Source organism: Microterricola gilva (assembly GCF_004217495.1).
Taxonomy (GTDB): domain Bacteria; phylum Actinomycetota; class Actinomycetes; order Actinomycetales; family Microbacteriaceae; genus Microterricola; species Microterricola gilva.
This window is the reverse complement of the sequence record NZ_SHLC01000001.1, coordinates 912,490-1,026,442: the sequence shown is the minus strand read 5'-3', so window position 1 is coordinate 1,026,442 and position 113,953 is coordinate 912,490. Positions and strand designations below refer to the sequence as shown.

Here is a 113,953-nt window from a genome sequence, read left to right as displayed (position 1 = left end):
GACTCCGCGGCATCCGGGGCGGGTCCGAGCAGCATGGCGGTCATCGACACCGTCACCGGCGACCCCTCGTTCACTGTGCCCGACGGCTGGGCGGAGGTCGGATGGACGGGCGACGGCGTACTCATCGGCAGACACGGTACTGCGGAGTCGAGCACATTCCGGTTGCTGTCTGCACGCACGGGGCGGGACTGGGGAATGGACTTCGCGCCGGGCGTCGACCCATTCTTCTGGCCGAGCGCCGACGGCACCAAGCTCTATGCAGGCGATCACGACGGCGCGGTGTACACCCTCGATCCGGCGACCGGGAGGCGCATCGGGCCGACGTTTCGTGTCGAAGGGCGAATCCAGTCCGCGTCGACGAACAGCACGGCGTCACGGGTGTTGTTCACCAGCTATGACCCGAAGCTCGGGTTCACGAGCAGCCTCTACGACGGCACAAACGGGCGGCAGCTCAGGGGTGGACTGCTCGGCCCAGTGACGGCCGTCCTGACGGAACGGGGGGAGATCGTCGGCCTCGAACCGGATCGGGTCTCGCGGTACGACGCGGAGACCTTTGAGTTCATCGGCGAGCTCCCCGGCATCCCCGGCGGACTGGCCAGAATCAGCGTCAGCTCCGACGGGCGCAGCGTTGCGGCGTTCTCCCAGAACGGCACAGTGTCGCTTTACGACGTCGAGAGCGGCATCCGCCTGGGTGAGCCCATCCGGGTGGCCAGCCCCGAGATCTGGGCGGCGTTCATCCGGCCCGACGGCCAGGAACTGGCTGTGAATGCGACTGGCGGGATCGCCGTCTGGGACCTGCGCCCCGAAAAGCAGGCAGAGGCCGCCTGCCGCATGGCCGGTCGCGACCTGACTCGCGACGAGTGGAAGACATACCTCGCCGACATCGGACCCTATCGTTCAAGCTGCGGTTTCGGCGGCGGCTGAGCGCCGAGACGCAGAACGGCCCGCCTCGAGCGAGGCGGGCCGTTCCGAATCAGTGACTACTGACCACGAGCTGCTGACTAGCGTGCGACGCTGCCGTCGGTGTAGTCGTCGTCGAGCTGCTTCCACGCGAAGAGGCTGCGCAGTTCGCGGCCGGTCTCCTCGATCGGGTGAGCCTCGCCCTTTGCGCGCAGCGCGAGGAACTCGGGTGCACCGGCATCCTGGTCGTCGATGAAGCGCTTGGCGAATGCACCGCTCTGGATGTCGGCGAGAACGGCCTTCATGTTCTCCTTGACGGAGGGGTCGATCACGCGCGGGCCGGAGACGTAGTCACCGAACTCGGCGGTGTCGGAGACGCTCCAACGCTGCTTGGCGATGCCACCCTCCCACATGAGGTCGACGATGAGCTTGAGCTCGTGCAGCACCTCGAAGTAGGCGATCTGCGGCTGGTAGCCGGCCTCGGTCAGGGTCTCGAAGCCGTACTGGACGAGCTGCGAAACGCCGCCGCAGAGAACGGCCTGCTCACCGAACAGGTCGGTCTCGGTCTCCTCGGTGAAGGTGGTCTTGATGACGCCGGCGCGGGCGCCGCCGATGGCCGAGGCGTACGAGAGCGCGATGTCCCAGGCCTGGCCGGTCGCGTCGTTCTCAACGGCGATGATGTCCGGGATGCCGCGGCCCGCGACGAACTCGCGACGAACCGTGTGGCCGGGGGCCTTCGGGGCGACGAGGATGACGTCGACGTCCTTCGGGGCGTCGATGTAGCCGAAGCGGATGTTGAAGCCGTGAGCGAAGGCAAGGGTCTTGCCGGCGGACAGCTTGTCTTTGATCTCGTTGTTGTAGATCGAACGCTGGTGCTGGTCGGGAGCGAGGATCATGATGAGGTCTGCCCACTCGGCAGCGTCGGCGACGGAGAGAACGGTGAAGCCCTCGTCCTGTGCCTTCGGGGCCGACTTGGAGCCGTCCTTGAGTCCGATGACGACCTCGACGCCGGAGTCGCGGAGGTTCAGCGCGTGGGCGTGACCCTGCGAGCCGTAACCGATGATGGCGACCTTCTTGCCCTGGATGATCGACAGATCGGCGTCTTTGTCGTAAAAAATCTCAGACATGCGTGTTTCTCTCTACTTGGTGGTGGTGAGTGTGAAAGTGGGGGTTAATTCTTGAAGACGCGCTCGGTGATCGACTTGGAGCCGCGGCCGATGGCGAGCAGCCCCGACTGGGCGATCTCCTTGATGCCGTAGGGCTCGAGAACGCGCAGCAGCGCGCTCGTCTTGCCCGAATCGCCGGTGACCTCGATCACGAGGGCATCGTTGGCGACGTCGACGACGCGGGCACGGAACAGCGTGACCGCCTCGAGCACCTGCGAACGGGTCGTGTTGTCGACCTTGACCTTGATGAGCAGGTGTTCCCGCTGCACCGACTGGGTCGGGTCGAGCTCGACGATCTTGATGACGTTGACGAGCTTGTTCAACTGCTTGGTCACCTGCTCGAGCGGCAGGCGGTCGACGTCGACGACGACGGTGATGCGAGAGAGGCCCTCGATCTCACTGTGGCCGACGGCGAGGCTCTCGATGTTGAAGCCGCGGCGGGCGAAGAGCCCGGCGACTCGGGTCAGCAGGCCGGGCTTGTCTTCGACGAGCAGGCTCAGAACGTGGGTGCTCATGGCTTACTCCTCTTCCCAGGCTGGTGCGTGATCTTTGGCGTACTGGATGGAACTGTTCGACAGGCCCTGCGGGACCATCGGCCACACCATGGCGTCGCGGCTCACGATGAAGTCGATGACGACCGGGCGGTCGTTCGTCTCCAGCGCCAGCTTGATCGCGGCGTCGACCTCGTCCTCAGTTCGCACGCGGATGCCGAGGGCACCGTATGCATCGGCGAGCTTGACGAAGTCTGGAACCATCGCCGTCTCGTGACCGGTGTTCAGGTCGGTGAAGCTGTGACGGCCCTCGTAGAACATGGTCTGCCACTGGCGCACCATGCCGAGCGAGGAGTTGTTGATGATCGCGACCTTGATCGGGATGTTGTTGATCATGCAGGTCGCGAGTTCCTGATTGGTCATCTGGAAGCATCCGTCGCCGTCGATCGCCCAGACGACGCGGTCGGGCTCTGCGACCTTGGCACCCATGGCGGCCGGCACCGAGTAGCCCATCGTTCCGGCACCACCCGAGTTCAGCCAGGCGTTGGGACGCTCGTACTTGATGAACTGCGCGGACCACATCTGGTGCTGGCCGACGCCGGCAGCGTAGATACCCTCCGGACCGGTGAGCTCACCGATGCGCTGGATCACGTACTGCGGTGCGAGCAGGCCGTCGCTCGGCTTGCTGTAGCCGAGCGGGTAGCGCTCGCGCAGATCGTCGAGGTAGCTCCACCACTCCCCGAGGTCGGGGGCTGTGCCGCCCGTCGCCTCGGCCAGGGCAGCGGTCAGATCGATGATCACGTCTTTGGCGTCACCGACGATGGGCACGTCGGCGTTGCGGATCTTGGAGATCTCGGCCGGGTCGACGTCGACGTGCACGATCTTGGCGTTCGGCGCGAACAGCCCGACCTTGCCCGTGACACGGTCGTCGAAGCGGGCGCCGAGCGACACGATGAGGTCGGCCTCCTGCAGCGAGAGCACCGCGGGGACCGTTCCGTGCATTCCCGGCATGCCGAGGTGCTGCTGGTGCGAGTCCGGGAACGCGCCGCGGGCCATCAGCGTGGTCACGACGGGGGCACCGGATGCCTCTGCGAGCACCTTGAGCTCGGCGGAGGCGCGGGCGCGGATCACGCCGCCGCCCACGTAGAGCACCGGTTTCTTGGCCTCGGCCAGCATCTGGGCCGCGGCCTGGATCTGCTTGCCATGCGCCTTGGTGACGGGACGGTAGCCGGGCAGTTCGATCTTCGGCGGCCAGCTGAAGGTCATCTCGCCCTGCTGGGCGTCCTTGGTGATGTCGACGAGCACGGGGCCGGGGCGACCGGTCGAGGCGATCAGGTGTGCGGCGGCGATCGTCGCCGGGATGTCCTCCGCGCGCTTCACGAGGAAGGAGTGCTTGGTGATCGGCATCGTGATGCCCACGATGTCGGCCTCCTGGAAGGCGTCCGTTCCCATCAGCGTCGAGAACACCTGGCCGGTGATCGCCAGCAGCGGCACCGAGTCCATGTATGCGTCGGCGATGGCGGTGACGAGGTTCGTCGCACCAGGGCCGGATGTCGCGATCGCGACGCCGACCTGGTTGCTCGAGGAGGCGTAGCCCTCCGCCGCGTGGCCTGCGCCCTGTTCGTGACGCACCAGGATGTGCCGGATGGCCGTCGACGACATGAGCTCGTCGTAGAACGGGATGATGGCTCCGCCCGGAAGGCCGAAGACGTCCTTGATGCCGAGAAGCTCCAGGCTGCGCAGGATCGCGCCTGACCCCGTCATCTTCTCTGGGCCGGTTTTACTCGGCCCGGTCAATGAGTTCGCCTGCGCGGCCGCTCCCGTTTTGGGTGCGGCCGGCGAAGGCACGTTCTGAGATTCCGTAGACATACGGTGAAGTCCCTTGGGTACGTGATGGATGAATGAATCGCGGGCTACTAGCCGGTGACTGCGCCTTCTGCGGCGGAGTGCACGAGCTTGGAGTATTTCGCGAGAACGCCACGGGTATAGCGCGGGGGAAGGGGTGCCCAGCCTTCACGGCGGGCGGCCAGCTCAGTCTCGTCGACAAGTAGGTCAAGGGAGCGGGCCGCGATATCGACCCGTATAAGATCACCATCGCGCACGAAGGCAATGGGACCAGCGTCCACTGCTTCGGGTGCTATGTGGCCGATGCACAGTCCGGTTGTGCCACCTGAGAATCGGCCGTCCGTCAAGAGTAGTACATCTTTTCCGAGTCCGGCGCCCTTGATGGCGGCGGTGATGGAGAGCATCTCGCGCATACCGGGTCCACCCTTGGGGCCCTCGTAGCGGATGATGACGACGTCACCCTTGCTGATCTTGCCCTCCGTGAGCGCGTCCATCGCCCCACGCTCACGCTCGAAGACGCGTGCCGGACCCTCGAAGACCTCGGCGTCGAAACCGGCGGTCTTCACGACTGCGCCCTCCGGAGCGAAGGACCCCTGCAGCACGGTGATGCCACCGGTTGCGTGGATGGGGTTGTCGAGGGTGCGGATGACCTCGCCGTCGAGCGGGTCGGGGTTCAGCAGCTCGAGGTTCTCTGCGACGGTCTTGCCCGTCACGGTGAGCGCGTCGCCGTGCAGCAGGCCGGCCTCGAGCAGCGCACGCATGAGCACGGGGATGCCGCCGTGGCGGTCGACGTCGGCCATGACGTACTTGCCGAACGGCTTCATGTCGGCCAGGTGCGGAACCTTGTCGCCGATGCGGTTGAAGTCGTCGAGGGTGAGCTCGACCTCTGCCTCGTGTGCGATGGCCAGCAGGTGCAGCACGACGTTGGTCGAGCCGCCGAGAGCCATGGCGACGGTGACGGCGTTCTCGAAGGCCTTCTTGGTGAGGATGTCACGGGCCGTGATGCCGAGGCGCAGCATGTTGACGACGGCCTCACCCGAACGGTGCGCGAAGTAGTCGCGACGGCGGTCGGCCGATGGCGGCGCCGCCGAGCCGGGGAGGCTCATGCCGAGGGCCTCCGCGACGGATGCCATGGTGTTGGCCGTGTACATGCCGCCACATGCACCCTCGCCGGGGGCGATGGCACACTCGATGCGCTTGAGGTCTTCCTCGGTCATGGTGCCCGCCTTGCAGGCGCCGACGGCCTCGAAGGAGTCGATGATGGTGACCTCCTTCTCCGTGCCGTCGGAGAGCTTCACCCAGCCGGGCGCGATGGAGCCCGCGTAGAGGAACACGGATGCCAGGTCGAGCCGGGCCGCGGCCATCAGCATGCCTGGCAGCGACTTGTCGCAGCCGGCAAGCAGCACGGAGCCGTCGAGGCGCTCGGCCATCATGACGGTCTCGACCGAGTCGGCGATGACCTCGCGGGAGACAAGCGAGAAGTGCATGCCCTCGTGCCCCATCGAGATGCCGTCGGAGACGGAGATGGTGCCGAACTGCAGCGGGTATCCCCCGCCGGAGTGCACGCCTTCCTTGGCGCCCTGTGCGAGCCGGTCAAGGCTCAGGTTGCACGGGGTGATCTCGTTCCACGAGCTCGCAATACCGATCTGGGGCTTGTCCCAGTCCTCATCGCCCATTCCAACGGCGCGGAGCATTCCGCGGCTGGTCGTGGCTTCAATTCCATCAGTGACTGCACGGCTTCGTGGCTTGATATCAATCTCAGGCATGGCTTGAGTCTAGAACCTCGGGAGGCTCCACTACGCCGCTTCAGGAGCGGGCACGGTCCAACGCTCCGGCCTGTGCCGCCCGGAAATCGGCGAGCAGCGCGAGCACCTCGGCGAGCTCCTCCGGACCCCGCACCCGGTTTCCGGCGACGGTGAAGCCCTGCCCGATCTTGAGCGAGAGATCGCCTGCGCCCTGCACCGCGAAGGCGTGCTCGTCTGTGACGTCGTCGCCGGCGTAGAACACAGAGGTGGCCTGCGTGTACGCGCGGAGCTGCTGCAGTGCGTCGCCTTTGTTGCCGCTGCGCACCGAGAACTCGAGCACGTTCTTGCCCTCGAGGACGGACAGGCTCGGGAGGATGCCCTGGACGCTCGCCCTGGCCGTGCGCTGCAGCGCCAGACCTGTCGGTGCTGGCACGAGCCGGGTGTGCAGGGCGAAACCGGCTGGCTTCCGCTCGACCCACGCGCCCTCGGCCTTGGACGCGATGCCATCGAGGATCTCGGCCAGGCTCGCAAGCTGGGCGATCTCCTCGCTCAGCAGATTGAGTGAGATCTCCGGCTGATCGAGCTTCATCTCGATGCCGTGCGAGCCGGTAAGGAGCACGGACTCCGGCGGCTCCGCCACCTGCTCGAGGCTGACCAGGGCACGACCGGAGACGAAGGCGACGCGGGTCTCCGGCAGCGCCACGAGCCGCATCACGGCGGTGCGGGCACTCTCCAGAGCCCTCGCGTCCTCCGGCCGGTCGACGTGCGGGGCCAGCGTGCCGTCGAAGTCGAGCGCGACGAGCAGCCGCTCGCTCGCAGCCACCTCGCGCAGCTTGGTGATCAGGGTGTCTGGCACGCCCGGCTCGACGGCGGCACGACCGGTGAGGTCGTCGAGGAACGCCTTCGCCCAGTCGGAGACGCTGTTCTGGCGCAGCCGTTTGCGCAGCGTCTTCATGCGCTTGCGACGCTGCTTGGCCGGCATCCGCACGGCGGTCTCGATGGCATCCTTCAGGCCCTCGATGTCGTGCGGGTTGATCAGCAGTGCCTGCTTGAGTTCATCGGATGCCCCGGCGAATTCGCTGAGCACGAGCACGCCGTCGTTGTTGACGCGGCAGGCGACGTACTCCTTGGCGACGAGGTTCATGCCGTCACGGAGGGCGGTGACCAGCATCACATCGGCCGCCAGATAGAGGGCGACCATCTCCTCGCGCGGGTACGCCTGGTGCAGATAGGCGATGGCCGTGTGACTGATCGAGCTGTGGTCTCCGTTCAGCCGGCCGACTTGCAGTTCGATCTCGTCACGCAACGTCATATAGGTCGCGACACGTTCCCGGCTCGGGCTCGCGACCTGCACGAGCACGGTGTTCTCAATGTCGAGCCTGCCCTGCGCGAGGAGCTCGCCGTACGCCTTCAGCCGGTGCGCGATGCCCTTCGTGTAGTCGAGCCTGTCCACGCCGAGCATCACGGTCTCCGGGTTGCCGAGCCCGGCCCTGATCTCACGCGCCCTGGCCTGGATCTCCGGCCGTCCCGCCATCTCCTCGAAGCCGGCGACGTCGATCGAGATCGGGAAGTTGGTGGCGACGACGCGGCGGAGCTCGCCGTTCTGCGTCGGCACCTCGACGACGGTGTGCCGGGTGGTGTAGCCGAAGAGGCGGCGCACCGCGCGGGTGAAGTTGCCGGCATCCGCCACCCGCTGGAAGCCGATGACATCGGCGCCGAGCAGGCCCTCGATGATCTGCTTGCGCCACGGCAGCTGCGAGTAGATGCCGTATGGCGGGAACGGGATGTGGTTGAAGAAGCCGATCACGAGGTCCGGGCGCAGGCCGCGCAGCATCGCGGGCACGAGCTGGAGCTGGTAGTCGTGCACCCAGACGGTCGCGCCGCGCGCGGCGACCATGGCCGCGGCGGCGGCGAATCGCCGGTTGACGATCACGTAGCTCTCCCACCACTCGCGGTGGTAGCTCGGCGGGGCGATGACGTCGTGGTAGAGCGGCCACAGGGTGTCGTTGGAGAAGCCCTCGTAGTAGCGCTCGAGCTCCTCGTTGCTGAGCGGAACCGGGACGATCGAGATGCCGTCGTTCTCGAACGGCTCGAACTCGCGGTCTGCGACCCCTGCCCAGCCGACCCAGGCCCCGTCGGCCTCGCGCATCACCGGTTCGAGCGCCGTGACGAGGCCGCCAGGCGACGAGCGCCAGCCCTCGTTGCCGTCCGCATCGACGACGAAGTCGACGGGCAGGCGGTTCGACACGACGACGAGGCCGTAGTCGCCGTACGCGACGGTGTGTGCGGGGGCGGGGCTTGCTGGGGCGGAGATGATGAATCCGTTCCGGCACGAGCGGTGCTCGCACCTTGCTCTCACTCCGAGGCTAGCAGCCGCCCCAGCACCCGTCTCCCCCGTTGCATTTCGCGGCCGGACCCGCTCCGCCCCGGGCCGCCGCATCCGGCATCCGCCTGTCCAGCTCGCGCGCGAGTTGCCAGAGATGGCCCCTCCAACGCCCGCGAATGGGCCATCTCTGGCAACTCGCGGGCGTTGTCCGCGCTAGCTCTGCGCCAACGCGAAGGCGAAGGAACGTGCTCCGCGGCGCCTGGCGACGACCGCGAGCGACGCCGTCGCCGAGATCACCGCGAAGAGCGCGAGCACCACGGCCGGCGTTCCGACCGCCGAGCCGCCGACACCGGCCACGATCGCCTGCATGCCCTGCACCGCCCAGGTAAGCGGGAGGAACGGACTGATCGCCTGGAAAGGCGCCGCGACGATCTCCACCGGGTAGAGTCCGCCAGCGCTCGTCAGCTGCACCGCGAGGAGCACCAGCGAGATCACGACGCCGACACGGCCGAATCCGGTCACCAGCAGGTGGTGCACTGCAACGAATGCGGCGGCGATCAGGAGGCTGAAGCCCAGCGTTGCCGGCAGGCTCGACCACGAGACACCGAGGGTGGTGTGCAGCAGCGCCACGATAACGAGCACCTGGGCGGCGGCGATGGCGAAGCCGCGCAGGAGCCCGCGCCCGACGATCCTGGCCGTCGGTGCGGTCGAACCGAGCGCGATCGCGCTCACCGGTCGCATCAGGAGGAAGATCGCGAGGGCGCCGATCCAGAGCCCGACGGGCACGAAGACCATCCCGATGATCTCGCCGAGGGTGGCGATCTCGTTGTCGCGTTCGAGGCTGACGCCGACGGGTTCGGCGATGACCTCGGCCGTGGCCTTCGGGTCCGTTCCGCCGAGCGCGCTGGCCTGCTCAGCGCCGTCTCCGAGGCCGGTCGCTAGCGAGCTGGCGCCCTCCTGCAGCTGATGTGCACCGGATGCCGACGCTCCGGCACCCTCGGCGAGCTGGCTCACGCCGCCAGCCAACTCCGATGCGCCACCGGCGAGGGCGTTTGCGCCGCCGCGCAGTCCGTCCGACCCGGCCGAGAGCTGCGCGGCGCCGCCGGCCAGCTGGGAGATGCCGCCCTGCACGCCGCCGATGGCGGTCGCGGTCTGGGAGGCGAGCTGGTCGCCGCTGCCGACGAGCTGGTCAGCCCCCGCTTGCACCTTCTTCATAGCTTCCAGAGCGCCCATCGCCGCTGGAACCTGCTCTGGGGCAAGCGTCGGCAACAGCAATTCCAGCGCCTGAATGCCCTGCCCGAGCCCAGCGCTCAGTTGGGTGGCTCCGCCGCTGATTCCGTCGGTGTACTGCTTCACGCCGTCGCTGAGCTGCGTCAGCTGGGCCGCGCTCTGGTTGAGCGTTCCGAGACCACCGGCGATGCCGTCGACGCCCTGGGTGTAGCTCGTCACGCCGCCCGCGAACTCGCTCACTCCGTTGGCGTATTCGCCTGCACCGCTCGCGGCCGTCGTCGCACCGCCGGCCAGGGAGTCGAGGCCGGTTGCCAGGGTTCCGACGCCGCCGGCGAGGGTGTCTGCCCCATCCGCTGCGGTGCCGAGCGAGTCGCCCATCTCGGCGATTCCCGAGTAGAAGGCCGTGAGGTACTGGGTCGTGATCTCGCGCCCGAATGCGCTGGTCATGGCCTCGCCGACCGACTGCGCGGCGGAGCCGGCGAGGTAGGCGTGTGCGTCATCCGTGCGGATCTGCAGATCGGCCTGCGTCGGCTCGTCGCCGGAGAGCGAGTTGATGGCGGAGGAGAAGTCGCTCGGGATGGTCAGCACGGCGTAGGCGTCGCCCGCGGCGAGCGCATCGGCCGCCTGTTCCGAGTTCGAGATCGTCCACTCGAAGCCGGCCATGTCTGGGCCGGTGAGCTCCGTCACCAGCTGGCGACCGGCCAGAATCATCTGCTCGCTGCCGTCTGGCAGCGTCGCCGTGATCATCTCGTCGTTGTTGACGACGATGGCAGGCACCGTGTCGAGTCGCTCATCCGCGCTGGCGAGCGCACCGGAGACGAGCCCGGCGATGGCCAGCGGCACCACGATCACACCGGCCAGCATTATGGCGATGCGGGTGCGCCGTTGGCCAGGCGTGCGGCGGAACAGTTTCTCAAGTCGGGCACTCATCAGCGCGCCACCTCATCTTCCTGGACTTCTTCGATTCTTGTCGGGGCGGCGGCCGGCGCCGGCAGCGCGATCGCGGTGCTGGCCCTGGCCCCGATGAGGGCTTCGGATGCCGCGTTCACGGCGTCTCCCGCCGCCAACACGATCGTGGTGTCTGCCGGTGCCAGCGCCGCCAGCACCTGCGCGATGTTGCGGCCGCGGGCATCAACGGGCAGCGCGTCGCCGAGGTCGACGATGAGCACGGCCGGCCGCTCCGTGAGCACGCTCGCCGCGAGCACGGTTGCACGGCCGAGCGCGCTGAGCGAGGAGATGCTCGTCTCGGCGTCGATCGGGCGCAGGCTCGTTCCCGTTGCCCGCAGTGCGGCGTTGATGCGGTCGATCCATGCCCGCTCCGCGTCGCCGCCGAACCGGGCGCGGTACCAGGGCAGTGAGAGTTCGAGACGTTCGCTGAGCACCTCGCCGACGGTGCGGTCGAGGTCGTGCCGCTGACCGGCGCCGACGTCGATGAGACCGACGCGGCGCAGCGCTCGGGAGCGCTCGGACGGCAGCGGCGATCCGAGCAGCTGCAGCCTGCCTGCGACCGGGCCGAGGCGGCCGGCCAGCGAGGCGGCGAAGACGCGGCGTGCCGAGGCATCCCCCTGCACCGTCACGACGGCGCCGGAGTCGATGGCGAAGTTCAGCGGCCCCATCGCCTGTGCGGGGAGGCCGAGGTAGGCGTCATCCGCGGTCAGCGCCGAGTTCTGCTGTCTGGCCCAGGCCAGATCGTCGAGGTGTGCCCGGAGGCTCTCCCCCTCGACATCGACATTCGGGAGCAGCCGGCCCAACCACTTCGGGAGGTACCAGGCCGCCTTGCCTGCCAGTGCCATGGCGGCTGGCACCAGCGTCATTCGAACCAGGAAGGCGTCGAAGAAGACGCCGATCGCCAGCGCGAACGCGATGCCCTTGATCGGTCCTGCGCCTTCAGGCACGAAGGAGAAGAAGACGAAGAACATGATCAGCGCCGCGGCCGTCACGACTCGGGCGGAGTGCTGGAAGCCGTGCACGATGGAGGATCGAGCTTTGCCTGTCTTGACGAACTCCTCCCGCATGCCGGAGACGAGGAAGACTTCGTAGTCCATGGCCAGGCCGAACAACACGGCCATCAGCAGGATGGGCAGGAAGCTGAGGATCGGACCGACGTGCTCGACGTGCAGCAGCTCGGAGAACCAGCCCCACTGGAACACGGCGACTGTCGCGCCGATCGCGGCGAACACCGAGAGCAGGAAGCCGATGGCGGCCTTGATCGGCACGAAGATCGAACGGAACACCATCATCAGCAGGATGATGGAGAGGCCGACGACGATGAGCGCGAACGGCACGAGCGCGTCGCTCAGCCTGTTCGAGATGTCGATGGTGACGGCGGTCTGGCCCGTGACCGTGATGGGCGTGCCCAGCTCGTCCTCGATCTTCGGCGCGAGATCACGGATGTTCTGCACCAGCTCCTTCGTTTCGGGGTCGTCCGGCGCGCTCTCGGGGATCACCTGCATGATCGCGGTGTCGACGCTCGGGTTCGGCAGCCCCTGGCTGACGAATGCGACATCGTCGAGTTGATCCAGCTCGGCGCGGATCGTGTCGAGATCGTTGACGATGTCGGTGGTCTGCGTGATGTCGACGACCACGACGAGCGGTCCGTTGTAGCCGGGACCGAATCCGTCTGCGATGAGTTCGTAGGCCTCGCGCTGCGTCGAGCCGGCAGGCTCCGCCGCGCCGGTCGGCAGGTTGAGGTCGAGGCTGAACGCGGGGATCGCCAGCGTGCCGAGCACGCCGACGACGAGCACGACGGCCACGATCGGCGCCTTCAGCACGGTGTTCACCCAGCGACGGCCCATGGTCGGCTTGGCGTCGTCGTCGGCGAGCGCGCGGCGGTCAGCACGGCTGCCGGGTTTGGGCGCCATCCGACCCTTGATCAGGCCGAGCACGGCCGGGAGCAGGGTGACGGCGATGAGCATGGCGATCAGCACGGCGAACGCGGTTGCGACACCCATGGTGCTGAGGAACGGGATTCCGACGATGAGCAGACCGAGCAGGGCGATGATCACGGTGATGCCGGCGAAGACGACTGCACCGCCCGCTGTCGCCACGGCGGTTGCGACCGACTCCTCCGGGTCGACGCCACGGGCGAGCTGTTGTCGGTGCCTGGAGAGGATGAACAGGGAGTAGTCGATGCCGACGGCCAGGCCGAGCATGACGGCCAGCATCGGGGCGGTGCTCGACACGCTGCCGAAGGCCGCCGCGAGGAGGATGCCGCCGATCGCGACGCCGACGCCGACGAGGGCCATCAGCAGCGGCATGCCGGCCGCGAGCAGCGACCCGAAGGTGATGACGAGCACGACTCCGGCGAAGAGCACGCCGAACACCTCGACGATGGTGAGCCCGAAGGTGGTGTCTTGGAAGACCTGACCGCCGAATGCCACGGTCATGCCTGCGTCACGGCCGATCTCGCCGGTGGCTGTCAGTGCGTCGATCGTCTCCTGGGTAACATCCGTCGATGCTCCCTCGAGTTGCACGCGCGCGATCGCGGTCTCCTCGTTGTCTGAGACGGCGTTGGCCGCGTACTCGGAGAACGGGCTGATGGCCGCGGCGACGCCGTCGATGCCCTCGATGGCCGAGATCGTCTCTTCGATCGCGTCCTTGTACTGGGCATCCTCGACGGATTCACCGTCCGGAACCTGGAACACGGTCTCGACGGCCGCGCCCGATGCCTGCGGGAACACCGCGTTCAGCTTGTCGATCGCGAGCTGCGATTCCGTTCCGGGAATCGAGAACGACTCCTCGAACTGACCGCCGAGGGCGAGACCGCCGCCGAGGATTGCGGCGAGGACCAGGATCCATGCGCCGATCACCCGCCATGCACGGCGATAGGCGAAACGACCGATTCGGTAGAGAAACGTTGCCACTGTGTTTGTCCTGCTCGTAGTAGGGGGGTCAGGCGGAGGGGATGGAAACGGGAGCAAGCAGCTCGCCGACGAGTTTGATGAGGGCGGCTCGCACCTCGTCGACGGGGCCAAGGTCCTCGCCGTCGAGGAAGGCCATGCCTGCGACCAGGGAGTACGCCGCACCGCCGAGCGCGACACCGAAGCGCACCTTGTCTTCTGTGCTGGCGTTCTCATCGCAGATGGTGTTCGACAGTTCGAGGATGAATGCGTTCGCCCGATCGATCACGGGGATGCCGCGGAGCGAACTCCCCTGATTGATGAAGGTGTAGACCTCGAGCCGGTAGTCGAGCAGGAAGTCGATGAAATCCTCGACGAAGAGCCCACGAGCCTCGAGGGATGGGCCGCGCTCCGTGAATCGGGCGAGCAGGGCGCCGAGGCGGTCAATAGCCGGGCCGATCGCGGCTTCGAGCAGTGCTTCCTTGTTGGCGTAGTGGTAGAGCACGCTCGACTTGGAGTAGCCGGCCTCGTCGGCGATCTGCTGCAACGAGGTTCCCGAGAAACCCGTCGATGCGAACTGCTCGAGTGCGATCGTGCGCAGCTCGTCGCTCGCTTTCGGGCGTGTGCTGGCGTTGGCCGAATCGGCGTCTACTGAGGGCATGCGCCCCATGCTACTTGACCAATCGGTCAGGAACTGCACGATCGGTCAGGGTTGGGGCGAATTCCCAGTCACGCTAACGTGAGAGGACGGAGGTGCAGACACATGCGCAAATACCTGTTCAACGGCGCCGTCATCGGCGCGGTGACCAGCAGCTGGGGCATCGTTCAAGCCACACGCAACGGTCCGCGCGACTGGCGGCTGGCCCTCATGTGGCTCGGCTGGGGCATCTCACTCACCCTCGCGATAACCGCGGTGCGCGACGAGGCCAGAGAGCGCGCGCTCGAGAAGTAACAGCGCGCCGCGGCGTGTCAGCCGCAGATTCGGGCGAGTATAGCGCAGACTGATCCTGCTACCCGAAGCGAGCGAGAGGACAGATCGTGGCAATGTTCCGCCGGCGCCGCCAGACCGCGCCAGTGCTTCTGGCCCCTGCGCCGGAGCTCAGCTCCGAGGCACTGTTCGAGCTCATCAACAACAAGCTCACCGACATCATCGGGGCATCCGGGGAGTGGACGCTCGTTCGCCGTGCGGACGGCGACACTGACGAGATCTTCCACACGATGCTGAGTCGCCAGATTGCCGGCGAGCTCACGCGCACCGTTGAGGACGGCCGCGACGCGCTGCGGAACGAGCCGGGAACCGAGCCGAGCGCGCTCAGCTGGAATCCCGCCCCCGTTGCGGTGTGGGCCGATCAGAACCGCACCGATCAAAACCGTGCGGACGCCCCGCGCAGCGCGCACGCTGAGACCGCATCGCACCGCGCCGTCGCCTAGCCCTCCAGACTCTCCGCTCCAGGCTCCGCGGTTCAGACGCTTCATTCCAGAATCTGCCGTCGTTTTTTGTACGGCAGATTGAGCGCGGCATCCGGCCCCGCTTCTAGCGTTGTGTTCATGACACAGCAGAGCTTGCCGCCACAGCCGACCTCGGCCCCCGCCCCCGCAGCCTCCGGCCCCCGTGCGCCGCGACGCACCCTCGGCGCCCGCGACCTGGCGTCCATCGCCACCTTCGCCGCGCTCATCGCCGCCCTCGGCCTGCCCGGCTCGCTGTACCTCGGCGGCACCGCCGTCCCCATCACCTTCCAGACCCTCGGCGTGATGCTCGCCGGCGCCATCCTCGGCGCCCGGAACGGATTCCTCGCCGTCCTCCTGCTGCAGGTGCTCGTCGCCGCCGGTCTCCCCCTGCTCTCCGGCGGCCGCGGCGGCATCGGCGTGTTCCTCGGCCCAACGGGCGGCTACCTGCTCGGCTGGCTCCTCGCCGCACTCGTGATCGGCTGGTTCACCGCCAGGCTGCTCCCCCGCTACCCGCTCTGGCCCGCCCTGGGAGCCACGGCACTCGGCGGCATCGTCGTCATGTACGCGATCGGCGTTCCGTGGGTCGCCGTCAGCACGGGTGTCCCGTTCACCGTCGCACTCACCGGAGCACTGGTCTTCCTTCCCGGTGACATCCTCAAGGTCATCGTGACGGTGCTCGCCGCGAAGCAGGTGCACCGCGCCTGGCCCGGGCTCATCACCCCCCGGTGAGCAGTCCGTTGCTGAGCGATACGTCGGCGGGCACGGCGCGGTGGCTGGGCGGCGCAGACGCTGACACCGCGCTGCGATTCGGCGGGCGCGCGCTCAGCTACGGGGCGCTGCGCGAGCGCGTCGCCCGGCACGACGTCGCTCGGAGCAACCCCACTCCTGGCGTCGTCGTCCGCGCGGACAGCGCAGACGACACCGAGCTGCTGGTCACCGTCCTCGCGGCTCTGGACCGGGGGCGCCCCGTGATGATCGGTGATGCGCGCGACCCCGCGCCGCTGCCGCAGCACGTTCCGGCATCCGCTGGGCTGATCGTGATGACGTCCGGCTCGTCCGGCCGCGCCAGGGCCATCGCCAGGACTGCGGCGTCGTGGCACGACTCCTTCGCGCCGTTCGCCGCCGCGACCGGGCTCGGCCGCGGCGACACCGTCGTGCTCACCGGCCCGCTGCACGTCTCGATGCACCTCTTCGCGGCCCTGCACACGCTGTGGCTGGGAGCAGAGCTGAGCGATGACCCCACCGCGGCGAGCGCCGTGCACTGCACGCCGGCCGTGTTGCGCCGGATCCTCTCGGCCGAGCGACTGCCCCAGCGCATCATCGTGGCCGGCGCCGCCCTCCCTGAGGCAGGGCGCGCGGCCGCCGAGCAGCGCGGCAGCACCGTCACCGAGTACTACGGGGCCGCGGAACTCTCCTTCGTCGCCATCGGCGACCGTGCGGGAGCGCTCCGCGCGTTCCCCGGCGTCGAGCTCGAGCTGCGCGGTGGAGAGGACGGTGGAGAGCGCTCAGCCTGGGTGCGGTCCCCGTACCTGTCGCTTGGCTACGTCGGCTCGGCGAACGGCGCGCTCCTCCGCGACGACTCCGGCTTCGCCAGCGTCGGCGACCTCATCGACCTCGGCGACGACGGCACGGTGCGGGTGCGCGGCCGCGCGGATGCCGCCGTCACCACCGCGGGGAGCACCGTGCTGAGCGAGGACATCGAGCGCGCGATCGAGGGCATCCCCGGTGTCGGCACCGCCGCGGTCCTGGCCGAACCGCACCCGATCCTCGGCGAGAGCGTCCTCGCCGTGCTCGAGCGCACAGCGGCACTCGACGGTGCGGGGGCACTCGACGCCGTTGTGGCCTCCGCGCGCGGGCTGTTCACGCCGATCGAGCGCCCCCGCCGCTGGCTGCTCGTCGACGCGATCCCCCGCACCGCGTCTGGCAAACTGGCCAAGGGCGTGCTGCGGGCCGGGCTCGACGACGGCACGATCCCCTTCAGCGAGTTTGGAGCTCCACGCGATGTCTAGCAACAGGATGCCGCACCCCGGCGACGCACCGATGACCGGTGCGGTGATCGTTGCTGCCAAGCGGAGCGCCATCGCCACGAGCGGCCGCGGCCTGTCCGAGCACAGCGTCGACGGACTCGCCGCGCCCGTTCTGCGCGCCATCGCCGACGCGGTGGCCGCATCCGGCCGGCCGATCGGCGAGATCGTGCTCGGCAACTGCATGGGGCCAGGCGGCAACGTCGCCAGGCTCTCAGGTCTGCGCGCCGGCCTCGATCAGAGTGTGCCGGCCGTCACCGTCGACCGGCAGTGCGGTTCGGGGCTCGAGGCCGTCGCGCAGGCCGCAACGCTCGTGCGCGCCGGCAATGCAGAGCTCGTGCTCGCCGGCGGCGCGGAGTCGGCGTCCACCGCGCCGTGGCGGTTCTGGCCGCCCCACGGCGACAGCGAGGCCCGACGCTACACCCGCGCCCCGTTCGCACCGAGCGGCTGGCCGGACCCGGAGATGGGCGAGGCCGCGGACGCCGTCGCCGACCGCTTCGGCATCTCCCGCCGGCGCCAGGACGACTGGGCAGCCCGCTCGCACGAGCTGGCGAGCGCCCACCGCGACCGCGGCGGCTTCGACGCGGAGATCGTCCCGATCGGCGGCGTCGCCAGCGACGAGCGCCCGCGCGCGACGCTCGACGCGAGCCGCCTCGCCCGCTTCGGCCCGGCGTTCACCGACGGCGGGACCGTCACGGCCGGCAACTCCTGCGGGATCTCCGATGGGGCGGCCGCGATGGCCGTGACCAGCGAGGCGGTGCGCGCCGAGCTCGGCCTGCCCGGTCTCCGCATCGTCGCGAGCGCGGCGTCCGGCTCGGACCCCGCCCTGCCCGGCATCGGTGCCGCCCTGGCAATCGAGCGCCTCCTCGCCCGCACGGGCGTTGCGGCATCCGAACTCGACGCCATCGAGATCACCGAGGCCTTCGCCTCCCAGCTCCTCGCGGTCAGCGACGCCGTCGGCCTCGACGAGAACCGCATCTGTTCCGATGGCGGCGCCATCGCGCTCGGCCACCCCTGGGGTGCATCCGGAGCGGTGCTGCTCGTGCGGCTCGCCGCGCGCATGTTCGCCAGCGACGGTGAGCGCTACGGTCTCGCGGCCTGCTCCATCGGCGGCGGCCAGGGCATCGCCATGCTCGTGGAGCGTGCGGCATGAGCCCCATCGTGTTCGAGGGCGTCTCGCACGGCTACGGCGAGCGCCGCGTGCTGCAGGAGATCGAGCTGACGATCAGCGAGCACCGCGTCGGCATCGTCGGCGCCAACGGCTCAGGCAAGTCGACGCTCGCCCGCATGATCAACGGCCTCGTCACGCCCGATCATGGCCGCGTCACCGTCGACGGGCTCGATGTGAGCAAGAAGGGTCGCGAGGTACGCCGCCGCGTCGGCTTCGTGTTCACGAACCCCGACAACCAGATCGTGATGCCGACGGTGGCCGAGGATGTGGCATTCAGCCTGCGTCGGCGCGGCCTCAGCGCGGCGGAGAGCGCGGAGCGGCTCGCCGCGACGCTGGAGCGCTTCGGCCTCGCCGGGCACGCGGACCACGCCGCGCACCGGCTCTCCGGCGGCCAAAAACAGCTGCTCGCGCTGGCGTCCGTGCTCGTGACGGAGCCGGCGATCGTCGTGGCCGACGAACCGACGACGCTGCTCGACGCCCGCAATGCCCGTCTCATCACCGAGATGCTCACCGGCCTCGATCAGCAGGTCATCGTCGTGACGCACCAGCTCGAGCTGCTCGCCGGCTTCGACCGGGTGATCGTCATCGATGACGGACGCATCGTCGGCGACGACGTACCGGATGCCGCGATCAGCCGCTATCGGGCCCTGCTGGCCTGATCTCCTCCTGCGCGTGCTCTTCTCCGCGTGCTCTTCTCCGCGTACTCTTCTCTGGGCCCGCTCTTCTCTGGCGGCCGGCCGGCTGTCAGGATGGCGTCATGGCACTCGACATCGAGGACTATGCGCTGATCAGCGACTGCCAGTCCGGCGCCCTCGTCGGCCGGAACGGCAGCATCGACTGGCTCTGCCTGCCGCGCTTCGACTCACCGTCGATGTTCGGCGCCCTCCTCGGCAACGAGGAACACGGGCGGTGGCTGCTCGCGCCTGCCGATCCCGCTGCGATCCCCAGGCGCTCCTACCTGAGCGATACCTTCATCCTCTCGACGCTGTGGGAGACGGAGGGCGGCCAGGTCGAGGTGATCGACTTCATGCCGCACGGCGGCGGGCCGGACATCGTGCGCCGCGTGCGCGGTCTCAGCGGGAGCATCGACATGCACATGGATCTCCGCGTCCGATTCGGCTACGCATCGTCCGTGCCGTGGATGCGCCAGATGAAGGACGCCAGGGCTCCGGCCGGTGAGCCGCACGCGCTCGTCGCGGTCGCGGGGCCGGACGCCTGCGTCATCCGCGGTGTCCGCATGCATGCCGAGGGGCGCAAACACATCGCCGATTTCACCGTGCAGGCCGGCGAGACCCGCGAGCTGCAGCTGAGCTGGTACCCATCGCACCGGCCGATCCCTGGCCCCATCGACGTGGACGAGAACCAGCGCAGCTCCGCCGAATGGTGGCGGAGCTGGGCGCGCAGCTGCAGCCACGAGGGCCCGTATCGCGAGGCGGTCGTGCGGTCGATGCTCGTGCTGCGCGCACTCACCAACGAGGAGACGGGCGGGATCGTCGCGGCGGCGACGACCTCGCTGCCGGAACAGGCTGGCGGCATCCGCAACTGGGACTACCGCTACGTCTGGCTGCGCGACGCCTCGCTGAGCCTCAAGGTGTTGCTCGGCCAGGGTTATGCCCGCGAGGCTGAGGCGTGGCGCGACTGGCTGATGCGCGCCGTCGCCGGCGACCCTGGCGACGTGCAGATCATGTACGGGCTCGCGGGGGAACGCGAGCTGCCGGAGCGCCAGCTCACGACGCTCCCCGGCTATCGGGACTCCGCCCCGGTGCGGGTGGGGAACGCGGCGGTTGGGCAATTCCAGTCGGATGTCATCGGCGAGGTGATGGTGGCCATGCACGCCGCCCGCGAGGCCGGCGTGCCGGAGACGGAGTTCTCCTGGCCGCTGCAGCGGGCGCTCATGCAGTTCCTCGAGCAGAACTGGCGACGGCCGGACCACGGCATCTGGGAGATGCGCGGGCCGGCGCGGGAGTTCACGCATTCCCGCGTGATGGTGTGGGCGGCGTTCGACCGTGCGGTGCGTGCCATCACCGAGTTCGGGCTCGAGGGCCCGCTCGTGCGCTGGAGCACCCTGCGCGACAACGTGCGCAGCGACATCGAGGAGCGTGGCTTCAGCGTCGCGCGCAATTCGTACACCCAGTTCTTCGGCAGCGAGGAGGTCGATGCGGCGCTGCTTGTGCTCCCTCAGGTCGGGTTCTGCGCCTCGGACGACCCGCGCATGCTCGGCACCGTCGCGGCCATTGAACAGGATCTGCTCCGCGACGGCCTGCTGCTGCGCTATCGCACGCGCACCTCCGTCGACGGTCTGCCGAGTGGCGAGAACCAGTTCCTGGCCTGCTCGTTCTGGCTGGCGGAACAGTTTGCGCGCACCGGCAGGCAGGCCGAGGCCGAGGCGCTGATGACGCGGCTCCTCGCGCTCGGCAACGATGTCGGCCTGCTCTCCGAGCAATACGACGTCGGCGCGGGGCACCAGGCAGGCAACACTCCGCAGGCACTCAGCCACCTCGCGCTGATCTGGGCGGCGGAGGCGCTGCAGGGCACGGTCTCCCCCGGCCGCTGACCCGGTCTTCGCCGTGCCGCGTCGAGCCGCCGGCATCCGTCGCGGCCCGCGAACTGTGCACGGGCCCGGCGTATTCACCGGGCCCGTGCAGTTTTCCCGGGCCCCGAGCGTGGTGGGCGGCGGCCGGCGGCCGGCCAAGTGTTGACCCCGTTTCTTGTACGCCCGGCCGGCCCGGCGCCGCCGGCCGCGTCCTACGCTGAAAGACGTGATCGGTCTCTACCACCCGGGTGACTCCCTGCTGCACAGGGCGCCCGCCCTGCTCAAGCTGGCGCTGCTCTCGCTCGTCATCGGCGTGGGCGTGGTGCTCCGCGAGCCGTGGCAGCTCGGCGTGGTGCTGGCCTTCGGCGTGCTGCTCGCGGCATCCGCCCGATTGCCGTTCATCGGGCTCTGGCGGCAGGTCGCCCCCGTGCTCTGGGTGCTCGTGATCGCCGTTCCGCTGCAGCTCGTCTTCGGCGACTGGGTGACAGCGGCGCTGATGGCCGGCCGCCTGATCATCGCGGTGTTCTTCGCGGCGATCTTCACGATGACGACCACCGTCAGCGCCGTGCTCGACGCCTGCGTGAGCCTGCTCCGGCCGTTCCGACGCTGGGTGGATCCCGAGCGCATCGGCCTGCTGCTGGCGCTCACGATCCGCTCGATTCCGGTGATCGCGGCCATCGTCGGCGAGGTGATCGAGGCCAGGCGCGCACGCGGAACGCAGGGCTCACTGCAGTCGCTGGCGGTTCCGGTGATCGTGCGCTCGCTGCAGAACGCCGAGGCACTCGGCGATGCGCTGATTGCCCGCGGCTTCGACGACTGAGCTCGCCGCACCCCTTGTCGACCGCGCGGGGCCGTCATACCCTCGATGAGGACGCGGTACTGAGAGCATGGGAGCCCCGATGGACTGGAAGATTGAACTCGTAGCGATCCCCGTGAGCGACGTCGATCGCGCGAAGGCGTTCTACGTCGACCAGGTCGGATTCAACGACGACCACGACTACGTCATCAACGAGAACCTGCGCTTTGTGCAGCTGACCCCGCCTGGCTCGGCCTGCTCGATCGTGCTCGGCACCGGCATCACGGAGATGCCGCCCGGCTCGCAAAAGGGCGTGCAGATCGTGGTCCCGGATGCCGACGCCGCCCGCGACGAGCTGCGCAGCCGTGGCGTCGACGCCAGCGAGGTCGACGAGCAGCCGTGGGGGCGTTTCGTGTTCTTCGCCGATCCCGACGGCAACACCTGGGCGCTGCAGCAGTTGCCGCCCCGCGACGACGCCGCGCGGTAGCACCGACTGAGGGAGCGCCAGCGGCTCCTCAGCGGCACGCACCAACGGCTGCATCGGAATCCGCGACGAGTTCTGCGCCAGTTGCCGCGCTCTGCGCCAGCAACAACCACGGCGAAACACGGAGTGTGGCGCAGAACGCGCGCAGCTGAATCGTCGTGCCGCCGGCGACAAGAGGCCCCGCTCCCCCATTTTGATGAGGTGCGAGGCCTTGTTGCTGTGAGGGTTGCTATACCCTCGAACGTAAAAACCGCCTAGGTCGTGAGACCTAGGCGGTTAGTTGGTGCACCCCCTCGGACTTGAACCGAGAACCCACTGGTTAAGAGTTTCGACCGCCGACGACCTGCTCGCGATCTGGGCAGCCGAAGACGTGCTGGCCGAGGTTCTCTCGTGATCTGCGCACAGTGTGGTGGCAGCACGGGCAGCACCTTCGTGGTGATGTTCGACTACTGCAGCAGATGCCAGGCGTCGCCGTTCATCGAGCGTGTGCCGAACGTGCACGCACACGACGCCGAAGACGGCCCCGGCCGCTCCTGCCCTGAACGGCTCGTCAACGGTCTCATGTTCGGCGCGTGCATGCTCGCCGACGAAAAAGGTGCGCAAGATCCCGCACACCTTTTTGAGCCGAGCGGGTCAGACCGCGCCGACCTCGACGGCCTCACGGCAGCGGCGGAGCCACTCGGCGTGGGGAACGGTGCCATCGCCGACGCTCTCCAGCCAGCTCGCCGCGCAGAGCACGACCTCCTCGACGGTGAGGGGCTCGGTCTCGTCAGCGTCGCTCATGCGTCGATCGTCGCACACGCCGAACACGTCGAGCTTGAGGCGTGGTGGGAAGACTGCACCGAGGGCGAGTGCGATCACCGCGACGAGGACGGCGAGCCCACCGACTTGACCGCGTGCCCGTCGTTCATGTTCGAGGTCTGTGTCGACTGCATGGCCGAAGAGGACGCGGGCCGCGAGCCCGGTGGGTGGAACTTCCGGCCGCTGCTGCCGTGGCCGCACCCCGGCTCGACCGGGTGGACGGAAACGCCCCCGACGCCCGAGCCGGCCCTTTTCAAGCCGCGCCCTGAACCGCATGATTTAGGGTCTCGGTCCCCCGAATGACGGGCACTCGGACGGGGGCCGAGTCGTTCAGTGATCGGCCCTCGCTGCGCCTCGAACATGAAAATATGAAGACAGCGATACGGACGCCAGATGGTTGGCGTGCCGACCTTGAGAGTTACCTGACGTGGATGCGCGCGGCCGGGCAACCTGAGACCACCCTGTACCTGCGGAGCTACCACATGCGGCGCTTCGCCTCGGAAACGGGGCGGGCGCCGTTTCCTATGACAGTCGACTTTCTGGCCGGCTACCTCGGCGGGCATGCCAAGCTCGGCGCATCGTCCCGCAACAGCATGCGCTCTAGCCTGCGGGCGTTCTACCGCTGGGCGCACCTCACAGGCCGCATCGACACCGATCCATCCGCGAGCCTACCCAAGGTCAAAGTTCAGACCGGGAGACCCCGCCCAGCGCCGACCAAGGCCGTTGACGAGGGCAAGCGGGCGCACGACTGGCGGGTGCGGCTGATGGTCAACCTCGCCGCACACGCCGGGATGCGCTGCGGCGAGATCGCCAAGGCGCACACCGACGACGTCTTCCCCGATCTCGTAGGCTCGTCGATCCTGGTGCACGGCAAAGGCGGCAAAGAGCGCACCGTTCCGCTTCGTGACGAGCTGGAGCACATGCTCAAGCAACTAGAGCCCGGCTACATCTTCCCCGGTCGCATCGACGGGCACCTCTCCCCCGGCTACGTCTCGAAGCTGATCAGCGAGGCGCTGCCCACGAACGTCACCGGGCACATGCTGCGGCACTGGTTCGCCACGAACGCCTACCGGGGCTCAGGCGGCGACATTCGCGCCGTCCAGGAGCTTCTGGGGCATGCCTCCGTGGCGACCACGCAGATATACACCCTCGTCGAGGACGGCGCGACGCGTCGTGCCGTGAACTTCTAGGACTCGGAGTCGTCGGCGCGGTGCTGGCCGCTGCCGGTGGTGGCGTCCAGCCCGCGCTCGACGATGATGTTCGTGAGGCGCTTGTTCTCCTCCTGCATCGCCGACAGTGTGCCGTTCGTGTTCGACTTGATCGTGTCGAGCTTCTTCGCCTGTTCGCCGAGCCCGAAGATGGTCACGACCGCAGCCGAGCCGATGCCGAGCAGCGTCACCACTGAGGTGACGAAGTTGCCCACCTCGTCAGGCCGGTAGATGTAGAGCACCGCGCAGCCGATCAGGCCGACGAGGATCAGGACGAAAAAGCCGAGCAGGATGATGGTCTTGTTCATGAGTTGCCTTCCGATTCTTGGGATGTTGTTGACTACTTCGGCAGCGGGAGCGCGGGCAGCCCGTTCTGCGCCCGGCGACGGTTGACCCCGGCCAGAGCGTTGTGAAACTCCGTCGCTGTGACGACGTCGTACTGGCCCGACTTCCCGTTCCAGATTCGACCCCACTCGTTCGCGAGGGCTTCGTTGGCGGGGTTGAGCTCGAAGGTTGTCTCGCCGACGAGCGCCCAGCCGTTGTAGTAGGTCTGTCCGGGTGTTCCTTGCCGGATCGGTCGTGCCATGGTGTCTCTCCTCTGGGAGGTCGGTGCTGCAGGGGTGGTTGGTGTGAGGTTGCCGCCCGCGGGAGTGGAGCTGCCGATCGCGGCTTGGATGTACGGCCACGGGTCGGACACGAGTGCCGGGTAACCGTGCACGCCGCCCTGCCCGCTGGCGTTCGTGGTGCAGAGGTGGTTGCCGCGAGATGCGCTGCCGGTGTTGCCGACGAAGCCGATGCCCTGGGCGAGTTTCACAGCGTCGCCGACGCTGAACGGCGAGCGTTCCTTCATGTGCCGGTAACCGACGTAACGGCCGAGCGGTGTGCGCACCTCGAGGATCCAACCGAGCGCTTTCGACCATTCGTTTATCACGACCGTGCCCGCCACATACGACGGGATCGACGTGCCGCCGGCATGCGAGAAGTCGAGGCCTCGGTGGGGGTTAGCGCGGTCGCCTGCGGTGGAGTCGAAGCCGTCCGCGAGGTCGGGGTCTGCGTAGAACTCAACCCAGCTCATGGTCGCCTCCTGCTGCGCTGATGCCTTCTAGCGCTGTCACACGGCCGTCGATGTCGGCGAGCTGCGCCGCGTGAAGCTTCGCGACGGCTAGCAGGGCGACGGTCACTAGTTCGTAATGCAGGCCTTGGCCGATGCCGTCAGCGTCGTAGACCACGAACTGCTCGAACCCGGCGTCCTCGAACTCGTCCACGATCATGAACGGTCGAATCGGTGAGTCGTCGAAGTCGGTCAGGTAGCGGCCGTGGTAGGCGCTCACCAACTCAAGGAAGCGGGCGGCGTCTTCGTGCGACCATTCGGTGAGATCCTTCTTCATTGCCCTTGTCGAGCCGGGGATGCCGAACACGCCGGAACCGTCCGCGTAGATGCTTGCGTAGTTCGTGGTGATGGTTTGGCCCCGTGCACCGGGAGAGGCGAGCCCGTTGCCCCCGGTGTTGAGCGCCTCGCCGTTCCGGTAGAACCCTTGCGGGCGGCCCGTGGTGACGATTTTGCCCTGGGTGAAGCCGTTGATGAGCATGATGAGCCCGTCAACGTCCCAGTCCAGCTCGATGATGTCGTTGCCGAGCTTCCCTACCTTCGTGCCCACCGCATTGGACAGCGATGTGAACGCGGCGCTTGTCGGCACGTCGCCTTTCTTGGGCACGTCGAGCGCTGTGCGGGCGGCCGCCGCGGTGATCGCCCCGGTGCCACCCTTCGCGATCGGGGTCACCGCCGAGGTGCGGTCCGCGATGTAGTCGCGGGTCTTGTTGATCTCGTCGTAGCCTTGGCGGCGATCCGAGGCGCCGGGCACCACGTCCATGCCTGCGGCTGCTGCCGCGTCTCCGTTTGCCATTGCTATGCTCCAATCGTTTCGGAAAGCCACGACCCACCGGGAGGTGAGGCGAGCCACGAGGTACCGGCTGGCAGGAAGATCCATGCCGTCGGCGGGGTATCAGTTAGACCGCGCGTCTTCACGGCCATTTCGTCGGTCGCGAGATCCCACGCGACGGAGGCAACAACGCCGGTCTGGATCGGTGTTGCTGGGAGCGTGACGGTTACGGGCTGTGTGGGTTTCACTGCGTACTGCGACACGGCAGACACGTCGAGAGTCCGCCCGCGTCCGGCCGCGCGCTTGACGGCGTACCGCGCAGCGCCGGGGCCGGGGTACGCGCGCTCGAGGATGAAAGTCCTGACACGGCTGCGCCCCGGTTCGGCATACCAGTCGATCGCTTCTTGCGCAGCCCCGGTGGAATCCCGCCATCTGTAGATGAATAGCGCGGCGTCGAACCAGTCGTCGTCGTCGCGGCTGATCTGGTCGACTGCCTTCGTGAGGTTCTTCGCGGTGGAGAGCTGCGTCTGTCCACTGGCGATGTAGCTGCCGTCGACGAGCCACCACTTGCGCGCCTCGTCGCAGAAGAGTCGCAGGGCGGCCGCCTGAAAGAGCGGCTGCACAAAGTCCCATGCCGACTCGCCTGGCTTCCAGTTGAGCAGTTCGGGCGAGCGGTCGACGAGGGCGGTGCGTGTCGCGGTGCTCTTGCCCGCTGCGCCTGTCCAGTTGTAGCCGTAGTCGGCAGTGTCGGCAGTGTCGCCGTCGAAGTAGGCGGTCTCTGTGCCTTCGGAGAGGCGAAGGTCGATCCAGTAGCACGATGCCGTGCTCGCGTGGCCGTGGTAGAACCGCACGAACGCTTCGGTTGCGCCGGGCGGGACGGTGAAGGTCACCGAGAGCCGGGTGTTCCCGGCCGCGTTGGGAGCCTGCGCTGAGCTGGTCGTCACGTACGAGCCTGAGCCGACGCGGGTGTACGCGACGATGCGGCGCGCCTGTGCGACAGCGGTACCGGCCATCGCTGCCGAGATCATGAAGATGCCCGACACCGTGTACGTCTTGCCTGCCTGCATACCGTTGCGCAGCGCGCCCGAATCGCCGCCGATCATCATTGCCGAGTCGCCGGTGGCTGCGGCACCGTTGAGCCGGAACCCCGTGCCGTGCGACCCGGGAACGACGCCGGTCTGCCGTACCAAGTTGGTGAGGCCCTGCGACGTTGTGTCGGTGGTGTCGATCTGTGCGGTCGGGTTGGTGAACAGGTTTGTGGAGTCGGTGAGCACGTAGAAAGACGAGTCAGCTGCGCCGGGCTGCAGGGCGGCGCCAATGCGGGACAGCACAACGTTGTTGATGATGCTGCGCAGCGACGACTGATAGGCCAGTGCCGCCGTGTTGGGGGCAGTGGCGAGCCACACGTCGTCCTGCAGGAGGGCTTCATCGGAGGCTAGCGAGAGCGTCATCTCCCCGGCCTCGTGGTCGATCTGGCGATCGCGCAGGCCGAGGTCGAACACCCGGGATTGGGCCGGGGTGTAGTTGGCCGCGCAACTGATCTTGACCCGGCGCGGCTGGCGCGGGTCGATCAGCTCTTGCACGGTCTGCGCTGGAATCGGGATCGTCAGCTCCGCCTGGACGTGTGGCGACCACCCCTCGTCCATCGTGACCCGGCCGCCGCGCGGCGAGAGGGCGTGCCCCGCCCCCACTAGCAGGGTTGCCGCGTAGTCGTGCGTTGAGATCGTCACGGTGCGACCTCCTGAAAGTCCACCGTCACCACGCACCGAAGCAGGGTCGCCGGGTCGAGAGTGACCCCGATGCGGCCTGCGACGACGTACCTCATCGACGCTCCCGGCAGGTCGTCACGGTCGACGGTGAATACTGCGGCGGCGGCGTGCATGGTCATGCATCCGGCTGCGGTCGGCTCGTCTTTGAACAGCAGGCTCAGTGTCCCCGTCCGCAGCGCGGCGGGCGCGAGCGTGACATCGGGATCGGGCCGCCCGATGATCGGGTGGATGATGTTGCGTCCCTGCCTAGTCGCCTCGTACCCAAGCACCAATAGAGGCGTGATGGTCGTTGTGCCGTCTGTGATCGTGGACATTAGAGCACCGGGCTTCCGACTCGATCGAACTTGGTCGCGACGCGAGCCACGAATCGATGGTTTGAGATCTGTCGTTGAATCTCGGATAGGTCGACATCGCCGATCCGGGGCGTGACTAGCGGGCCTTCCATCGTTTTCGGGATACCGGCGGCGAGGGCCGTTGAATACGAGCCGCTGGAGGTCTTTCCCGCCTCAGTCCAGATGCGACCCAGCTCGTCCTGTTGCTCGGGCGTAGCAGCCTTGTACCCGGCGAGGAAGGTTGCCGCTGCTTCTGCACCCTGCGAGTCCAGAAAACTCTTCGCCGAGTCCGACAGCGGGCTTGTGGCGAGTGTGTCCTGGTAGTCAATTAGCGCCTGCTGCTTCTCTTGCATGGCGGCGATGTATGCGGCGGTGTCGAACAGACCGGTCTCTTTGTTGATGTAGTCCTGAACGCTGCCAGCGGCGTCGTCGTATGCGTCGTTGACGGTTCCGACGAGCTGTGCTTTGCGCTCGAACTCGGGGCCGCCGAGTGCGAGCCACGCGGCTTCCTCTGCGGCTGCTTCCTCGGTCGACTTCTTGATGCTGTCGTACTTCCGCGCGATCAGGACAAGACCCGTGTACTTCTCACTGTCAGCGCTCTTTTCCATGAACGCGTTGAAGTCGCCGAGCCCCCGGCCTGCCCCTTCCATGGCCTTGATCTGTTCACGCACACCACCGATGTACTCGTCGAGGGCGTCGCTGTTGTCGGCGTAGAGCCCGGCGAGCCGGTCGAAGGGTACGCCGGTCTTGCGGGCGATCTCGCGGAGGTCATCGAGCGAGTTCTTCGCGGGGTCGGTTTCGGTGGCAAGCTCTTTGATCTTGTCGATGACGTACTCGAGAGAGAGCTTGCCAACGTCGCCGGTTTCTATTAGCTCGGTTGCGAGTTCGCCGACCTTCTCTCGCATGGCTTCGCTGTCCTCAGATCCAGCTTGCAGCGCGGAGCTGATGAGCCCGATTCCGACGGCTGCGGCGAGGCCGGCCGCTGCGCCTGCAGGCCCGAACCCCGCGAAGGCGTTGGCCGCGACCTCTTGGAACATGTCCACGATGGAATCGGCAGAGCCGTCGAAGCTGGCGGCGGATTCTTTGGCTGTGGAGTTCGCTTCCTCTTTGAAGTCTTTGAGCCCGTCGCGCGCGTCGTCGGTGCCCTTCTTGTAGTTTCGGCCGATCTGGTCGCCCGCTCCTTTGGCCTCGCGCTTCGAGGTATCCGCAAGTTCCTTGAACGAGCGTTCCAGCCGGTCGACGCCTTTCTCTGCGTCCTTCGCTCCGTCGCGGATGTTGTCGCCGAGCTTGTCGCCTGCACGCTGGCTCTCGCGGGCGAGGTCGTCTAGTGAGTCGGCGACGCCCTCGAAGGCCTCCTCGGCGTCGTCGGTGCCTCGGAGGAGGTCGCGAACGTTTGAGAGGAAGTCAATGGTGATTGCCATTAGTTGGTCTTCCTTCCTGCTTTGGCGTAGTTGTCGACGATGAATTGCACCCACTGGGCGACGGCCCATGTGCCGATCTCGGATGCCGCGTCGTAGGCGATGCGGCCCTCTTTGACCCGGCCTTTGAACTGTCTGTTGATCCACTTCTTGGCGGTGTAGGCCTTGCCCTTGCGCGAGCGGGTGCGCACCTCGGCCTGGCGGCTGCGTGCGCCGAACTCGCCACCTGCCCATTCGAAGGCGGGCACGAGGCCGCCTCGCAGAGGTTTGCGGGAGGTTGCGGCGAGGAGGCTGAACCGGTCGGTTCCGGCGCGGGCGCGGGCGCCCTTCACGATGATGGCCCGCTCCATGTTGGTCGAGGCACGACTCTCGACTGCGGTCTTCCAGCGTCCGCCGATCTCCTGACGCGTCTGCACGTTGACGCCTTTGCGCACCTCGGCATTCGCGCGGCGGAGGCCGAACACCGCCGCTTTCAGTTCGGGAGATCGGCGGACATCGAACATGGTTACGGGCCGACGGGTGTGCGGACGGGCTTGGTCGAGCCCATGGCGACGGTCGACTCGTTGAACGCGTTGACTGCGCCGCCGATGGCCGGAGGTGCGAGGGTGACGGTGGCGCTGATCTCGAACGTTCCATCGGCATCCGGCTTGTACTTCATCTCGACCTGCTCCCCGGCGTGGTCGAGGAGGAAGTTGGCGAGGCTGTCCTCGGTCTCGAAGTCCTGCACGAGCGTGATGTTCGCCGTCCACGTCGGCGAGGTCGTGTCGGTGAAGACGGCATCCGGAGTGCCACCTCGCCACTCAGCCGTTGAGCTGGTCGGCGTCCACTGCACGTTGCTCACATGCTTCTCGTAGGTGTCGGCCCCAATGCTGAGCTTGAGGTTCTTTTGTGCCCTGGGGGCAACGTTGATCTGTGGCATGTCTACTCCTTGTTCGTGTTGACGGTGATTTCGATGCGATACGCGTGCTTCTGCTCGTCGTACCTGTCGCGGGTGGCGTCGGGTGCGGTGCACCACGTCAGCGGGAGCAGCGCGTCGAGCACGGTGGTGAGGGCAGTGTCGAGCGTGTCCTCGGCCTTCTCCTCGTCTAGCTGGTCGGTGATGACCCAGATCCAGAACGTTTCGCGCGCGCTGCCCTGATTGGGGGCGGGTTCGACCTTGCGCCGCTCCACGACGATGGCTGCTGTCACGGCCGCGCTGAGCGGGCCGAGGTTGAGGGGGTAGCCGTAGACGGTGTAACTGCCGGGCAGGGCCGCGCGGAGGGCTGCGGCGAGCTGGGCACGGGTGGTGGTTTCGTCGGCCATGCTTATCCCACTCCGGGGACGGGGCGCAGCGGGCGGAGCCGTGCGCGGATGTTGGCGTCCATGGGGTAGACGCGGACGCCGCCGCCCTCGTACCCAATGGTGTCTTGCGGGCCGGTCTGTTTGAACGTCCAGATGGCCCGGGCTTGGAGGAGTTGCGCGATGCGCCAGCCGGGGCGGATGCCGCCCGCTGGTTCATCGAACTCCTCGTAGGGTTTGCTCGTGGCGAACTCGATGCACTCGATTTTGGCCGTCGCGAGGAGGTCGTTCAGCTCGTCGGTGGCGGGGGCGTCCTTCCACTCGGCGCGAGCGGTGTCGGCGGTGTGCCAAGTGACCATGACGGGCACCTTCCATGTGAGGGTGGATGGTGCCCGACCCCGTTCGGGGCCGGGCACCGGGGGTGCTACGGGGTGGGCGCCGGGACGTACTTGCGCTTGACGATGCCGCGGGGGTCGTGGTCGTCGAGGCGGAGGTATCCGAACAGGCCCATGTCGACGGCGGCGACCGAGATCGCGACGGCGGTCGGCTGGATCACCGGGGACTCGCGCACGTCCACGATGCTGTTGTCGAAGCCGAGCGCCTGCCCGGCTTCGAGGGCGGGATCGTTGACGATTGCGAGCCCGGCCACGTCGGCGGTGCCATCGGCGAGGTTGATGCCGATGGATGCCTGGCGGAGCCAGAGCGGCAGCGTCGAGGTGGGGCCGACGTCGAGGTCTTCCAGCTCCTCGTAGAGGAGGTTGTCGAGGAAGACGCGGTTCAGGCGGCCGCCGATCGGGCGCACGTCCTTGACGAGCTGCTTGAGCACGGCGACGACGCCGCCCTTGGTGACGGTGCCGGTCGGCGCGCTCGCAGCGGCGAGCATGCGGGAGCGGATGCCGATGTTCGACTTGATGTTGTAGCGGCGCATGCGGGCCGTGAGGAAGTCGACGGTGAACTGCGGGTCGGCGAAGTCGATCACGCTGCGCTGCACACGGTGAGCGGCGGCGACCATGAACGGGGTGAAGGCGTCACCCGCCGTGGTCGGGTCGTTTCCGGTCACCTCGTCGAACGTGTCGAGGCTGTGCTCGTTCACCTCAGGCTCCTCGTCCCAGCGCCAGCCTTCGGCCTTGAGCGAGGTCAGCGGCAGCGGGGAACCGATGGCGTCGATCCACGGGCGGTCGGACTTGGTAAGGGTGCGCAGCTCGCCCAGCCACTCGGGGCGGGTGAATGCCTGCCCGTCGTCCTGGCTGGGCAGGAACTCGCCGATGGCGAGGGCGACGCCCTCGGAGTTGGTCAGTTCGCCGCTGCGGACGCCGGACGCGACGCGCTGTGCGACGGCGGCGAGGTTCATGGGTCGCTGGTTGACTTCGAGGTTGGCGGCTGGGGCCGGGTCGTGGGTGGGGCCAGCCTGTACGTCGGCGGCAACCGGAACGGCCGGCGTGGGGGTGGCGGCCTCGGTGGCGACGATCGCGGCGAGGGCGGCGTCGTACTGCTCTTGGGTGATGGTGCCTGCGGCGAAGGCCGCCGCGAGCTGGTGTCGATTCACAATGAACTCCTTGGGTTCGGTGGGCGAGGTTGCCACGGCGGCGGCAACGTTGTTCACCCCGGCGTCGGCGACGGCGGGGACGGCTACGAGACTGGTTTCGTACCAGTCGGCGGCGGTGACGTGGATATTGAGGTCTTCGTCGAAGTAGTACTCGGAGGCGGTGAACCCCACCGAGAGCCCGTCGCGGAGCCCCTTCTCGGCGGATGCGAGGGCGTCGTCGCCCTCTTCTCCTTCGGGGATCGTGTAAGTGACGGCGAGGGTTCCCTCGTCCAGTTCGGTGAGGTAGCCGACGGGCTGGCGCATGTCGTGGTCGACGAGCATTTTGTTCTTGTTCAGCGGCATCCGGGAGTTGAGACACCCGGCGTCGAGGTACATGTAGTGCGAGGGGATGAACTCGCCGTAGATCGAGGCGGTGCCGCTGATGGTGCGGGCGGTCGGGTCGACTGCGAGAGTGATGGCAGCGTTGACTCGGACGGCGCTGAGCTTGGGGCGGAACTGGGCCCCGGCGTTCAGCGTGGCGATTCCCGCCGTGTGCTGCACATCGCCGATGAGGCCGAGCCGGTGGAGGCGGTCGAGTTGTTTGCGGTTCACTTGGTGCTCCCTTCGGGTGCTGGGCTCGCCCAGCCCTCCCATGTGGCGATCTGGTCGTTCGTTACGAACCCGCCGTCCTTGCCGAGCTTGTAGGCGGTGAAGCGGGTGGTCATGTCGTCGCGGGTGAACTGGTCGGTGTCGAAGCCGACGGTCTGCGTGGCCGGGGTCACGTCGCCGAGCGAGAGCCGGTCGGTGATGATGGTCGACACGTCGGCGATGGCCGAGAGGTTGAGGAGGTCGCGCCACCGGCTGGCGTTGTTGCTGTAATTCAGGGACGTTCCGGCCAGCTCCACGTCGACGGCCCACGCGGGCATCCCGGCGTGGCGGGCCTGTTCGAGTTCGAGCTTCTTGCGGGCGTCGATGAGCAGTTGCTCGACGGGCTGGCCGAGCGGCGTGGCCTTCAGCGTCTTGCTCGTGTAGCCGATGCCGCCGTTCTCGCGGGCCTCGCGCCACCGGGTTATCAGGGCGTCGATCTCGGTGGTTTCGAGATCTGGGCCGTCGTTGTGGAGGTCGATGGATGGGACGGGGTTGGACTCGGCGTGTGCTGCGGCGCGGTCGACGAGGATGCTGCGCCGGATCGTTTCGGCCCCACGGACGAGGAGTCCGCCGTCAGGATTCACAAAGTCGATCACGTCGTCTTGGTTGACGTCCTTGCCGAACGCGTTGATCAGCCGCCCGGCGTCGTCGGTGCGGGCCTCGTGCTGTGGAACGTAGCGCACGAACGTCGGCCATCCGTACGCGTCGCGCTCGGTCACGTGCCACCACGTTGCTGGGTGGTAGAAGATCGCCCTGGCGGTACGGCGCAGCGTGGTCGAGCGGGGAATGCCGCGCTCAGGCTGGACGAGAAGTGACGGCTGAGCGGGGAGCCGGATGCCGGTAGCCCGATTCGCGGTGAACAACGGCATCCGCTGGATCGTGCCGGTGGTGATGCCCTCGGCCCGCGAGATCACCGAGAGCTGACGGGCACGAGGTTCGGTCACTCGGATGTGCTCGCCGAGCTTGTAGAGGTTGTCGAGCGTGAACTGCCCAATGGGCGAGGTGGCCCACGGCGACTCGGGGCTGGCAACAACGGCCGACAGCTCGAACCCGAACAGGCGCTTAACTTCAGTGACGATTCCCACGTGGAGAATCGTCACTAGTCACACCGAGTGCTGAAAATCACTCGGCGTGTTGCTTCGTCCAGCTCAGTGCGTCGGTGGACTGTTTTGAGCCGCCGTGCACGAGCGAGTCATGCCGTGCGCCGACCGTCCAACCTTCGAGTTTCGAGTCCGCGAATGCCGCCCACCACGGGCATTCGGAGCACTTCACGACGGTGGAGATACGGGTCGAGTCCAGCTTGATCGTCATTGTTCGGGCCTCTCAGAAGTGGATGATGGGCTTGGCGAGCTCTGGCTCGCGGTGGTCGTATGCCCACAGCCCGACGGCTGCGGCGTTGAGTGCTGCGATAGGGCCGGTGCTGTTCTTCCTCGAGAACCGCCACCCGTCGGACATGGGCTGCAGCACGACGTGCGCGATCGCGGCGGCGAGGGTGCGGGAGCCGTCCTGGCGGAGCTGCTTCTCGCGGATGTAGGTGAGGAGGCCAACGCATGCTGTGGCAAAGTCGCCGTAGCCGATGGTCGAGATCTCGTGGCCGAGTCGGCGCAGCTCGTCGGTCACGCGCCGAGTCTCGCCGCCGTCGTCGGCGGCAACCACGGCGGGCTTCCAGTCGGTGATGATCCAGACGATGAACGGGATCAGCCACGCCGTGCCGGGAGCAGCGTGGAGCACTCGGGTGCATGCCACGCCGTCGGTGTCGCGCCACGTCGCCATGACCGCCGCCGACTCGCCACCGTAAGCCACCTCATAGGTGATGGCGAGATCTCGTTTCGAGGGGACGGCGAGCGGCTTGCGGTTCAGATCCTGCCAATCTTCCTCGGCCACGAGCGGATCAGAGGAGGACGTGAGGCGATTCATGTAGGCGCGCATCCACTCGCCGTGCGGCTGGTCGTTGGACTCTTTCGCGAGGTAGCTCTCGGTGATCGTGTTGCCGAGCGCGGGGTGGAACGTCCACCACGTCTGGGGCTCGTACGGGTCGAGCCCGTCGGCCATCGACCACTCGGCGTAGAACATGCCCGGCCATTGGGAGCGGCCCCGCTCCACGAGGTCATTGAGCATGCCGCTGTTCGAGGTGCCCATGGTCGAGATAAACCAGATTTGAGACTCGCCTTCGAGGGTTGCCTGCGCGGGGCCGATGGCGCCCATGAAGTCGATTCCCTTGGCCTGATCGTGTCGCCAGATCTCGTCCATCGTGACGAGGTGCGGAGTCTCGCCGTGGATGTTGTCGGGCCCGGCGAAGGTCGTCAGCCGTGATCCGTTGGCGAGTGAGAGGCCCATGCTGCCAGCGGCATACCTCGGCTTGAACAATGGCTTGAGCGGGGAGCCCGTTGCCATCGTGATGATGTCGCGCATACGGTCGGTGGCGTCTTTGCCGGTCTGGGCGGTGAAGAACGCGCTGATCTTCGGGCGGGTCATGATGCGGTGGATCTGCACCGGGCCGACGAGGGTTGTCTTTCCCGACTGCCGGGGCACCGTGACGACGACAACGGGGTACTTGTAAAACCCGTTCGCGGTCTTCTCCGTCGCGCCGTCCACGACCATGCGCTGCCACGGCATGAGGGGCTTGCCGAGCGCACGAGAGAGGCGGGCGATCTGTCGGCCCTCAGTCGCCGCAGCCGGATCGCGTGGAGTGATGAACCTAGGGGGCGGCGAGGACTGAAACTGCATCACTCACCTCGTCTTCGTCATCGTGCATCATGGCGCTCACAACCTCGTCGAGCAGATCCTTCGACGCGGCCTCGGGCTGCGGCAGAGATTCGAGGATCTCGTTCATCACGCGCAGCAGGTTCGCCCGGCCGGACGGTGCACCACGACCGAACGAGCGGTCAATATCGCGGGCCGCGACGAGCGCAAGCTCGACCTGGGCGGAGTGGTTCGCCTCGATGTAGCCGAGCGAGCGCAATGCGGAGATCTGAGCGGCGACGGCTGCGGCGAGGCTGCCCTTCGGCTCGGGCGGCGACTCGAAGCCGGGGAGCATCGCGGCTTCTGTGTCCGATTCGTTTGTCATGGTTCGTTCCCGTCAGGATCCTGATTTTTTGTAGTGGGTTGGGAGAAAATGGACGGGGCTGCGCGTGGGTGTCCAGCTAGGCCGAGCTAAAAAACTGAGTGCCGTCTTCGATGAGTGCGAACGTTTCGGCCGGCCGATTCCCTCGGCTCTCGTTGCAGTGCTTGTGCGCCGGGCCGAGGTTGTCGAGGTGGAACACTGCGCCGCCCTTCGAGCGCGGGATCACGTGATCCGCGCTGTTCGCGCCGGGCAGCCCGCACAGCCAGCACACTGTGCCGTATGTCGAGAGCGTGAGCTTCACGTACTGCTGCGCCTTGCGACCACCCCACTGCTCACGAGGCATCGAGGGATCAGCGAGCAGACCCGGGCCGCGCCGAAGCTGCGCCATCAGCGGGCTCCGCCTGCCGATAGCATGCGGGCATGACTCCTACCGACACCGGCATGCTCGTCCTCGCCCTGATCGTCGCCATCCCGGCCTTCTGGGTGCTGCTCTTCTTCGTCGTGAAGGGCGCGATGCTCGCCGCGATTCGTCAGCACCGCCGCGAGATCAAGGCGGAAGCTGCGCAGACGGCGAAGGCGAGCGCGTAGCCAGATCACCGCCAACGTCAGCCACAGTCCAACGGTGAGTACAGCGGCGAGCGTCGGGTCGACGTAGCTGGGGTCGCTCACGCGGTGGCCTCGCTCACGCACACGAGGCTGTCGCTGAACTCGGCGATCTCCGCCCAGGTGGGACGCGTCGACTTCGGTTCGAGTGGCCCGCCCGTCGCTAGCTCCATCGCCTCGGTCCACGTGGTGAGGTATGCACCGACGCCGGTCAGAATGTTGGTGGCCAGCCAGCCGCGGGCGTAGCCGAGGCCTCGGGGCGCTCCGGCGCGCTCGACGCGCCATCGGCCTTGAGCGTGTCGGCTGATCGGCGTGAACGTGTCGCGGTGCTTGCTCATGCTTGGTTCCAATCGAGGGGCGTGTCTTCGGGGGTGTGGCGGGTCATAGCGTCGAGCTGCTCGCGCGTGTACGTCGGACCGGGGATCAGGACTCTGCCGGAGGTCATCACGATCACGCGGCCGTCGTCCCTGTTGCCACATCCGTGGATGCAGTAGCCGGAGTCAGGGTGGAAGTCGTGGGCGGCGTCGGGGTTGCGGTGGAGAGCGCAGCGGGTGTGAGTTGGGCGAGTCATTCGCCGATCCTTCGGTGGTGAGGTGGTTGAGGGAGGTGTGGCCCCCTCCGAGAACGGAAGGGACACAGGACTCGATGCTTCGGCGGAGCCGGGGCGTCGGTCGTCTGTGGGCGCGTCTCTCGATCGCGCTACTGACAGGCGGGTGCAGGACGGGTGTCGAGTGGAGCGCCCGGTCGTACCACTTACCGCTCCCCCGTCTGCTCGGGGCACTGTTGGTTCGCAGTGCAGCTCTGCGGGTCTCACAGCCATGTGCGGCGGTGGGTGCAGGCTCAACCTGCGGCGTGTTGAGTTCGCCCCCGGTGCTCCCGGAGGCGAACTCAGTAACGCCGAGCGCGGCAGTGGCAGCGCCGTGCGCCGCGACCTTGCCCTCGTGAATCCTTTTGTATTCATGACCGCAAGAGTTGTCCACATTGTGCATAAAGCTGTGGATTGAATGCGGCGTGTCTAGGAATGTATTCATCGCGCGTTGTAAGCTGCTCGCATGGTGAACATGACAGTTGCCCCGACAATGCCGTTAGGCGAGCGCCTGAGCTGGGGGCGGAAGATGGCCGGAATCGATCAGACCGAGATGGGCCGACGCGTTGGTGCGTCCCGTCCGACAATCTCCCTGTGGGAGCGGGGCGAGCGCGAGCCGTCGTTCTCCCAGGTTGTGATCTGGGCGCGCGAGATTGGGCAGCCGCTTGAGTGGCTGGCAGAGGGCGTTAACGCAAAAACGGCCCCAGCCGAAGCTGGGACCGTTTCAGGATTGGTGCACCCCCTCGGACTTGAACCGAGAACCCACTGATTAAGAGTCAGTTGCTCTGCCGATTGAGCTAGAGGTGCGTATCTCAGCCCGTTTCTGTTTCCCGGGCCGAGATAAAACAATAGCATCAGATTTCGGGGCTGACGAATCCGCTGCACCCGGGTGTGTCGCGCGGGCCGCTTACGCCTCCACTAATGTGACTGTGTGACCCTTGACGCAGCTGCCAACCTGGCCGACGACCTCGCTCTCGCCCAGGAACTCGCCGACATCGCCGACGCGATTTCCTTCGCCCGCTTCCGCTCGAACGACCTCGAGATCTCGACGAAGCCCGACCGGAGTTTCGTGACGGATGCCGACCAAGCCGTCGAGCGCGCGATCCGTGCCCGCATCGCCGAGGCCCGCCCTGCCGACGGCATCCTGGGCGAGGAGTACGGCACGGAGGGCGACAGCACCCGCCAGTGGATCATCGACCCGATCGACGGCACGGCCAACTTCCTCCGCGGCGTACCCGTCTGGGCAACCCTCATCTCGCTGAGCATCGACGGCCACCCCGTGCTGGGTGTCGTCAGCGCGCCCGCCATGAAGTCACGCTGGTGGGCGGCATCCGGCGGCGGAGCGTTCATCCAGGAGGCCGGCGCAGCGCCGCGCCCGCTCCGCGTGAGCGGCGTGCGCGAACTCAGCGACTCCTCCATCAGCTTCAACAGCATCGCCCAGTGGGACGAGGCCGGCTACCTCGACAAACTGATCGCGCTGACCCGCACCGTCTGGCGTGACCGCGCCTACGGCGACATGTGGTCGTACATGCTGCTGGCCGAGGGCCTGATCGACGTCGCGGGCGAGTTCGACGTGAAGCCGTACGACCTCGCGGCACTCGTCCCCATCGTGGAGGAGGCCGGCGGCCGATTCACCTCGGTGACGGGCGAGCCAGGCCCCTGGCACGGCAACGCGCTGGCCAGCAACGGTCTGCTGCACGAGGCCGTACTCGACGCTCTTCGCTGAGCATTCCCCGCGTTTCTCCCCGGACACGGTGGTGCGCTAGCATCCCGTTCGGGGGGTACGTTTTCCCCGCGCCATGAAACTACGGGGGAAGCCACAGTGCAACATTCAACACGAACCACGATCATCACCCGCACGGTTGCCGTCGCAGCCGCCGCGGTCCTCGCCGCCGGCCTGAGCGGCTGCTCGGTGCTGCAGGGCGTGCTCGAGTCGGGCCAGAAGCCGGTCCGCGATGCCGAGACGCAGGAGATCACGGAGGGCGGCCAGGCCGACGTCTTCTCCATCAAGGTCGGCGACTGCCTGAACGAGGCCGGTGCAGAGACCGTGAGCGACGTGCCCGTTGTCCCGTGCGCGGAGCCGCACGACGAGGAGGCGTATTTCGAGGGCATCCTGGAGGGCGACGAGTTCCCCGGCGATGAGCAGGTCCAGATCAAGGCGGACGAGATCTGCTACGGCGCCTTCGCGCCCTTCGCCGGGATCGCCTACGAAGAGTCCCAGCTGGACTATTACCCCTACACGCCGACCGAGATCGGCTGGACCGAGGCCGGCGACCGCGTGGTGTCGTGCATCATCTACGACCCGTCGGCTCAGACCACCGGGTCACTCGCCGGCGCCGCGCGCTGACAGTCGGCCCAGCCACAACCGGCGGAGCGACATCCGGACACACGAAAGGCCGCCCCAGTGTTTTCACACTGTGGGCGGCCTTTCGCGTGGACAACAACGTGTGACAACGACCAAGGGTGGAGATGCCGGGAATTGAACCCGGGTCCACTGCTGTAGTTCTGCGCCTTCTACGGGTGTATCCAGTGAAGTCGTTCTACTCGGCTCCGGAATTTGCCACTGGCACCTACTCCGACGAGCCCAGCCTTCGTTTGAGTCCCTCTACACCCCGCGGCTCAATGTAGAAGCAATCTCTCTAAATGGCGCCAGGGTCCGGGTAGAGAGCATTCCCGGCCTGACGGACTTCTTTAGTGCGCTCGCTTAGGCAGCGAGGGCGAAGTCAGTGCGCTTTGAATTGGCACTTATTGTTTTTCAGAGATCGTTTACGAGATAACCCTGAATCCTCGACCCGCTTCTCGCAGTCATGCAGGCAATGTCGAAACCGATCATCCCCATGAGTGGGTCGTTGTCACACGCTGTTGAGTTTCCAAACGCCGCACGAGCACCCGCCTAGACGAGAACCTCATGCAGCCCTACAGTCTAGAACAGCAGCCCAAGGAAATCCATTCCGAAGCCGTGACATTCCGGCGCCGGGATCGTCGAGAGGACAACCGTGCCCACCATCATCACCGTTTCAGGCGAAGCCGAGCTCAAGCACTCCCCCGAGCGCGCGACGGCACAGCTTTCCGTCGGTTTCGAGGGCCCTGTCCGCGAGCGGGTGCTCGCGTCGAGCACGGAGCTGCACGGGGCGGTGAGCGAGGAGCTGGCGGCGCTCCTGGCGGACGGCGGCCCGGTAACCGCGTGGAGCACCGAGCAGCTGCGCGTGTGGGGCCAGCGGCCGTGGAGCCAGAACGGTGAGCAGCTGCCGGTCGTCTACCACTCTGCGGCATCCGTCACCGCGACGTTCGCCGATTTCGCCGCTCTCTCCGAGTGGCTGGGCGCCGCGTCGCTGCGCGAGGGCGTCACCGTGCACGGCATCGACTGGGCCCTGCACGAGGAGACCACGCGGGAGCTCACCCACGAGGCGCAGCAGCTCGCGGTCGGGGCGGCGCTCGTCAAAGCCGAGAACTTCGCGCAGAGCCTCGGGCTCGGATCGCTCACGCCACTCGCGCTGAGCGATCCAGGCCTCCTCGGCGATGAGAACAGCCCGATGCCGATGATGGCGATGGCCGACTCCGTGAGCCTCCGCAGTCGCGGTGCGGCCGGAGGTGCGCAGTTCAGCCCGGAGGAGATCGTCGTCTCGGCGGCCGTGCACGCGCGGTTCAGCGCGAGTTGAGGCCCGCCGAGGCCGGCTGCGCCCCGCGCGGTCAGCCGGCGCTGGGCTCGACGAGCGCCGACCGCAGCGCGGCCAGGTCGTTCAGGCTCATGCCGGAATCGAGCAGGTACTGCGTGACAGAGCCGTGGGCGTCCTCGATGAAACGGAGCGCCCCGTCCAAAGCCTCCGGCGGGCTGCCACCCATCAGCACCCGCAGCTCCGGCGTCGCCTCGACGCCGTGCGCGGCCATCAACGCCAGCATGCCGTCCAGCCATTCGCCGTCGAGGTTCGTCTGCGAGCGCGCGTAGTCGGCCAGGACGACGGATCGATCGACGCCGGCAACGAGCAGTGCGAGCGCCACGACGATGCCGGTACGGTCCTTGCCCGCCGTGCAGTGCACGAGCACACCGTTGTCCGTGCTCGCAATCTCGCGGAGCGCGGCGACGACGACATCCGAGTGCTGGCCGAGGATCTTCTCGTACAGCGCCTCGAGGCTCACCCCGGCAACGCCCTGCGACGCCCCGGACCCCTCGAAGACGGGCAGCCTGACCGCCTCGACGTCGAGCCCGGCGAGGTCGTCTGGCATGACCTCGGCCTCGAAGTCGTCGCGCAGGTCGATCACCGTGCGCACGCCGAGGCGCGTCATCTCCGCCTTGCCTGCCGATCCCAGCTTGCTCAGCCCGTCGGAGCGGAAGAGCTTGCCAGAGCGCACGAAACCGTCCGGTGTGGCGTAGCCACCCACATCACGAAAATTGAATGTTCCGGGTACGGGAATTCGTGTCTGTGGGTTCATCGTCTACTCTCCGAGGTTCTTTCGGCTCGAGATGGCCCGGTCGGCCTCCCGCTTGTCCTGACGCTCACGCAGCGCCTGACGCTTGTCGTACTCTTTCTTACCCTTCGCGACGGCCAGTTCGACCTTGGCGCGGCCGTCCTTGAAGTAAATCTGCAGCGGAATGAGGGTGTAGCCGCCCTCTTTCGTCTTGTGGCTGATCTTGACGATCTCCTGCTTGTGCAGCAGCAGCTTGCGCTTCCGGCGCGGCGGGTGGTTCGTCCAGGTGCCGCCGACGTACTCGGGGATGTGCACGGCATCGAGCCAGATCTCGCCGCCCTCGATGAAGGCGTAGCCGTCGACGAGGCTCGCCCGACCGGCTCGCAGTGACTTGACCTCGGTGCCGGAGAGCACCATTCCGGCCTCGTAGCTGTCCTCGATCGTATAGTCGTGGCGGGCCTTGCGATTGGTGGCCACGACCTTCTCGCCACGTTCCCTGGGCACGACGGGCTCCTTCTGTCTGTTCGTGAGATGCCACGGCAGGTGCCGGGCAGCCGTTCAGTCTAGCGGATGCCGCGGCGCCGGCATCCGCGGCAATGCCTGCGCCGCTCAGCCAAGCGTCGAGCGGTGGTCTGCTGCATCGATCAGCGCTTGCTCCCGTGAGGCCACCAGGATCGACGTGCCGGCGTCACGCAGTCGCAGCAGCAGCGCGATCAGCTCGTCGGCGTCGGCCCGCCCCACGCCGGCCGTCGGCTCGTCGAGCACGAGCAGCGGTGGCTCGAGCAGCAGCGATCGCGCCACCGCGACCCGCGTCCGTTCGGCTGCGGTGAGTTCGGCTGGCCGGAGAGCGGCGAGCTCTCCGACCCCGAGCTCGCCGAGCAGCGCGTGCGCGCGGGGCCCGAGCGCGGCGGCAGCACGCCGGGGAACGGCGGGCAGGAGCACGTTCTCGAGCACGCTGAGCTCATCGATCAGCGCACCCTGCTGGTCGACGTAGCCGAGCAGCGCACCGCGTCTGCCGCTCACCGCGTCCTCGCTGAGGGTGCCGAGCTCCTCACCGTTCCAGCTCACGCTGCCTGCGGTGGGCCGCAGCAGCCCAGCCGCCACGCGCAGCACGCTCGTCTTACCCGCTCCGGGCGCGCCGCTCACACAGTGCATGCGACCGGCCCGCAGCCCGATGTCGAGGCGGTCGGCGACGAGGCTCACGCGATCCGCTCGACCGGCGAAGGCGATCGAGACGTCTCTCAGCTCAAGCAGCATCGCCATCGGGGACCACGGCCTTTCTCGTGAAGCGGGATGCGCCGCGCCAGGCAGGCAGCGGCACGAGGAGCAGCACTGCCACCGCGATGCCCGCGGCCAATGCCGAGCTCACGATGGTGTTCTCGGATGCGACCCCCAGCGCGCCGAGCGCGAACCAGAGCAGGTAGCTGCCGAGCAGCACACTGGCGAGCGTCACCGCCAGCGACGCGGAGAGCGCCGCCCGTCGCCGCTCTTCGTTCGGCCAGCCCGTCGCCTCCAGCACGGCGCGGAGTTCGCGCCCCTCCCGAGCGGACTGCGCGCGCGAGCGCACAATGAGCACGGCGGCGACACCCGCGCCGCAGAGCGCCAACAGCAGCTGCGGCGCCACCGCGGCGAGCTGCGCGCCCATCTGCGCCTGCGCGTTATGGCCCGTGATCTCGGTCATCGCCAGGGCGAAGGCGGCAACCGTCGCCATGGCGGTGAGCACGGCGATGGCCATCGGGAGGGCGGCGGCCGGCCTTCGCCAGGCCCGCTGGATCCCCCAGGAGACGGCCGAGCCCGGCAGCCTGCGCTGCGCACGTGGGGCGGATGCCGCGCCACGATCGCCCGCATCGTTGCCGTGCAGGGCGCCGCCGACGACGCGCGCCTCCGGCCGGTACTCCACGCCGAACGACCGCTCCAGTGTTTCGGCGCTCACCGTCCCCGCCTCGCGCGGCCGGGTCGCGCGCACGGTCGCGGTCACGCAGATGAGCGCAGCGCCGACCACCCCCGCCGCGACGACGGGTGCTGCGACCGCTGGCGCTGGAGCGGCGGCCAGCGCGATCGCACAGACGCCTGCGACGAGCAGCAGTCCGACGAGTTGCTCGCCGGCGAACCAGCCTGCAATGCGCGAGCGGCGCCAGCCCAGTTCCCGCAGCGTGGCTGCGTCCCGCCGTCGAGCAGGAATCGCCCCGAACTCGGTGAGCGCGAGGAGGCCGAGCACCGCCAGCAGCACGGTGTTCAGCAACAACAGCATGCCCGTTCCGACCGCGCTGGTGAGCCCGGCGGCGGGCCCGAGAACGGTCCAGCGCTGCTCGACGACACCGAGCTCCCCCACGCGCTGGCCGGCCGCGGCATCCATGGTGCCGAATGCGTAGTCGTCGACGGTCACCCGCACGGTGTCCGCATGACTGCCCGCCACGACGGTCGCCGTGTAACCCGCGTCCTCGATTGACCGAGCGAGGGCGACGACGCTGGCGATCCCCCTCGGGTCATAATCACTCACCCCGGCTGCGCGCACTCGGACGGCGTCGACCGCCGGGCTCTCGCGCCAGACGGGGCTGCGGATGTCACCGAACGCGGTGGTCTCTGCACCGAGAAGCCCGAATCCCCCGAGGGCCGGGGTGATTGCCGTGGGCGCGCGCTTCGCACCATCGGCATCCTGCACCAGAACGGCAGCGGGCGAGTCATATGCGCCGAGCGGAATACCCGCAGCGAGCTCGGCGACGCCGTCGAGATCCGCCGCGGTGAAGCGACCGACGGCGATGCCTGCGTGATACTCGGCCGGCTCGGCCACTCCTCGCTCCGCGCGGCGCGGCGTGCTGAACACAGACTCGACACCGAGCACTGTCGGGTCGGAGTCAAGCGAGGCACCGGCCTGGGCGGAGCTGTCGGAGCCGGCCACGTCGAGCGTCGAGCGGAAGCCACGCCCGTCAAGGCGGGCGGTGCGGCTGCCGTCCGGCTGCAGTTGCACCGCCGACGGTGTGCTCGGCGCCACCACGAGTGCATCGCCAAGCTGGATGGTGCGCGCCTGCGCCCAGGCCGGTTCCAGCGGCTCGGGCTCCGGGGAACCCGGCCACAGCAGGTCGACCGTGCCGGGCGCGAAGGCGTCGAGCAGCACCCCCGCATCCTGTGACACCGTGCCGAGAGGCGTTCCCGGCGCGCCGGAGCGGAGCGCATCGGGAAATGTCGGAGCATAGAAATCCTGATCGCTGCGGCCGGCAAAATCACCGAGCGGCCCAAAACCTTCCAGCGTGAGCTCGGCTCGGAGCGGGGCATGCTCCGGTGCATCGGCCACCAACAGCGGAATGTACGTGGCCTCCGGCCCGGCCAGATCCTCGTCGCGCGGTGTCAGGCCCTGCTCGACCATCAGCCGGGCATACTCCGCGTACGCGGGGGTCGAACGCATTTGCTCGCGACTGGAAGCGATGTCCTCCACCATCTGCCGAATCACGCGTTGAGTCGGTGTCGCGGATGCCGCGGCCCACCGCTCGAGTTCTTGCACGGATCGACTGCGCTCACCGCCCAGCTCGCGCAGCGGCTCGAGGAAGGCAGCCGCGCCACCGAGCAGTGCCGCCTCCGCGACGGGATCGATGAGCGTGACCGACTGATCGATGAACACGGGGTCTGGGAGCGACACCCAGACGTCACCGCCTTCTTGGTACCCGAATCCGCCCGTGAAGTCCTTGTTCTCCAACCAGGCGACGGCGCGGCTTGACCCGGAGTTCCAGCCGAACAGCGAGCAGGGCACCGCGACCGGGCCGATCGGGCACATGTCGGTTGAGTTCGCTTCGTCCGGCTCGGGAGGAAGAGCGGTGGGAGCGGTCGAGCGATCCAGCGCAAGGTTGTAGATTCGCTCGCTGACCAGCCGCTCCCCCAGCCCGTCATCGGTGATGAGACGAACAGTCGCCCGGTAGCTCTCTGCTGCCGGGGTGAGCTGCGCCGGATCAAGCGGCGCCCGCAGCCGCAGCTGCGAGCTCCACAGATTGGGGAGCACGATGTGCCCGATCGGCGCTGCCACCTCCACGCCGTCCAGCGCACGGATCGCCGCGACATCGTCCTGTGTCAGCGCGGATACCGCACTGCTGAGCGCACCGGGAGGGAACACCGTCGGTCGCGCCGCCCCGGCATCCGCCGCGGTCACCAGGATGTCGTAGAGCGGGCGCGACGAGGCGTCGACGCCGTGGCGCAGCGCCGCTGCCGCCGCGCCCTGCACGAGCGAGGCGGCCAGCATCGTCAGCGCGAGCAACCCCACGGCGGCCACCCGCGCAGGTGCGCGCAGGAACCGCCGGAGGGCCGAGGGCACTAGACCTTCAGATACCGGGAGATCGCGAAGTTGGCGGAGAACGCGGCGAGCACCGCACCGACGATGAGCAGGATCGGCACCACGATCAGTGCGTCCTTCACATCGACGAAGTTCGTGAATTGGAGGGTGTCGCCGAGGTAGCCCTGCACGAAGAACTGCACGATCGCCACGACCGCGCCGCCGGCCAGGAGGGACCCGAGCAGGGCGGCGAACACACCTTCAAGCACGAACGGCGTCTGGATGAACCTGTTCGAGGCACCGACCAGGCGCATGATGCCGATCTCCCTGCGCCGCGAGAACGCGGACAGTCGGATCGTCGTCGCGATCAGGAGCACGGCGGCGATCAGCATGAGCGAGGCGATGCCGATGGCGGTGTAGCTGGCCGCGTTCAGAACCGAGAAGATCTGGTCGAGGTAACGTCTCTGGTCGGTCACCGTCTCGACGCCGGGCATCGAGCCCAGGCTCTCCGAGAGCACGGCCGCGTTGGACGGGTCGATCAGGTTCACCCAGAAGGTCTGGTTGAGCTGGTCGGCGGTGACGTACTCGGTCACCGGGTTGCCCTCGAACTGCTTCTGGAAGTTCTTGAACGCCTCTTCGTGGGATTCGAAGTAGAACTTGTCGATGAAGGGGGCGAGCACGTCGGAGTTGAGCTGCGCCTCGACGGCGTCGATCTGCTCCTGCGTGGCCTCACCGCCGGCGCACGACTCTCCGGGCGAGATGCCGGTGCAGAGGTAGACGGCGACCTGGGCCTTGTCGTACCAGACGCTCTTCATCTGCATGATCTGCATCTGCATGAGCACGGCGACGCCGACGAAGGTCAGTGAGATGAAGGTGACGAGAACGACGGAGACGACCATCGAGGCGTTGCGACGGAGGCCGTTGGCCGCCTCGCCGAGCACGAGACCGATCCTCATTTGCTCGGCCCCACTTCCTGCTCACCCGTCGCGTTCGGGTTCTCGCCTGCTGCACGCAGGCCGAGCTTCTCGGCGAGTCCCAGCTGTTCGGGGACGTCGTGCTTGGTGACCGGCAGCAGCGGGCGGATCATGTTTCCCGTCTTCGGGGCCGGGTCTGGCACCGGCGGGGCAATCGGGGCGGCCTGGGCCGCGGCGGTGACGGCGGCCGCGGCATCCGTCACCTCGTCGCTGAACTCGGGCTCAACGTAGAGGGGCTGGGCCATCGTCGCCGTCGGCACAGGAACGACAGGGGCCGCCGGGATCACCGGGGTGGCCGAGGCCGCGTGGGCGGCAGGGGCCGCCTGTGCGGCATGGGCGCCCGGCGCGACGGCGAGGATTGGCACCGCGCTGGTGGCGTAACCGCCGTGGCGCTCGTCGCGGACGATCGTGCCGGCGCTCAGCTCGAGCACGCGGCGCTGCATCTGGTCGACGATTGCGGCCTCGTGCGTCGCCATCATCACGGTGGTGCCACCTGCGTTGATCCGCTCGAGCAGCGTCATGATGCCGGCGCTCGTGGTCGGGTCGAGGTTACCTGTCGGCTCGTCGGCGAGGAGGATCTGCGGCTTGTTCACGATGGCGCGGGCAATGGCGACGCGCTGCTGCTCACCACCGGAGAGCTCGTGCGGGAGGCGCTGCGCCTTGCCGTCGAGGCCAACCATCTTGAGGGTGTCCGGCACCGCTTCCTGGATGTAGCCGCGCGACTTGCCGATCACCTGGAGGGTGAAGGCGACGTTGTCGTAGACGGTCTTGTTCGGCAGCAGCCGGAAGTCCTGAAACACCACACCGAGGTTGCGGCGGAAGTAGGGGATCTTGCGGTTCGAGATGGAGCCGAGGTCTTGGCCCAGCACGTGGATGCTGCCCGTGCTCGGCTTCTCTTCCTTCAGGACGAGCCGCAGGCAGCTCGACTTGCCCGAGCCTGAAGCCCCGACGAGGAAGACGAATTCACCCCGGAGAATCTCAAGGTCGATCGCGTTAAGCGCAGGCCTCGAAGTTCCCGGGTATTGCTTGGTGACGTGGTCGAAGCGAATCATGGCTCTCCGAGCTTAGGCAGCGGTCGGGTGAAAAGGCGCAGCGACGCGCCTAGTGCGCTCCCTTGCGCCAGCGGATGCCGGCCGAGATGAAGCCGTCGAGGTCGCCGTCGAAGACGTTGCCCGGGTTGTTCACCTCGAAGTCCGTGCGCAGGTCCTTGACCATCTGGTACGGCGCCAGAACGTAGCTGCGCATCTGGTCGCCCCAGCTCGCCGTGATGTTCCCGGCGAACTCCTTCTTGGTGGCAGCCTCCTGCTCGCGCTGCAGCAGCATCAGGCGGGACTGCAGCACGCGGAGCGCCGCGGCACGGTTCTGGATCTGGCTCTTCTCGTTCTGGCAGCTCACCACGATGCCCGTCGGGAGGTGGGTGATGCGCACGGCGGAGTCCGTCGTGTTGACCGACTGGCCGCCGGGTCCGCTGGAACGGAAGACATCGATGCGGATGTCGCTCTCCGGCACGTCGACCGACTCGGCCTGCTCGATCAGCGGCACAACCTCGACGGCGGCGAAGCTGGTCTGGCGCTTGCCCGCCGCGCCGAACGGCGACATCCGCACGAGGCGGTGCGTGCCGGCCTCGACGCTGAGCGTTCCGAAGGCGTAGGGGGCGTCGATCTCGAAGGTCGTCGACTTGATGCCGGCCTCTTCGGCGTAGCTCGTGTCGAGCACGCGCGTCGGGTACTTGTGCTTCTCGGCCCAGCGCAGGTACATGCGCATGAGCATCTCGGCGAAGTCGGCCGCGTCGACGCCGCCTGCGCCTGCACGGATCGTGACGACGGCCGGGTTCGGGTCGAACTCGCCGTCGAGCAGCGTCTGCACCTCGAGCTCACCCATGAGCTTCTGCAGGCTGGCCAGCTCGGCGCGCGCCTCCTGGGCGCTGTCCTCGTCACCGGCCTCGTTGGCCAGCTCGACGAGCACCTCGAGGTCGTCGAGACGACTCGTGATGCTGGTGATCTTGGCCAGCTCCGACTGGCGGTGGCTGAGCGCGCTCGTGATCTTCTGCGCGTTCTCCGTGTCGTCCCAGAGGTCTGGGGCACCGGCGGCCTCACTCAAGCGGGCGATGTCGGCCGTGATGGCGTCGACGTCGAGCACGGCGCGGATGTCGCCGAAGGTGGACCGCAGTGCGGCAATCTGGTCGGAAAGATCGAGCTCAATCATGTCGGGACCAGCCTACTGTGCTGGCGTAACATCGAATCGATGTCTGTTGCAGAGCGCCCCTTCTCGTTGCGCTCCGTCGCACTCGCCGTCTTCTTGCCGACCATGCTCTTCTCGATCGGCGAGGGCGCCATCATTCCGTTGATCCCGCTCGTCGCCCACGACCTCGGTGCGTCGCTCGCGACCGCCGGCCTGCTCGGAGCGCTCGTGATGGTCGGAACCGTCGTTGGCGACATCCCGAGCGGTGTGATCGTCAGCCGGATCGGCGAACGCAACGCGATGATCTGGGCCTCGCTGCTCTCGGTCATCGCCGTCCTGATCTGCCTGGCTGCGCCGAACGAGTGGGTGCTCGGCGTCGGGATCTTCATCGTCGGGCTCGCGACCGCCGTCTTCGCCCTCGCCCGGCACGCCTTCCTCACAAGCTACGTCCCACTCTCCTACCGGGCCAGGGCGCTCTCCACGCTCGGCGGGGTGTTCCGCGCCGGCTTCTTCATCGGCCCGTTCCTCTCTGCTGCGGTCATCCAGTGGACGGGCGGCACGCAGGCGGTCTTCTGGATCTTCATCGTGTGTTGCCTGGCGGCCGCCGCCGTTCTGCTGTTGCTGGCCGACCCGGCGAGCACCTTCGGCCCGGCCCAGCACCGGGGAAGCAGTGCGCAGAACGAGGGTGCGGAGGAGGCCGAGCGGGAGACCCGCGGCCTGTTCAGAACGCTCTGGCACTACCGGGGCGTGCTCGTCCGACTCGGCGCGGGCGTCAGCCTGATCGGCGCCATGCGGGCGGCACGCATCGTGATCATGCCGCTCTGGGCGGTGAGCATCGGCCTCGGCACCACGGACACGGCGGTGATCATCGGCATCGCCGGCGCGGTCGACTTCGCCCTGTTCTATGTGAGCGGTCAGATCATGGACAGGCACGGGCGGCTGTGGAGCGCGCTGCCGTCTATGCTCGGCCTCGGCGCCGGGCTGTTGATCCTCGCGTTCACCCACGATCTGCCGAGCAACGTGCAGTGGTTCATCGGGGTCGCCATGCTCCTCTCCGTCGCGAACGGAATCGGCAGCGGCATCATGATGACGCTCGGCGCCGACCTCGCCCCGCGGGACGATCCCGCACCGTTCCTCGGCGCCTGGCGCTTCGCTGGCGACCTCGGCGCCGCGACGGCCCCGCTCGTGATCGCAGCCATCACGGCACTGGCGTCGCTCGCGCTGGCCAGCGGCGTGGCCGGCATCGCGGGACTGATCGGCGCCGGCATCCTCGCCCGCTACATCCCGCGCTACGTGCCGCGGCCGCCGAAACGCTAGCCGACGCGCACTCGCGCATCCAGTCGCCAGAAACTGCCCACGATCCTCAACATCTGAACAGTTTCTGGCGAGCGGACTCCGTGGAACGCGTCCTGTGCCGAACGCAACTACCGCAGCACCGAGCGCGCGGTCGCGGTCACCTCGATACGGATGCCGGCCGGAACGAGCATCGTGAGCATCGGCGGGCGCCACCAGGCGCTCAACGTCACCTCGGCCGAGACCCCGTCCGGTGTTCCAGCGCTCTCAACCACGAGCTCCTCAAGGCTTCCGCGTGGCACGACAGCCAGGTGCTCCTGCACAGCCTGTTGCACCGCGGCATCCTGCAGCGCCGCGGTGAAACCCTCCCCCGCCGTGCTCACGGCCGAGAGCTCGAACGCTTCGGCCCCGGCGAGCGCAGCCCCGTCCGCGATGCCGAAGAGTCGGTTGCGGTCAAGCGAGAGGGAGGTCGCGGCGACGACGAGGAGGATCAGCAACAGAGCGAACGCACCGTAGAAGATCGTGAGGACGAGGCTCGAACCTCGCTCATCGCCCAGAACGGTGAGCCGCAGGCGCTCCCTCAGATACCGCCGCATCAGCCGCCGCCCCAGAACTTCGAGACCCGCTGGGTGGAGGCGGCCTCCATCGGAACGCTCGCCCGGTTCTGCAGCTCGAGCACATCGGGAACGAACGGCAGCCCCACAGAGATGCGCACGTGCACGGTGACGGTCTCACCCCGCGCGAGGCACCCGCGCGCACCCGCCGAGCAGTCGATGACAAGCTCGCTCTCACTCTCGGCGAGGCCGTAGTCGTCCAGGGTCACGGCGAGCGCCCTGGCCGCCGCGCTCTGCCCCGCCGCGTCGCTCTCGGCCTGCACGAAGACACGCACCGCCTGCTTGGCCGCGCCCTCCGCAGCCAAGGCTCCGGCCTGCAGCGCCGACATGACGAGCACGAGGTAGACGAGTGGAACGAGCAGGATCATGCCGACGGTCAGGAACTCCAACGAGGCTGAGCCGCGTTCACTCCAGGAGCTAGTCGGGAAGTTCAAGGGCCGCATGCCCGGTCACCTCCAGCGCCGACTCGATTCCAAACAGGCCGATCAACGGAAGCGGAGCGACGACGCGCACCTCGGTACTCTCGAGGCCGGTGACGTCGGCGTAGCCGGCGGTGATCTGCTCTGCGTAGGCGGGGCCGAGCCCCATCGTGATGAGTTGCCTGGTCCGCTCCGCGCCATCGTTCAGGGTCGCCCCGGCCAGTGCCGCGGTGCGCGCGCCCTCGGCCGCGGCATCCTGAATCGTGTTGCGGATGTGCAGGGCGAGCGCGAGCTGAACGACGGCGAGGCAGAGCAGCGTGAGCAGTGCGCCCACCATCGTGAACTCGGCGACGGCGCTGCCGCGCTCACGCTCCGGGTCGATCCTGCGTCGCTCGCCGAGTCGCATGCCGGGGCGCGAATCAGAACTCGGTGACGCGTTGGATCGCCTGCTCGAACACTCCGGCGAGCGCCGGGCCCGCCAGGCCCCAGATCAACACGACGAGGCCGGCCGTCATCAACGAGATCAGCACCCAGCCTGGGACGTCGCCGCGATCCTCCTCAGTGAGTCGTGACATGGGTCTTCCTTCCTGTTCGGAGTTGCCTGTTCAGATTCGGGCCATCTCAGAACCCGGCCCGCAATACGAAGATTCCCGGGAAGATCGCGAAGATGATGGTCAACGGCAGGATCAGGAAGACCAGCGGCACGAGCATCATGACCTCCTTCTTGCCCCCGCTCTCCAACAGCTCGCGCTTCGCGGATCCCCTGGCATCGCCGGCCTGCGCCCGCAGCACCTCGGCGAGCGGTGTGCCCCGCTCGAGCACCGCGATCATCTGGTCGACGCACCGGGAGAGCGCGGGGATACGGAGCTCATCGCCGAGCTCGTGCAGCGCCGCCGCGAGCGGCGTTCCGGCATTCACTCGCGCGACGACGACGCCCAACTCGGCGGCCAGTTCGCCGGAGCTCGTGCGCGCAATGCGGCGCAGTCCGTCGAGCAGCCCCTCACCGGCGGAGAGGCTCAGGGTCAGGAACTCCAGCACGAGCGGCAGCTCGCCCTCGATGCGGCGCAACCGTGCTCGTGCCCGGCGGCGCAGGGTCCACTCCCGCAGCATTCCCCCGGCGAGCGCGGCCGTCGGCGGCAAGACGAGTTGCACGAGCGGCGTCATACTTCCAGACAGGGAACCGGCGATCGTCAGCGCAAGGCCGATGATGAGCCCGAATACCGCCCAGAGCAGCTGTTCGCTGCGGTACTGGATGACGCCGCGTGCTGAGCCGGCCTGCCGGAGCCGCCGCGTGAGGGCATCCGAGCCGCCGAGGATGTCGGCGAGTGCCGTGGCCGCGCGGCCGAGGGTCGGGGCGAAGAGCGAGCCGATCACGGGCAGCGGGTCGACGGTGTGGCGCTGCGCCCGCTCCCTGGCCGCCTCGGAGACGTCGCCGAGGTACGGCGCGACCCGGTCGATCAGTCGCGCGCGCCGCAGCCGCGGCGTGAGCGCGGCGAGCGACCACAGCCCGAGGCCGAGGGTGCTGCCGAACACGACCGCCCAGCCGAGTTGCACGCTCATCGGAACCACCGCGGTTCCTCTGGCAGGCGCCCGACCCGGAGCATGATCCGGTACGCCAGGATCGAGACCAGAAGCCCACCGAGGATCACCACCGACCCGGCCGGCGTGTCGTAGGCGGCGGCCGCCTCCGGGCGTGAGGCGAGAAGCAGCAGCACCAGCCACGGCGCGGCGACTCCCAATCGGGCAGCATTGACGACCCAACCCTGGCGCGCCCGCAGCTCGGCACGGACCGCCGCATCCTCGCGCAGATAGCTGGCGAGGCTGCGCAGCACAGTAGTCAGCTCGGTTCCGCCGACCTCCCGGGCCATGCGCAGCGTCTCCAGGATCCTGTCAGCGACCGGGTCGCCGAGTGCGTCCTTCAGGCGCCCGATGCACGCCCCGAAGTTCGCCGTCGCCCGGTAGTCGCGCTCGAACTCTGCGAATGGCGCGCGTGCGCTCGCCGGGCCGGCGCTGGCGATGCTGCTCACGGCGTCGGGCAGGGCGAGCCCGGACCGCACGGCCGAGATGAGGTGGTCGACTACGTCGGGCCACACCTCCCGGTTCGCAGTGCGTCTGGCCGCCGCTCGCCACCGCACGACGAGGAACGGGGCGGCGAGCCCGGCGAGTCCCACCACGACAGCGAGCGCCGTGATTCCGAGCAGCGCCTGGGCCAGGCCGGCCGCGATCAGGGCGAGCGTCACCGAGATCACGGTGAAGCCGAGTGGCGTGACGCGGCGGATGCCGGCCCGGGCGAGCGTGCGCCCGAGCGCGTGCCGGATGCCGCCGGGCCGGGCATCCGGCGCAGACGCCACGCGTTCCCGCCCCGCCGGCCAGAACAGCGGCGACAGTGCGAGCAGCAGGCCCGCGCCGAGCAGGGCACCGAGAAGCACCGGGACGAGCGCGCTCATGCCGCCTCCCCCGCACCGAGGAGGAGCATGGGGTCGAGCCCGGCGGCATCGAACTTCTCCATCTTGTGCGGCGCGGCGCCGAGGGCCGTGAGCTCCCCGTTGCGCCGTCCGAAGAGCGTCTCCGCCTCGATCTGTTCGTCGACCACCCGCCCCGTCACCGCAAGGATCTCCGCCACGCGCCTCGCCCCGTTGCGGTCGAGTTCGCAGTGCACGACGATGTCGATGCAGCCGGCCACGGTCGGCAGCACGAAGGACGAGTCGATGTTCCGCCCGGCGAGCAGCGGCAGCGTGCTGAGCTTGACCAGCGCGTCCCGCGCGGAATTGGAGTGGATCGAGCAGGCGCCGGGCACCCCGCTGTTCAGCGCGATGAGGAGGTCGAGGCTCTCCGCCTCGCGCACCTCGCCGACCACGAGTCGGTCCGGTCGCATCCGCAGGGATTCCTTGATAAGCCGGCGGAGCGTGATCTCGCCCGTGCCCTCCAGGCTCGGCTGGCGGCACTGCATCGCGACGACATCCCTGGCGCGCAGATCCAGCTCGAAGGTCTCCTCAACGGTCACAATGCGTTCGCGGATGCGCGCGGCCGAGAGCAGCGCGTTCAGCATGGTCGTCTTGCCGGCCTGCGTCGCGCCGGATACGAGGATGTTCTGCCCGGCCAGCACGCACATCCGGAGGAACTCGGCGGCCTGCCTGCTCAGCGACTCGGCGGCGACGAGCTGGTGCAGCTCGCGGATGCGGCGGCTGAACTTGCGGATGTTCACCGACCAGAAACGCGCCGTCACGTCCGGGATGACGACGTGGAGCCGGGACCCGTCCGGCAGCGAGGCGTCGACGAAGGGCGAACTGAGGTCGACGCGGCGGCCGGAGCTCTGCAGCATACGCTCCACCAACTCCCGCACCTCCCGCTCACTGAGAACCGTCGTCGTGAGCTCGGCCACGCCGGATCTGGCGACGAACACCCGCGTCGGGGAGTTGATCCACACCTCCTCGATGCTCGGATCGTCGAGGAACGGCTGCAGCGGCCCGAAGCCGGTCAGCGAGGCGACGGCCTCCCGCGCCGCCTGTTCCTCATCGTGGATCAGGGGCAGCGCGTTGCCGAGCGCGCGTTCGCTGTAGCGCTGCAGCTCGTCCCGCACATAGCTCTCGGCGAGCGCGGCATCCGAGGAGAGGTCGACGCTGTCCGCACGCACCCGCAGCCGCACCTGTTCGGTGATCATGCGCACGGCGTCGCTCATGCCGACCATGATGCGCCTTTTCGGCGCGGAGCCTCGAAAGTTATCCACAGGCCGGCATCCGGCCGCGACCTCGGATGCCGCTCGCGCGAGAATCGCGGAAGCGAACAAATCATGTGCATCCGTCATTTTTGAGACTAGATTTCCATTCACAACGCTTGAAGCTTCGAGAGAGGCACGTCATGGCTACATCGGAAACACCAACGGCCACGTTCAACGGCAGGCTCGCGCTGCTCCTGGCGATGGCGATGTTCGTGCTCGTCGTCGACACCTCGATCATGAACGTCTCGATCTCGGCCGTGGTGCGCGACGTCGGAACAACCGTCAGTGGGGTGCAGTCGGCGATTGCGCTCGAGGCCCTCGTCTCCGCCGCCTTCATCCTGATCGGGAGCAAGGTCGGCGATCTGATCGGGCGCAAGCGCGCATACGTGATCGGCCTGCTCTGCTACGCCGCCGGCGCCATCGCGATGACCCTGGCCCAGAGTCTGCTGCCCATCATCATCTTCTGGGCCGTGATCGGCGGGCTCGGCGCCTCGCTGCTCCTGCCGGCCATGCAGTCCCTCATCCACGGCAACTTCCACGGGGCGGAGCAGAAGCGGGTCTACGCCCTGGTCGGGGCCTCGGCGGCCATCGCGGCCGCGGTCGGCCCGCTGCTCGGCGGACTCATCACGACGCTCCTCTCCTGGCGGGTCGCCTTCGCGCTCGAGGCGGTCGTGATCGCGGTCGTGCTGCTCGGCATCAAGCTCGTGCACGACGTGCCGTACACCGGGTCGCGCCAGGTCGACGTGGTCGGATCCCTGCTGTCCGTGGTCGGCATGGGCGGCATCGTCATCGGCATCCTCGTCTGGCAGGAGGGCGGCGAGGCGGTCGGCGCGCTGATCGCCGTCGGTGTGTTCGGCCTCGGCGGGCTCGCCTACTGGCTGGTGCGGCGCAAGCGGAACAACAAGGCGGTACTGCTGGACCCCGGCCTGTTCAGCTCGAAGCCGTTCCGGCTCGGCGTCAGCCAACAGTTGCTGCAGCAGATCGCGCTCGGCGGCACGATGATCGTGTTGCCGATCTACCTCCAGATGGTGCTCGGCTACAACGCGCTCCAGGCCGGCCTCTCGATCGCGCCGCTCTCGCTCAGTATGTTCGGCGTCGCGATGCTCGTCGGCAGGCGCCCGGGCAATCGCCGGCCGGCGACCCTCGTCATGTGGGGATTCCTGTTGCTGCTCGCCGGACTCGTCATTCTCATCCCGATCGTTCCGCGAGCGGATACCGGCTGGTGGCTGCTCGTCCCGCTGTTCATCTCCGGCTGCGGGCTCGGCCTGCTGGTCTCCCAGCTGAACAACTACACGCTGTCGCCGATCTCCGACGAGCGGGTGAGCGAGGCGGCCGGCGTCAACTCGGCGGCCGGCTCCTTCGGGCTGTCGTTCGGCCTCGCATTCGCCGGCGCGATCATGCTCGCGGCGCTCTCGCTGATCTTCACCAGCATGGCCATGTCGAGCACGGTCCTGCCCTCTGACGAGAAGGAACAGGTCGCCGCCGTCCTGGAGGAGGACGCTCAGATCATGAGCAACGTCGAACTCGAGGCACTCCTGGTTGGCCAGCCGGCCGACATCCAGGACGAGATCATCCGCATCAACACCGAGGCGAGGCCGATCGCGCTTCAGCTCGCGCTGCTCATCCCGATCGTCGCCGCACTCCTCGGCCTGCTGAACACCATCAGGATGCGCCGCATCCCCGATCCGCCGCCCGCCACGAGCGAGGGCCTCGTGCTCTAGCGGAGCGGATGCCGGCGCGAGCCGCTGTCCGGCTCACCGGTTCCGTCCGCCTAAACTGGGGAGGCACTCGCGGGAGTGGTGAAATTGGCAGACACGCAGGATTTAGGTTCCTGTGCTTTCGAGCGTGAGGGTTCAAGTCCCTTCTCCCGCACTCTGCTGACCGGCATCCGGCCACGACTCAGTACCCGGAGGGTGCCTCCGTTGCGGTGCACGCCGTCTTGATCTTGTCGGCAGCCGCCTGGATGCCGGCTTGCTGCTCGGCGATCGCTGCGCCGTCGATCGCGCCGTCGGCGTCGGTCGGGAGTGTGCCGACGGTCGTCGACACCTCGGCGAGCTTCTCGTCGACCTTGGCGAGCGCGTCCGCGACATCGGGGTTGTCGGCCTTCTCCTCCAGCGCAACGACGCGTGCGCTGTAGTCCTTGAGCTTGGCCTGGATCTCGCTCGGAGTGCCAGCCGCGGCGAGGGTGTTCTGCGCGCCGTTGGAGATGTCGCGCACCTCAGACTGCAGCGTCGCGCAGGCATCGGCTTTCGGCGTTGAGCCCGCGCTTCCACCCGAGGCACAGCCAGTTAGCAGGAGAGCGCCCGCAAGAACGAGCATGGCTGTTGTCTTGGTTCCTCGCATGGTGGAATCCCCGATCGTCTGCCCCGCGTGCCGGAGCACCATTCCACTGTGCACGCAACCGCCAGTGCACGCAACCGCCCGGGCGGCAAATGCCGAATTCGACTCAGATCTCGCGGTCCGATCGGCTGACGCCTGGTGAAATCGCCGCTTCTGCCCGCCGCCGAGATTCTGGACTCATGTCAGCATTCTCCAAGCGATGCCGGTATTATGTAGGTATGCCTAAGCTAATCTCCTCCGAGCAGCACGCCTCTGACAGCACCACCGCAGAGGACTCACTGTCCCTGGGAGCACGGCTCCGCACCGAAACGCACGACCAGCACCGCTCGACCGAGTCGCGCCCGTTCATCGTGTCGCTGATGAAGGGCGAGCTCTCCCTCGAGGACTACACGCGCTACCTCGCGCAGATGGCCTGGGTGTACGAGGCCCTCGAATCGCGCACGCCGAGCGAAACCGACTTCGCCATCTACGACGCGCGCCTGGACCGGCTCGCCGAGATCGAGAATGACCTGGTCGCCCTCGGTGCGGCCGACTGGCGCACGAGCCACCCGGCCCTGGCGTCGACCGAGCGCTACGCGGCACGTCTGCGCGAGCTCGTTGCCACCGACGACCCCCGTTTCGTGGCGCACCACTACACCCGCTACCTCGGTGACCTCTCCGGTGGCCAGGCAATCTCGCGCCTCGTCGCGCGGCACTACGCGGCCACCGACGAGCAGCTCGCCTTCTACCGTTTCGACGGCATCGAGAACCACGTGCAGTTCAAGCGCGCCTACCGCGAGCAGCTCGACGCCCTGCCGCTCAGCGATGAGCAGAGCGCAGCGGTCGTCGCTGAGGCGCTCGCGGCGTTCGAGTTCAACGGTGCGCTCTTCGACGAGCTGCACCACGCAACCGCAGCAGCCTGATCATGCTGAGAACGGCCGGCGTCGGCATGAGCGTCAGTGACGAGCTCGTCGGTCTGCTCGGCGATGTCGGCGTTGTGCTGTTCTACCTGATCGTCTGGGGTCTCGTCTTTGCTGGCACCGCGCTGTTCGTCGGCATCTTCGTGCCGTTCGTCACCGGCGATTCGCTGCTCTTCGCATCGGGTCTGATCGCGGCCAGCGCCTCCGGCATCGACATCTGGATCCTCGCCATCGGCACCGGCATCGCCGCGTTCCTCGGTGACCAGGTCGGCTTCCTGATCGGACGCCGCTACGGCAGGCCCTACCTCGACAAACGTGGAGGAGCCCGCACGCAGAAGGCCATCGCCAAGACCGAGTGGTTCTACAACACCTTCGGTTGGTGGTCGGTGGTCATCGCCCGCTTCGTGCCGTGGGGCCGGGTGTTTGTGCCCGTCATCGCCGGTTTCGGCAAGATGGCGTACATGCGCTTCATCACGGCAAACCTCGTCGGCGCGCTCGCCTGGGGCGTCGGCATCACGGTGATCGGCTACTTCGCCGCGTCGATCCCCGGCGTGAAGGCCGGCTCGTATGTGATCGCCGGCATCGTGATCACGGCGTCGATCATCGCCGGCATCCGCGCTTGGCGGGCGGACAGGGCCGAGCGCGCGGAGGAGACGCTGCGCGCGTCGGTGGCGGGAACACATACATCCGAGGGATGATCTTCCCCTCTCGACGGGTAATCTCCCACTCCTGAAAGTAGACTGCCTCTCGTGATTCATACCTCCCTCATCCCCTGGCTCGACCCCGAGGTCATCATTTCCTCCGCCGGCCCCTGGGCTCTGTTGGTGGTGTGCGCCATCGTCTTCGCCGAGACGGGCCTGCTCGTCGGCTTCCTGCTGCCCGGCGACACGCTGCTGGTGATTTCCGGGCTGCTCACCCACACGCTCTTCGTCTTCGGCGTTGACATCTGGTGGGTGTGCCTCGCGATCGGCTTCGCCGCATTCCTCGGAGGCGAGGTCGGCTACCTCATCGGCCACAAGCTCGGCCCTAGGGTGTTCGAGCGCAAGGAGTCCGGCCTGTTCAGCGTCGAGAACGTGCGGCGCACCAACGCGTTCTTCGACCGTTTCGGGGCGCTGGCCATCATCCTGGCCCGTTTCGTGCCGATCGTGCGCACCTTCGCCCCCGTCGCCGCCGGCGTCGGGCACATGAACTACAAGAAGTACACGCTGTACAACCTGATCGGCGCACTCGTCTGGGGCGCCGGACTGACGTACTTCGGCTACCTGCTCGGCTACATCCCGCCGATCGCGAACTTCGTGCAGGAGTACATCGACCTCATCCTGATCGGTGCCGTCACGATCACGCTGATCCCGACGGTCTGGCATTACATCAGCTCGATGCGGAAGGCCAAGCGCTCCACCGCGGCCGGTGCCGACCACGTGACGGATGCCGAGGAGGCAGCCGCCCTCGCCCTCGATCCGGAGATCTTCAACGGCCCGAGCGAGAAGTAAAGCGACGCGGTTGGCGCAGGCCCGCACAAACTGCAGGGGCCCGGTGACTACACCGGGCCCCTGCAGTTTGTGCGGGCCTCAAGCGGAATGGGCGCGGTAGCCGGGAGCCTCCGGAGAACGCGTCGGCCGCGAGGGAACGCGCTAGGCGTGCGAGTGCTCCTCGTGCTCGGCGTGCTCGGCCGGCTCGAGCTGGAACGTCGAGTGCGCGACGTCGAAGTGCTCCTCGAGGCACTCGCTCAGTTCGTCGAGCAGGCAGCCGCCGGCATCCCCACGGAGCACCTCCGGCTCGACGACGACGTGCGCGCTGAAGACGTGTGCGCCCGTCGTGATCGCCCAGACGTGCACATCGTGCACGTCGACGACGCCCTTGGTGGCGAGGATGTGCGCCCGGATCTCGGCGACGCTGGTGTCGGCGGGCACCGCCTGGCTGAGCACGCGCACGACGTCGCGGAGCAGTGAGAACGCCCGGGGAATGATCATCACGGCGATGGCCAGCGAGGCGATCGCGTCGGCCTTCTCGAAGCCGGTTGTCATGATCACCACGGCGGCGACGATCACGGCGATCGAGCCGAGCATGTCTCCGAAGACCTCAAGGTACGCTCCGCGCATGTTGATCGAGTTCTTCGCTCCCCCGCGCAGCACGAACATGGCGGCGATGTTCGCGGCGAGGCCGAGCACCGCAACGAGCAGCATCGTGCCGCCCTGCACCTCCGGCCCGCCGGTCTCGGTCAACCGGCGGATGCCCTCGATCGTGACGCTGACGGCGACGACGGTGAGCACGACGCCGTTGAAGAGCGCGGCGAACACCTCTGCCCTCTGGTAGCCATAGGTCTGGCGGTCATTCGCGGGCCGCGCGGCGATCACCGTTGCGACCAGCGCGATGATGAGGCCGGTCAGGTCCGAGAACATGTGCCCGGCGTCGGCCAGCAGCGACAGCGAGCCGCTGAGCAGCGCGCCGACCACCTCGACGAGCAGGAACGTGCCGATGATGCCGATGGCGATCAGCAGGCGTTTCCGGTTCGTCGTCGCAGTGGCGTGGCTGTGATCGTGACCCATGCCATCAACGCTAGGCCGCGAAAACGCGCCACGCCAACGCGCGCCGCTAGTTAGGAATGAGTGCCATTCTCAATAGATTCGAGCAGCACGGGAAGCAGCGCCTGCACGGCGCGCGCCCGGTGACTGTTCGCGTTCTTGACCTCGGGGTCCAGCTCCGCCGCGGTGATCGTGAAGCCCTCTGGAACGAAGATCGGGTCGTAGCCGAAGCCGTGCGCGCCGGAGACCTCCGTGGCCAGCGTGCCGGGCCAGACGCCGGACGCGACGTGCTCGAATCCTGTTCCGGATGCCGCGGCTGGCGGGATCACGAGGGCGATGGCGCAGTGGAAGGCCGCCGCCCGGTGCGGGTCGCGGATGTCGCCGAGCTGGTCGAGCAGCAGCCGCGTGTTGGCCAGGCTGTCGCCGTGCGCGCCGGCCCAGCGGGCCGAGAAGATGCCGGGCGCCCCGCCCATCACGTCGACGGCGATGCCGGAGTCATCCGCCAGCGCGATGAACCCGGTGTGCGCGGCGGCGGTGCGTGCCTTGATGAGCGCGTTCTCGGCGAAGCTGGTGCCGTCCTCGACGGGCTCCGGGCCGTCGTAGGCGTGCACGACGGCGTCGGGCAGCACGGCGGCGAGGATGCGCTGGAACTCCTCGACCTTGTGCTGGTTGTGGGTGGCGAGGACGAATTCGACGCTCACGCGCGGGCCTCGGCGAGGGTCGCGAGCTGGAGCTCGGTGAGGGTGGCCGCGCCGGAGACGGCGAGGTCGAGCAGCGAGTCGAGCTCGCGGCGGTCGAATGGGGCGGCCTCCGCCGTGCCCTGCACCTCGACGAACAGGCCGCGCCCGGTGACGACGACGTTCATGTCGGTCTCCGCCCGCACGTCCTCGGTGTATGCCAGATCGAGCATGGGCTCGCCGTCGATGATTCCGACGGAGACTGCGGCGACGCTGTCGATGAGCGGCTGGGCCTTCTGGGCGAGGAACTTCTTGCCCTTGCCCCACTCGAGTGCATCGGCCAGGGCGACGTATGCGCCGGTGATCGCCGCGGTGCGGGTGCCGCCGTCGGCCTGCAGCACGTCGCAGTCGATCACGATGGTGTTCTCGCCGAGCGCCTTCATGTCGACGACCGCGCGCAGGCTCCGCCCGATCAGGCGGCTGATCTCGTGGGTGCGCCCGCCGATCTTGCCCTTGACCGACTCGCGGTCCATGCGGGAGTTCGTGCTGCGCGGCAGCATCGAGTACTCGGCGGTGACCCAGCCCTTGCCCTTGCCCGCCATCCAGCGCGGGACGCCGTTCGTGAACGAGGCGGTGCAGAGCACCTTGGTGCGCCCGAAGGAGATCAGCGCGCTTCCCTCGGCCTGATCGCTCCAGCCGCGCTCGATCGTGACGGGGCGCAGTTCGCTGACGGAGCGACCGTCGACACGGACGATGTCAGAGCTGTTCAGAGTGGTCACGGTGTCTCCTAGACGGTTGTGGGTGTGATCGTGGTGATGATGCCCGTCTCGACGAGCTCGACATCCGAGATGTCGGGGCCGATGAGCCGGTGGGCGAGGTCGAGGAAATCGGACGCGCTGTCGCCGGTGGCCTCGTAGCGGTAGCTCGGCGGCGTCGCCGCCGTGCGCTCGAGCCCCTGGCTGACGAGGGTGCGGTACACGTCCTTGGCTGTCTCGGTGTCGCTCGAGACGAGGGTGACGTCCTGCCCCATCACGTAGCTGATGGCCCCCTTGAGGAAGGGATAGTGGGTGCAGCCGAGAACGAGGGTGTCGACATCCGCAGCCTTCAGCGGGGCCAGGTACTCCTCGGCCGTCGCGAGCACCTCGGCGCCGGTGGTCACGCCGGCCTCGACGAACTCGACGAAGCGCGGGCAGGCCTGGCTGAACAGCTCAAGGCTGGGGGCCGCTGCGAAGGCGTCGTTGTAGGCACGCGACTTGATGGTTCCTGCGGTGCCGATGACGCCGACCCGGTTGTTGCGGGTGCTGCTGACGGCCCGGCGCACGGCCGGCTGGATCACCTCGATCACGGGAACGCTGTAGCGCTCGCGCGCGTCCCTGAGCATCGCAGCGGATGCCGTGTTGCATGCGATCACGAGCATCTTCACGCCCTGCTCGACCAGGTCATCGAGCACCTCGAGCGCGTAGCCGCGCACCGCCGCGATCTTCTTCGGACCGTAGGGGGAATGCGCGAGGTCGCCGATGTAGAGAATCGACTCGTTCGGCAGTTGATCCTTCACGGCCCTGGCCACGGTCAACCCGCCGACGCCTGAGTCGAAGATCCCAATCGGTGCATCCGTCACGTCTGTCAACCCTACTAGGCTGGCCTGCGTGAACAGCTCTGCCCTTCTCACCGATCGCTATGAACTCACGATGGTGGATGCCGCCATGCAGAGCGGAACCGCCGATCGGCTGTGTCTGTTCGAGGCGTTCGCCCGCCGGCTGCCGCACGGTCGGCGCTACGGCATCGTGGCGGGCACCGGCCGGCTGTTGGAGCTGATCCAGGCCTTCCGATTCGAGGATTCCGAGCTCGACTGGCTGCGCGACCATGGCGTCGTGCGCCAGCCGACACTCGACTGGCTGGCCGACTACCGGTTCAGCGGCGAGATCTGGGGCTATCAGGAGGGCGAGGCCTACTTCCCCGGCTCGCCCCTGCTGACGGTCGAGTCGACCTTCGCCGAGGGCGTGATCCTCGAGACCCTGATCCTCAGCGTGCTGAACTACGACACCTCGGTGGCCAGTGCCGCCGCCCGCATGGTGTCCGTCGCCCTCGGCCGCCCCATCGCCGAGATGGGCTCCCGGCGCACCGGCGAGCAGTCGGCGGTCGCCGCCGCACGGGCCGCATACATCGCCGGCTTCGACGCCACGAGCAACCTCGAGGCGGGCCGCCGCTGGGGGCTTCCGACAATGGGCACCGCCGCCCACGCCTTCACCCTGCTGCACGACAGCGAGGAGGACGCGTTCCGCGCCCAGGTGGCCGCCTTCGGTCCAGGCACGACGCTCCTCGTCGACACCTATGACATCAAGACGGGCGTCGAGCTTGCCGTCAAGGTCGCCGGAACCGAGCTCGGCGCCGTGCGCATCGACTCCGGTGACCTGCCGACCGTCGTGGCCGCGGTGCGCGATCAGCTCGACAGCCTGGGCGCCGTGAACACGCGCATCACCGTCACGAGCGATCTGGACGAGCACACCATCGCCGGACTCTCCGGCTCCCCCGTCGACGCCTACGGCGTCGGCACCTCGGTCGTGACCGGATCGGGCGCGCCGGCTGCTGGCATGGTCTACAAGCTCGTCGCCCACAAGGGAGACGGACGCGGCGCCGACGCCGGCGACTGGATCCCGGTGGCCAAGGCCAGCGTGGCGAAGGCCAGTCTGGGTGGGCGAAAGCGCGCCCTGCGGCGCATCGACGGCACCCGCACGGCCCGCGAGGAGATCGTCGACGTGCAGGGAACCGGCATCGACCTCCCGGTCGATCTGCCGAGCGAGAGCCACCGCGAGCTGCTCGTGCACCTCGTGAACGGCGGCGTCCCGGACGAGCGCTACCTCGGCCACGCGGGCACCGTGCTCGCGCGCGAACACCGCGCGGCCGTGATGCAGGAGCTGCCGATCGAGGCGTTCCGTCTGGGTCAGGGCGAGCCCGTCATCCCCACCGTGTACCGCTAGCGCCGCTGCCAGTTCGGGAGGCGGCTACTCGGCCTTCATCTTCTCGTAGATCTCTTTGCAGCTCGGGCAGACCGGGAACTTCTCCGGGTCGCGCCCCGGCGTCCACTTCTTGCCGCACAGCGCCTTGACCGGCTTGCCCGTCAGCGCCGACTGCAGGATCTTCTCCTTCTTGACGTAGTGCGAGAAGCGCTCGTGGTCACCGGGCTCGATGGCCTCCTGGTTGAGCAGCTCCTCGAGCTCACGGTCGAGAGTGGACGTTCCGCCGCCGGGCATTCCCGGGTCGGCGATGCTCGCGCGGAAGTGTTCAGACATGCCTCAAGAATAACCCGCGCACAGGATGCCGCGGCCACCCGTTGTCAGGCGCGGAGCGCCGCCGCCAGCAGCTCTGGCCCACGAGCGTCGAAGGTGCGCGAACCGACCCAGACGCCGACGATCAGCGCGATCACACCGACGCCGCAGCCCGCGACCAGCGACGCAATGTGCCACTCCGGGTTGTCGGTGAAACCGAGGATGGCGAAGCCGACGGCGGGCAGGCTGAGCACGACGGTGCCGAACAGCGTCAGCGACTGCACGAGGGCGGCGGCCGTTCCGGAGGACTGCGGCTGGGCGAATGGGCTGTCGCCCGGCTTCGTGACGGGGTACGGAAAACGGGCAGAGGTGTAGCTGCCGAAGCCGAGACCGCCGAGGAACAGACAGGTGCTGACGCCGAGCAGCGCCGGCGTGGCGCTCCAGTCCTTGCTCAGCAGCATGCTGACCCCTGTGCCGAGCCCGATCACGATGACCCCGAGTACAAGTGCGGGAACGAGTCGCCCGATGCGGTCGGCCGCTCCCTTCGTGCCCGATGCGACGTGCAACCAGATCGCGGTGTTGTCGTACGCGACGTCGTTGTGAATCGTCCAGCCGAGGAACAGGCTCATCACGGGCACAGGCAGCAGCGCAAGGTACTCGCCGCTGACACCGCCGATGCTGAGCGAGAGCATGAGGATCACGGGCAGGACGGGAATCATCACGAGTGACACCCAGTAGCGGGCATCCCTCGTCCAGTAGGTGATGCTGCGCGCGGCGATCGCGCCGGCCGGGTTGTGCGGCAGCCGGTCGAACCAGCCGATACCGTGGTACGCCTTGCTCGCGGCCTCACGGCCCGGCGTCACCAGCATCCGGGCGACCAGGGCTTGCCAGCCCACCCAGAGCAGCCAGAGCGTTGCGGCGGCGATCAGCAGCTTGAGCAGAGCGGGGCCCCAGTCGCCGCTGCTGGCGTCACCGGGAACGGCCCAGACGGCCCCGAGCGGGGTCCAGCTCAGCACCGTGGCCAGCTGCGCGATCACCGCGGCGCCGTCCTTCTCCCAGTCGAGGTTGCTCAGCAGGATCACGACAGGCGAGATCATGACGAGCGCGAAGAGGCCGAGCACGCCGGTGAACTCCCTGGCCCGCCTGGTCGCCAGCAGGAAGGAGGCGATCGACGTCGTGACCCTCGCCGCAAGCACGCAACTGCCGAGCGCGAGCACCGCGGCGATCACGGCGAGCAGCGTCTCTGCGATTCCGCGCGACCAGGTGACGACGAAGCCGAGCAGCACGATCGTGAGCGTGACCGCAGGGATGCCAAGGAGCGCGCTGAGCGCGAGGCCGAGCGAGAGCCGCCGGTTCGGCATCCCGAACAGCGCGAATGCCCGCGGATCCATGGTGTCATCGACGCCGAAGATCAGCGGAATGATGAGGAATCCGAGCAGAACGAGGGAGCCGCCGAGCACGATGAAGTCGCGGATCACCTCCGTCTCGTTCACGAAGCGGAGGGCGATGAGGCCCACCGTGAGGAACACGGCCAGACCGAGGCCGTAGAGCAGCCCGACGATCATGCCGACGAGTTGCCATGGACTGCGCCGGAACAGATTGCCCAGCAGTCGGAGTTTTAGTCCGAAAAACTGTGCAACCATTCCATCCCCTCCGCTGCCTTGCGTCCGCCGGCGAGTTCGACGAAGCGCTCTTCGAGCGTTGCCGCTCCGCGCACCTCGTCGAGGGTTCCGGATGCCAGCACATGGCCGTGCACGATGATGGCGACGCTGTCGCACACGCGCTCGATCAGGTCCATGCCGTGGCTGGAGAGCACGACCGTGCCTCCCGCCGCGACGTACTTCTGCAAGATCTCGGTCAGATTCGCCGCCGAGACCGGGTCGACGGCCTCGAACGGCTCGTCGAGCACGAGCAGACGCGGCGAGTGGATCATCGCGCAGGCCAGTGCGATCTTCTTCGTCATACCGGCCGAGTAGTCGGCGACGAGACGGTTGAGGGCGTCTTCGAGCCTGAATGCGGCGGCGAGGTCGGCCGAGCGCTCGCGCACCGTTGCATTGTCGAGTCCGCGCAGGATGCCTGAGTAGTAGAGGAGCTGTGCTCCGGTGAGCCTGTCGAAGAGGCGCAGCCGGTCGGGCAGAACGCCGATCGTGCGCTTGGCGGCGACCGGGTCGGCCCAGATGTCGATGCCGTGCACACTGACAGTGCCGGCATCCGGACGCAGCAGACCGGTGACCATGGAGAGCGTCGTCGTCTTGCCCGCGCCATTCGGGCCGACGATGCCGTAGAAGGAGCCGGTGCGCACGGCGAGCTCGATCTGGTCGACGGCCGTCATGTCACCGAAGTGCTTGCTCAGCGCGCTGATCTGGAGGACGACGGGGGCGTCGGCAGCCGGGGCAACTGCTGCGACACGGCGCGTGCCCTTCTTCTTGGCCGGCGCCTTCGCACGCACGACGGCCGCGACCGCCGCCGGGTCCTCCGCGGCGGGCGCGACCTCGGCAGCGGCGGTCTCGACGGGTGTCTTGACGGGCGGTGCCTCAACAGCAGCGGTCTCCGCCGCCGAAGTCTCGATCGCCGGAGTCTCGATCGCCGGCGCCTCGGCGACGGGCTTCGCGGCAGCGGGCGCGGCGGTCTTCTGGGCGGCAACGGTCTCGGCGACGACGGCCTGGCCGTCATCCACGATCTCGGCTGCGGTCGCGGCAGCCACCTTTGCCACGCTCGCCTTGGCCGCGGTCGCCTTGGCTGCGCTCGCCTTGGTCGCGCTCGCCTTCTTGGCCGCGGCGGCGGTCGCGGCCGTCGTCCGTGCTGCCGTCGACTTCGCGGCCGTCGTCTTCGCCGCGGTCTTGGCGGTCGTCTTCGTTGCGGCGGACTTGGCCGCGGTGGTCTTGGCTGCCGGCGCCTTGGCCCCCGTCGTCGCCGCCGCGGACTTGGCCGCCGTCGTCTTGGCTGCCGCGGCCTTCGCCGGCGCGGCAGCCTTGCTGGCGGCCGGCTTCCTGGCTGCCGTCGTGGTCGCGGTGGTCTTCGCCGTTGTGGTCTTGGCGGCGCTGGCCTTCACCGCGGTGGACTTTGCGGCGCTCGTCTTGGCGGCGCTCGTCGTGGCCGCGAGGGCTGCTGCGCTGCGCGGCGCACGCTTCCGGGGCGCAGCGGCACCCGGAGTCGATTCGCTCGGGACAGAGTCAGGGGCATCGTGCGGCAGAGAAGTCACTCAGCCAAGCTACCAAAGAGACCGGCCCGAGACCGGGCCCCTGCCGTCATCGGCGTGAATCCGAATCTGTGAAAGTGCCGAGCGCCGCATAACGAACTGGAAACAACCCGGCATCCGACCGGGACCCCCGAGAGGGTGTCACGGTACAATGACGTAGGCATAATGGCGTGCCTTAACGTAAACGTAAGGGTGAACCGGACGTGAATCTTGCGTGGAGGACTCGGCAATAGGGCCGCTTCTGCGCTGAACAAGATTTCCCGGTCCGCCCGAATTTCTTTGAGGAGCCCATCGTGACCACCCAGGTCGTAATTCTTGCCGCAGGCATGGGAAGCCGTCTCGGTCGCTCGCTGCCGAAGCCACTCACCGAGCTCAGCGATGGCCGCACGATCATGCGCCAGCAGTTCGACAACATCGAGCACGCCTTCGGCACCGACGCCAAGGTGACCATCGTTGTCGGCTACAAGCTCGAGCACATCATCGAGGCATTCCCGCAGGCGTCCTTCGTCTACAACGAAGAGTACGACCAGACCAACACCTCCAAGAGCCTTCTGCGCGCCCTGCAGGCCTCGCAGCCCGGTGGCGTGCTCTGGATGAACGGCGACGTCGTCTTCGACCCGCGCATCCTCGACCGTGCCGCCGCCATGATCGCGCGCGACCAGAGCTTCGTCACGGTGAACACCTCCAAGGTCTCCGATGAAGAGGTCAAGTACACGACGAGCGCCGAGGGCTACATCAAGGAGCTCTCTAAGACTGTCAAGGGCGGACTCGGCGAGGCCGTCGGCATCAACTACATCTCGAGCGCCGACAAGGCCGTGTTCCAGCGCGAGCTCGGCAAGGTCGGCGACCAGGACTACTTCGAGCGTGGCCTCGAGGTTGCCATCGAGAAGTTCGGCCTGCTGGTCGAGCCCGTCGACATCTCCGACCTGTACGCGGTCGAGGTCGACTTCGCCGAAGACCTGGCCCGCGCCAACCTCTTCGTCTAAGTAGTCGCCATCACTCGCTGTGCGTATGGGCTTGCGCGAATCACCCCGCGCGCGCCCATACGATAGTGGCTGTGAGTTCAATCGCTGAAGAGCGCCCGCAGTGGACGCCGTTCGCACGCTACCGGCATGCGCTCTGGCTGCTCACGCGGCGTGATCTGCGGGTTCGGTACTCGACGTCGGCGCTCGGCTATGTCTGGTCGATCCTCGATCCGCTGGTCATGGCCGGCATCTACTGGTTCGTGTTCACCCAGGTGTTCCAGCGCCCGGTCGGCAGCGAACCGTACATCGTGTTCCTGCTCGCCGCGCTCCTACCGTGGATGTGGTTCAACGGCACCGTCTCCGACTCCACCCGCGCGTTCCTGCGCGAGGCGAAGCTCATCCGGTCCACCAAGATCCCCCGTACGATCTGGGTAAACAGGCTCGTGCTCTCCAAGGGGATCGAGTTCCTGGCCTCCATCCCGGTGCTCGCCCTCTTCGTGCTGTTCGCCGTCCTCTCCGGAGAGACGGTCAACCTCAACATCGACCTCCTGCTGTTCCCGCTCGCGATCGTGCTGCAGACCGTGCTCACCGTCGGAATCGGCCTCATCGTCGCACCGCTCGTCGTGTTCTTCCGCGACCTGGAGCGCGCGACCAAGCTGATCCTGCGCTTCCTGTTCTACGCATCCCCGATCATCTACGGCACCTCGAACCTGCCGGAGGAGCTGCACTTCTGGGCGGCGTTCAACCCGCTCACGGGCATCTTCGGCCTCTACCGCGCCGGGTTCTTCCCCGGTGAGCTCGACTGGTTCGCCGTCGCCGTGTCCGCCGTGATGTCCCTCGCTTTCCTCGTGGTCGGCATCCTCGTCTTCCGCCGCCTCGAGCGCTCCGTGCTGAAGGAGATCTGATGCCAGCTGCTGAGGTGGTGATGACGGTGCGGGATGCCGGCATCCGCTTTCGTCGCAATCGCCGCGGACGCCGCAACTTCAAGGATCTCTTCGCCGGCCGCGACCGGCGCAGCCGACCCGGCGAGTTCTGGGCGCTGCGCAACGTGTCGATCGACGTGCACGCCGGCGAGGCGATCGGCGTCGTCGGGCGCAACGGCCAAGGCAAGTCGACGCTGCTCAAGCTCGTCGCCGGTGTGATCCTGCCGGACGAGGGAAGCGTCGATGTCAAGGGCGGCGTCGCTCCCCTGATCGAGATCACGGGCGGTTTCGTCGACGATCTCTCCGTGCGTGACAACGTCTACCTCACGGCCGGCCTGCACGGCATGACCAAGGCCATGATCGATGCCCGATTCGACGAGATCATCGACTTCGCCGAGATCGGCGACTTCCTCGACACCCCGTACAAACACCTCTCCAGTGGCATGAAGGTGCGCATCGCCTTCGCCGTGATCTCCCGGCTCGAGGAGCCGATCATCCTCGTCGACGAGGTGCTCGCGGTCGGTGACAAGGCATTTCGCGAGAAGTGCTACCGCCGGATCGAGGAGCTCCTCGCCGGTGGCCGCACGCTGTTCTTCGTCTCGCACAACGAGCGTGACCTCCGCCGCTTCTGCACACGCGGCCTCTACCTCGACAAGGGCGCGCTCGTGCTGGACGCCCCGATCGCCGAGGTGCTCGGACGCTACAACGAGGACTACGGCGTCAAGTAGGGCCGTCCTCCCCCTCACAGGCCGGCGGATCGCCCGGTTCTCCACAGCCACAGGGTGCGCACGACGGAATCGGCGTCGAGCGTCGGATGCCGCCGCTACCGTGCCAGACATGTTGAAGCCCGCGGCGCCCCTCGACTCCCCCAGCGACCCCGCCTATCGCGTGCCGTGGCGCCTGGACCGACGTCGCGCGCCGCGCTTCGAGCTGCGCAATGCGAGCGCCGAGCGCCTCGTCGGATTCACGCTGGCCGTGCTCGGCCCCGGCACCCTGATCTGGGGATTGCCGACCGCGGTCGAGGCCGGGGCGGCCGTGCGCTTCACCCTGCACGCAGAGAATCCCGCGCGCGGCACCGTCGTCGTCGTGCGCTGGTCACGCCCCAACGGCGACGAGTACCTCTGGCGTGTGAGCTTCTAACGCGCGCGACGCGCAGCGTCGCGAAAGGCGGCAACCCAATCCCAGGCAACCCCGGCAACCGTCACCGATGCGGGTGCTGGCTCGCGCCGCAGGCCGAGCCCGTCGAAGCCCGCGTCCTGCCGGCCCGGCTTCTGAACGCGGGCCCGGCGTATTCACCGGGCCGGCGCAGTTTTAGCGGGCCCACGGTGTGGCGTCGTCCCGCGGCAGCGGGCGGCAGCGGGCGGGCGGCGTGAAGTCCGGCGTCAGAGCCCGCGGGAGCGACGCTCGCGTACGAAGTCGGCCACCGTCAGCGGCCGAGTCGTGTCCGGCAGATCCTCGAGGCCCAGCCCGCGAACGAGTTCGGCGGGATCGGCGCCGAGCACACCGGCGACACGGACGATCGTCGTGAGACTCGGGTTCGCCTGACCGCGCTCGATCTTGCCGAGGTTGGTCACGTGGATGTCGGCGAGCTGCGCGATCTCTTCCTGGCTCATGCCGAGCCCCAGGCGCACACCACGGATGCGTTCACCCAGAATTCGAGCTGCCTCCGAGTGCGTTGATGCCATTACTCATGACTACTTGCCCTGCGCTTTCGAGACCAGAGTGTTCAGCATTGCAGCGTTTACACCTCAAGTAGAGACGCTCAGTCGAGCGGATCCAGCCCGCGCTCGGCGCGGAGCTGCTCGGTCTCGACGTCCAGGACATCGAGCGGCTTGCCTCCGTCACGGCGGACACGGTAGCGCCCGGCGAGGAGCGCGATCCGATCGCTCGGGCTCTCGAGTCCGACCTTGTCGAGGGCGCGTAGGGCGATCGCGTACCAACGCTCCGCGAGGGCGAGCTCACCGGCAATCTCGAAGCCCTCCGCGATCTGCTGATAGACCCCGAGGTCGTCGCTTCCCGTCGTCCGCACCTCGTCGGCGAGGGCGAGCGCTGTTGCGCGATCGTCCTGCTCGAGGTGGAGGCTGATGAGCGTCGGGTGCGCTTCAAAGGGCTTCACGCTCGAGTGCGCCATGGCCGCCTCGACGAGCCGGAACGCCTCGGTGGTGTCGTGGGCCATCTGGAGGTGCTCGGCCGCGACGATCAGGAGGTGCGCGGGCGTGAGCGCGTCGTCGAGGGTGTAGCTGTCGGCATCCGTTGCCCACTGCTCGAAGATCGCCGCCTTCTCCAGATGCTCGGCGACGCCTCCCGTCACGCTGCCGGTCGTCGGGTCGAAGTCCCGAAGCTCAAGTTCATCGACGTCGTCTTCGGTGATCACAGTGGCCATGCGTCAAGGCTAGCGGCTCACCGGACCGCACCGCCGGGCCGGTCGCCTGGCAGCGTCGCCGGTGACGCTGTGCCGTGAAGCTCAGCCAGACGCACAGCGGCTGCCCATATGATCGCCTCGTGGCTCGAAAAGCAAAACCGATCATCTCGCCGACCGGCGGCACCCCGCAGGGCGGAGAGCTGCCGAGCGGACTCGTGCGCGGCATCGACCGAGTGCTGGCGATTCAACGCCCCGTCGTCCTCGCCCACATCCGCAGCATTCGGCGCAGGAATCCGGATGCGACGCCGCAGCAGCTCGTGCGCATCCTCGAGCTGCGCTACCTCGCCGCCGTCACCACCGGCGGTGCAGCGGTCGGTGCCACCGCGGTCATACCGGCCATCGGAACCGGCGTGACGCTCGCTCTCTCCAGCGTGGAGACGGCCGGTTTCCTCGAGGCCACGGCGCTCTTCGCACAATCGGTCGCCGAGGTGCACGGCATCGCCGTCGAGGACCCCGACCGGGCGCGTGCCCTGGTGATGACGTTGATGCTCGGCCGGGCGGGCACCGACCTCGTGCGCAACCTCGCCGGTCAGTTCACGGGCGGCACATTCACGCGCAACATGTACTGGGGCGAGATGGTGACCAGCGCGATTCCGCAGGTCGTCATGGGCCCGCTCCTCGACCGCCTGAAGACGGCGTTCATCCGGCAGTTCGCTGTGCGCGGTGGAGCGAGCGTCGTCGGCAAGGCGTTGCCGTTCGGCGTCGGAGCGGCCATCGGCGGCATCGGCAACAACATGCTCGGCAAACGCGTGTTGCGCAATGCGCGCCTCGGCTTCGGCGCCGCCCCGCTGATCATGCCGCCAGAACTCGAGCCGCGCGTGCGGACGGTGTCGCTGCGAGCACGAGCCATGCGCGGCAGCACGCGCGTCGGCACCAGCGTCGGCGGGGCGATGCTCGGGGCTGCGACGAGCGTCGGCGGCGTCGTCAAGGGCGCAGCGGGCGGAGTCGGAGGTGCGGTGCGCAAGGCGCTCCCCCGCGGCAAGGGCACATCGAGCCCCGCGGATGCCGGCGCGCCGTCCGAGTCGGCAGACACCACGGATCAGCGCACACCGTAGCGCGGCCCGCGCGCCCGGCCGCGCCGTGGCCGAACAGCGGCCGAGCAGCGCCGACCAGTTGCCGAGAGTGCACTTTCTGCGCTGCAGACGACGGATCCCGCGCATTTTCTGCACTCTCGGCGCCGGGAGTGATGGCCGGCGCCGGCCGGACGGCGAGGATGCCGGCTAGACGTCGATCTCGTCGGCGTCGTCGAGGTCACCCTTGACGTCGTGATCGTCGATCTCGCCATCGGCGGCGTGCAGGGCGGCGTTCTTGTCCCACTCGGTCATCAGGTGTTGCACGGCGCCATGGAAGCGACGTGTGGCGGCGCCGGGCGTCGTGTCGCCGAAGTAGTACTCGACCCAGCGCTTGAGGCGCTGCTGCGCGGCATCGCCGTGGCTGAGTTCGTCGACGATCGCGACGATGCCGGCCGCGTCATCCGCGGTCAGCCACTCGCAGTCGGAGAGGTAGCCGCTCGTGTCGATCTCCGCGGCTGGGTTCGCGGGGCGGGTGATGAGCAGGGGCTTGCCCGCGGCCAGACGGTCGTAGACCATGGCGGAGATGTCGACGATTGCGACATCCGCGGCGACCAGCTGCCAGCCGAGCTGCGAGCCGGTGTCGTAGACGTGCTGCGCCGCCGGATCGGCGGCGTTCGCTGCCTCGATCGCGCGGACGATCTCGCGGTTGGCCGCGGCGTACGCGGGGTCCAGCACGCCGGAGCGCGGGTGCGGGCGGTAGATCAGTCGGTGCCTGGGGCTCGCGAGCAGGCCGCGCACGAGCGCGACGCCGTGGGTGGCGATGGAGCCGTACGCCGCACCCCCACGGTCACCCTCCCAGGTGGGCGCGTAGAGCACGACCTCGCGCTCGTCCTGCACGTACGGCAGCGGCGCGCCGTCGAGGTAATGGTCGGCCTGGGGGCGGCCGATCGGCAGCGCGCGCTTGTCGAAGTCGTAGTCCCAGAGCACCTTGCCGAGGCGGGCACGTGCGGCATCCCCCGCGATCAGAGAGTAGTCGTACGCCTTGAACTGGTTGGTCGTCATGTACATCTTGTCGCTCTCACCGTGGTTGATGAAAACGTGCCAGCGGCGCCCGTAGCGCATCATCTGGAAGTTCTTGGCATTCTGGTTCACGTAGAAGATCACGCGCAGGTCCTGCTCGTGGATCACCCGCTCCAGGTCGACGACCTTGCGTACGTAGGCGACGGGCAGCGGGGATTCGTCGAGCATGGTGATGGCGGCGCCGGATGCCCGGCTGAGCACGACAACCGGCCACGTCTCTGCGAGCTTCGCCAGCGGCTTGTACCACTGCCGCATCTGGTACATGTTGACCTTGCCGTCGGCAAAGTACACGGCCACCTTGTACTTGTGCGGCTCGAGCGGGCCCTGCTCGGCCAGCTTCTCGCGCAGCAGCCGCTGTGCCTTGCGTGACGCCAAGACGCCCTTGACGAGTTTGATCGCGTTGCGCGCGTCTTTCTGAATACCCACTTGTCAAGAGTACAGAGCGGCACGCAGTCGACACCCCAGAACGGGTGGCGCTGACCGAATCGTTAGACGATCGGTGGACGCCCCGCGCGTGTCATGCGCCACACGGTCCGCCACGACATCGGCTTCCGCTCCCCCGGGTCGGAACGCCACCCCTCACGCCAGCCGCCGAACCAGGCCGAGAGTGCGGCAGGATGCCGCCACCAGCGCAGCAGTTGGATCGCCGTCCAGCTGCCGACGTAGAGCGGCACGAACGGTGCAGGCAGGTTGCGCCTCGCCAACCAGACGCGGTTGCGGGCGTTGAGCCGGTAGTAGTAACTGTGTCTGGTCGGCTGGATGACGGGGTGGTTGGCCACGAGGTCACCGGCGTACCAGGCCCGCTTGCCGGTGTTCCAGACACGCCAGGCCAGCTCGATGCCCTCATGGGCGTAGAAGAACGGTTCGGCCCAGCCGCCCGTCGCATCGAAGACGGCGCGCGGCAGGAGCACGGCCCCCTCCCAGACTGAGAAGACGTTGCTGGCGTGCCCGGCCTCCCCCTTGCGGATGCGCGGGATCCAGCGCCGTGGCGACGTTGTGCCGCTTGGGTCGACGACCTGCGGCTGGATCAGGCCGATCGTGGGGTCGGCGCGGAGCTGTCCGATCGCGGCGGAGAGGAAGCCGGGATCCGGGATGCTGGCGTCATCATCGAGGAAGAAGATGTACTCGCCGCTGACCTGTCCGACGCCGCGATTGCGGCCGGCCGGGATGCCGAGGTTCTCTGGCAGGCCGAGCGTCTTGACGGCGGCGGGCAGCCCGGTCGGCTGCCAGCCGTTGCCGACGCAGACGACGTCGAGCGCCACGCCCTGCTGGGCCAGGATGCTCAGCAGGCCCCGCTCGAGATCGTCCGGCCGCGTGCCCTGCGTGAGCACGACGACACCGACCGTCGGGATTTCGACAGGCTCAATCAGCGGAGAGGCCGGCTCAATCAGCGGAGAGGCAGGCTCAATCAGCGGAGAATCAGGATCGAACACGCTTGGATGCCATGATCGCGAGGAAGTGCCCGACGAGCGCCAGCAGCGAGAGCGGCACGAGGACGATGAGCAGCACGCGGTCGGTCTCCGGCTGGCCGGTGAAGAGACCGATGAGCGCCGCGGCGAAGATCAGCATGGTCAGCTCGACGGAGTGGTAGAGCCGGTGGAACGGCACGAAGCGTGCCACCTTGCGCAGGGCGGCGATCAGTCCGCCGCGCGGGGCCGATTCGCCGTGGGTGTCTGCGAGTTTCGGCAGGCCGGCGTTGGCGCGGGCGACGTGCACCATGTCGTTAAGCGCCTTATTGAGCACGATGAACAGGGCGAGCAGGCCGGCCAGGGTCGTCCAGAGGAAGTCGGCCGGAGCCTCGAAGGGGTAGGCGGCGGCACGGATGCCGAGCGCGAGCGGGATCAGCGCCTCGGTCGAGTAGTGCCCGACCTTGTCGAGGAACACCCCGGCCGGCGATGAGGTGCGCCGCCAACGGGCGACCTCGCCGTCGCTGCAGTCCACGAGCATCTGCAGCTGACCGAGCAGCAGCGCGAGTGCCGCACCCCAGATGCCGGGGATCAGCAGGGCGGCGGCCGTCGACCAGCCGACGAGGATCATCAACCCGGTCACGCCGTTCGCCGAGATGCGCGTCTTCAGCAGCATCCAGGTCAGGTACGGCGAGAGGTCACGCAGGTAGAGCGACGCCGTCCAGTGTTCGGCGTTGCGCCGGGAGCGCACCTCCGGCGGCTGGGCGACGGCACGCAGCTCGGCGATCGACGAGGGGCGCTCCTGCCTGGGTGTTGCCTGCCCCATGGTTACCTTCCGTTGTGTGCCGTGATGTTGCTCGTGAGCTTGAGATAGCCCAGCACGAATCCGATGCCCCACGAAAAGTGGATGCACGGCAACACTAGGAGAAACCACAGCGCGCTGCGTAATCCGAGCGCCGTGAGGCTGGCGAGCGTCGCCACAATGACGAAGGCGGCGTAGACCGCCGGTGCGAGCAGACCGACGAGCAGCCACGGCGTGGCACCGAGCAGGCTCTGGATGAGGCCGCCGACGCCCATGAGCAGTCCGATGGCGACGCCGAGCACCATCACCGGCGGGATGAAGTACCGGATGCCGTTGCTCTCCGGAAAGCGGCGGGCCAGCTCGCCGCGCCACAGCCCGGTCGAGAGCATCTGCTTCACCAGTCGTTTGACGCTCGGTCGCGGCCGGTAAATGACGGTGAGTTTCGGCGTGAACCAGACAACGCCACCGGCCTTGCGGAGGCGGCGGTTGAGTTCCCAGTCCTGCCCGCGCTTGATGCCCTCGTCGAAGAGGCCTACGGCCTCGATGGCCTCGCGGCGGAAGCAGCCGAGGTACACGGTCTCCGCCGGGCCCTCCTCGCCGCCGACGTGGAACGAGGAACCGCCGAGTCCGACGCGGGAGCCGTACGCGCGGGCGACCGCCCGCTGGAACGGCCTCTCTCCCTTCGCGTCCATTATGCCGCCGACATTGGCGGCTCCGGTGCGCAGGAGCGTCTCGACGGCGATGCGGGCGTAGTCACGGGGCAGCACGGAGTGCGCGTCGACGCGGATGATGATGGGGTACTGGGAGGCGCGGATCGCGACGTTCAGGCCGGATGGCGTCGATCCGACCTCGTTCGGGATGACGCGGATGCGCGGGTCGACCCTGGCCATGTCCTCGACGAGCTCCGTCGTGCCGTCGATGCTCGGGCCAAGGGCCAGCGCGACCTCGAACGGACCCTCGTAGTCCTGGTCGAGCAGGCTGTCGACTGCGGCTCGCACATGGGTCACTTCGTTGAGCACCGGCATGACATACGAAACACCAGGAAGCGCAGCGACTGCGTCATTCGACACCGTGTCGACCATCTCTTCCACTCAAACGAACTGGACTTGAGAGCTTATCAGGCGCCCAGAACGCGACATCGCCGCCCCGCCAGAAGGCGGGACGGCGATGCAGGAAGGAGGCGCATTCTCCTCGAACTAGCTACCCAGCGTTCCGAGGGTGACGTCGACGTCGTAGCTCTTGCCGTCACGCACGTACGTGAGCGAGGCGTCTCCGCCGCCCTTCACGGTGCGCACCTGGGCGGTGAGGTCGTTGGCGTCGGTGATCGGAACACCGTTGAAGCGGGTGATGACATCGCCCTTCTGCAGTCCGGCCGATGCGGCGGGGCCGCCGGCCGTGACGTCGGCGATGTAGGCGCCGACCGTCGTGCTGCCCTCGACGCTCGCCGCCGGGGAGACCGTCGCGCCCAGCAGACCGTGTGTGGCCGTGCCGTTCTCGATCAGCTCGGTGGACACGCGCTCGGCGACGTTCGACGGGATGGCGAAGCCGACACCGATGCTGCCGGATGCGCTGCTGTCGCCTGCCGTTGCGATGGCAACGTTGATGCCGATCAGCTCGCCCTGAGAGTTGAGCAGGGCGCCACCGGAGTTGCCGGGGTTGATCGCGGCGTCGGTCTGCACGACCGCGAGCGAGATGCTTCCGCTGTTGGCCGACGGGGCCTGCTGCTGCTGGCCCGGCAGGTTGTTCCAGAAGTCGAACGGGGCCTGGCCGCTGCCGCCATCCGGGGTCGTGCTGTCACCCTGCGGGGTCTCCGGCACGGCGGACGAGGCCACGGTGATGCTGCGGTTCAGCGCGCTGACGATGCCGTTGGTGACGGTTCCGGAAAGGCCGAGCGGTGCGCCGATGGCGATGGCGGTGTCGCCGACGTTGATCTTGCTGGAGTCCGCGAACTTCAGCGCGGTCAGGCCGCTGGCGTTCTCGAGCTTGATCACGGCCAGATCGGAGATCGGGTCTGTGCCGACGATGCTCGCCGCGTACAGCGTTCCGTCGCTCATGGTCACCTGGATCTGCGGGTGGCCGGTCTCGCCGTCCAACGTCACGACGTGCGTGTTGGTGAGGACGTAGCCGTCCTCGCTCAGCACGACGCCTGAACCCGTTCCCGCACCGGTCTCACCGGCGACCGAGATCGTCACGACGCTCGGGGTCGCCTTGGCGGCGACGGCCGTGATCTCGGTGACGGAGTCGGTGTTGTTCACCACGACGTTCTGCGGCGACGACACGGACGACGACGGCGTGCCCTGGTTCTGCGCGCCGGCGATCGCCATCACGCCGGCGGCCGAACCGCCACCGACGAGTGCACCGATCGCGAGGGCCGCGACCAGCATGCCGACGCCATTGCGCTTGGGCGCTGCGGATGCCGCAGGCTGGGCGGGTGCGGCGGGGCCACCGGGGCCGCCGGGTCCACCGACGCCGAAGGCTGCTCCGGGGATCGGGACCGTTGGCTGGGTGTGCTGGGCGCCGTACGGCTGGGCGGGGTGCTGCTGGGAGGGGTGCTGCCCGTAGGGCAGCTGCGCCGTCGGAGCCTGCTGGCTCGCATAGGGCTGCGGCGGGGTGTTCGGCGCGTAGACGGTGGCATTCGGCGCTGCTGCACCATAGGGGGCGGCCGAGGGCTGCTGCGGAACCGCCGGAGCGGCTGCGGCGGGAGCCACGGGCGGGGCGACAGGCGCCGGGGCTGCTGCGGGGGCCGGGGCGGCGACGGCTGCTTCAGCCGGGGCGGCCGGCACGTCGGCGACCGGGGTCTGCACCGCGGGAGTCACGGGAGCCTCGGCTGCCGTCAGGGCGACGGGAGCGTCGGGGGTGATGGCTTCGGGGGTCACTACGGCCTCAGCGTCGACAGGCACGGAGCGTGCCGGCTCTGGCTGTACTGAGTCCTTGTTGATGTTGTCGGTCATGGTTGCTCCTTCCAAGCAAGCTCAAGCATCCACCGGGTGGCTGTGGGTTCTTTATGGGAAAGCTGGGAGCTACCTTGGGATCAGTTGGGCCTTCTCCGAGCACCTCGAGACGGTGAAATTCACTCGCTCACGCCTTTGGCCAGCGTACTCTGATGAGACTGACAAGCAGACAGGAATCCGATGAGTGCACCAGCTCCATGGCAGCGCGCAGCGGCCGGTGCCGGCCTCCTCGCCGCCGATGGCACCGTTGCCGCGACGATCTTCGCCGAGATGAGCGCGCTGGCCCAGCGCACGGGCGCGATCAACCTCGGTCAGGGTTTCCCTGACGAGGACGGGCCTGCAGAAGTACTGGATGCCGCGCGCCGGGCGATCAGCGATGGCGTGAACCAGTACCCGCCGGGGCGCGGCATGCCGGTGCTCCTCGAGGCGATCGCCGCGCACCAGCAGCGCTTCTACGGCATCCGACTCGACCCGCAGCGCGAGGTGCTCGTCACAGCCGGTGCGACCGAGGCGATCGCTGCCGTCATCCTCGCCTTCGTGCGCGCGGGCGACGAGGTCGTCACCTTCGAGCCGTTCTACGACTCCTATGGGGCGACCATCGCGCTCGCCGGCGGCACGCATGTCACCGTTCCGCTGCTTGCACCCGACTTCCAGCCCGACCTCGACCGCCTGCGCGACGCCGTGACCGATCGCACCCGCGTCATCCTCGTCAACACCCCGCACAACCCGACCGGTGCCGTGCTCCCCCGCGCGACGCTGGAACTCATCGTCGAACTCGCCGAGCGGCACGACGCGCTGATCGTGACGGATGAGGTCTACGAGCACCTCACCTTCGAGGCGCCGCACGTGCCCATCGCGACGCTGCCGGGGGCGCTGGATCGCACGATCAGCATCAGCTCCGGCGGCAAGACGTTCAACACGACCGGGTGGAAGATCGGTTGGGTGAGCGCCTCGGCGGCCAACATCACGGCGATCCTGGCCGTCAAACAGTTCCTGACCTACGTGAACGGCGCGCCGTTCCAGCCCGCGATCGCCGTCGGTCTCGGCCTGCCCGACGCTTTCTTCACCGGCATCGCCGCCACCCTCGCGGCCAAGCGCGACGTGCTCTCGGCCGGGCTCGTCGCGGCCGGTTTCACCGTGTCGCAACCGGCCGGCGGCTACTTCGTGGTCGCGGATGCCGCCCCACTCGGCTTCGACGACGGCGCGGAGCTCTGCCGCCGCCTGCCGGAGCTCGCCGGCGTCGTCGCCGTGCCGATCACGGCCTTCGTCCACGAGGAACGGCGGGCCGGCTACTCCTCGCTGCTGCGCTTCGCCTACTGCAAGAAGTTCGAGCTGCTGGAGCGCGCGGCCGGCCAGCTCGCGGGGCTCGGCGCGCGCTGATCCACCTGGTAGGCCGCCAGCGCGCTAGCGCGGTGCGACCCCGAAACGGCGCAGCGCCAGCGCGGGGTTGAGCGTGCGCACCGACTGCAGGCGCTCCCGGCTGATCCAGGCGACTGCGACGCCGCTCTCCTCCCCGATCGTCACGAGTTCGACGCCCATCGGGTCGATCACGAAGCTCGTTCCGACGCCGACGGGCGGGGCGTGATCGGCGGCGGCGAGGTAGATCGTGTTCTCGAGCGCGCGAGCCGTGCAGAGCGTGCGCCAGTGCTGTTCCTTCAGAGGCCCGCGCACCCACTCGGCCGGCACGAGCACGAGGTCGGCGCCGGCATCGACGAGACGCCTCGTCACCTCGGGGAAGCGGATGTCGTAGCAGGTCTGCATGCCGACGCGGATGCCGGCCAGCTCGAAGGTCTCCGGGTCGGCGATCGGCCCGGCCTCCACCCAGTCGGACTCCGTCATGCCGAAGGCGTCATAGAGGTGCATCTTGCGGTACGTCGCGACGAGCCCGGCGCCGGGCGCGAGCGCGACGACGGTGTTGCGCACTCGGGCGGCGTCCTCGCCCCGCTCGACGAGTCCGGCGACGATGTGGCAGCCGGTCTCGTCGGCCAGCGCGGCGAGCGCCAGCACAAAGGGTCCGTCGATGGGTTCGGCGGCCGCGAGCCAGTCCGGCCCCATGGTCGGCGTGAAGTAGCTGGAGTACTCGGGGAAGACGACGAGCGTCGCGCCGCGCAGGGCGACGAGCCGCGTCATCCGCTCGATCTCGGCGAGGTTGGCCGCCGCATCCGCACCGGGGGCGAACTGGGCGACGGCGACGCCGATCGCCTGCCGCTCCGCCGAATTCTCAGTCATGCGGCCAGCCTATTGCCCGCGGGCGAGATCTCCCGCTAGTTGTTGTCGAGGATCCAGCCAAGCACGTGGGGGAACGTGAGCATTGCTGCAACGACGAGCGCGAAGATCGCGGTAGTCCATGCGGCCGACCGGAGCCGAAGTCTGCGCCCAGCCGAGGCCACCTGCGTTCGCGGCTGATCCGCGCGCGGATCCGTGTAGTACGCGGCCTGGCGGCCGAGTTCCGCGCCGATCAGTTCCGAGAAGAGCAGCATCGCCGTGACGTCGGCACGATCCGAGCGCCGGCGGAATCGACTCGAGGCGACGATCAGCCGGTCCTCGATGATCTCGATGTCCCAGCGCCTGCCGTGGTCGATGAGGCACACCATCACGTCGGGCGTCAGGAGTTGGAGCGCGTCGCGCTCGTAGCCCTGCGGGGCGTAGACGGTGAAATAGCGGTCGAAGTCGCCCTCGAGCGAGAGTCGCTGCGTGCCTGGGAGCAGCGAGCGCAGCGATCCGTTGCGGCGCGCATCGATCATGAGGTGCGGCAGGGTCCGCGGGAGTCCCATCTCCATGAACCGGAAAGCGTGACGTGGCCCCTTCGGATCGCTCTTGCCACCCGTGTACGAGGCGACGGCGATCTGCAGCGACGGATTCGGCGCACCGGTCCCCCGCCAGAGCGAGAACGCCGAGAGGAAGAGCGGTCCCCGCGACGGGTCGAGCTGATGTGCGAGCCGCACCGGCCTGCGCGGCGCCGGTCGCCCCCGCCCTTCCGCGAAGAAGATTCCGAGGCGATCCGGCGCGAAACCGTTGCGGGAGTACAGCAGCCCCCGTTCCTGCGCGAAGCGGGCTATGGCGATGCCGCGGCGAGCGTCGAACGGGAGCGAGAGCAGCACGAGACTCCAGATGCACAGCCCGATCATCACCCAGAAGGCCGCAACGAGGATGAGCCCGCGCATCCAGTCGAGCCAGTCCGGCAGCGAGATCGCGATCGGGATCTCCATCGACAGGCTCACAGCAACGAGCGTGGCGAGCACTGCCAGGGGCAGAAGAAGTGCGCCGTGCACGGCCGAACGGAACGCAGTCGGATCCTCCTCGCGCACCTCGCGCCAGCTGACGGAGGTCGGCCACTCCGATCGGAATTGCGCGAGTCGGGATTCCGGGGTGCGCGCGCGCTCCATCTCAGTCACGGTGTCAGGCTAGCGCAGCGCCCTCCCCGCACCGTTCAGCGGAGCTTCAGCGACAGAGCCCACACTGAACGTGACAGGAAGGTGCCCGGATGCGGCTTCTGATTGTTGAGGACGAGCGACGACTCGCGGACGGCATGAAGCGCGGTCTGGAGGCGGAGGGCTTCGCGGTCGACACCGCCTCGAATGGCGTCGACGGGCTCTGGCTGGCCGAGCAGCAACCGTACGCGGCGATCCTCCTCGACATCATGCTGCCTGGGCTCAGCGGCTACACAATCTGCCGTCGCCTCCGGGAGCAGGGGAACTGGACACCTGTGCTCGTTCTCACGGCGAAGGATGGGGTGCTCGACCAGGTCGAGGCCTTGGAGACCGGTGCCGACGACTACCTCACCAAGCCGTACACCTTCGCAATCCTCGTGGCGCGGATCCACGCCCTGATCCGACGCGGCAGCTCCCCGCGTCCGCCGATCCTCCGCGTCGGCGATCTCTCGCTCGACCCCGCGACGCGCAGCGTCGACCGGGCAGGAGCGCCGATCGAGCTGACCGCTCGAGAATTCGCGGTGCTGGAGTTCCTCTGCCGGAACACCGATCGCGTCGTCGGGAAGCGTGAGGTGCTCGATGGCGTGTGGGACTTCGCATTCGATGGCGACCCGAACATCGTCGAGGTGTACATCCGGCACCTGCGGAACAAGATCGACCGCCCATTCGGGCGGGCGAGCATCCAGACGCTGCGCGGCGCGGGATACAGGCTGAGCGATGACAGGGGATGATGGCGCGCGTCCTCGGCAGCGAGCTGGGGTTCGGGCCCGGGTGACACTCGTTGCGACCGCAGTCGTCGCTGCGGCTCTCATCGGCGGGGCGGCAGCTCTCTGGGCGCTGGTCCGGCTCTCCCTCTATGACGGCCTGTTCGACGGTGCGCGCCAGGACGCCGCAGCGGTATCGTCACAGCTGGAGGAAGGCGGGGCGGCGACCCTCGGCGAGTTCGACGATGATCGGCTGCTGCAGATCGTCGACCCGTCCGGCGACGTCGTTGCCCGCAGCGAGGGCGCGCCGCTGGGTCCCGCGACATCCATCGGCCACCCCGCGCAGATCGTGCGACTGGGTGACACCGATTACGCCATTGCCGTGGAGCACGCCAACCCGGGCTCCACCGTCATCGCTGGCCGGCCGACGACAAGCGCCGACCGCACCATGGCGACCCTCGCAACCGCACTCGCTATCGGCGTTCCGCTCCTGGTCGCACTCGTCGCGGCGGTGAGCTGGGTCGGTGCCGGGCGTGCGCTCGCCCCCGTCGAGCGGTTGCGCCGACAGGTCGGCGATGTCACATCGGCCACCCTGAGCCGGCGGGTCGACGAGCCAGGAACGCGCGACGAGGTCGACCGCTTGGCGCGCACGCTGAACGACATGCTGGGCAGGCTCGACGTCGCGCATCGGTCGCAGAGGCGATTCATCTCGGACGCCTCACACGAGCTGAAGTCCCCGCTCGCCGCACTGCGGCAGTACGCCGAGCTGGCTCGCGACCACCCTGACCTCATCAGCGCGGACGAACTCTCCGCGGCGGTCCTCGCCGAGGGCTCCCGTCTGGAGTCGATGGTGCAGGGGATGCTGGTGCTCGCTCGCGCCGACGAGGCAGCGCTCCGTCTGGAGCAACGCGAGGTGGATCTGGACGATGTGTTGCTCGCTGAGACGGCGCGCCTCCGCGGCCTGGGCGGCCCGACGGTCGACACCTCCGGCATCTCTGCCGCCCGGGTCCATGGCGATATCGCCCTCCTCAGGCAGCTCGTCCGCAATCTCGTCGACAATGCGGCGCGTCACGCCCGTTCCCGCATCTCCGTGGCGGTGCATCAGACGCCCGACGGCGCTGTCCTCACCGTTGCCGACGACGGTCACGGGATTCCAGCCGGGGAGCGGGAGCGGGTGTTCGAACGATTCGTCCGGCTCGACCCGGGGCGGGCGCGCGAACACGGCGGGAGCGGCCTCGGCCTGGCCATCGTCGCCGAGATCGTCCGCGCCCACGGCGGAATCGTCCGCATCACAGACGACGCGACGCTCGGCGGGGCAGCCGTTGTCGTCGAGCTGCCGGCGGCCGGCGGCTCTCGGTGACCGCTTCACCCGTCTCACGGCGTCGTTTCAGCGTCGCTTCAGCGGCCTCGACACAGACTTGTGGCGTTCTCAACGAAAGGAACGATGCCATGAGGAAACGAATGATCGGAATCACGGCTGCAGTTGCAGGGGCGGTGCTCATCACCGGTGGCACTGTCGCGGCGCTCGCGACCACCGGGGGCGAGACCGACAGCCCGAGCGACTCGTCTACGGCCATCACCGGACCGGCGCTCGAGCGGGCGACCGCGGCTGCCGTCGCTGCGGCGGGCGCCGGCACGGTGACCGAGTCGGAGGCCGGTGGCGACGAGGCCGCGTACGAGATCGAGCTGAAGCTCGACTCCGGAGGATCTGTCGACGTGCGGCTCGACAACAGCTTCACCGTCGTCGGGGTCGCTCCGAACGTGGAGCACGGCGCCGACGGATGACGCGTTGCCGCTGCAATCGGGCCGCACACCGGGAGGGCCGCCGTGTTCGCACGGCGGCCCTCCCGCGTGCTTTCCGCCGAGTGCTGCGGTCACGCCGAGCCCTCGCTGGCGTTTAGGATAGCCTTACCTCCCCCACCGAAAAGGAATCATCCTCACCATGCGAAATCGACTGATTCGTGCAGCCGTCGCCCCTGTCGCCTTGGCGTCGCTGCTCCTCACAGGGTGCACCGCGACCGGCGAGAACGCAGCAACCGACACCCCGTCCGACGCAGCAGACGCGCTGGTGATCTACAACGCGCAGCACGAGCAGCTGACAGAGGAGTGGACGGCCGCGTTCACCGAGGAGACCGGCATCGAGGTATCTCTCCGCAACGGCGGCGACAGCGAACTGTCGAACCAGATCGTCACCGAGGGCGCCGCCTCCCCCGCGGATGTGTTCCTCACGGAGAACTCCCCGGCCATGTCCCTCGTTGAGGACGCCGGGCTCTTCGCCCCGGTTGACGCGGCGACGCTCGAGCTCGTGCCGGAGCAGTACCGACCATCGTCCGGCGCATGGACGGGCATCGCCGCACGCTCCACGGTTCTGGTGTACAACCCATCGATGATCACCGAGGCCGAACTGCCGAGTTCGTTGATGGACCTGCAGGACCCGAAGTGGAAGGGGCTGTGGGGTGCAGCGCCGAGCGGCGCGGATTTCCAGGCGATCGTCTCCGCTGTCCTCGCCGTCGAGGGTGACGACGCGACGCGGGCCTGGCTTGAGGGCATGCACGAGAACGCCACCGTGTACAACAACAACATCGCCACCATGAAGGCCGTGAATGCCGGCGAGGTCCCCGTCGGTGTGATTTACCACTACTACTGGTACCGCGACCAGGCCGGAACGGCGGAGAACAGCGGGAACACGAAGCTGCACTACTTCGGGAACCAGGATCCCGGCGCATTCGTCAGCATCTCCGGTGGTGGGGTGCTGAAGTCCAGCACGCACGCGGAGGAGGCTCAGCAGTTCCTCGCATGGCTCGCCGGCACGGCCGGCCAGACCATCCTCGGCGAGGGATACAGCTTCGAGTACCCCGTCAGCACCGGCATCCCCGCCAGGTCCCCGCTGCCGGCGCTCGACACGCTGGACGCGCCGACCATCGACCCATCGACACTGAACGGTGCCGACGTCGTCGAGCTGATGACCGAGGCCGGGCTGCTCTGACGCTGACGACGACACCACAGCCGACGGGGGCACGCGACCAGAAGCGTCCCCCCGTCGGCCTTGTCGTGCTCGCGGCACTGTTCGCGGCCGCCGCCCTGATCCCCGTCGGCTACGTCATCCAGGCGGCATTCGCCATGGGCTGGGAGCAGTTCGCCGAGCTGGTGTTCCGGCCGCGCGTCGGCGAGCTGCTCGCCAACACCGTCCTGCTGGTCGTGCTCGGCGTACCGTGCACGGTCGTCCTCGGCATCGGCGGCGCGTGGCTCGTTGAGCGCACGAACCTGCCGGCTCGGCGCCTGTTCGCCGTGCTGCTGGTTGTGCCGCTGACGATCCCGGCGTTCGTGGCCAGCTACGGCTGGGCCAGTGCGATCCCGTCCATCCACGGCCTCGGCGGCGGCCTGCTCGTGGCCACGCTTGCGTACTACCCGCTGGTGTACCTGCCGGCGTTGGCCGCGCTCCGCGGGCTCGACCCCGCTCTCGAAGAGTCCGCCAGGTCCCTCGGGATGAACGGATGGCGCGTCTTCTCGCGGGTCGTCCTGCCGCAGCTGCGTCTGGCAATGCTCGGTGGCGGCCTTGTCGTCGCGCTGCACCTGCTCGCCGAGTACGGCGCGTTCGCGTTCCTCCGCTTCGAGACCTTCACGACCGCGATCGTCGTTGCCTACCAGGCGACCTTCGCCGGCCCGAACGCGGCAGCACTCGGCGTGGTGCTTGCCACACTCTGCTTCGTGGTGCTCGTCATCGAGGCCGCTGCACGTGGACGCCTGAGGTACGCCAGGGTCGGCAGCGGAACGCCGCAACCGGCCGGCCGGGTCGAGCTCGGCCGGGCGACACCGCTCGTCGTCGCTGCCCTCGTTGGGCTCGTCGGCGCCGCGGTGGTCGTGCCGCTGGCGAACGTCGCTCGTTGGCTGTTCGCCACCGACGCCGCCGATTGGCAACCGCTGCTGAATGCCACGTGGCAGACCATCGCGCTCTCCGTCGGCGGTGCCGTTGCGGCACTCATCGTCGCTCTGCCCATCGCGTGGATCGCTGCCCGCTACCCGGGCCGTACTGCGCGAGCTCTGGAGGGCGCCTACTACGTGGCCAGCAGCCTGCCGGCGATCATCGTGGCGCTGGCGCTCGTGACATTCACTCTTCGTGTGCTGCCGGCCATGTACCAAACGGTGTTCACCGTGATGGCGGCGTATGTGATCATCTTCCTGCCCCGTGCGCTCGTGTCCGTCCGGGCCGGAATCGCACAGATTCCGGAGAACCTCGAGGAGGTCGCCCGCTCGCTGGGCGTCTCCCCGTTCCGGGCGAAGCTACGTGTCACCATGCCGCTGCTGCTGCCCTCCCTCGCGGCCGGTGCAGCACTGGTCGCGCTCGGGGCGGCGAACGAACTCACCGCGACTCTGCTGTTGGCACCCACAGGCACCCGCACCGTCGCGACCGGTTTCTGGGCGGCGGCGTCAGCGATCGACTACGCCGCGGCAGCACCGTACGCCATCACGCTGGTCCTCCTGTCCGTCCCGGCGGTCGTGCTCATGTTCGCCCAAGTCAAAGCTCGGAGGAGCCGATGATGCTTCAACTGACCGATGTGTCGAAATCGTTCGGCGCCACGACGGTGCTCACCGATGTCAGCGTCGCGGTCGAGCGCGGAACGCGGCTCGCGATCGTCGGCGCCTCCGGCAGCGGCAAGAGCACGCTCCTCCGGATCATCGCGGGCTTCGAAGGTCCGAGCACGGGAACCGTCAGCCTCGACGGCCGTGTCCTCGCGAACCCCGTGTCGACTGTCAGCGCGCATCGGCGCGGCATCGGCTACGTCGCCCAGGACGGCGCGCTGTTCCCTCACCTCACCGTGCGCAGCAACATCGCGTTCGGGCTGCGCCGGTCACCCGGACGGGATGCGCGAGTCCGCGAGGTGATGGACCTCACCTCGCTCGACCTCGAGCTGTTGGACCGGTACCCGCACCAGTTGTCCGGCGGCCAGCAGCAACGCGTGGCACTCGCCAGGGCGCTTGCGCCGGCACCGACCGTGATCCTCCTCGACGAACCGTTCTCGGCTCTCGACACCGGGCTGCGGGCGCACACACGGGCGGCGATGGTCACGGCGTTGGAACGTAGCGGCGTGACCACCATCCTCGTCACTCACGACCAGGAGGAGGCGTTGTCGTTCGGGCAGCAGCTCGCCGTGATCTCAGCCGGGCGCCTCGTCCAGGCCGGTCCCCCGTCTGAGGTGTTCGACGCGCCGATCAACGCCGCCGTCGCCGAGTTCCTCGGCACCGCCCTCTTCCTGCCTGCCCACACGAGCGGCCCCGCGCGGGCGGTCTGCGCCTTGGGTGAGCTGCACGTCCGCCACGACCACAGCCATGGCACCGAGCCCGTGCGCGCGATGCTCCGCCCCGCCCAGCTGCACGTGCGTGAATCGGACGGCGACGGCGACGCCCGAGTCGTGGCCGCGCGCCAGAATGGCAGCGCCGTCGAGCTCGATCTCAGCCTCGGAGACGGGTTCACGCTCACCCATCGGGTGCCGCTGTACGACGCTCACCGTTTCCCAGCCGGCGGCGCCGTGGCCATCCGCGTCGATGGTGGAGTCGTGCTCTACCCGGCGGCGACGGCATCCGGAACGCTCGGCGCCGGCGTCGCCCGCTGACGTCGGGCGCGCGCGGTGCCCACGGCGCTCTCGGCGAAGCGGTAGCCGTACCACGCAGCGATCCCGACCAGCAGCGACAGGGCCGTCCCGAGCCAGGGCGCTGACTGCTCCCACGCCGGGTAGACGACCCAGTGGGTCAGGTAGATGAAGAGGGACGCGCCCGCCAGCAGGCGGACCATCGGAACGAGCGGGCGCGGCATCCGCAGTTGCGGCGCCCAGATCAGGACGAGCAGCCCCACGACGATGACGGCTTCGCGGAGCGGTTCGCCGAAGAACCCGACGGTGGCGACCACGACCATGACGGAGACCGCGATGCGTTTCCCCGTGGACGTCGCCCGAGCGACGACCCAGCCGAGCACGAGGCACCAGAACACGAGCAACGCCGTGTAGCGGTCGACCCGCTGCGCCTCGATTCCGGTCAGCGCAAGCCGAACCGCGAGGGTCAGCACGAGCAGGGCGACGGCGAACGCCCAGGGGTGCCGACGCTCCAGGCGATCGATGGGGCGCACCGCGAACAGGCAGGCCAGGCCGAGCATCGCCCACACCGCGGCCTCGAGGAACCAGAACTGCCACTGCTCGTTCCAGCGGCCGTCCCCTGGAACCAGGTTGTTCAGGAGCAGCACGGTCGTCCAGCTGTACTTACCGCTGATCACCGCAACCGCGCCGATCCAGAGCACGGCCGGAATCGCGATCTGCGCCGCACTCCGCAGCAGTCGGCGGACCCGCGTCGCACCGGGCACGTCCGCGAGCTGGAAGCGGGCCAGGTTGTAGCCGGCGACAGCGAGCAACAGGTGCGCGCCGCCCTTCACCGCGATCAGATCGGCGTGGGTGGCGACGATCAGCACGATCGCGACAGCGCGCAACACCGCCGGAGTCTCGACGCGAGGAACGAACGAGCGCCTGGCCGTCCGCTGCTCGGGCCCGCGCGCGTCTGGTGCCCCGCCGCCTGCAGCTGCACCGGGCGTGTGCGATGCCGCCAGCCGACTGGCCGGGCGGGACGGCCAGTCGCTGGGGAGTCGGCCGAGCAGATCCTCGAGGCGGAGCGAGGCCTCGACGTAGCTCAGCGAGTCCCCGCCGAGGCCGGCGAAGCTGTCGTCAACGCTCGCATCCGGGTTGCCGAGCAGCTCGATGTACAGATCCCGGATGGTCTCGGCCGTGACCGCGTCGTCGTCGCCGTCCGCCGTCGCGGAGCGCTCGTCGAGCAGACCGGCGTAGCGGACGAGGGCACCGAAGTCTGGCTTGCCGCTCGACGTGCACGGGAACTCCGAGATGGGGTAGGCACGCACGGCGTGGACGGGGATGCCGAGCAGGGCCGCGGCGCGGGTGCGCGCCTCCTGCACCTGGCGTTCGACACGGACGAAGACGAGCAGGCACTCCCCCGCGCTCGCCGTGCGCGTCTCGATGCCCTCCTCGGCGAGCAGTCGTTGGACGGCATCGAGGTCGACCCGCAGGCCGTAGACCTTCACGAACCGGTTCATCCGTCCGACGACCTCGAACAGGCCGTCGGCGCGCTGCCTGGCGAGGTCGCCGGTGCGAAGCTCGTGCACCGTTCGGCCGAGGGCGAAGTCGGCCGGGCTCTCGGCATAGCCGAGCATCACGTTGGGGCCCTCGTAGACGAGCTCGCCGATCTCCGCCCCCGGCTCCGCGTCGATGCGGAGCCGCCCAGCGTGGATCGGTCGGCCGATGGCTCCAGCAGCCTGCTCGGCCAGCTCCGCCGGCACGTACGCCATCCGCGCGGTCGCCTCGGTCTGTCCGTACATCACGAAGAACTCGAAGCCGCGACGCTCACCGAGCCGGGCGAAACGGCGCACGGCCTCTGGTGCCAGCCGCCCTCCCGCCTGTGTCAGGTATCGGATGCTCGCCGGCATCCTCTCGGTGAACCCGCCCTTCTCCAGCAGCTCGAAGGTATATGGCACGCCGGCGAATGAGGTGATCTGGTTCGAGAGCGCCTCCTCCCAGAAGGCGGGCTCGGTCACCGAGCGGCTGGTGAGCACGACGCTCGCGCCGGAGAGCAGATGGCTGTTGATGACCGAGAGCCCGTAGCAGTAGTGCATCGGCAGGGTGGTCGCGGCCCGGTCGGACGGGGTGAGCCGGAGGTACTCGGCGATCGCGACGGCGTTGCTTGCGAGGTTCTCGCGAGAGAGTCGAACGAGCTTCGGAGAGCCCGTCGATCCCGAGGTGCTCACCAGGAGGGCCAGCTCGGGATCGAACTCGTGCGCGGATCCGACGCGGATCTCGTGGAGCACGGCGCCCGATTTCGAGGTTGTCACCGACTGCGATTTGGAGAAAGCCAAGCCCTTCGGGGGCACAGTTCGCGTGCACGTCGACGACTGTACGGTGGCGCTCAGCTTCGGCGGTGAGGTCGCGCCAGCTTTTCGTGAGATCGAAGTCTTCCACTCGGTGAACGGGGGTCTCGCTTGGGACCACGGCAGTGACACGGTCCAGGCGGAAGGTACGCCGACCTGCGTCAGCATGAGCAACGAGATACCAGCGCGAGTCCTTCACCACTAGCCCCAGGGGATGCACGATTCGCTCGGACTCTTTGCCAGCGCTATCAACGTAGCTGAGCTGCGCCTGCACGCCGCGGATGACTGCGTCTTGCAGAACGTCAATGAACGGTGGCGGCGGGTTTGCGGCCCCCGTTGCACCCCAAGGTTGCGAATCCACGATCATGGAAGACGCCGCCGACTCGGCCTGTGTACGAAACGTCTCAGGCAAGGCTCGGACGAGTTTTCGAAGAGATGCTTTCAGCTCTGGCGCTGCGGCCTCCGCGGCTGCCGCTGGTCCAGCAACGAGAAACAGGGCGCGAGCCTCGCTCGCGGTGAGCCCTGAAAGGTCGGTGCGCCCACCCCCCAGGAGACGCCACCCGCCAGAACGACCCTGAATCGAGTAGACGGGGATGCCTGCCACACCCAGGGCATCGAGATCACGGCGAGCGGTGCGTTCAGAAATCTCCAGTTCTTTTGCGACCTCTGCAGCCGTGACCTGCTCACGCCGCTGCAGCAGAAGGAGGATGGCCACCAAACGATCAGATTTCACGATTTGTATGTTCCCAGATAAACCGGTCAATAGGTGGCCTATTTATGTCATTACCTTTGAAAAATGAACACGTTTACGCATGAAATTCCCTTTCCTGACGCCACCGTGATCACCGTGAATGGTGTTGATCTTGAAGTCTTCGAGGCTGGCCACGAGAACGCAGGAAACCCGATTGTGCTCTGTCACGGATGGCCTGACCTTGCATACACGTGGCGTTTTCAGATCCCGGCCCTTGTTGCAGCCGGGTACCATGTGATCGCTCCTAACCAGCGCGGATTTGGTAATTCAACGAGGCCGGAAGAGGTCGTCGATTACGATATCGAGCACCTGACGGGCGACCTCGCGGCACTGCTTGACCACTTCGGCTATGAGCGCGCAACCTTCATCGGTCACGACTGGGGTGCGTTTATCGTGTGGAGCTTCACGCTGCTGTACCCACACCGTGTCGACAGGGTCGTGGCGCTCAGCTTGCCCTACCTCGCACGTGGCGAAATGCCGTGGCTCGATTTCATGGAGGCGGTGCTAGGAAGCGACTACTACTTCGTACACTTCAACAAGCAGCCGGGTGTTGCTGACGCGGTATTCGACGCAGAGCCCGCACGCTTTATCAACAACCTCTACCGCAGGGACGAGCCGCTCATGCCCCCGAAACCGGGCATGGCGCTGATCGAAACTGCCAGAGACACCGCTCCTCTTGGCGAACCTCTGCTCAGTGAGAATGAACTGGCAGTCTACGAATCCGCGTTCAAACATTCAGGGTTTACGGGTGGCATCAACTGGTACCGCAACCTCAATCGAAACTGGCACTTGCTCGCAGACGCCGACCCCATCATCCACCAACCCGCTCTCATGATCTACGGTCTTCGTGACGCTGTCGCCCGTTCAGAGCAGCTATCTGCGTTCGTTCCAAATGTCGAAGAGCTCAGCTTTGACAGCGGCCACTGGGTACAGCAGGAACGCCGCAGCGAAACAACGAATGCGATCCTCGAGTGGTTGGACCGGAACCCAGCCAGCTAGGAGACGATAATGGTCGACACGCTATTCTTCAGCGACGCCGAGGCCTTCAGCGAGTGGCTCGAAGCACACCACCGCCAGACGCTGAAGCGTGGGTGCTGTTTCATAAGAAGAACTCAGGGAGAGTGAGCCAGACATGGCCTGAAGCTGTCGACGTGGCACTGTGCTTTGGGTGGATTGATGGGCTCAGAAAGAGTGTCGACAGTGACAGTTACAAAGTGCGTTTCACACCCCGCAAGCGGAATAGCGTGTGGAGTTCCGTCAACGTCAAAAAAGCTGAAGCGTTGATGCAGTTGGGCAAGCTGCGGCCAGAAGGGCTGGAACTGTTCAACAGTCGAAAGGACACTCAAGGCTACTCACCTGAAACACGAAAAGTGCAGCTAGACGCCGCATATGAGCAGAGGTTCAAGGGACATCAGACCGCTTGGGAGAGGTTTTCGGTGTTCGCACCGTCATATAGGCGCGATGCAGTCTGGTGGGTCATGAGCGCGAAGAAAGAAGAAACGAGGCAAAAGAGATTGGACATTCTGATTTCCTCGTCAGCCCAGGGGATCAAGCCCCGGGGACTGATCTAGCGCGGTGTCCTTCGACGTGATGGCTTGGGCGCTGAGCGCGAGTGCTCGTTCGGTAACCTCGCTTCCGAACTATGACCAGAGCAAGCAGACGCCAAAGGACGAACCATGCTGCTCTGCCCCGCGCTCGGCCCCAGCCCGACCGTCACCCGCCCGCTGCGCGAACTGCGTGGACGCCGCTGACCTGCCCGACTTCGAAGACAAGATCTGCCAGCAGGCCTTCGACTACGGCACCCTCGAGTGGGACACGTTCCACACCCACGCCCGCAACTCGATCGAGTCCCTGAACGCCCAGATCAAGGCCGGCGGCACCGAGGACATCCAGTCCGCGAACCGGCGCCGCGTCCGCGGCATGGGCGCGGCCCAGATCATCGTCACGATCCTGCAGACGTCGAAACCCGAGATGAAAGCACCCCGAAAACACAAAATCGCCCTCGAGTTTCCTCGAGGGCGATTCTTTGTGGGTAGTTCTGCGAATAGTTTCGCGAACAACGCATCTGTTGCGGGGACAGGATTTGAACCTGCGACCTCTGGGTTATGAGCCCAGCGAGCTACCGAACTGCTCCACCCCGCGCTACAAGATCAATACTACCTGACGTTTGGGTGAACACAGACCACTCGCCCGAGGGCGGCGTCTGCGTCACCCGGTGGCGGCCGGTGGCGAGCCGGTACCCGTCGGATCACCGGCGGGAGCGACTGAACCGCCGTGGCCGGCCGCCTTGCGCTTCTTCCGCTCGGCCTTCTCCTCGGCGTCGAACTGGGCCATGATCACCTTCGTCTCGTCGAGCTCACCGATCATGGGCCGAATCCAACTCATCGCGGGGTTCGAGTCAACGAGGATCAGGCGCACAAGCAACGTCAGCGGGATCGCGAGGATCGCCCCGATGGGTCCGATCACGACCGCCCAGAACAGCACGGAGAAGAAGGTGATCGTCTGGCTGAGGCTGACGGCCTTGCCGATGACTCTCGGCTGGATGATGGATTGCACGACGCCGTTGATGATGCCGTAGACCACGATCACGATGATCACGGTCGGCCATCCCCCGACGAGCGCACCGAAGATGATCGGCGGGATGAGAGCGATGAAGTAGCCGACGTTCGGGATGAAGGAGCACACGAACGCGAGCAGACCCCAGATGAATGCACCGGGCACCCCGATGAGGATGAGAGCGAGGGCGTCGATGATGCCCTGGGCGAGCCCGAGCACCGTCGTGGCGACCATGTAGCGCCGAACGTTGGCACCGTAGGCGACGAGGGTCGCGACGACGAGCGGCCGCACCGGGTACAGCTGGCGCAGCAGTGCTGGCACGAAGCCGGCATCCATCGCCATCAGCATGATCATGGTGAACACGATGACGAGGATCGTCACCCAGCCGGTGAGTCCCCCGATCAGACTGCCGACGAATGCGAGGAAGGATGCGGGGTCGAAGCCGGCCAGGAGATCGTCGAGTTCGCTTGTGCTGATGCCGATCGACGACATCCAGGCCGCGAAGTCCTGCGCGGCCGCGACGATCTGATCACTGTAGTCATGCAGCAGTGTGCCGAACTGACCGAATGCGATGAGGATGGCGTAGCCGAGGGCGAGCAGCAGCGCGACCACGGCGATGATGACCGTGCCCGTCGCGATGCCGCGCGGTACGCCGTGGTGCTGCAGCCACATCCGCAGCGGGTGCACACAAATGGTGAGCACGAGCCCGAGGAACACCGGTGCGAAGATCCCCGCGATCGCCCCGAGGCCGAAAGCGGCGAGCGTCGCACCTCCGAGCCCCATCAGGATGAAGGCATTGCGGTGCCGGCCCGGATGTTCCGCCGCATCCGGCACCGGTTCGACGCGCGGTCCCACTGGTGCGGGTGTCGCCGAGCGCTTCTTGGTCCACCTCATGATGTCTCCGATGCTCGAAGCACGCCGAAGCATCGATGGCCATCCGCTGGCCGTCGCGACCGCGTGCACTGCCGTGCACGCTCGACGGTAGCGATCAGCCCGGCCGTCCGAATCACATGATCTGCGTGATGCAGCCGCGCGGCGATGGCACGCGGCTCACGCGACGGCCGCGGCATCCGCACATGCAAAAAGTCCCGGCCTCATCCGAGACCGGGACTTTCTAATGCGCTGAGCGCATCTGTTGCGGGGACAGGATTTGAACCTGCGACCTCTGGGTTATGAGCCCAGCGAGCTACCGAACTGCTCCACCCCGCGCTACAAGAGATACGTTACCAAAGCTGCGGGAGGGCGTCGAATCGAGGGCCGTGTCGGCGCTGTCCCGGGCGCGCCGCACCCTCCCCCCATGCCACCAACAACGAAGCCGGCCGGTGGAACGAATTCCACCGGCCGGCTGCGTCACTCCCGCTCGTGCGGGGGTTGGGAACTACTCTCCGAGCACGCTCATCAGCTGGGCCAGCGTGTCGGCGAGCTTCTTGTCTGCTGCTCCGTAAGCCGCCCAGTCACCGTCGGCCATGGCCGCCTGCTTCTCCTTGAGCGCCTCGTTGGCGACCTCGAGGAGCGCCTTCGCCTGCGCGTCGGTCGTGCTGTCGGTTGGCGGCGGGGTCTCGCCGTCCGTCGGCGGCGTCGTCCCGCCATCCGTCGGCGGCACCGGCTCACCCTGCGGCTGGGTTCCACCGTCACCGGCCTGCGCACCGGAGTCGCCGCCGAAGAGCACGTTCAGGGCTTCGTCGAGGGTGTCTTCGAAGGCGATCTGGTCGCCGAAGGAGACCAGGATCTTCTGCAGCAGCGGCAGTTTGGTGCCACCGCTGGACTGCACGTAGACGGGCTGCACGTAGAGCAGACCGCCACCGACGGGCAGTGTGAGCAGGTTGCCGTTGATGACATCCGACTGGCCCTGCTTCAGCAGGTTGAGCACCTGTGAGACGGCCGGGTCGCTGTCGAACTTGTTCTGCACCTGGCCGGGGCCGAGGATGCGGTCATTCGGCAGTGACAACAGCCGCAACTTGCCGTAGTTCTCGGATCGCACGCCAGCCTTGTCGCCCGCGTTCGCGTCGACGGCGAGGTAGCCGGTGAGCACGTCACGGGTGCTCTCGCCCTTCTGGTCAGGGATGAAGGTCGAGTAAAGCGAGTACGACGGTGCGGTCTGACCCGGCATCTGCATCGTGAGGTAGTACGGCGGCTGCAGGGTCTTGTCTTCCTTGGGAAGCGTCGGCTCCTTCGGCGTCGTCCACGCGTCGTCGCTCGAGTAGAACGATCCGGCATCCGTCACGTGGTACTGGCCCATGATCGAGCGCTGCATCTTGAACAGGTCGGATGGGTAGCGCACGTGGCTCATCAGGTCGCCAGAGATCTCGCTCATCGGCTTCACCGTGGCCGGGAAGATCTTCTGCCAGGTCGCGAGCAGCGGGTCCTCGTCGTCCCAGGCGTAGAGCGTGACGGTGCCGTCGTAGGCGTCAACCGTCGCCTTGACCGAGTTGCGCACGTAATTCACGTCGTCGAGCGCGAAGCTCTCCGCGGTGGTCTGCGCGTCGTTGATCGCCGAGCTCATGCTGAGCTTGGTCGAGTACGGGTAGTTGGCGCTCGTGGTGTAGCCGTCGACGATCCAGACGATCTTGCCGTCGATCACCGAGGGGTAGGGGTCGGAGTCGAGCGTCAGATACGGTGCGACCTTCTGCACGCGGTCGAGCGGGCTCCGGTCGTAGAGGATCTGCGAGGAGTCGCTGACCGAGTCGGAGAGGAAGATCTGCTCCGACTGGAATTTGAGCGCGTAGACGAGCTTCTTGAACAGGTTGTCGAGCTTCGGCCCGCCGTCACCCGCGAAGGTCGTGTAGGTCTGCTCCGTGCCGTCGCCACCCGCCGGGTAGTCGAGCTCGACCGGCTTGGCGCCCTTCGGCGCGCCGACGATGGAGTACTGCGGCGAATCCTCACCGAAGTAGACGCGCGGCTCGAACTCGCCGAGCGAACCCGTGCTGGGGATGCCAGACTCGAGGAACACCGGCTGCCCGTCGACGGAACGCTGGTTGCCGTATGCGGCGACCATGCCATAACCGTGGGTGTAGACGATCGTGCGGTTGACCCAGTCTGGGGCATCGCTCAGGCCGCTGAGGCGCAGGTCACGAACGCCGACGACGGCATCCTGGGACTTGCCGTCGATGTTGTAGCGGTCGACGTCCAGGTGGTCAGGGAACTGGTAGTACTGGCGGAACTGCTCGAGCTGCTCAAACGAGTCGCTGACGATCGCCGGGTCGAGGATGCGGATGTTCGCCGTGGTCTCTGCGTCCGCGCGCAACGCACCGGGGGCGGTCTCCGTCGTGGCGTTGTACGAGATCTCCTCGACGTCCGAGAGCCCGTACGCCTCGCGGGTCTGGTCGATGTTGCGCTGGATGTACTCGGCCTCGAGGGTCTTCGCGCTCGGCACGACCTGGAAGCGCTGCACGACCCACGGGTAGAGCGAGCCGATGAGCAGGCTGGTGACGATGAGCAGCACCGTTCCGATGATCGGCAGTCGCCAGCGGCCCATGATGGCCGTGATGAGGAAGAGCAGTGCGACGACGACGGCGATGCCGGCGAGGATCGCGCGGCCGGGGATCGTCGCGTTGACGTCGGTGTAGCCGGCACCCGTGATCAGACCGTTGTCGTCGGTCAGCGTCGTGTACTGGTCGAGCCAGAGGCTGGCGGCCTGGAGCAGCAGGTACAGCGACGCCATGACGGCGATCTGCACGCGCGCGGCCTTGGAGATGATGACCTCGCGACCGCTGATGCGGATCGCGCCGTAGAGGTACGCGGTCGCGGCGGAGAGGATCAGCGCGATGAGCAGAACGGCCGACGCGAAGCCGAGCACCGAGTGCAGGAACGGCAGGTCGAAGAGGTAGAAGGAGATGTCGAGCCCGAACTGCGGATCCGTCGTGCCGCTCGGAGTGCGGTTGAGCCACATGAGCGTGGTCTCCCAGCGCGAGGCGGCCGAGACACCGGCGAAGAGGCCGAGCAGTGCCGGGATGCCGTACATCGCGAGGCGGCGCAGAGGCTCGATGACCTGCTGGTAGCGGTCAAGCTGCGCGTTGAGCTTCGCGTACACCGGGCGCGAGCGGTAGGCGATCTGAATGCTGAGCCAGACGGGCAGCGCCATGCCGAGGAAGCCGATGAGGAACAGCACGGAGCTGGCGATCCACTGGGTCGTCAGAACGTTGAGGTAACCAAGCTGGTCGAACCAGAGCACGTCGGCGTAGAGGCCGGCGAAGGCGAAGAATGCCATCACGAGCCCGGCCACGATGGCCACGGTGATGGCGAGCGGCGCTCGGTTCGGGCGGGCGGGTGCGTCGGCTGCAGGGGATGTCACGGGGCCTCAATGCTCGGTGGGTGTATCTGATGACAGAGTCAGGGTGCTGGATCTATCCTAGGGAGCCGAAGCTGAGAGTGAGCAGGAGGGCAGCTCTGAGGTGTCCCCACCGGCACTGACCGTCTCGACCGCCGTGAGTGCCTGCTCGAGAGTCTCCACCGCGAACACGGTCAGCCCGTCCGGCACGTGCCCGACGACCTCGCCGCAGTTCGCCTGCGGCGCGAGGAACCAGTCCGCGCCCTCACCCTGTGCTCCGAACATCTTCTGCTGGATCCCGCCGATCGGCCCGACGTTGCCAGCGGAGTCGATTGTTCCGGTTCCCGCCCAGACCTCGCCGCCCGTGAGGGCACCGGGCGTGAGCTTGTCGATGATGCCGAGCGCGAACATCATGCCTGCGCTCGGGCCGCCGACGTTGTCGAGCTGGATCTGCACGTCGATGGGCAGCTCGTACTCCATGGCCACGTTGACACCGAGGACCGCGACCTCGCCAACGGTGCCGGGGGTGATCTGTGCATCGAAGGTCTGGCCGTCCCTCGTGACGGTGACGGATGCCGGGGTCTCTGTGCCGTTCTCGGCGATCGCCGTGCGGAGGTCAGCCACGGCGTGCACCTCGGTGCCGTTGACGGCGACGATCTCGTCGCCGACCTCGATCTGCCCCGTCGATGCGGAATCCGGGGTGAGGGACTTGACGATGATGCGGCGGGGGAAGTCGTAGTCGAGCTCCACGAGCGCTGCGGCGATGGCATCCTGCTGCGAGTTGACCATGGCGGCCTGGTTGGCCTGTTCGCGGTCCTCGGTCGACACGTTCGCCGGGAACACGGCGTCAAGCGGGAGCACGGCCTTCTGCGGGTTGGCCCAAGCTGAAAGCACCTCGAACCAGCCCGGCCGGGTCTCGCGGTTGCCGACGACGGAGACCGTGAGCAGGTTCAACTCGCCCTCGGTCGGGTAGGTCGTCTCGTCCGGGATCTCGATGAGCGGGCGCTCTTCGCCCTCGTGCTCAGCCGTGCCGAGCGTGTTGAAGACGGGGCCGGGCTGCTCGATCACGTATGGGGCCGGCGCCATGCCGAGGAGGAGCCCGATGACGATCGCGACACCGAGGAAGATCCAGCCAGTGCGCACACGCCGGTCACGGCGGCTGCGGGGGGCGTCTGAGCCCGTCTGGCCTTCGCTGAACAGTGCCACGGGCTTCCCTTCTCACTCTCTGCGTTCGCGACAGGCGGACAGCAGAGCACCTCAGCCTAGGGCATTTCCCATCGAAGCCGCAGGATCTCGCACTAGCGTAGAGACACGCGACTGAGAGGTGGCTGAAGTGGCCGACAACGCCCAGCCCGGTGACAATCTGAACCCCGAGGACAACACGCCAGACGACGACTTCCAGAAGATGCTGCGAGACATGCTCTCCGGCAATTTCTCCGGGGATGCCGCCTCGCTCGACCCTGCGCAGCTGGCAGGAGCGGCGGGGCTCCCGAACGATCCGGCGAGCATCGCCGCGCTGATGAGTCAGCTGCGGGGGGCGATGAGTAACGCGGGCGACGGCATCAACTGGGACCTCGCACTGCGTCGCGCAGAGGAAAAGGTCGCGGCCTCCCAGGCCCAGGTCACCGCGGAGCAGCGGGCGCAGTTCGACCAGGCGTTCAACATCGCGGCGCTGTGGCTCGACGAGGTCATCGCGGTCAGCGAGATCACCGTGCCCCCGACGCTGATCACCCGCAGGCAATGGGTGATGCAGACGATGCCCGTCTGGACGCAGCTCGCCGAACCGGTCGCCACGAGCATCGCGGACACGCTCACCAGCGCGCTGGGCGATCAGCTGCCTGAGGAGATGCGCAGCATGCTGGCCCAGGCCACACCGATGATGCGCTCCCTCAGCGGCACGCTCTTCGCCATGCAGCTCGGTGAGGTCGTCGGCGAGCTCGCAACGGAGGTCATCTCCGGCGGCGACATCGGCATCCCGCTCCTCGCAGAGCAGCAGGCCGCACTGCTGCCGCAGAACGTGATGGAGTTCGGCGACGACCTCGACGTCTCCGTCGACCAGGTGCAGATCTATCTGGCCGTGCGCGAGCTCGCCCACGCCCGCCTGTTCCGGCACGCTCGCTGGCTGCGACTGCACCTCATCAGCGCGATCACGTCTTTCGCGCAGGGAATCAGCGTCGACGCGAGCAAGCTCGAGGAGCTGGCGTCCGGCTTCGACCCGTCGAATCCCGAGGAACTGCGCCAGGCCATGGTCGACGGCTCCCTGATCCCGCCCAAGAGCGAGGCACAGCTGGCCGCACTCGCCCAGCTCGAGACGATGCTGGCCCTGATCGAGGGCTGGGTCATGGTCGTCACGAGCGAGGCCACCCACCGCCTCCCCGGTGCCGTGTCGATCGCCGAGATGGTGCGCAGACGCCGGGCGGCAGGCGGGCCGGCGGAGTCCGCCTTCGCGACCCTCGTCGGCCTGGAGCTGCGCCCGCGGCGTCAGCGTGAGGCAGCAGCCATGTGGCAGGCGGTCACGGATGCCGTCGGCAACGACGCCCGCGACGCGCTCTGGGCCCACCCGGACATCCTGCCGACGGCGGCCGACCTCGACGACCCGCAGGCGCTCGTCGCCCGCCTGGTCGCGAAGGCCTCAGGGGTGGAGCCGGAGCTCGACGAGATCGACCAGGCCCTCGAGGATCTGCTGCGCGGCGACGGCCCAGAGCGCCCGCAGGACCCGAACGAGCCCCAGGCGTAGCCCGCTGGCTCAACTCGCGGGTTGAGCCTGTCGGAACCCTGCCAGCATCGGTGACCCTTCCCGAAGTTTCCTTGGGTGGGGCTGCCGCCTTTCACGACGCTTCGCGTCGTGCTGTGGATAACTTTCGACGCGTTCGGCGCGAATGCGAGAGTCTTCTGCCATGACCCTGCGATTGGATCCCCGCGTTCCGGTGGTGTGGCGCAGCCCGAGCTCGCTGCAGTTCGGCGTCGACCGTCCGCGGCTCGTGCTCGAGCAGCTCGGGGCGCTCGATGAGGTGCTGATCTCCGCGCTCCGCGGCGGTGCCCCACGCGAACGCCTGCTCAGTCTGGCGCGGCAGGCCGGCGGCGATGCCGCGCATGTGCGCGCCCTGCTGGACACACTCGACGCCGTGCTGCTGCCGAGCACGCCGATGGCGACACGACCACCGGGGCACGTGCTCGTCGATGGGACCGGGCCCGGTGCCGCCGCCATGCTGGCGGAGCTGGAACGCGTCGGGGTCAGCACCTCCCCCGGCCCGGATGCCGCAGCGGCCGAGCCAGCTTTGGTGATCCTGATCGCGCACTACGCGCTGCCGCCGCGCCGGTATGGCCACTGGCTGCGCGCGGACGTGCCCCATCTGCCGATCGTCTTCGGCGACAGCGGGGTGCGCGTCGGCCCGCTCGTGCTGCCGGGTTCCGGCCCGTGCCTGTTCTGCATCGACCTCGAGCACACCGATCGGGATGCGGCCTGGCCGGCGCTGGCCAGTCAGCTCGTCGACCGCATCGCTCCGGGTGAGACGGAGCAGACGGCGCGGCTCGCCGCCGTGCTCAGCGGGGAGCTGATCACCGCCGCGCTGAGCGGCGCCGGGTCGATGGTCGCCGTCGAGCGCTGGTCAACGGCATCCGTGCACATCGCGGTCGACGCCTGGATCAGCTGCGATCAGCACGCCCCGCACCCGGATTGCGGCTGTCGGGCGTTGCAAGACGCTCCATCTCGGCCAGAAAACGGGAGCGCTCGCGTGGTGCGCGTTGACCGGCGCCCATCGCTCCCCAGCTCAGCGCGAGTCGTTGCTTTGCCCGGGTGATGCCGACGTACAGCAGGCGGCGCTCCTCGTCGATCTGCTCCGGGCTCTGGGCGTAGCTGATCGGCACGAGGCCCTCGCTGACGCCGACGACGAAGACGTTCTCCCACTCGAGGCCCTTGGCCGAGTGCAGCGTTGCCAGGGTGACGGCGGCGACCGTCGGCTCGTGCTGGCTGGCCTGGCGTTCCATCAGCTCGTCGGTGAACGCCCGGAAGGTGGTTCCCGGTGCCGACAGGTCGACGAGGCCCATGAGCGCATTGAGCGACTCCCAGCGCTCGCGCACCGCGCCCCGCGACTCCGGTGGGCTCTGGCTCCAGCCGAGCCCGCGCAGCACATCGCTCACCGACTTGAACAGCGGCTCCCCAGAGATCGACACGGAGGCGGCTCGGAGCGACATGACGGCCTGCTTCACCTCCGGCAGCTCGAAGAAACGCTTGGACCCGCGGATCTGATAGCTGATCCCGGCCTCACCGAGGGCCGTCTCGAGCGCGGCGGCCTGCACGTTGATCCGGTAGAGCACTGCAATGTCCTGCGGGGCCTGCCCGGCGGCGATGAGGTCAAGGATCTTCTGCGCGACGGCGCGGGCCTCTGCGATGTCGCTCGGGTGCGCGCTCAGGGTGATCGGCGCCTTCGCCGCGGTTTCGCCGTGCGCCGCGTGCAGCATGAGCGCACCGGGACGCCCCCGCATCAGGCGGTTGGCGGTCTCGATGATCGGCGGGCTCGAGCGGTAGTTCTGCTCAAGACGCACGACGGTGGCATTCGGATGCCGCTTCGGGAAGTCGAGCAGGTAGTCGGCGCGGGCTCCCGCGAAGGAGTAGATCGTCTGGCTGGCATCACCGACGACGCAGAGCTCATTCCGCTCCCCCACCCAGAGACTCAGCAGCTGGTGTTGCAGCGGCGAGACGTCCTGGAACTCGTCGACGACGAAGAAGCGGTACTGCTCGTGCACCTGCATCGCGACGGAGGGTTCCTGCTCGATCATGCCGGCCATGCTCAGCAGCACGTCTTCGAAGTCGAGCTGGCGGCGCTCATCCTTGAGCGTCTCGTAGCCCTGCTGCAGCTCGACCGCCTGTTCGGCGCTCAGCCGGCCGGGCAGCCCCCTGGTGGCGAGGGATGCCGCGTAGGCGTCGAAGCTCAGGCCGGACACCTTGCGCCACTCGATCTCGCCTGCGACATCGCGCAGCGTCGCGGTGTCGAGTTTGAGTTTGAGCCGCTCGGCGACGTGGCCGAGCAGGCGGGCCTTGCCGTCGAGGATGCTCGGCGTCGCCCCGCCGACCACCTGCGGCCAGAAGAAGTTCAGCTGCGAGAGCGCAGCGGAGTGGAAGGTGCGTGCGGCGACGCCGGCGGCCCCGAGCTCGCGCAGGCGGCCCCGCAGCTCGGCTGCCGCACGCGTCGTGAAGGTGAGCGCCATGACGCGGCTCGGCGTGTACGCGCCGGTCGCGACACCGTAGGCGATGCGGTGGGTGATGGCCCTGGTCTTGCCCGTTCCGGCACCGGCGAGCATGCAGACGGGGCCGACGAGCGCCTCGGCGGCGACGCGTTGTTGTTCGTCGAGGCCGGCGAGCAGGGCATCCGCTGTGGGGATCACGCGTCGGCACCGAGCCAGTCGGCGATGATGGCCCCGGCGATCGAGATGGGGCCAGGCAGCAGGATGTCGCTGCCTGCTGCACGGAGCTCCGCCCGGCTGAACCAGCGCAGCTCGAGGATCTCCTCGCCGTCCGGGGTGGTCTCCTGCGGCGCCTGCCCGGCGGCGAGCGTCGCCGAGAATCCCACCATGAGCGATGCGGGGAACGGCCACGGCTGGGATCCGAGGTAGCGCGGGTCGGCGACGCGCAGCCCCGACTCCTCGAACACCTCGCGCAGCACGGCCGCCTCGAGCGACTCCCCCGGTTCGACGAATCCGGCCAGCAGTGAGAAACGGTTGTTCTCCCAGAGTGCGTTGGAGCCGAGCAGCAGCCGATCGGCCGCGTCGGTGATGCGCACGATGACGGCCGCATCGGTGCGCGGGAAGATCTCGATGTTCTCGGCCGGGCAGCGGCGCACCCAGCCGGACTGCTCGACGACTGTCGCGGTCCCGCAGCGCGGGCAGAAGCCGTGGGAGTCGTGCCAGTTCGCGACGGAGAGCGCCTCGGTGAACAGGGCGTTGTCGGAGTCGCCGAGCACGGGCGCGAGTGCGCGCAGGCCGGCCCAGCGCAGTTGCTCCGGTTGCAGCGCCTCCGCCTGCTCGCGGCTGAGCAGGGCAGCGAGCAGGGGGCGTTGCTCAGCATCGCCGGCCAGGCCGCGGCCGAGGTAGAGCCAGGTGGCGGCATCCGGAAGCTCATCGGGCAGGAGCCAGGCCAGGGCCGGCGCGGAGTCTTCGAACTGCTGGGCGCTCAGCGCACGGCCGCCGCTGAGCGCGAGAACGCGCGTCGCGGGGTCGACCCGCAGCCGGGAGATGAGCCCGGCGTCGGCGCGGGCCACGGCATCACGGTCGAGCTCATGCCGGGCCAGTGGCAGTGCGTCAAGCAACACGGCGTGATCCTTCCGGAGTGATTTCGAGCGGTGATGGCCGGCTGGAGCGGCCGATTGCCCGGTCGCCTGCCCCGTCAGTGCCCGGCGTGATTGCCCCGCGTGATTGCTCAGGGGGCGTGGCGCACAGACGCACGGGCCGATCTCGACCTAACCTTATTGGCATGGCCAGATCCCCTCTCACTTTAGCTGCGTTGGCCACTTCGGCCGTGCCCGAGCTCGACGTGGTTGCCACGCGCAATCATTCCCGCATGGTGCACGGAGACTTCGACGCCGCCGTTCTGCTCACACGCGACGGCGACGAACTGATCGTGCGCATCCCGCGCAACCAGGCCGCGGAGTCCGAACAGTCGGCCGACCTCGTCGCGCTGCGCGCCCTGAGCACCGGCGTGCGCAGCCGTCTGCCGTTCTCGGTTCCCGAATTCATCGGGCAGGCCCCGGCCGGCGGCACGCGAGCCATCGTCTACGTCTTCCTGCCAGGCACCACCGCCGAGACGGCCGACATCGAACACGATGCTGGGCTCGCGGCGTCAATCGGTCGTTCGATCGCCGCTGTGCACTCGCTGCCGACCTCATTCATCGGGGACGCCGGGCTCCCGCAGCAGAGCGCGGAGGAAACCCGCGCGGCGACGATCGCCCTGATCGGACGTGCGGCCGACACCGGCAAGCTGCCAGCCGCGCTGCTGCGCCGCTGGGAGCAGGCGACGGACGACTCGGCCCTCTGGCAGTTCGCCCCCTCCGTCATCCACGGCAAACTGAGCGCGGAGTCCTTCCTGCTTGACGGCGACGGTGTCACCGCGGTGCTGGGTTGGTCGGAGCTGCGCGTCGGCGATGCCGCACGCGATCTGCACTGGATCCTGGCGACGCCCGGCGACGCCGGCGAGACGACCCTGGCGGCGTACACGGCGGCGCAGAGCGGCGGCATCGACAGGATGCTCACGCAGCGCGCGATGCTCTACGCGGAACTCGAGCTGGCACGCTGGCTGTTGCACGGCGTCGAGAGCCACAACGCGGACATCGTCGAGGATGCCGTGCACATGCTCGACGCGCTCGTCGAGACCGTGCACAGCCACAACATGAACCAACTCTCCCCCACGACCGGCCCGATCCTGGCCGTCGACGACGTCGAGCAGCTGCTCACCCAGACGCCGCGATCGCAGAGCGCAGCGGCGCCCAGGGAGAGCTCGGGGGCCCTGCACACCGACAGCTACGACCTGTCGGAGTTCGAGCTCGACGCCGAGGCGGATGCGATGTCCGATGCAGCAGGCGCCGGCATCGCCGCCGATCACAACGGCACGACGATCATCGAGCGTCGGCCGCACGGGCAGAGCGCGGCCGACGATGTCGCCACCGGCCCGATCGAGCTGCCCGGGCGCTAGCTACGCCGTGATAGCTACGCCGTGACGGAGGCCCAGAGCGCGAGCAGCTCCGCCTCGTCGGCGAGGTGGTCGGGCGCGATCACCGTGTCGTCGGCGACGAAGTAGAACACGGCGTCGATGAGCTCGGCCGGCACGCCCTTCCAGCGCGCATAGGCGAGCCGGTAGAGGGCGAGCTGGGTCTGCTTGAGCGCGAGGTCCGCGGCATCCTTGGGCGCCTTGCCCGTCTTCCAGTCGACGATCTGGTAGCCGCGCTCCGTGCGGTAGACGGCATCCAGTTTGCAGATGAACACCTGTTCGTCCAACACCAGGTGGATCTCGACCTCGACGTCTTCCGGCGCCAGGTCGGCCCACGGCGACGCCTCGAAGGTGGCGCGGAGCACCGCGAACTGCTCCTCCTCCGCTCCGTCGCCGCCGAAGCTGTCCGTGTCGTGCTGTTCGAGCTCGAACATGCCGGCGTCGATGAGGTCACCGGATGCCGCGGCGCCGGAGCGCTGCTCCACCCAGCTGTGGAACAGCGTGCCGAGGCGCGTCGCCCGGTACGGCCGCTGCGGCATGGGCCGCCGCAACTGCTCGGCGACGTCCGCAGGCGCGTCAATGAAGTCCTTGAAGCGCGAGGCGGGGATGCGCGTCGGCAGCGCGAGGGCGGCCTTCCCCTGCAAGCGGCGCCTGCGCTCCTCGAGCAGTGCGTCGATTTCGGCGCGCATCCGCTCGGGGATGGGAGCGCCGACCCCGCTCGTCATGGCGGCGCTCGTGAGCTCCGCCGCGCGTGCGACGGCGCCGTGGCGCACGCCGAGCGGCTGCAGCGGCCAGAGTGCGCGCTCGCGGGTCTCGCTGCGCGGGTTCTCCTCCTCGGCAGGCGACGACGGCAGCACGGCCGGGTCGATCAGGCCGGCGACGGCAAGCTCCCGCAGGTATGGGCTCGGCCCACGCGGTGCCTTCTGGTTCCACCACCACGAGCCGCTGAGCAGTAGATCGGACTTGGTGCGGGTGACCGCGACATAGGCCAGCCGGCGCTGCTCCGCGGCGTAGTGTTCGCCGTTCTGCGCCTTGAAATCGGTGACGGCCTCGTCGAACTGGAACTGGTCGTGGACGCCCCGCCATGTGAGCTCCGGCAGCTCGGCCGCGTCGCCCTTGAACTCGAACGGCAGCTCGGCGAACGCCAGCCAGCCTGCCGTGCTGCGCGGCTTGCCCGGCAACTCGTCGTGCACGAGGCGCGGAACGGCGACGACATCCCACTCCAGGCCCTTCGAGCCGTGGATGGTGAGGATCTGCACCGTTCCGGGTTCCGGCTCCTCCTGCCGCGGTGCGAGCCGGTCGCGCTGCTCCGCCTCCTCCAGCCAGCCGAGGAACGCGCCGAGCGAGCTCTGCTCGCTGGCGGCGAGGAAGCCGCTGACGAGTTCGTCGAAGGCCTCGAGGCTGGGCGCCCCGAGCGGGCGGATGCCGTTGGCGGCGACCTCGATGTCGAGCAGCAGCTCCTGCTGCACCAGGGTGACGAGGTCGAGCAGTTCCAGGCCGGCCCGACGGCGGAGCGCGATGAGCTGTTCGCCTGCTTCCTTCAGCCGCGCCAGGCCGATCTCGCTGAAGCCCGTGACGAGGCCGTGGCCGTTGCGGGCACTGACCAGGAAGTCGAGCGCGTCGACGATCGAGCGACCCTCGTCGGCCGAGACGCTGCCGCGCAGCCGCGCGCGCACCTCGTCGCTCAGCTTCGCCAGCTTGTGGTCGCGGGACGCGAGCTCGCCGGCCAGCCGCCCGAGCGCGTGCAGGTCTTTCGCGCCGATGTTCCACCTGGCGCCGGCGAGGACGCGCAGCAGCTCGGAGCCGCGGCTCGGGTCGTGCAGCACGCGGAGCGCAGAGACGAGGTCGACGATCACCGGCTGGTCGAGCAGCCCGGCCAGGCCGAGGACGTGGTACGGAACGCCGCGGGCCCTGAGCGCGTCGGTGAAGACGTCGATCTTGCCGAGGCTGCGGCAGAGCATCGCCGCCGAGCGCTTCTGCGCGCCGTCGCCGGCCTCCGCCCGCTGCGGCGCCAGCCGCGCCGCGAACCAGTCGGCGACCGCCGCCGCCTCGTCTTCGACGGTCTCCTGGAACGTCACGTCGAGCAGGCCGTCGCCGGCGAAGCCCGGCGCAGACAGCGGGGACTTCGGCGGGGCGTCCGCGGCCAGCAGCGTGAACGGGCGGACGATCTCATTCGCGGCAGCCAGCACGGTGCGCGGGTTCCGCCAGCTGATCGAGAGCTCGAAGCGTTCGGCCTGCTGCGCACCCGCGCCAGCGACGTCTGGGCCGCGGAAGTCGGGGCCGAAGCGCGCGAGGTTGGCCGCGCTCGCGCCACGCCAGCCGTAGATCGACTGATCGGGATCGCCGACCGCCATCACGCCGTGCCCGGAGAAGAGCGCAGCCAGCAACCGCGTCTGCACGACGGAGGTGTCCTGGTATTCGTCGAGCAGCACCGCCCGGTAGCGCTCGCGATAGTTGGCGACGACGGACGGGTTGCGGTGGCAGACCTCGAGGGCGAGGGCGACCTGGTCGGAGAACTCGACGTAGCCGCGGCGGCGCTTCTCGGCCTGAAAGCGCTCGGCGAGGTCCAGCAGCGGAGGCAGCGACCCGACGGCGTCCAGTGCGGCGGTGAAGCTCGAGTACGGCGTCTTCTTGCGCCCGGTTCCGCCGATCGGCAGATCGGACATGCCGAGGAACTCGCGCGTCATCGCGTGCACGTCCCGCACGTCGACGACGTTCTCGGCGAGCGCCCTGCTGAGCCCGAGCACCGCGCCCGTGACGGCATCCAGGCGCTTGTCCAGCTCGACGAGGCGCGGGTCGGCCGTGTCGCTGACGACCTGCCTGGCCAACTGCCACGCCGATGCCTCACCGAGCACGACGGCGTCGGGCTCCCGCCCGATCAGCATGGCGTTCTCGCGGTAGATGGTGCTGGCGAAGGAGTTGTACGTCGACACGGATGCCGACTCGAAGATGTCGAACTCGACGTCGGCGATGCCGGCACGCACGAGCTGTTCGACGCGATCCCGGATGCGCACGGCGAGTTCGCCTGCCGCCTTGCGGGTGAAGGTGAGCCCGAGCACCTCCGGCACGGCCGCGTGGCCGTTGGCGAGCAGCCAGACCACGCGGTTCGCCATCGTCTCGGTCTTGCCACTGCCAGCCCCGGCCACGACGATCGCCTGGCCGCTCGGCGCTGCCTCGATCACGGCGATCTGCTCCGGCGTCGGCGGCGGCAGCTCGAGCGCGGCGGCGAGTGCTGCGGCGCCGATCGGCTGCGGCGCGGGAACGAGGGCGAGGACGGGCCCCGTGTCGAGGGTGGCCGCCGTGCCTGCCGCCTGCCCGGTGACGCTCATGCCGACACCGCCGGGACCAGGTGGATGCGGTACTCCCAGCGGGCAAGCGGGTCGTTGAAGTCCAGCTGGGCCGGGCCCTCGAACCGTGCGCCGGAGATGGCGGCGGCCACCCCGCGCAGGCGTTCGCGGAACGCCTCCAGTGCCTCATCGTCCATCGGCTGCTGGGTCCTCTCGCTGAAGCTCTTGCCGCGCACGCCGCTGGCGACGAAGACGAGCTTCGCTCCCCCGGCTTCCGCGTTCTCGGCCGGGATCGCGCCGCTGGCGAAGCCGAGTTGATATGCGGCCAGCTGCGGGTGCTCCGGCATGCTCGCCTGGGTCGGCATCCGCGAGCCCGTCTTGAGGTCGACGATCACGGTCGTGCCGTCTGCCGAGCGCTCGACCCTGTCGACGCTGCCGCGCAGGGTGACGTGGTCGAACTCCACCGTGAAGTTGCCCTCGGCCTGCAGCAGCGTCTTGCTGTCGTCGGCGAAGTCGCCGAGGTACTCGCTGAGCCCGCCGAGCAGCCGCACGGCGCCCCGCTTCTCGCGCTCGGCGAGCCACGGAGCGTCGAAGCGCAGCTCCTTCCACCGTTCAGCGGCCTCCGCCCAGAGCCCGTCAACGCTGAGGTCGGCGTCATCGCGGGTGCTGGCCGTCTCCATCACCGCGTGCACAATCGTTCCGATCGAGGCGGCGAGACCGCCTGGACTGGCCGCGACCGTGTCGACGAACCAGGCGACGGCCGACTTCTCGGCCTTCTCGATCTGCGACGGCGACACGGAGACGGTCGCGCCCTCAGCATCGAGATCGACGAGAGGTTCGCTCGTCGACGGCTCGCGCAGCCCGTACCAGCTCTCCGGGGACGCCCCGGGCACCTGCTCGCTGGCCAGCAGGGCGAGGGCGGATGCCGCGGCGGGCGTGCCCCGCTCGACCAGCTCGCGGCGGAGCGTTCCGACGAGGCCGCGCAGGTGCAGCGGGCGGCCGCGGTGCAGCGGGCTCAGCTCGGGGACGAACGCCATGAATGTGCTCGCCTGCTCGTCGTCGTTGCTCGTGCAGCTGAGCACGAGCTGGCGGTGGGCGCGCGAGGCGGCGAGAGCGAACATGCGCAGCTCGTCGCTGCGCACGGCGGCTCGGTCGTCGGCGTGGCGCGGTGCGGCATCCGCCCCGGCGTCGCCGTCGCGGCCGAGACCCGCCAGCTCCTCGACGAGCTCCGGGTGCAGCAGCGAACCGCGCGGTTTCAGGTTCGGCCAGACGCCCTCCTGCAGGCCGGCGAGCACGACGACGTCGAAATCCTGGCCGACGACGGCGGCCGGCGTGCAGATGAGCACGGCCTCGCCCTCGGCCTGGGGCGCCAGGGAGTCCTCGGGCAGGTCGCTCGCCAGCACATCGGCGATGAACTGCGCGGCAGGCAGCTCCGGGCTCCGCTCCACGAATCGTTGGGCGGCGGCGAAGAGCGCGACGGCCCCGTCGAGCGCGCGGTTGGCCTCGTCGGCGAGCACGCCGGTGCCGCGCGCCTGCTTGCCCCACTCCTTCGCCAGGCCGGCGCCCTGCCAGAGCTGCCAGAGCACCTCCTCGATCGAGCCGCCGTCGCGGGCGATCCGTGTCGCCTCCGCCAGATTGGCTGAGGCCCGAGCCGCCCTGGCGGCCGGTCCGGAGTCGATCGTGGCGAAGCCGCCAGGCACGCTCATCGCCTCGACGAGCAGCTCGTCGCTCGTGCGGTTGCCGTCTCCGGCGAGTTCCTGTTGGCGGAGCGCCAACCGGAGCCGGCGCAGGCCGATGGCGTCGAGGCGCCCGAGCGGCCCGGTGAGGATCTCGACGGCGCGCTCGGCGCTCAGGCTGTCGGAGCCGACGGCGACCGCGGCCGCCGCGAGCAACTGGGCGGCCGCCTGGTCGTCGCGCAGCGCCCGCCTGGCCGTGGCGTTGCGGGTGGGCACGTCGCTCAGCGCCAGGCCGCGCTCCAGGCCGGCGATGTCGCCGCCGGAGCGCACGATGACGGCCATCCGCGACCACGGCATACCGCGCAGCAGGTGGTGTTCGCGCAGCAGCCTGGCCAGCTCCCCGCTCTCCGCGGCGTGCGACGGCGCCTCGATCCGCACCGTCGCCGGGAACTCGGGTGCGGCGTCGTGCGCTGCCGCGGCCAGCGCTGGGGCGAGCTCCGCCCGCCGTTGCACGCCGGCCAGCGCGGTGCCGATGTGGCCGACGACGGAGCCGATCAGGGCGCGCAGCTCCGGCCTGCCGCGGTAGACCGTCGAGAGCAGGAGACGCCGCGCGGCCGGAACCCCGAGGGCGGCGCCGAGATGGCCGAGGATCTCCGAGCGCGCGCCGCGGAACGCGGTGCTGGCGACATCCGGATCGCCGAAGGCCACGACGGCGACGCCGCGCCCGGCGAAGGCCCGCAACAGCGCGATGGTCGAGCCCGTGGCATCCTGCGCGTCATCGACCGCGATCAACCGCAACCCGGCCAGCGCGCCGAGCGTTGCCGCGCCGGCCTGGCCCGGCTCGGCGTTGGCGACACGCACGGCGGCCTCGCTCGAGAGCTCGGCCGAGTCGTACTGGCCGGGCCTGGCCTGCTCTTTGTTGTCGGAATAGGCGTCGAGGAACGCGGCGGCGGCGACCCACTCCGGGTGGTCGTGGGCGCGGCCGAGCTCGGCCAGCCGCGCCACCGAGACGCCGTACTCTGCCGCGCGCATGCTCAACTCGCGCAGCTCGGTGCGGAAGCCGCGCATCTGGCGCACCTCCTCGCCGAGGGGGTGCGGCCAGTCCGGGCCGCTCTGGTCTTCGATGTCGCCGAGCAGCAGCTCGGCGATGATGGCGTCCTGCTCGCCGCCGGTGAGTAGGGTGACGGGCTGGGCGGATGCCGCGCGCACGATCTGGAACGCGACAGAGTTCGCCGTGCGCGCAACGGGCCCGCTGCTCGGAACGCCGAGGCGCACGGCCAGCCGGTCGCGCAGCCGGGTGGCGCTGACACGGTTGGGCGCGATCACGAGCACCTCTTCCGGCGCGAAGCCATGGCCGAGCACCCGATCGGCCACCAGCTCGACGAGGCTGAGCGTCTTGCCGCTGCCCGGCGCACCCAGCACGGCGGCCGTTGCGTCGAGCGGGAGCTCGAGCACTGCACGCTGCGAGGCGTCGAGCTGCGTGGCGTCGACCGGGTGCACCGCTGGTGGTCTGGGCACGAACACGCGCTCGGTCTCTGTCTGCTTGGCCACGCCACAACGCTAGCGCGGCCGACCGACACGTCCCGTCTGCCACGCATTGCGCCACGAGTGAACGGGCGGCGGCGCCACCTCGATCTGTCGTACTCTGGCATCAACGCAAGGAAAGGCGCATTCGGTGGACATTCGCATTGGCATTCAGAACTCTCCCCGTGAGATCAGCTTCGAGACCTCTCAGCCGGTCGCAGAGATCGAGAAGGCCGTGGCGGCTGTGCTCGCCGGCGAGGTGGGATACCTGAAGCTCCGTGACGACAAGGGGAACACCTACATCGTCCCAGCCGCGACCTTCGCCTACATCGAGATCGGCACAGAAGAGAGCCGTCGCATCGGATTCGTGGGCTAATCGTGGAGCTGCTCTTCGTCGCGCTCGGCGGTGCGATCTTCGGACTCGCCGCCCGCTACGCGCTGCCGAACCGGGCCGAGTACGGCGTCGCGCTCGTGCCGGCCATCGGAACAGCGGTGGCAGCGGTCGTCTGGGTCGCCATGACCTGGCTCGGCATGCAGTGGGACAGCGGCTGGATCTGGCTGATCGCGCTCGCGGCCGCGGCCGCCGCCTCGGCCGTCGCAGCGCTGCTGATCGGGCGCGCCCGCGCGGCATCCGATGAGCAGCTGCTCGCCCAGCTGAGCGCGGGCGCCGCAGCCTAGCGACCGCATCGGTTGCTCGCCC

At 68.2% G+C, this 113,953-nt stretch carries 106 protein-coding genes, 4 tRNA genes, 1 other RNA gene and 1 pseudogene (1 of these 112 cut by a window edge); 41 read left to right on the top strand and 71 right to left on the bottom strand.

The features are described from left to right. A protein-coding gene (locus EV379_RS04610; protein ID WP_130505102.1) for an nSTAND1 domain-containing NTPase crosses the window boundary here: on the top strand, positions 1–924 show its final stretch. 3,279 nt of this gene lie to the left of the window's left edge; 924 of the gene's 4,203 nt are visible here — the last part of the coding sequence; the start codon falls outside the window, past its left edge; the stop codon is at positions 922–924. 77 nt (positions 925–1,001) lie between these two features. On the opposite strand, the gene ilvC is transcribed toward EV379_RS04610, so the two are convergent. From ilvC to EV379_RS04570, 8 genes are all read right to left on the bottom strand, one after another. Next, positions 1,002–2,027 (bottom strand): ketol-acid reductoisomerase, encoded by a 1,026-nt coding sequence (gene ilvC, locus EV379_RS04605; RefSeq protein ID WP_130505101.1) that lies wholly within the window; start codon positions 2,025–2,027, stop codon positions 1,002–1,004. A 44-nt stretch (positions 2,028–2,071) separates the two neighbouring features. Then, positions 2,072–2,581: an acetolactate synthase small subunit gene (ilvN, locus tag EV379_RS04600; RefSeq protein WP_055833448.1), complete on the bottom strand. Its 510-nt coding sequence runs from the start codon at positions 2,579–2,581 to the stop codon at positions 2,072–2,074. A gap of 3 nt (positions 2,582–2,584) precedes the next feature. Beyond that, a complete protein-coding gene (locus EV379_RS04595; RefSeq protein ID WP_130505100.1) occupies positions 2,585–4,426 on the bottom strand; it encodes an acetolactate synthase large subunit in 1,842 nt (613 codons plus the stop codon). Between the two features lie 47 nt (positions 4,427–4,473). Then, complete coding sequence (ilvD, locus tag EV379_RS04590) at positions 4,474–6,168, bottom strand: dihydroxy-acid dehydratase (protein WP_130505099.1); 1,695 nt, start codon at positions 6,166–6,168, stop codon at positions 4,474–4,476. A gap of 40 nt (positions 6,169–6,208) precedes the next feature. After that, on the bottom strand, positions 6,209–8,506 hold the full coding sequence (locus tag EV379_RS04585; protein ID WP_423203235.1) for a bifunctional alpha,alpha-trehalose-phosphate synthase (UDP-forming)/trehalose-phosphatase: 2,298 nt from the start codon (positions 8,504–8,506) through the stop codon (positions 6,209–6,211). Between the two features lie 180 nt (positions 8,507–8,686). Then, positions 8,687–10,633 carry a YhgE/Pip family protein gene (locus tag EV379_RS04580; RefSeq protein WP_130505098.1) on the bottom strand — a complete coding sequence of 649 codons (1,947 nt, stop codon included), beginning with the start codon at positions 10,631–10,633 and terminating at the stop codon, positions 8,687–8,689. Further along, a complete protein-coding gene (locus EV379_RS04575; RefSeq protein WP_130505097.1) occupies positions 10,633–13,566 on the bottom strand; it encodes an MMPL family transporter in 2,934 nt (977 codons plus the stop codon). The genes EV379_RS04580 and EV379_RS04575 overlap by 1 nt, the downstream gene beginning before the upstream one ends. 28 nt (positions 13,567–13,594) lie before the next feature. Then, on the bottom strand, positions 13,595–14,203 hold the full coding sequence (locus EV379_RS04570) for a TetR/AcrR family transcriptional regulator (RefSeq protein ID WP_130505096.1): 609 nt from the start codon (positions 14,201–14,203) through the stop codon (positions 13,595–13,597). A 102-nt stretch (positions 14,204–14,305) separates the two neighbouring features. On the opposite strand from EV379_RS04570, the gene EV379_RS04565 reads away from it, so the two are divergent. The 9 genes from EV379_RS04565 to EV379_RS04525 all read left to right on the top strand — a co-directional run bounded on the left by EV379_RS04565 (position 14,306) and on the right by EV379_RS04525 (position 22,002). Beyond that, positions 14,306–14,494 carry a hypothetical protein gene (locus EV379_RS04565; RefSeq protein WP_130505095.1) on the top strand — a complete coding sequence of 63 codons (189 nt, stop codon included), beginning with the start codon at positions 14,306–14,308 and terminating at the stop codon, positions 14,492–14,494. Between the two features lie 86 nt (positions 14,495–14,580). Further along, positions 14,581–14,973 (top strand): hypothetical protein, encoded by a 393-nt coding sequence (locus EV379_RS04560; RefSeq protein ID WP_130505094.1) that lies wholly within the window; start codon positions 14,581–14,583, stop codon positions 14,971–14,973. Between the two features lie 117 nt (positions 14,974–15,090). Then, a complete protein-coding gene (locus EV379_RS04555) occupies positions 15,091–15,720 on the top strand; it encodes a biotin transporter BioY (protein WP_130505093.1) in 630 nt (209 codons plus the stop codon). After that, positions 15,717–17,000, top strand: a complete 1,284-nt coding sequence (locus tag EV379_RS04550) for an AMP-binding enzyme (protein ID WP_130505092.1) — start codon at positions 15,717–15,719, stop codon at positions 16,998–17,000. The genes EV379_RS04555 and EV379_RS04550 overlap by 4 nt, the downstream gene beginning before the upstream one ends. After that, positions 16,993–18,168: a thiolase family protein gene (locus tag EV379_RS04545; protein WP_242616234.1), complete on the top strand. Its 1,176-nt coding sequence runs from the start codon at positions 16,993–16,995 to the stop codon at positions 18,166–18,168. The genes EV379_RS04550 and EV379_RS04545 overlap by 8 nt, the downstream gene beginning before the upstream one ends. Then, positions 18,165–18,845: an energy-coupling factor ABC transporter ATP-binding protein gene (locus EV379_RS04540; protein WP_130505091.1), complete on the top strand. Its 681-nt coding sequence runs from the start codon at positions 18,165–18,167 to the stop codon at positions 18,843–18,845. Before EV379_RS04545 ends, EV379_RS04540 begins: the two co-directional genes overlap by 4 nt. A 98-nt stretch (positions 18,846–18,943) precedes the next feature. After that, positions 18,944–20,740, top strand: coding sequence for a glycoside hydrolase family 15 protein (locus EV379_RS04535; RefSeq protein WP_130505090.1), 1,797 nt, complete (start codon positions 18,944–18,946; stop codon positions 20,738–20,740). 205 nt (positions 20,741–20,945) lie between these two features. Then, positions 20,946–21,539: an energy-coupling factor transporter transmembrane component T family protein gene (locus tag EV379_RS04530; protein ID WP_130505089.1), complete on the top strand. Its 594-nt coding sequence runs from the start codon at positions 20,946–20,948 to the stop codon at positions 21,537–21,539. A gap of 79 nt (positions 21,540–21,618) precedes the next feature. Then, positions 21,619–22,002, top strand: coding sequence for a VOC family protein (locus tag EV379_RS04525; RefSeq protein WP_130505088.1), 384 nt, complete (start codon positions 21,619–21,621; stop codon positions 22,000–22,002). A gap of 630 nt (positions 22,003–22,632) precedes the next feature. Here the strand turns inward: EV379_RS04525 and EV379_RS17135 are convergent. Then, positions 22,633–22,782, bottom strand: a complete 150-nt coding sequence (locus tag EV379_RS17135) for a hypothetical protein (protein ID WP_165397287.1) — start codon at positions 22,780–22,782, stop codon at positions 22,633–22,635. Between the two features lie 542 nt (positions 22,783–23,324). On the opposite strand from EV379_RS17135, the gene EV379_RS04515 reads away from it, so the two are divergent. After that, positions 23,325–23,990, top strand: coding sequence for a tyrosine-type recombinase/integrase (locus tag EV379_RS04515; protein WP_130505086.1), 666 nt, complete (start codon positions 23,325–23,327; stop codon positions 23,988–23,990). Here EV379_RS04515 and EV379_RS04510 read toward each other — a convergent pair. From EV379_RS04510 to EV379_RS04435, 16 genes are all read right to left on the bottom strand, one after another. Then, positions 23,987–24,316, bottom strand: a complete 330-nt coding sequence (locus tag EV379_RS04510) for a hypothetical protein (RefSeq protein ID WP_130505085.1) — start codon at positions 24,314–24,316, stop codon at positions 23,987–23,989. The genes EV379_RS04515 and EV379_RS04510 overlap by 4 nt on opposite strands. Positions 24,317–24,348: 32 nt before the next feature. Continuing rightward, complete coding sequence (locus EV379_RS04505; RefSeq protein ID WP_130505084.1) at positions 24,349–25,083, bottom strand: M23 family metallopeptidase; 735 nt, start codon at positions 25,081–25,083, stop codon at positions 24,349–24,351. Then, positions 25,070–25,912 carry a hypothetical protein gene (locus tag EV379_RS04500; RefSeq protein WP_130505083.1) on the bottom strand — a complete coding sequence of 281 codons (843 nt, stop codon included), beginning with the start codon at positions 25,910–25,912 and terminating at the stop codon, positions 25,070–25,072. The genes EV379_RS04505 and EV379_RS04500 overlap by 14 nt, the downstream gene beginning before the upstream one ends. A 2-nt stretch (positions 25,913–25,914) precedes the next feature. Beyond that, on the bottom strand, positions 25,915–27,618 hold the full coding sequence (locus tag EV379_RS04495) for a hypothetical protein (protein WP_130505082.1): 1,704 nt from the start codon (positions 27,616–27,618) through the stop codon (positions 25,915–25,917). Continuing rightward, positions 27,615–27,971, bottom strand: a complete 357-nt coding sequence (locus tag EV379_RS04490; RefSeq protein ID WP_130505081.1) for a hypothetical protein — start codon at positions 27,969–27,971, stop codon at positions 27,615–27,617. The genes EV379_RS04495 and EV379_RS04490 overlap by 4 nt, the downstream gene beginning before the upstream one ends. Next, positions 27,971–29,410 (bottom strand): hypothetical protein, encoded by a 1,440-nt coding sequence (locus EV379_RS04485; RefSeq protein ID WP_130505080.1) that lies wholly within the window; start codon positions 29,408–29,410, stop codon positions 27,971–27,973. Before EV379_RS04485 ends, EV379_RS04490 begins: the two co-directional genes overlap by 1 nt. Continuing rightward, positions 29,410–29,823 carry a hypothetical protein gene (locus tag EV379_RS04480; RefSeq protein WP_130505079.1) on the bottom strand — a complete coding sequence of 138 codons (414 nt, stop codon included), beginning with the start codon at positions 29,821–29,823 and terminating at the stop codon, positions 29,410–29,412. The genes EV379_RS04485 and EV379_RS04480 overlap by 1 nt, the downstream gene beginning before the upstream one ends. Positions 29,824–29,912: 89 nt before the next feature. Next, positions 29,913–30,326, bottom strand: coding sequence for a hypothetical protein (locus EV379_RS04475; RefSeq protein ID WP_130505078.1), 414 nt, complete (start codon positions 30,324–30,326; stop codon positions 29,913–29,915). 2 nt (positions 30,327–30,328) lie between these two features. Next, positions 30,329–30,709 (bottom strand): hypothetical protein, encoded by a 381-nt coding sequence (locus EV379_RS04470; RefSeq protein WP_130505077.1) that lies wholly within the window; start codon positions 30,707–30,709, stop codon positions 30,329–30,331. Positions 30,710–30,711: 2 nt separating this feature from the next. Further along, positions 30,712–31,044, bottom strand: a complete 333-nt coding sequence (locus EV379_RS04465) for a hypothetical protein (RefSeq protein ID WP_130505076.1) — start codon at positions 31,042–31,044, stop codon at positions 30,712–30,714. Positions 31,045–31,109: 65 nt separating this feature from the next. Then, positions 31,110–32,822: an HK97 family phage prohead protease gene (locus tag EV379_RS04460; protein ID WP_130505075.1), complete on the bottom strand. Its 1,713-nt coding sequence runs from the start codon at positions 32,820–32,822 to the stop codon at positions 31,110–31,112. After that, positions 32,819–33,943, bottom strand: coding sequence for a phage portal family protein (locus tag EV379_RS04455; RefSeq protein ID WP_130505074.1), 1,125 nt, complete (start codon positions 33,941–33,943; stop codon positions 32,819–32,821). Before EV379_RS04455 ends, EV379_RS04460 begins: the two co-directional genes overlap by 4 nt. Before the next feature lie 37 nt (positions 33,944–33,980). Continuing rightward, on the bottom strand, positions 33,981–34,169 hold the full coding sequence (locus EV379_RS04450; RefSeq protein ID WP_130505073.1) for a hypothetical protein: 189 nt from the start codon (positions 34,167–34,169) through the stop codon (positions 33,981–33,983). A 12-nt stretch (positions 34,170–34,181) separates the two neighbouring features. Then, positions 34,182–35,585 carry a terminase large subunit domain-containing protein gene (locus tag EV379_RS04445; RefSeq protein WP_130505072.1) on the bottom strand — a complete coding sequence of 468 codons (1,404 nt, stop codon included), beginning with the start codon at positions 35,583–35,585 and terminating at the stop codon, positions 34,182–34,184. Continuing rightward, on the bottom strand, positions 35,557–35,925 hold the full coding sequence (locus EV379_RS04440) for a hypothetical protein (RefSeq protein WP_130505071.1): 369 nt from the start codon (positions 35,923–35,925) through the stop codon (positions 35,557–35,559). The genes EV379_RS04445 and EV379_RS04440 overlap by 29 nt, the downstream gene beginning before the upstream one ends. Before the next feature lie 76 nt (positions 35,926–36,001). Next, positions 36,002–36,265: an HNH endonuclease gene (locus tag EV379_RS04435; RefSeq protein WP_130505070.1), complete on the bottom strand. Its 264-nt coding sequence runs from the start codon at positions 36,263–36,265 to the stop codon at positions 36,002–36,004. Positions 36,266–36,342: 77 nt separating this feature from the next. Between EV379_RS04435 and EV379_RS17130 the strand changes: the two genes are divergently transcribed. Next, entirely contained in the window at positions 36,343–36,510 is a 168-nt protein-coding gene (locus EV379_RS17130; RefSeq protein WP_165397285.1) for a hypothetical protein, read from the top strand. Positions 36,511–36,587: 77 nt separating this feature from the next. On the opposite strand, the gene EV379_RS04430 is transcribed toward EV379_RS17130, so the two are convergent. Then, on the bottom strand, positions 36,588–36,863 hold the full coding sequence (locus tag EV379_RS04430) for a hypothetical protein (protein WP_130505069.1): 276 nt from the start codon (positions 36,861–36,863) through the stop codon (positions 36,588–36,590). Then, positions 36,860–37,096, bottom strand: a complete 237-nt coding sequence (locus tag EV379_RS04425; RefSeq protein ID WP_130505068.1) for a hypothetical protein — start codon at positions 37,094–37,096, stop codon at positions 36,860–36,862. The genes EV379_RS04430 and EV379_RS04425 overlap by 4 nt, the downstream gene beginning before the upstream one ends. 481 nt (positions 37,097–37,577) lie before the next feature. On the opposite strand from EV379_RS04425, the gene EV379_RS17585 reads away from it, so the two are divergent. After that, a complete protein-coding gene (locus EV379_RS17585; RefSeq protein WP_207226313.1) occupies positions 37,578–37,880 on the top strand; it encodes a helix-turn-helix domain-containing protein in 303 nt (100 codons plus the stop codon). Here EV379_RS17585 and EV379_RS04415 read toward each other — a convergent pair. Then, a tRNA-Lys gene (locus tag EV379_RS04415) sits at positions 37,843–37,918 on the bottom strand. The two genes, EV379_RS17585 and EV379_RS04415, sit on opposite strands and share 38 nt — an antisense overlap. 124 nt (positions 37,919–38,042) lie before the next feature. Here EV379_RS04415 and hisN point away from each other — a divergent pair. Further along, a complete protein-coding gene (hisN, locus tag EV379_RS04410) occupies positions 38,043–38,837 on the top strand; it encodes a histidinol-phosphatase (protein ID WP_130505067.1) in 795 nt (264 codons plus the stop codon). A gap of 96 nt (positions 38,838–38,933) precedes the next feature. After that, positions 38,934–39,458 (top strand): septum formation family protein, encoded by a 525-nt coding sequence (locus tag EV379_RS04405; protein ID WP_130505066.1) that lies wholly within the window; start codon positions 38,934–38,936, stop codon positions 39,456–39,458. Positions 39,459–39,572: 114 nt separating this feature from the next. On the opposite strand, the gene ssrA is transcribed toward EV379_RS04405, so the two are convergent. Beyond that, positions 39,573–39,948: a transfer-messenger RNA gene (ssrA, locus tag EV379_RS04400) on the bottom strand. 159 nt (positions 39,949–40,107) lie between these two features. Here ssrA and EV379_RS04395 point away from each other — a divergent pair. Next, entirely contained in the window at positions 40,108–40,770 is a 663-nt protein-coding gene (locus tag EV379_RS04395; RefSeq protein WP_165397284.1) for an SIMPL domain-containing protein, read from the top strand. Positions 40,771–40,801: 31 nt separating this feature from the next. Here the strand turns inward: EV379_RS04395 and EV379_RS04390 are convergent, their stop codons facing one another. The 7 genes from EV379_RS04390 to prfB form a co-directional block, all read right to left on the bottom strand. Beyond that, positions 40,802–41,542, bottom strand: a complete 741-nt coding sequence (locus EV379_RS04390; protein ID WP_130505064.1) for a tyrosine-protein phosphatase — start codon at positions 41,540–41,542, stop codon at positions 40,802–40,804. Between the two features lie 3 nt (positions 41,543–41,545). Beyond that, on the bottom strand, positions 41,546–42,022 hold the full coding sequence (gene smpB / locus EV379_RS04385) for an SsrA-binding protein SmpB (protein ID WP_130505063.1): 477 nt from the start codon (positions 42,020–42,022) through the stop codon (positions 41,546–41,548). 105 nt (positions 42,023–42,127) lie between these two features. Further along, the gene (locus tag EV379_RS04380; RefSeq protein WP_130505062.1) at positions 42,128–42,781 is read right to left on the bottom strand and encodes an ATP-binding cassette domain-containing protein; all 654 of its coding nucleotides are present in this window, start codon (positions 42,779–42,781) and stop codon (positions 42,128–42,130) included. Then, complete coding sequence (locus EV379_RS04375; protein WP_130505061.1) at positions 42,765–45,767, bottom strand: hypothetical protein; 3,003 nt, start codon at positions 45,765–45,767, stop codon at positions 42,765–42,767. The genes EV379_RS04380 and EV379_RS04375 overlap by 17 nt, the downstream gene beginning before the upstream one ends. A 50-nt stretch (positions 45,768–45,817) precedes the next feature. After that, entirely contained in the window at positions 45,818–46,732 is a 915-nt protein-coding gene (gene ftsX, locus EV379_RS04370) for a permease-like cell division protein FtsX (protein ID WP_130505060.1), read from the bottom strand. Beyond that, the gene (ftsE, locus tag EV379_RS04365; protein WP_130505059.1) at positions 46,729–47,802 is read right to left on the bottom strand and encodes a cell division ATP-binding protein FtsE; all 1,074 of its coding nucleotides are present in this window, start codon (positions 47,800–47,802) and stop codon (positions 46,729–46,731) included. Before ftsE ends, ftsX begins: the two co-directional genes overlap by 4 nt. A gap of 49 nt (positions 47,803–47,851) precedes the next feature. Further along, the gene (gene prfB, locus EV379_RS04360; RefSeq protein WP_130505058.1) at positions 47,852–48,955 is read right to left on the bottom strand and encodes a peptide chain release factor 2; all 1,104 of its coding nucleotides are present in this window, start codon (positions 48,953–48,955) and stop codon (positions 47,852–47,854) included. Positions 48,956–48,994: 39 nt separating this feature from the next. Between prfB and EV379_RS04355 the strand changes: the two genes are divergently transcribed. Next, positions 48,995–50,248, top strand: a complete 1,254-nt coding sequence (locus EV379_RS04355) for an MFS transporter (protein ID WP_130505057.1) — start codon at positions 48,995–48,997, stop codon at positions 50,246–50,248. 107 nt (positions 50,249–50,355) lie between these two features. On the opposite strand, the gene EV379_RS04350 is transcribed toward EV379_RS04355, so the two are convergent. From EV379_RS04350 to EV379_RS04325, 7 genes are read right to left on the bottom strand one after another with little or no spacing between them, the layout of a single operon-like run. Beyond that, entirely contained in the window at positions 50,356–50,820 is a 465-nt protein-coding gene (locus EV379_RS04350; protein WP_130505056.1) for a pilus assembly protein TadG-related protein, read from the bottom strand. Next, entirely contained in the window at positions 50,820–51,227 is a 408-nt protein-coding gene (locus tag EV379_RS04345) for a hypothetical protein (protein ID WP_207226194.1), read from the bottom strand. The genes EV379_RS04350 and EV379_RS04345 overlap by 1 nt, the downstream gene beginning before the upstream one ends. Before the next feature lie 28 nt (positions 51,228–51,255). Further along, entirely contained in the window at positions 51,256–51,663 is a 408-nt protein-coding gene (locus EV379_RS04340; protein ID WP_130505054.1) for a TadE/TadG family type IV pilus assembly protein, read from the bottom strand. Between the two features lie 13 nt (positions 51,664–51,676). Then, the gene (locus tag EV379_RS17125; RefSeq protein ID WP_165397283.1) at positions 51,677–51,832 is read right to left on the bottom strand and encodes a hypothetical protein; all 156 of its coding nucleotides are present in this window, start codon (positions 51,830–51,832) and stop codon (positions 51,677–51,679) included. A gap of 46 nt (positions 51,833–51,878) precedes the next feature. Continuing rightward, positions 51,879–52,817, bottom strand: coding sequence for a type II secretion system F family protein (locus EV379_RS04335; protein WP_130505053.1), 939 nt, complete (start codon positions 52,815–52,817; stop codon positions 51,879–51,881). Further along, positions 52,814–53,704, bottom strand: a complete 891-nt coding sequence (locus EV379_RS04330) for a type II secretion system F family protein (RefSeq protein ID WP_130505052.1) — start codon at positions 53,702–53,704, stop codon at positions 52,814–52,816. The genes EV379_RS04335 and EV379_RS04330 overlap by 4 nt, the downstream gene beginning before the upstream one ends. Beyond that, positions 53,701–54,936, bottom strand: a complete 1,236-nt coding sequence (locus tag EV379_RS04325) for a TadA family conjugal transfer-associated ATPase (RefSeq protein WP_130507296.1) — start codon at positions 54,934–54,936, stop codon at positions 53,701–53,703. The genes EV379_RS04330 and EV379_RS04325 overlap by 4 nt, the downstream gene beginning before the upstream one ends. A 179-nt stretch (positions 54,937–55,115) precedes the next feature. On the opposite strand from EV379_RS04325, the gene EV379_RS04320 reads away from it, so the two are divergent. Beyond that, positions 55,116–56,696, top strand: a complete 1,581-nt coding sequence (locus EV379_RS04320; RefSeq protein WP_130505051.1) for an MFS transporter — start codon at positions 55,116–55,118, stop codon at positions 56,694–56,696. A 69-nt stretch (positions 56,697–56,765) separates the two neighbouring features. Further along, positions 56,766–56,847: transfer RNA gene (locus EV379_RS04315), tRNA-Leu, on the top strand. A gap of 27 nt (positions 56,848–56,874) precedes the next feature. Here the strand turns inward: EV379_RS04315 and EV379_RS04310 are convergent. Continuing rightward, the gene (locus tag EV379_RS04310) at positions 56,875–57,294 is read right to left on the bottom strand and encodes a hypothetical protein (RefSeq protein ID WP_130505050.1); all 420 of its coding nucleotides are present in this window, start codon (positions 57,292–57,294) and stop codon (positions 56,875–56,877) included. A gap of 239 nt (positions 57,295–57,533) precedes the next feature. Between EV379_RS04310 and EV379_RS04305 the strand changes: the two genes are divergently transcribed. The 3 genes from EV379_RS04305 to EV379_RS04295 are packed head-to-tail and all read left to right on the top strand — an operon-like array spanning position 57,534 to position 59,704. Further along, on the top strand, positions 57,534–58,217 hold the full coding sequence (locus EV379_RS04305; protein ID WP_165397282.1) for a biliverdin-producing heme oxygenase: 684 nt from the start codon (positions 57,534–57,536) through the stop codon (positions 58,215–58,217). A gap of 2 nt (positions 58,218–58,219) precedes the next feature. Then, the gene (locus EV379_RS04300; protein WP_130505048.1) at positions 58,220–58,912 is read left to right on the top strand and encodes a DedA family protein; all 693 of its coding nucleotides are present in this window, start codon (positions 58,220–58,222) and stop codon (positions 58,910–58,912) included. A 54-nt stretch (positions 58,913–58,966) separates the two neighbouring features. Beyond that, a complete protein-coding gene (locus EV379_RS04295; protein ID WP_207226312.1) occupies positions 58,967–59,704 on the top strand; it encodes a DedA family protein in 738 nt (245 codons plus the stop codon). Positions 59,705–59,845: 141 nt separating this feature from the next. On the opposite strand, the gene EV379_RS04290 is transcribed toward EV379_RS04295, so the two are convergent. The 4 genes from EV379_RS04290 to murI are packed head-to-tail and all read right to left on the bottom strand — an operon-like array spanning position 59,846 to position 63,031. Then, a complete protein-coding gene (locus EV379_RS04290; RefSeq protein WP_130505046.1) occupies positions 59,846–60,760 on the bottom strand; it encodes a cation diffusion facilitator family transporter in 915 nt (304 codons plus the stop codon). 50 nt (positions 60,761–60,810) lie between these two features. Then, complete coding sequence (locus EV379_RS04285) at positions 60,811–61,437, bottom strand: non-canonical purine NTP pyrophosphatase (protein WP_130505045.1); 627 nt, start codon at positions 61,435–61,437, stop codon at positions 60,811–60,813. Then, positions 61,434–62,192 (bottom strand): ribonuclease PH, encoded by a 759-nt coding sequence (rph, locus tag EV379_RS04280; RefSeq protein WP_278044019.1) that lies wholly within the window; start codon positions 62,190–62,192, stop codon positions 61,434–61,436. The genes EV379_RS04285 and rph overlap by 4 nt, the downstream gene beginning before the upstream one ends. Before the next feature lie 8 nt (positions 62,193–62,200). Then, positions 62,201–63,031 carry a glutamate racemase gene (murI, locus tag EV379_RS04275; RefSeq protein WP_130505044.1) on the bottom strand — a complete coding sequence of 277 codons (831 nt, stop codon included), beginning with the start codon at positions 63,029–63,031 and terminating at the stop codon, positions 62,201–62,203. Between the two features lie 28 nt (positions 63,032–63,059). Between murI and EV379_RS04270 the strand changes: the two genes are divergently transcribed. Further along, on the top strand, positions 63,060–64,391 hold the full coding sequence (locus EV379_RS04270; RefSeq protein WP_207226193.1) for a nicotinate phosphoribosyltransferase: 1,332 nt from the start codon (positions 63,060–63,062) through the stop codon (positions 64,389–64,391). 24 nt (positions 64,392–64,415) lie between these two features. Here EV379_RS04270 and EV379_RS04265 read toward each other — a convergent pair whose 3' ends face one another. From EV379_RS04265 to EV379_RS17580, 3 genes are read right to left on the bottom strand one after another with little or no spacing between them, the layout of a single operon-like run. Continuing rightward, positions 64,416–64,703: a DUF3039 domain-containing protein gene (locus EV379_RS04265; RefSeq protein WP_055833735.1), complete on the bottom strand. Its 288-nt coding sequence runs from the start codon at positions 64,701–64,703 to the stop codon at positions 64,416–64,418. Positions 64,704–64,747: 44 nt separating this feature from the next. Beyond that, positions 64,748–66,322 carry a hypothetical protein gene (locus EV379_RS04260; RefSeq protein WP_242616232.1) on the bottom strand — a complete coding sequence of 525 codons (1,575 nt, stop codon included), beginning with the start codon at positions 66,320–66,322 and terminating at the stop codon, positions 64,748–64,750. After that, entirely contained in the window at positions 66,298–67,881 is a 1,584-nt protein-coding gene (locus EV379_RS17580) for an ABC transporter ATP-binding protein (RefSeq protein WP_341273525.1), read from the bottom strand. The genes EV379_RS04260 and EV379_RS17580 overlap by 25 nt, the downstream gene beginning before the upstream one ends. 290 nt (positions 67,882–68,171) lie before the next feature. Here EV379_RS17580 and EV379_RS04250 point away from each other — a divergent pair, with 290 nt between their 5' ends. From EV379_RS04250 to EV379_RS04235, 4 genes are all read left to right on the top strand, one after another. After that, positions 68,172–68,864 (top strand): phosphocholine cytidylyltransferase family protein, encoded by a 693-nt coding sequence (locus EV379_RS04250; RefSeq protein ID WP_130505042.1) that lies wholly within the window; start codon positions 68,172–68,174, stop codon positions 68,862–68,864. 71 nt (positions 68,865–68,935) lie between these two features. Beyond that, positions 68,936–69,748, top strand: a complete 813-nt coding sequence (locus EV379_RS04245; RefSeq protein WP_130505041.1) for an ABC transporter permease — start codon at positions 68,936–68,938, stop codon at positions 69,746–69,748. Continuing rightward, positions 69,748–70,494: an ABC transporter ATP-binding protein gene (locus EV379_RS04240; RefSeq protein WP_207226192.1), complete on the top strand. Its 747-nt coding sequence runs from the start codon at positions 69,748–69,750 to the stop codon at positions 70,492–70,494. The genes EV379_RS04245 and EV379_RS04240 overlap by 1 nt, the downstream gene beginning before the upstream one ends. A 109-nt stretch (positions 70,495–70,603) precedes the next feature. Beyond that, on the top strand, positions 70,604–70,906 hold the full coding sequence (locus tag EV379_RS04235; RefSeq protein ID WP_130505040.1) for a hypothetical protein: 303 nt from the start codon (positions 70,604–70,606) through the stop codon (positions 70,904–70,906). Positions 70,907–71,148: 242 nt separating this feature from the next. Here EV379_RS04235 and EV379_RS04230 read toward each other — a convergent pair whose 3' ends face one another. Both EV379_RS04230 and EV379_RS04225 read right to left on the bottom strand, forming a co-directional pair. Continuing rightward, a complete protein-coding gene (locus EV379_RS04230; protein ID WP_130505039.1) occupies positions 71,149–71,451 on the bottom strand; it encodes a helix-turn-helix domain-containing protein in 303 nt (100 codons plus the stop codon). A gap of 77 nt (positions 71,452–71,528) precedes the next feature. After that, positions 71,529–72,149 carry a hypothetical protein gene (locus EV379_RS04225; protein WP_130505038.1) on the bottom strand — a complete coding sequence of 207 codons (621 nt, stop codon included), beginning with the start codon at positions 72,147–72,149 and terminating at the stop codon, positions 71,529–71,531. 119 nt (positions 72,150–72,268) lie between these two features. Here EV379_RS04225 and EV379_RS04220 point away from each other — a divergent pair, with 119 nt between their 5' ends. Further along, positions 72,269–73,243: a hypothetical protein gene (locus tag EV379_RS04220; RefSeq protein WP_130505037.1), complete on the top strand. Its 975-nt coding sequence runs from the start codon at positions 72,269–72,271 to the stop codon at positions 73,241–73,243. A gap of 165 nt (positions 73,244–73,408) precedes the next feature. On the opposite strand, the gene EV379_RS04215 is transcribed toward EV379_RS04220, so the two are convergent. The 5 genes from EV379_RS04215 to EV379_RS04195 all read right to left on the bottom strand — a co-directional run bounded on the left by EV379_RS04215 (position 73,409) and on the right by EV379_RS04195 (position 79,440). Next, positions 73,409–74,707 carry a CDP-glycerol glycerophosphotransferase family protein gene (locus EV379_RS04215; RefSeq protein ID WP_130505036.1) on the bottom strand — a complete coding sequence of 433 codons (1,299 nt, stop codon included), beginning with the start codon at positions 74,705–74,707 and terminating at the stop codon, positions 73,409–73,411. Positions 74,708–74,769: 62 nt separating this feature from the next. Beyond that, positions 74,770–75,648, bottom strand: coding sequence for a glycosyltransferase family 2 protein (locus tag EV379_RS04210; RefSeq protein WP_130507291.1), 879 nt, complete (start codon positions 75,646–75,648; stop codon positions 74,770–74,772). A gap of 52 nt (positions 75,649–75,700) precedes the next feature. Then, complete coding sequence (locus EV379_RS04205; protein ID WP_130505035.1) at positions 75,701–76,513, bottom strand: CDP-alcohol phosphatidyltransferase family protein; 813 nt, start codon at positions 76,511–76,513, stop codon at positions 75,701–75,703. A gap of 2 nt (positions 76,514–76,515) precedes the next feature. Continuing rightward, positions 76,516–77,571: a glycosyltransferase family 2 protein gene (locus EV379_RS04200; RefSeq protein ID WP_207226191.1), complete on the bottom strand. Its 1,056-nt coding sequence runs from the start codon at positions 77,569–77,571 to the stop codon at positions 76,516–76,518. 114 nt (positions 77,572–77,685) lie between these two features. Beyond that, positions 77,686–79,440 (bottom strand): trypsin-like peptidase domain-containing protein, encoded by a 1,755-nt coding sequence (locus EV379_RS04195; RefSeq protein ID WP_130505034.1) that lies wholly within the window; start codon positions 79,438–79,440, stop codon positions 77,686–77,688. Positions 79,441–79,620: 180 nt separating this feature from the next. Between EV379_RS04195 and EV379_RS04190 the strand changes: the two genes are divergently transcribed. After that, positions 79,621–80,820, top strand: coding sequence for an aminotransferase class I/II-fold pyridoxal phosphate-dependent enzyme (locus EV379_RS04190; protein ID WP_130505033.1), 1,200 nt, complete (start codon positions 79,621–79,623; stop codon positions 80,818–80,820). Positions 80,821–80,844: 24 nt separating this feature from the next. Here EV379_RS04190 and EV379_RS04185 read toward each other — a convergent pair whose 3' ends face one another. Both EV379_RS04185 and EV379_RS04180 read right to left on the bottom strand, forming a co-directional pair. After that, positions 80,845–81,669 carry a carbon-nitrogen hydrolase family protein gene (locus EV379_RS04185; RefSeq protein ID WP_130505032.1) on the bottom strand — a complete coding sequence of 275 codons (825 nt, stop codon included), beginning with the start codon at positions 81,667–81,669 and terminating at the stop codon, positions 80,845–80,847. 35 nt (positions 81,670–81,704) lie between these two features. Continuing rightward, positions 81,705–82,835, bottom strand: a complete 1,131-nt coding sequence (locus EV379_RS04180; RefSeq protein ID WP_130505031.1) for a hypothetical protein — start codon at positions 82,833–82,835, stop codon at positions 81,705–81,707. Positions 82,836–82,924: 89 nt separating this feature from the next. Between EV379_RS04180 and EV379_RS04175 the strand changes: the two genes are divergently transcribed. The 6 genes from EV379_RS04175 (at position 82,925) to EV379_RS04150 (ending at position 89,187) form a co-directional block, all read left to right on the top strand. Further along, the gene (locus tag EV379_RS04175) at positions 82,925–83,602 is read left to right on the top strand and encodes a response regulator transcription factor (protein ID WP_130505030.1); all 678 of its coding nucleotides are present in this window, start codon (positions 82,925–82,927) and stop codon (positions 83,600–83,602) included. 40 nt (positions 83,603–83,642) lie between these two features. After that, complete coding sequence (locus EV379_RS04170; RefSeq protein WP_165397281.1) at positions 83,643–84,935, top strand: sensor histidine kinase; 1,293 nt, start codon at positions 83,643–83,645, stop codon at positions 84,933–84,935. A gap of 89 nt (positions 84,936–85,024) precedes the next feature. After that, entirely contained in the window at positions 85,025–85,360 is a 336-nt protein-coding gene (locus EV379_RS04165; RefSeq protein ID WP_130505028.1) for a PepSY domain-containing protein, read from the top strand. 157 nt (positions 85,361–85,517) lie between these two features. Then, a complete protein-coding gene (locus EV379_RS04160) occupies positions 85,518–86,561 on the top strand; it encodes an iron ABC transporter substrate-binding protein (RefSeq protein ID WP_130505027.1) in 1,044 nt (347 codons plus the stop codon). A 65-nt stretch (positions 86,562–86,626) separates the two neighbouring features. Further along, a complete protein-coding gene (locus EV379_RS04155) occupies positions 86,627–88,114 on the top strand; it encodes an ABC transporter permease (protein WP_242616231.1) in 1,488 nt (495 codons plus the stop codon). Further along, on the top strand, positions 88,114–89,187 hold the full coding sequence (locus EV379_RS04150) for an ABC transporter ATP-binding protein (RefSeq protein ID WP_242616230.1): 1,074 nt from the start codon (positions 88,114–88,116) through the stop codon (positions 89,185–89,187). The genes EV379_RS04155 and EV379_RS04150 overlap by 1 nt, the downstream gene beginning before the upstream one ends. Here the strand turns inward: EV379_RS04150 and EV379_RS17340 are convergent. Beyond that, complete coding sequence (locus EV379_RS17340) at positions 89,136–91,457, bottom strand: AMP-binding protein (RefSeq protein ID WP_341273524.1); 2,322 nt, start codon at positions 91,455–91,457, stop codon at positions 89,136–89,138. The two genes, EV379_RS04150 and EV379_RS17340, sit on opposite strands and share 52 nt — an antisense overlap. 166 nt (positions 91,458–91,623) lie before the next feature. Beyond that, positions 91,624–92,208 (bottom strand): annotated as a pseudogene (locus EV379_RS17335) (helix-turn-helix transcriptional regulator); the annotation flags it as partial. Between the two features lie 81 nt (positions 92,209–92,289). On the opposite strand from EV379_RS17335, the gene EV379_RS04140 reads away from it, so the two are divergent. After that, complete coding sequence (locus tag EV379_RS04140) at positions 92,290–93,243, top strand: alpha/beta fold hydrolase (protein WP_130505024.1); 954 nt, start codon at positions 92,290–92,292, stop codon at positions 93,241–93,243. A 122-nt stretch (positions 93,244–93,365) separates the two neighbouring features. Further along, complete coding sequence (locus EV379_RS04135) at positions 93,366–93,815, top strand: YdeI/OmpD-associated family protein (RefSeq protein ID WP_207226190.1); 450 nt, start codon at positions 93,366–93,368, stop codon at positions 93,813–93,815. Positions 93,816–94,312: 497 nt separating this feature from the next. Here the strand turns inward: EV379_RS04135 and EV379_RS04130 are convergent. The 5 genes from EV379_RS04130 to EV379_RS04110 all read right to left on the bottom strand — a co-directional run bounded on the left by EV379_RS04130 (position 94,313) and on the right by EV379_RS04110 (position 100,273). Continuing rightward, positions 94,313–94,386, bottom strand: a tRNA-Met gene (locus tag EV379_RS04130). 66 nt (positions 94,387–94,452) lie between these two features. Then, a complete protein-coding gene (locus EV379_RS04125) occupies positions 94,453–95,694 on the bottom strand; it encodes an AI-2E family transporter (protein ID WP_165397280.1) in 1,242 nt (413 codons plus the stop codon). 241 nt (positions 95,695–95,935) lie between these two features. Next, positions 95,936–96,009, bottom strand: a tRNA-Met gene (locus EV379_RS04120). A gap of 169 nt (positions 96,010–96,178) precedes the next feature. Beyond that, positions 96,179–99,091 (bottom strand): UPF0182 family membrane protein, encoded by a 2,913-nt coding sequence (locus tag EV379_RS04115; protein WP_207226189.1) that lies wholly within the window; start codon positions 99,089–99,091, stop codon positions 96,179–96,181. A gap of 57 nt (positions 99,092–99,148) precedes the next feature. Next, positions 99,149–100,273 carry a YlbL family protein gene (locus EV379_RS04110; protein WP_130505022.1) on the bottom strand — a complete coding sequence of 375 codons (1,125 nt, stop codon included), beginning with the start codon at positions 100,271–100,273 and terminating at the stop codon, positions 99,149–99,151. Positions 100,274–100,472: 199 nt separating this feature from the next. On the opposite strand from EV379_RS04110, the gene EV379_RS04105 reads away from it, so the two are divergent. Further along, positions 100,473–101,804, top strand: a complete 1,332-nt coding sequence (locus EV379_RS04105) for a zinc-dependent metalloprotease (RefSeq protein WP_130507287.1) — start codon at positions 100,473–100,475, stop codon at positions 101,802–101,804. A 908-nt stretch (positions 101,805–102,712) separates the two neighbouring features. Here the strand turns inward: EV379_RS04105 and EV379_RS04100 are convergent. Beyond that, positions 102,713–104,452, bottom strand: a complete 1,740-nt coding sequence (locus EV379_RS04100; protein WP_130505021.1) for an ATP-dependent helicase — start codon at positions 104,450–104,452, stop codon at positions 102,713–102,715. Continuing rightward, positions 104,449–105,375, bottom strand: coding sequence for an NAD(+) diphosphatase (gene nudC, locus EV379_RS04095; RefSeq protein ID WP_341273523.1), 927 nt, complete (start codon positions 105,373–105,375; stop codon positions 104,449–104,451). The genes EV379_RS04100 and nudC overlap by 4 nt, the downstream gene beginning before the upstream one ends. Positions 105,376–105,623: 248 nt before the next feature. On the opposite strand from nudC, the gene EV379_RS04090 reads away from it, so the two are divergent. Then, positions 105,624–106,751, top strand: coding sequence for a phosphotransferase (locus EV379_RS04090; protein WP_242616228.1), 1,128 nt, complete (start codon positions 105,624–105,626; stop codon positions 106,749–106,751). A gap of 14 nt (positions 106,752–106,765) precedes the next feature. On the opposite strand, the gene EV379_RS04085 is transcribed toward EV379_RS04090, so the two are convergent. Next, complete coding sequence (locus EV379_RS04085; protein WP_130505019.1) at positions 106,766–110,095, bottom strand: ATP-dependent helicase; 3,330 nt, start codon at positions 110,093–110,095, stop codon at positions 106,766–106,768. Beyond that, a complete protein-coding gene (locus tag EV379_RS04080) occupies positions 110,092–113,280 on the bottom strand; it encodes an ATP-dependent DNA helicase (protein WP_242616227.1) in 3,189 nt (1,062 codons plus the stop codon). Before EV379_RS04080 ends, EV379_RS04085 begins: the two co-directional genes overlap by 4 nt. Positions 113,281–113,404: 124 nt before the next feature. Between EV379_RS04080 and EV379_RS04075 the strand changes: the two genes are divergently transcribed. Together EV379_RS04075 and EV379_RS04070 are read left to right on the top strand one after the other, a co-directional pair. Further along, positions 113,405–113,629 (top strand): DUF3107 domain-containing protein, encoded by a 225-nt coding sequence (locus EV379_RS04075; RefSeq protein ID WP_130505018.1) that lies wholly within the window; start codon positions 113,405–113,407, stop codon positions 113,627–113,629. A gap of 2 nt (positions 113,630–113,631) precedes the next feature. Beyond that, entirely contained in the window at positions 113,632–113,931 is a 300-nt protein-coding gene (locus EV379_RS04070) for a hypothetical protein (RefSeq protein WP_130505017.1), read from the top strand. The last annotated feature ends 22 nt before the right edge of the window (positions 113,932–113,953 follow it).

What these genes read in the sequence shown, in the direction of transcription:
- EV379_RS04335 (WP_130505053.1), bottom strand. Translation starts at nt 52,817, where the DNA reads ATGAGCGTGCAACTCGGCTGGGCGGTCGTGTTCGGCAGCACCCTCGGC.
- EV379_RS04555 (WP_130505093.1), top strand. Translation starts at nt 15,091, where the DNA reads ATGACACAGCAGAGCTTGCCGCCACAGCCGACCTCGGCCCCCGCCCCC.
- EV379_RS04320 (WP_130505051.1), top strand. Translation starts at nt 55,116, where the DNA reads ATGGCTACATCGGAAACACCAACGGCCACGTTCAACGGCAGGCTCGCG.
- EV379_RS04465 (WP_130505076.1), bottom strand. Translation starts at nt 31,044, where the DNA reads ATGGTCACTTGGCACACCGCCGACACCGCTCGCGCCGAGTGGAAGGAC.
- EV379_RS04240 (WP_207226192.1), top strand. Translation starts at nt 69,748, where the DNA reads ATGCCAGCTGCTGAGGTGGTGATGACGGTGCGGGATGCCGGCATCCGC.
- EV379_RS04450 (WP_130505073.1), bottom strand. Translation starts at nt 34,169, where the DNA reads ATGACGATCAAGCTGGACTCGACCCGTATCTCCACCGTCGTGAAGTGC.
- EV379_RS04500 (WP_130505083.1), bottom strand. Translation starts at nt 25,912, where the DNA reads ATGGCAAACGGAGACGCGGCAGCAGCCGCAGGCATGGACGTGGTGCCC.
- EV379_RS04570 (WP_130505096.1), bottom strand. Translation starts at nt 14,203, where the DNA reads ATGCCCTCAGTAGACGCCGATTCGGCCAACGCCAGCACACGCCCGAAA.
- prfB (WP_130505058.1), bottom strand. Translation starts at nt 48,955, where the DNA reads ATGATTGAGCTCGATCTTTCCGACCAGATTGCCGCACTGCGGTCCACC.
- EV379_RS17585 (WP_207226313.1), top strand. Translation starts at nt 37,578, where the DNA reads ATGGTGAACATGACAGTTGCCCCGACAATGCCGTTAGGCGAGCGCCTG.
- EV379_RS04485 (WP_130505080.1), bottom strand. Translation starts at nt 29,410, where the DNA reads ATGGCAATCACCATTGACTTCCTCTCAAACGTTCGCGACCTCCTCCGA.
- EV379_RS04090 (WP_242616228.1), top strand. Translation starts at nt 105,624, where the DNA reads ATGGTGCACGGAGACTTCGACGCCGCCGTTCTGCTCACACGCGACGGC.
- ilvC (WP_130505101.1), bottom strand. Translation starts at nt 2,027, where the DNA reads ATGTCTGAGATTTTTTACGACAAAGACGCCGATCTGTCGATCATCCAG.
- EV379_RS04140 (WP_130505024.1), top strand. Translation starts at nt 92,290, where the DNA reads ATGAACACGTTTACGCATGAAATTCCCTTTCCTGACGCCACCGTGATC.
- ftsE (WP_130505059.1), bottom strand. Translation starts at nt 47,802, where the DNA reads ATGATTCGCTTCGACCACGTCACCAAGCAATACCCGGGAACTTCGAGG.
- ftsX (WP_130505060.1), bottom strand. Translation starts at nt 46,732, where the DNA reads ATGAGGATCGGTCTCGTGCTCGGCGAGGCGGCCAACGGCCTCCGTCGC.
- EV379_RS04340 (WP_130505054.1), bottom strand. Translation starts at nt 51,663, where the DNA reads ATGCGACTCGGCGAGCGACGCAGGATCGACCCGGAGCGTGAGCGCGGC.
- EV379_RS04350 (WP_130505056.1), bottom strand. Translation starts at nt 50,820, where the DNA reads ATGCGGCGGTATCTGAGGGAGCGCCTGCGGCTCACCGTTCTGGGCGAT.
- EV379_RS04185 (WP_130505032.1), bottom strand. Translation starts at nt 81,669, where the DNA reads ATGACTGAGAATTCGGCGGAGCGGCAGGCGATCGGCGTCGCCGTCGCC.
- EV379_RS04125 (WP_165397280.1), bottom strand. Translation starts at nt 95,694, where the DNA reads ATGAGGTGGACCAAGAAGCGCTCGGCGACACCCGCACCAGTGGGACCG.
- EV379_RS04175 (WP_130505030.1), top strand. Translation starts at nt 82,925, where the DNA reads ATGCGGCTTCTGATTGTTGAGGACGAGCGACGACTCGCGGACGGCATG.
- EV379_RS04265 (WP_055833735.1), bottom strand. Translation starts at nt 64,703, where the DNA reads ATGTCTGAACACTTCCGCGCGAGCATCGCCGACCCGGGAATGCCCGGC.
- EV379_RS04230 (WP_130505039.1), bottom strand. Translation starts at nt 71,451, where the DNA reads ATGGCATCAACGCACTCGGAGGCAGCTCGAATTCTGGGTGAACGCATC.
- EV379_RS17125 (WP_165397283.1), bottom strand. Translation starts at nt 51,832, where the DNA reads ATGTCACGACTCACTGAGGAGGATCGCGGCGACGTCCCAGGCTGGGTG.
- EV379_RS04290 (WP_130505046.1), bottom strand. Translation starts at nt 60,760, where the DNA reads ATGGGTCACGATCACAGCCACGCCACTGCGACGACGAACCGGAAACGC.
- EV379_RS04300 (WP_130505048.1), top strand. Translation starts at nt 58,220, where the DNA reads ATGCTGAGAACGGCCGGCGTCGGCATGAGCGTCAGTGACGAGCTCGTC.
- EV379_RS04305 (WP_165397282.1), top strand. Translation starts at nt 57,534, where the DNA reads ATGCCTAAGCTAATCTCCTCCGAGCAGCACGCCTCTGACAGCACCACC.
- EV379_RS04425 (WP_130505068.1), bottom strand. Translation starts at nt 37,096, where the DNA reads ATGACTCGCCCAACTCACACCCGCTGCGCTCTCCACCGCAACCCCGAC.
- EV379_RS04260 (WP_242616232.1), bottom strand. Translation starts at nt 66,322, where the DNA reads ATGGTTGCACAGTTTTTCGGACTAAAACTCCGACTGCTGGGCAATCTG.
- EV379_RS04150 (WP_242616230.1), top strand. Translation starts at nt 88,114, where the DNA reads ATGCTTCAACTGACCGATGTGTCGAAATCGTTCGGCGCCACGACGGTG.
- EV379_RS04440 (WP_130505071.1), bottom strand. Translation starts at nt 35,925, where the DNA reads ATGACAAACGAATCGGACACAGAAGCCGCGATGCTCCCCGGCTTCGAG.
- EV379_RS04580 (WP_130505098.1), bottom strand. Translation starts at nt 10,633, where the DNA reads ATGAGTGCCCGACTTGAGAAACTGTTCCGCCGCACGCCTGGCCAACGG.
- EV379_RS04160 (WP_130505027.1), top strand. Translation starts at nt 85,518, where the DNA reads ATGCGAAATCGACTGATTCGTGCAGCCGTCGCCCCTGTCGCCTTGGCG.
- EV379_RS04200 (WP_207226191.1), bottom strand. Translation starts at nt 77,571, where the DNA reads ATGGTCGACACGGTGTCGAATGACGCAGTCGCTGCGCTTCCTGGTGTT.
- EV379_RS04515 (WP_130505086.1), top strand. Translation starts at nt 23,325, where the DNA reads ATGACAGTCGACTTTCTGGCCGGCTACCTCGGCGGGCATGCCAAGCTC.
- EV379_RS04235 (WP_130505040.1), top strand. Translation starts at nt 70,604, where the DNA reads ATGTTGAAGCCCGCGGCGCCCCTCGACTCCCCCAGCGACCCCGCCTAT.
- EV379_RS04510 (WP_130505085.1), bottom strand. Translation starts at nt 24,316, where the DNA reads ATGAACAAGACCATCATCCTGCTCGGCTTTTTCGTCCTGATCCTCGTC.
- EV379_RS04490 (WP_130505081.1), bottom strand. Translation starts at nt 27,971, where the DNA reads ATGTCCACGATCACAGACGGCACAACGACCATCACGCCTCTATTGGTG.
- EV379_RS04595 (WP_130505100.1), bottom strand. Translation starts at nt 4,426, where the DNA reads ATGTCTACGGAATCTCAGAACGTGCCTTCGCCGGCCGCACCCAAAACG.
- EV379_RS04225 (WP_130505038.1), bottom strand. Translation starts at nt 72,149, where the DNA reads ATGGCCACTGTGATCACCGAAGACGACGTCGATGAACTTGAGCTTCGG.
- EV379_RS04545 (WP_242616234.1), top strand. Translation starts at nt 16,993, where the DNA reads ATGTCTAGCAACAGGATGCCGCACCCCGGCGACGCACCGATGACCGGT.
- EV379_RS04505 (WP_130505084.1), bottom strand. Translation starts at nt 25,083, where the DNA reads ATGAGCTGGGTTGAGTTCTACGCAGACCCCGACCTCGCGGACGGCTTC.
- EV379_RS04195 (WP_130505034.1), bottom strand. Translation starts at nt 79,440, where the DNA reads ATGACCGACAACATCAACAAGGACTCAGTACAGCCAGAGCCGGCACGC.
- EV379_RS04525 (WP_130505088.1), top strand. Translation starts at nt 21,619, where the DNA reads ATGGACTGGAAGATTGAACTCGTAGCGATCCCCGTGAGCGACGTCGAT.
- EV379_RS17135 (WP_165397287.1), bottom strand. Translation starts at nt 22,782, where the DNA reads ATGAGCGACGCTGACGAGACCGAGCCCCTCACCGTCGAGGAGGTCGTG.
- EV379_RS04535 (WP_130505090.1), top strand. Translation starts at nt 18,944, where the DNA reads ATGGCACTCGACATCGAGGACTATGCGCTGATCAGCGACTGCCAGTCC.
- ilvD (WP_130505099.1), bottom strand. Translation starts at nt 6,168, where the DNA reads ATGCCTGAGATTGATATCAAGCCACGAAGCCGTGCAGTCACTGATGGA.
- EV379_RS04565 (WP_130505095.1), top strand. Translation starts at nt 14,306, where the DNA reads ATGCGCAAATACCTGTTCAACGGCGCCGTCATCGGCGCGGTGACCAGC.
- EV379_RS04445 (WP_130505072.1), bottom strand. Translation starts at nt 35,585, where the DNA reads ATGCAGTTTCAGTCCTCGCCGCCCCCTAGGTTCATCACTCCACGCGAT.
- EV379_RS04205 (WP_130505035.1), bottom strand. Translation starts at nt 76,513, where the DNA reads ATGGGGCAGGCAACACCCAGGCAGGAGCGCCCCTCGTCGATCGCCGAG.
- EV379_RS04330 (WP_130505052.1), bottom strand. Translation starts at nt 53,704, where the DNA reads ATGAGCGCGCTCGTCCCGGTGCTTCTCGGTGCCCTGCTCGGCGCGGGC.
- EV379_RS04325 (WP_130507296.1), bottom strand. Translation starts at nt 54,936, where the DNA reads ATGAGCGACGCCGTGCGCATGATCACCGAACAGGTGCGGCTGCGGGTG.
- EV379_RS04435 (WP_130505070.1), bottom strand. Translation starts at nt 36,265, where the DNA reads ATGCCTCGTGAGCAGTGGGGTGGTCGCAAGGCGCAGCAGTACGTGAAG.
- EV379_RS04105 (WP_130507287.1), top strand. Translation starts at nt 100,473, where the DNA reads ATGCTGCGAGACATGCTCTCCGGCAATTTCTCCGGGGATGCCGCCTCG.
- EV379_RS04470 (WP_130505077.1), bottom strand. Translation starts at nt 30,709, where the DNA reads ATGGCCGACGAAACCACCACCCGTGCCCAGCTCGCCGCAGCCCTCCGC.
- EV379_RS04540 (WP_130505091.1), top strand. Translation starts at nt 18,165, where the DNA reads ATGAGCCCCATCGTGTTCGAGGGCGTCTCGCACGGCTACGGCGAGCGC.
- EV379_RS04430 (WP_130505069.1), bottom strand. Translation starts at nt 36,863, where the DNA reads ATGAGCAAGCACCGCGACACGTTCACGCCGATCAGCCGACACGCTCAA.
- EV379_RS04390 (WP_130505064.1), bottom strand. Translation starts at nt 41,542, where the DNA reads ATGAACCCACAGACACGAATTCCCGTACCCGGAACATTCAATTTTCGT.
- ilvN (WP_055833448.1), bottom strand. Translation starts at nt 2,581, where the DNA reads ATGAGCACCCACGTTCTGAGCCTGCTCGTCGAAGACAAGCCCGGCCTG.
- EV379_RS17130 (WP_165397285.1), top strand. Translation starts at nt 36,343, where the DNA reads ATGACTCCTACCGACACCGGCATGCTCGTCCTCGCCCTGATCGTCGCC.
- EV379_RS04475 (WP_130505078.1), bottom strand. Translation starts at nt 30,326, where the DNA reads ATGCCACAGATCAACGTTGCCCCCAGGGCACAAAAGAACCTCAAGCTC.
- EV379_RS04085 (WP_130505019.1), bottom strand. Translation starts at nt 110,095, where the DNA reads ATGAGCGTCACCGGGCAGGCGGCAGGCACGGCGGCCACCCTCGACACG.
- EV379_RS04165 (WP_130505028.1), top strand. Translation starts at nt 85,025, where the DNA reads ATGAGGAAACGAATGATCGGAATCACGGCTGCAGTTGCAGGGGCGGTG.
- EV379_RS04355 (WP_130505057.1), top strand. Translation starts at nt 48,995, where the DNA reads ATGTCTGTTGCAGAGCGCCCCTTCTCGTTGCGCTCCGTCGCACTCGCC.
- EV379_RS04310 (WP_130505050.1), bottom strand. Translation starts at nt 57,294, where the DNA reads ATGCTCGTTCTTGCGGGCGCTCTCCTGCTAACTGGCTGTGCCTCGGGT.
- EV379_RS04190 (WP_130505033.1), top strand. Translation starts at nt 79,621, where the DNA reads ATGAGTGCACCAGCTCCATGGCAGCGCGCAGCGGCCGGTGCCGGCCTC.
- EV379_RS04380 (WP_130505062.1), bottom strand. Translation starts at nt 42,781, where the DNA reads ATGGCGATGCTGCTTGAGCTGAGAGACGTCTCGATCGCCTTCGCCGGT.